This window comes from Streptomyces sp. SID12501, assembly GCF_010550245.1.
GTDB lineage: Bacteria > Actinomycetota > Actinomycetes > Streptomycetales > Streptomycetaceae > Streptomyces.
The window spans coordinates 56,101-164,084 of sequence record NZ_JAAGLU010000026.1 but is presented as its reverse complement, the minus strand read 5'-3'; the positions used below and the strand labels follow the sequence as shown (position 1 = coordinate 164,084).

General features: G+C 67.8%; 110 protein-coding genes, 4 tRNA genes and 3 pseudogenes (1 of these 117 running past the window's edge). 81 read left to right on the top strand and 36 right to left on the bottom strand.

Annotation, left to right across the window (positions count from 1 at the left end; all coding sequences use genetic code 11):
* From G3I71_RS29340 to G3I71_RS29295, 10 genes are all read right to left on the bottom strand, one after another.
* Positions 1-1,414, bottom strand: a 1,414-nt coding sequence (locus tag G3I71_RS29340) for an FtsK/SpoIIIE domain-containing protein (RefSeq protein ID WP_164319123.1), incomplete at its 3' end; no start/stop codon positions are given.
* Positions 1,415-1,500: 86 nt separating this feature from the next.
* The gene (locus G3I71_RS29335; protein WP_164319121.1) at positions 1,501-1,698 is read right to left on the bottom strand and encodes a hypothetical protein; all 198 of its coding nucleotides are present in this window, start codon (positions 1,696-1,698) and stop codon (positions 1,501-1,503) included.
* A 2-nt stretch (positions 1,699-1,700) separates the two neighbouring features.
* Positions 1,701-2,018: a hypothetical protein gene (locus G3I71_RS29330; RefSeq protein WP_164319118.1), complete on the bottom strand. Its 318-nt coding sequence runs from the start codon at positions 2,016-2,018 to the stop codon at positions 1,701-1,703.
* A gap of 3 nt (positions 2,019-2,021) precedes the next feature.
* Positions 2,022-2,414 carry an RRQRL motif-containing zinc-binding protein gene (locus G3I71_RS29325; protein WP_164319115.1) on the bottom strand — a complete coding sequence of 131 codons (393 nt, stop codon included), beginning with the start codon at positions 2,412-2,414 and terminating at the stop codon, positions 2,022-2,024.
* The gene (locus G3I71_RS29320; RefSeq protein ID WP_164319156.1) at positions 2,414-3,316 is read right to left on the bottom strand and encodes a DUF2637 domain-containing protein; all 903 of its coding nucleotides are present in this window, start codon (positions 3,314-3,316) and stop codon (positions 2,414-2,416) included. The genes G3I71_RS29325 and G3I71_RS29320 overlap by 1 nt, the downstream gene beginning before the upstream one ends.
* On the bottom strand, positions 3,313-3,576 hold the full coding sequence (locus G3I71_RS29315) for a hypothetical protein (RefSeq protein WP_164319113.1): 264 nt from the start codon (positions 3,574-3,576) through the stop codon (positions 3,313-3,315). Before G3I71_RS29315 ends, G3I71_RS29320 begins: the two co-directional genes overlap by 4 nt.
* Positions 3,576-3,893, bottom strand: coding sequence for a hypothetical protein (locus tag G3I71_RS29310; RefSeq protein ID WP_164319111.1), 318 nt, complete (start codon positions 3,891-3,893; stop codon positions 3,576-3,578). The genes G3I71_RS29315 and G3I71_RS29310 overlap by 1 nt, the downstream gene beginning before the upstream one ends.
* The gene (locus G3I71_RS29305) at positions 3,890-4,147 is read right to left on the bottom strand and encodes a hypothetical protein (RefSeq protein ID WP_164319108.1); all 258 of its coding nucleotides are present in this window, start codon (positions 4,145-4,147) and stop codon (positions 3,890-3,892) included. The genes G3I71_RS29310 and G3I71_RS29305 overlap by 4 nt, the downstream gene beginning before the upstream one ends.
* Positions 4,147-4,413: a DUF6284 family protein gene (locus tag G3I71_RS29300; RefSeq protein WP_164319107.1), complete on the bottom strand. Its 267-nt coding sequence runs from the start codon at positions 4,411-4,413 to the stop codon at positions 4,147-4,149. Before G3I71_RS29300 ends, G3I71_RS29305 begins: the two co-directional genes overlap by 1 nt.
* Before the next feature lie 91 nt (positions 4,414-4,504).
* The gene (locus G3I71_RS29295) at positions 4,505-4,705 is read right to left on the bottom strand and encodes a hypothetical protein (protein WP_164318815.1); all 201 of its coding nucleotides are present in this window, start codon (positions 4,703-4,705) and stop codon (positions 4,505-4,507) included.
* An 808-nt stretch (positions 4,706-5,513) separates the two neighbouring features.
* On the opposite strand from G3I71_RS29295, the gene G3I71_RS29290 reads away from it, so the two are divergent.
* The gene (locus G3I71_RS29290; RefSeq protein WP_164319153.1) at positions 5,514-6,521 is read left to right on the top strand and encodes an XRE family transcriptional regulator; all 1,008 of its coding nucleotides are present in this window, start codon (positions 5,514-5,516) and stop codon (positions 6,519-6,521) included.
* On the opposite strand, the gene G3I71_RS29285 is transcribed toward G3I71_RS29290, so the two are convergent.
* Complete coding sequence (locus tag G3I71_RS29285) at positions 6,505-7,293, bottom strand: GntR family transcriptional regulator (RefSeq protein WP_164319103.1); 789 nt, start codon at positions 7,291-7,293, stop codon at positions 6,505-6,507. The two genes, G3I71_RS29290 and G3I71_RS29285, sit on opposite strands and share 17 nt — an antisense overlap.
* Before the next feature lie 324 nt (positions 7,294-7,617).
* Here G3I71_RS29285 and G3I71_RS29280 point away from each other — a divergent pair, with 324 nt between their 5' ends.
* From G3I71_RS29280 to G3I71_RS51415, 3 genes are all read left to right on the top strand, one after another.
* Entirely contained in the window at positions 7,618-8,241 is a 624-nt protein-coding gene (locus G3I71_RS29280; protein ID WP_164319101.1) for a hypothetical protein, read from the top strand.
* Between the two features lie 150 nt (positions 8,242-8,391).
* Positions 8,392-8,470 (top strand) — tRNA-OTHER (locus G3I71_RS29275).
* A gap of 97 nt (positions 8,471-8,567) precedes the next feature.
* Positions 8,568-8,810 (top strand): hypothetical protein, encoded by a 243-nt coding sequence (locus tag G3I71_RS51415; RefSeq protein ID WP_164319099.1) that lies wholly within the window; start codon positions 8,568-8,570, stop codon positions 8,808-8,810.
* 62 nt (positions 8,811-8,872) lie between these two features.
* Here the strand turns inward: G3I71_RS51415 and G3I71_RS29265 are convergent, their stop codons facing one another.
* Together G3I71_RS29265 and G3I71_RS29260 are read right to left on the bottom strand one after the other, a co-directional pair.
* Positions 8,873-9,529 carry an SDR family oxidoreductase gene (locus G3I71_RS29265; protein ID WP_164319097.1) on the bottom strand — a complete coding sequence of 219 codons (657 nt, stop codon included), beginning with the start codon at positions 9,527-9,529 and terminating at the stop codon, positions 8,873-8,875.
* A gap of 90 nt (positions 9,530-9,619) precedes the next feature.
* Positions 9,620-10,873, bottom strand: a complete 1,254-nt coding sequence (locus G3I71_RS29260) for an amidohydrolase family protein (RefSeq protein ID WP_164319094.1) — start codon at positions 10,871-10,873, stop codon at positions 9,620-9,622.
* Positions 10,874-11,206: 333 nt separating this feature from the next.
* Here G3I71_RS29260 and G3I71_RS29255 point away from each other — a divergent pair.
* The 8 genes from G3I71_RS29255 (at position 11,207) to G3I71_RS29220 (ending at position 16,110) form a co-directional block, all read left to right on the top strand.
* Positions 11,207-11,279, top strand: a tRNA-Thr gene (locus G3I71_RS29255).
* Between the two features lie 46 nt (positions 11,280-11,325).
* Positions 11,326-11,398: transfer RNA gene (locus G3I71_RS29250), tRNA-Met, on the top strand.
* 88 nt (positions 11,399-11,486) lie between these two features.
* A complete protein-coding gene (gene rpmG / locus G3I71_RS51410; RefSeq protein ID WP_018834916.1) occupies positions 11,487-11,651 on the top strand; it encodes a 50S ribosomal protein L33 in 165 nt (54 codons plus the stop codon).
* Between the two features lie 142 nt (positions 11,652-11,793).
* On the top strand, positions 11,794-12,246 hold the full coding sequence (locus tag G3I71_RS29240; protein WP_164319092.1) for a MaoC family dehydratase N-terminal domain-containing protein: 453 nt from the start codon (positions 11,794-11,796) through the stop codon (positions 12,244-12,246).
* Between the two features lie 3 nt (positions 12,247-12,249).
* Positions 12,250-12,702: a MaoC family dehydratase gene (locus tag G3I71_RS29235; RefSeq protein WP_164319089.1), complete on the top strand. Its 453-nt coding sequence runs from the start codon at positions 12,250-12,252 to the stop codon at positions 12,700-12,702.
* A 151-nt stretch (positions 12,703-12,853) separates the two neighbouring features.
* Positions 12,854-13,414, top strand: coding sequence for a TetR/AcrR family transcriptional regulator (locus tag G3I71_RS29230; protein ID WP_164319087.1), 561 nt, complete (start codon positions 12,854-12,856; stop codon positions 13,412-13,414).
* Positions 13,415-13,481: 67 nt separating this feature from the next.
* On the top strand, positions 13,482-14,930 hold the full coding sequence (locus tag G3I71_RS29225; protein ID WP_164319085.1) for an MFS transporter: 1,449 nt from the start codon (positions 13,482-13,484) through the stop codon (positions 14,928-14,930).
* Between the two features lie 124 nt (positions 14,931-15,054).
* The gene (locus tag G3I71_RS29220) at positions 15,055-16,110 is read left to right on the top strand and encodes a UDP-N-acetylmuramate dehydrogenase (protein WP_164319082.1); all 1,056 of its coding nucleotides are present in this window, start codon (positions 15,055-15,057) and stop codon (positions 16,108-16,110) included.
* Positions 16,111-16,122: 12 nt separating this feature from the next.
* Here the strand turns inward: G3I71_RS29220 and G3I71_RS29215 are convergent, their stop codons facing one another.
* Both G3I71_RS29215 and G3I71_RS29210 read right to left on the bottom strand, forming a co-directional pair.
* Positions 16,123-17,154 (bottom strand): adenosine deaminase, encoded by a 1,032-nt coding sequence (locus tag G3I71_RS29215; protein WP_164319080.1) that lies wholly within the window; start codon positions 17,152-17,154, stop codon positions 16,123-16,125.
* Between the two features lie 147 nt (positions 17,155-17,301).
* On the bottom strand, positions 17,302-18,528 hold the full coding sequence (locus G3I71_RS29210; protein ID WP_164319077.1) for a pyridoxal phosphate-dependent aminotransferase: 1,227 nt from the start codon (positions 18,526-18,528) through the stop codon (positions 17,302-17,304).
* A 295-nt stretch (positions 18,529-18,823) separates the two neighbouring features.
* Here G3I71_RS29210 and G3I71_RS29205 point away from each other — a divergent pair.
* From G3I71_RS29205 to G3I71_RS29150, 12 genes and pseudogenes are all read left to right on the top strand, one after another.
* Positions 18,824-18,896, top strand: a tRNA-Trp gene (locus tag G3I71_RS29205).
* Positions 18,897-19,011: 115 nt separating this feature from the next.
* Positions 19,012-19,299, top strand: a complete 288-nt coding sequence (gene secE, locus G3I71_RS29200; protein WP_006383475.1) for a preprotein translocase subunit SecE — start codon at positions 19,012-19,014, stop codon at positions 19,297-19,299.
* A 77-nt stretch (positions 19,300-19,376) separates the two neighbouring features.
* On the top strand, positions 19,377-20,297 hold the full coding sequence (gene nusG, locus G3I71_RS29195; RefSeq protein ID WP_164319075.1) for a transcription termination/antitermination protein NusG: 921 nt from the start codon (positions 19,377-19,379) through the stop codon (positions 20,295-20,297).
* A 162-nt stretch (positions 20,298-20,459) separates the two neighbouring features.
* Positions 20,460-20,894 carry a 50S ribosomal protein L11 gene (gene rplK / locus G3I71_RS29190; protein ID WP_164319073.1) on the top strand — a complete coding sequence of 145 codons (435 nt, stop codon included), beginning with the start codon at positions 20,460-20,462 and terminating at the stop codon, positions 20,892-20,894.
* Between the two features lie 85 nt (positions 20,895-20,979).
* Positions 20,980-21,705 carry a 50S ribosomal protein L1 gene (gene rplA / locus G3I71_RS29185; RefSeq protein ID WP_164319072.1) on the top strand — a complete coding sequence of 242 codons (726 nt, stop codon included), beginning with the start codon at positions 20,980-20,982 and terminating at the stop codon, positions 21,703-21,705.
* A gap of 162 nt (positions 21,706-21,867) precedes the next feature.
* Positions 21,868-23,532, top strand: a complete 1,665-nt coding sequence (locus tag G3I71_RS29180) for a transposase (protein ID WP_203731671.1) — start codon at positions 21,868-21,870, stop codon at positions 23,530-23,532.
* A gap of 49 nt (positions 23,533-23,581) precedes the next feature.
* Complete coding sequence (locus G3I71_RS29175; RefSeq protein ID WP_164319070.1) at positions 23,582-24,490, top strand: hypothetical protein; 909 nt, start codon at positions 23,582-23,584, stop codon at positions 24,488-24,490.
* 536 nt (positions 24,491-25,026) lie between these two features.
* Positions 25,027-25,350, top strand: a pseudogene (locus G3I71_RS29170) (DUF1396 domain-containing protein); the annotation flags it as partial.
* Between the two features lie 379 nt (positions 25,351-25,729).
* Complete coding sequence (rplJ, locus tag G3I71_RS29165) at positions 25,730-26,260, top strand: 50S ribosomal protein L10 (protein WP_164319068.1); 531 nt, start codon at positions 25,730-25,732, stop codon at positions 26,258-26,260.
* A 110-nt stretch (positions 26,261-26,370) separates the two neighbouring features.
* Positions 26,371-26,754 carry a 50S ribosomal protein L7/L12 gene (gene rplL, locus G3I71_RS29160; protein WP_164319066.1) on the top strand — a complete coding sequence of 128 codons (384 nt, stop codon included), beginning with the start codon at positions 26,371-26,373 and terminating at the stop codon, positions 26,752-26,754.
* Between the two features lie 616 nt (positions 26,755-27,370).
* The gene (rpoB, locus tag G3I71_RS29155) at positions 27,371-30,853 is read left to right on the top strand and encodes a DNA-directed RNA polymerase subunit beta (protein WP_164319063.1); all 3,483 of its coding nucleotides are present in this window, start codon (positions 27,371-27,373) and stop codon (positions 30,851-30,853) included.
* 114 nt (positions 30,854-30,967) lie between these two features.
* Entirely contained in the window at positions 30,968-34,867 is a 3,900-nt protein-coding gene (locus G3I71_RS29150; protein WP_164319060.1) for a DNA-directed RNA polymerase subunit beta', read from the top strand.
* A gap of 113 nt (positions 34,868-34,980) precedes the next feature.
* On the opposite strand, the gene G3I71_RS52355 is transcribed toward G3I71_RS29150, so the two are convergent.
* From G3I71_RS52355 to G3I71_RS29120, 6 genes are all read right to left on the bottom strand, one after another.
* Positions 34,981-36,648 carry a M48 family metalloprotease gene (locus tag G3I71_RS52355; protein ID WP_275409285.1) on the bottom strand — a complete coding sequence of 556 codons (1,668 nt, stop codon included), beginning with the start codon at positions 36,646-36,648 and terminating at the stop codon, positions 34,981-34,983.
* 50 nt (positions 36,649-36,698) lie between these two features.
* Positions 36,699-37,244 carry a Pycsar system effector family protein gene (locus G3I71_RS29140; RefSeq protein ID WP_164319058.1) on the bottom strand — a complete coding sequence of 182 codons (546 nt, stop codon included), beginning with the start codon at positions 37,242-37,244 and terminating at the stop codon, positions 36,699-36,701.
* Complete coding sequence (locus G3I71_RS29135; protein WP_203731669.1) at positions 37,241-38,860, bottom strand: hypothetical protein; 1,620 nt, start codon at positions 38,858-38,860, stop codon at positions 37,241-37,243. Before G3I71_RS29135 ends, G3I71_RS29140 begins: the two co-directional genes overlap by 4 nt.
* 53 nt (positions 38,861-38,913) lie before the next feature.
* A complete protein-coding gene (locus tag G3I71_RS29130; RefSeq protein WP_164319055.1) occupies positions 38,914-41,214 on the bottom strand; it encodes a DUF2863 family protein in 2,301 nt (766 codons plus the stop codon).
* Positions 41,211-42,077, bottom strand: a complete 867-nt coding sequence (locus G3I71_RS29125; RefSeq protein ID WP_164319052.1) for a hypothetical protein — start codon at positions 42,075-42,077, stop codon at positions 41,211-41,213. The genes G3I71_RS29130 and G3I71_RS29125 overlap by 4 nt, the downstream gene beginning before the upstream one ends.
* Before the next feature lie 197 nt (positions 42,078-42,274).
* Entirely contained in the window at positions 42,275-43,006 is a 732-nt protein-coding gene (locus tag G3I71_RS29120) for a Crp/Fnr family transcriptional regulator (protein WP_164319049.1), read from the bottom strand.
* A 423-nt stretch (positions 43,007-43,429) separates the two neighbouring features.
* Here G3I71_RS29120 and rpsL point away from each other — a divergent pair, with 423 nt between their 5' ends.
* From rpsL to G3I71_RS29070, 10 genes are all read left to right on the top strand, one after another.
* Positions 43,430-43,801, top strand: a complete 372-nt coding sequence (gene rpsL, locus G3I71_RS29115; RefSeq protein WP_164319046.1) for a 30S ribosomal protein S12 — start codon at positions 43,430-43,432, stop codon at positions 43,799-43,801.
* Positions 43,802-43,804: 3 nt separating this feature from the next.
* Complete coding sequence (gene rpsG / locus G3I71_RS29110) at positions 43,805-44,275, top strand: 30S ribosomal protein S7 (protein ID WP_164319043.1); 471 nt, start codon at positions 43,805-43,807, stop codon at positions 44,273-44,275.
* Between the two features lie 39 nt (positions 44,276-44,314).
* Positions 44,315-46,441, top strand: a complete 2,127-nt coding sequence (fusA, locus tag G3I71_RS29105; RefSeq protein WP_164319041.1) for an elongation factor G — start codon at positions 44,315-44,317, stop codon at positions 46,439-46,441.
* A 141-nt stretch (positions 46,442-46,582) separates the two neighbouring features.
* On the top strand, positions 46,583-47,776 hold the full coding sequence (gene tuf / locus G3I71_RS29100; protein WP_164319038.1) for an elongation factor Tu: 1,194 nt from the start codon (positions 46,583-46,585) through the stop codon (positions 47,774-47,776).
* 214 nt (positions 47,777-47,990) lie between these two features.
* Entirely contained in the window at positions 47,991-51,122 is a 3,132-nt protein-coding gene (locus tag G3I71_RS29095) for a glycosyl hydrolase 115 family protein (RefSeq protein WP_164319035.1), read from the top strand.
* Positions 51,123-51,183: 61 nt separating this feature from the next.
* The gene (locus tag G3I71_RS29090) at positions 51,184-52,254 is read left to right on the top strand and encodes an endo-1,4-beta-xylanase (RefSeq protein WP_164319033.1); all 1,071 of its coding nucleotides are present in this window, start codon (positions 51,184-51,186) and stop codon (positions 52,252-52,254) included.
* Between the two features lie 170 nt (positions 52,255-52,424).
* A complete protein-coding gene (locus G3I71_RS29085; protein WP_164319030.1) occupies positions 52,425-52,733 on the top strand; it encodes a hypothetical protein in 309 nt (102 codons plus the stop codon).
* A 1-nt stretch (position 52,734) separates the two neighbouring features.
* Entirely contained in the window at positions 52,735-53,940 is a 1,206-nt protein-coding gene (locus G3I71_RS29080) for an enoyl-CoA hydratase/isomerase family protein (RefSeq protein ID WP_164319027.1), read from the top strand.
* A 102-nt stretch (positions 53,941-54,042) separates the two neighbouring features.
* Complete coding sequence (locus G3I71_RS29075; protein ID WP_164319024.1) at positions 54,043-54,960, top strand: hypothetical protein; 918 nt, start codon at positions 54,043-54,045, stop codon at positions 54,958-54,960.
* 40 nt (positions 54,961-55,000) lie between these two features.
* Positions 55,001-55,735 (top strand): hypothetical protein, encoded by a 735-nt coding sequence (locus G3I71_RS29070; protein WP_164319022.1) that lies wholly within the window; start codon positions 55,001-55,003, stop codon positions 55,733-55,735.
* A 2-nt stretch (positions 55,736-55,737) separates the two neighbouring features.
* Here the strand turns inward: G3I71_RS29070 and G3I71_RS29065 are convergent, their stop codons facing one another.
* Entirely contained in the window at positions 55,738-56,163 is a 426-nt protein-coding gene (locus G3I71_RS29065) for an ATP-binding protein (protein WP_164319019.1), read from the bottom strand.
* A gap of 140 nt (positions 56,164-56,303) precedes the next feature.
* Between G3I71_RS29065 and G3I71_RS29060 the strand changes: the two genes are divergently transcribed.
* From G3I71_RS29060 to G3I71_RS29050, 3 genes are read left to right on the top strand one after another with little or no spacing between them, the layout of a single operon-like run.
* The gene (locus tag G3I71_RS29060; RefSeq protein WP_164319015.1) at positions 56,304-57,167 is read left to right on the top strand and encodes a helix-turn-helix transcriptional regulator; all 864 of its coding nucleotides are present in this window, start codon (positions 56,304-56,306) and stop codon (positions 57,165-57,167) included.
* The gene (locus tag G3I71_RS29055; protein WP_164319012.1) at positions 57,164-57,358 is read left to right on the top strand and encodes a DUF397 domain-containing protein; all 195 of its coding nucleotides are present in this window, start codon (positions 57,164-57,166) and stop codon (positions 57,356-57,358) included. The genes G3I71_RS29060 and G3I71_RS29055 overlap by 4 nt, the downstream gene beginning before the upstream one ends.
* Positions 57,359-57,418: 60 nt before the next feature.
* Complete coding sequence (locus G3I71_RS29050; RefSeq protein WP_164319009.1) at positions 57,419-58,237, top strand: hypothetical protein; 819 nt, start codon at positions 57,419-57,421, stop codon at positions 58,235-58,237.
* Positions 58,238-58,332: 95 nt separating this feature from the next.
* Here G3I71_RS29050 and G3I71_RS29045 read toward each other — a convergent pair whose 3' ends face one another.
* Positions 58,333-59,241 carry a hypothetical protein gene (locus G3I71_RS29045; RefSeq protein WP_164319006.1) on the bottom strand — a complete coding sequence of 303 codons (909 nt, stop codon included), beginning with the start codon at positions 59,239-59,241 and terminating at the stop codon, positions 58,333-58,335.
* 128 nt (positions 59,242-59,369) lie between these two features.
* The gene (locus tag G3I71_RS29040) at positions 59,370-60,389 is read right to left on the bottom strand and encodes a helix-turn-helix domain-containing protein (RefSeq protein ID WP_164319003.1); all 1,020 of its coding nucleotides are present in this window, start codon (positions 60,387-60,389) and stop codon (positions 59,370-59,372) included.
* 485 nt (positions 60,390-60,874) lie between these two features.
* On the opposite strand from G3I71_RS29040, the gene G3I71_RS29035 reads away from it, so the two are divergent.
* Positions 60,875-61,696 (top strand): hypothetical protein, encoded by an 822-nt coding sequence (locus tag G3I71_RS29035; protein ID WP_164318999.1) that lies wholly within the window; start codon positions 60,875-60,877, stop codon positions 61,694-61,696.
* A 40-nt stretch (positions 61,697-61,736) separates the two neighbouring features.
* On the opposite strand, the gene G3I71_RS29030 is transcribed toward G3I71_RS29035, so the two are convergent.
* Positions 61,737-62,444: a hypothetical protein gene (locus G3I71_RS29030; protein WP_164318996.1), complete on the bottom strand. Its 708-nt coding sequence runs from the start codon at positions 62,442-62,444 to the stop codon at positions 61,737-61,739.
* A gap of 493 nt (positions 62,445-62,937) precedes the next feature.
* Between G3I71_RS29030 and rpsJ the strand changes: the two genes are divergently transcribed.
* The 31 genes from rpsJ to truA all read left to right on the top strand — a co-directional run bounded on the left by rpsJ (position 62,938) and on the right by truA (position 81,177).
* The gene (gene rpsJ / locus G3I71_RS29025) at positions 62,938-63,246 is read left to right on the top strand and encodes a 30S ribosomal protein S10 (protein WP_003948644.1); all 309 of its coding nucleotides are present in this window, start codon (positions 62,938-62,940) and stop codon (positions 63,244-63,246) included.
* Between the two features lie 17 nt (positions 63,247-63,263).
* The gene (rplC, locus tag G3I71_RS29020; RefSeq protein WP_164318993.1) at positions 63,264-63,908 is read left to right on the top strand and encodes a 50S ribosomal protein L3; all 645 of its coding nucleotides are present in this window, start codon (positions 63,264-63,266) and stop codon (positions 63,906-63,908) included.
* A gap of 7 nt (positions 63,909-63,915) precedes the next feature.
* Positions 63,916-64,572 (top strand): 50S ribosomal protein L4, encoded by a 657-nt coding sequence (gene rplD, locus G3I71_RS29015; RefSeq protein WP_164318990.1) that lies wholly within the window; start codon positions 63,916-63,918, stop codon positions 64,570-64,572.
* Positions 64,572-64,991, top strand: coding sequence for a 50S ribosomal protein L23 (rplW, locus tag G3I71_RS29010; RefSeq protein WP_164318987.1), 420 nt, complete (start codon positions 64,572-64,574; stop codon positions 64,989-64,991). Before rplD ends, rplW begins: the two co-directional genes overlap by 1 nt.
* A 38-nt stretch (positions 64,992-65,029) precedes the next feature.
* Positions 65,030-65,866 carry a 50S ribosomal protein L2 gene (gene rplB / locus G3I71_RS29005; RefSeq protein ID WP_164318983.1) on the top strand — a complete coding sequence of 279 codons (837 nt, stop codon included), beginning with the start codon at positions 65,030-65,032 and terminating at the stop codon, positions 65,864-65,866.
* Between the two features lie 12 nt (positions 65,867-65,878).
* Positions 65,879-66,160: a 30S ribosomal protein S19 gene (gene rpsS, locus G3I71_RS29000; RefSeq protein WP_006376029.1), complete on the top strand. Its 282-nt coding sequence runs from the start codon at positions 65,879-65,881 to the stop codon at positions 66,158-66,160.
* 42 nt (positions 66,161-66,202) lie between these two features.
* On the top strand, positions 66,203-66,550 hold the full coding sequence (gene rplV / locus G3I71_RS28995) for a 50S ribosomal protein L22 (RefSeq protein ID WP_164318980.1): 348 nt from the start codon (positions 66,203-66,205) through the stop codon (positions 66,548-66,550).
* A complete protein-coding gene (gene rpsC / locus G3I71_RS28990; RefSeq protein WP_164318977.1) occupies positions 66,550-67,401 on the top strand; it encodes a 30S ribosomal protein S3 in 852 nt (283 codons plus the stop codon). Before rplV ends, rpsC begins: the two co-directional genes overlap by 1 nt.
* Before the next feature lie 5 nt (positions 67,402-67,406).
* Complete coding sequence (gene rplP / locus G3I71_RS28985) at positions 67,407-67,826, top strand: 50S ribosomal protein L16 (protein ID WP_164318975.1); 420 nt, start codon at positions 67,407-67,409, stop codon at positions 67,824-67,826.
* On the top strand, positions 67,826-68,050 hold the full coding sequence (gene rpmC, locus G3I71_RS28980; protein ID WP_005481220.1) for a 50S ribosomal protein L29: 225 nt from the start codon (positions 67,826-67,828) through the stop codon (positions 68,048-68,050). Before rplP ends, rpmC begins: the two co-directional genes overlap by 1 nt.
* Positions 68,050-68,340: a 30S ribosomal protein S17 gene (gene rpsQ, locus G3I71_RS28975; protein WP_164318972.1), complete on the top strand. Its 291-nt coding sequence runs from the start codon at positions 68,050-68,052 to the stop codon at positions 68,338-68,340. The genes rpmC and rpsQ overlap by 1 nt, the downstream gene beginning before the upstream one ends.
* A 126-nt stretch (positions 68,341-68,466) precedes the next feature.
* Positions 68,467-68,835: a 50S ribosomal protein L14 gene (gene rplN, locus G3I71_RS28970; RefSeq protein ID WP_006376015.1), complete on the top strand. Its 369-nt coding sequence runs from the start codon at positions 68,467-68,469 to the stop codon at positions 68,833-68,835.
* Positions 68,836-68,837: 2 nt separating this feature from the next.
* Positions 68,838-69,161 carry a 50S ribosomal protein L24 gene (gene rplX / locus G3I71_RS28965; RefSeq protein WP_164318969.1) on the top strand — a complete coding sequence of 108 codons (324 nt, stop codon included), beginning with the start codon at positions 68,838-68,840 and terminating at the stop codon, positions 69,159-69,161.
* Positions 69,161-69,718 (top strand): 50S ribosomal protein L5, encoded by a 558-nt coding sequence (gene rplE, locus G3I71_RS28960; protein WP_164318966.1) that lies wholly within the window; start codon positions 69,161-69,163, stop codon positions 69,716-69,718. The genes rplX and rplE overlap by 1 nt, the downstream gene beginning before the upstream one ends.
* A 5-nt stretch (positions 69,719-69,723) precedes the next feature.
* Positions 69,724-69,909 (top strand): type Z 30S ribosomal protein S14, encoded by a 186-nt coding sequence (locus G3I71_RS28955; protein ID WP_003948630.1) that lies wholly within the window; start codon positions 69,724-69,726, stop codon positions 69,907-69,909.
* A gap of 216 nt (positions 69,910-70,125) precedes the next feature.
* Positions 70,126-70,524 (top strand): 30S ribosomal protein S8, encoded by a 399-nt coding sequence (gene rpsH / locus G3I71_RS28945; RefSeq protein ID WP_081218894.1) that lies wholly within the window; start codon positions 70,126-70,128, stop codon positions 70,522-70,524.
* A 21-nt stretch (positions 70,525-70,545) separates the two neighbouring features.
* Positions 70,546-71,085: a 50S ribosomal protein L6 gene (rplF, locus tag G3I71_RS28940; RefSeq protein ID WP_164318963.1), complete on the top strand. Its 540-nt coding sequence runs from the start codon at positions 70,546-70,548 to the stop codon at positions 71,083-71,085.
* 3 nt (positions 71,086-71,088) lie between these two features.
* Positions 71,089-71,475: a 50S ribosomal protein L18 gene (gene rplR / locus G3I71_RS28935; protein ID WP_164318960.1), complete on the top strand. Its 387-nt coding sequence runs from the start codon at positions 71,089-71,091 to the stop codon at positions 71,473-71,475.
* A 71-nt stretch (positions 71,476-71,546) separates the two neighbouring features.
* A complete protein-coding gene (rpsE, locus tag G3I71_RS28930) occupies positions 71,547-72,152 on the top strand; it encodes a 30S ribosomal protein S5 (RefSeq protein ID WP_006376045.1) in 606 nt (201 codons plus the stop codon).
* On the top strand, positions 72,152-72,334 hold the full coding sequence (gene rpmD, locus G3I71_RS28925; RefSeq protein WP_055553514.1) for a 50S ribosomal protein L30: 183 nt from the start codon (positions 72,152-72,154) through the stop codon (positions 72,332-72,334). Before rpsE ends, rpmD begins: the two co-directional genes overlap by 1 nt.
* Positions 72,335-72,336: 2 nt before the next feature.
* The gene (gene rplO, locus G3I71_RS28920) at positions 72,337-72,792 is read left to right on the top strand and encodes a 50S ribosomal protein L15 (RefSeq protein WP_164318957.1); all 456 of its coding nucleotides are present in this window, start codon (positions 72,337-72,339) and stop codon (positions 72,790-72,792) included.
* A 243-nt stretch (positions 72,793-73,035) separates the two neighbouring features.
* Entirely contained in the window at positions 73,036-74,355 is a 1,320-nt protein-coding gene (gene secY / locus G3I71_RS28915; RefSeq protein WP_164318954.1) for a preprotein translocase subunit SecY, read from the top strand.
* Positions 74,355-75,017: an adenylate kinase gene (locus G3I71_RS28910; RefSeq protein ID WP_164318951.1), complete on the top strand. Its 663-nt coding sequence runs from the start codon at positions 74,355-74,357 to the stop codon at positions 75,015-75,017. The genes secY and G3I71_RS28910 overlap by 1 nt, the downstream gene beginning before the upstream one ends.
* A 209-nt stretch (positions 75,018-75,226) precedes the next feature.
* Positions 75,227-76,063, top strand: a complete 837-nt coding sequence (gene map / locus G3I71_RS28905) for a type I methionyl aminopeptidase (RefSeq protein WP_164318948.1) — start codon at positions 75,227-75,229, stop codon at positions 76,061-76,063.
* 668 nt (positions 76,064-76,731) lie between these two features.
* Positions 76,732-76,953, top strand: coding sequence for a translation initiation factor IF-1 (gene infA, locus G3I71_RS28900; RefSeq protein ID WP_003948620.1), 222 nt, complete (start codon positions 76,732-76,734; stop codon positions 76,951-76,953).
* Positions 76,954-77,129: 176 nt separating this feature from the next.
* On the top strand, positions 77,130-77,243 hold the full coding sequence (gene rpmJ, locus G3I71_RS28895) for a 50S ribosomal protein L36 (RefSeq protein WP_003998809.1): 114 nt from the start codon (positions 77,130-77,132) through the stop codon (positions 77,241-77,243).
* Between the two features lie 217 nt (positions 77,244-77,460).
* A complete protein-coding gene (gene rpsM, locus G3I71_RS28890; RefSeq protein WP_164318945.1) occupies positions 77,461-77,841 on the top strand; it encodes a 30S ribosomal protein S13 in 381 nt (126 codons plus the stop codon).
* A gap of 69 nt (positions 77,842-77,910) precedes the next feature.
* Positions 77,911-78,315, top strand: a complete 405-nt coding sequence (rpsK, locus tag G3I71_RS28885) for a 30S ribosomal protein S11 (RefSeq protein WP_006376016.1) — start codon at positions 77,911-77,913, stop codon at positions 78,313-78,315.
* Positions 78,316-78,429: 114 nt separating this feature from the next.
* Complete coding sequence (locus tag G3I71_RS28880) at positions 78,430-79,452, top strand: DNA-directed RNA polymerase subunit alpha (protein WP_164318942.1); 1,023 nt, start codon at positions 78,430-78,432, stop codon at positions 79,450-79,452.
* A gap of 215 nt (positions 79,453-79,667) precedes the next feature.
* Complete coding sequence (gene rplQ / locus G3I71_RS28875; RefSeq protein ID WP_164318940.1) at positions 79,668-80,192, top strand: 50S ribosomal protein L17; 525 nt, start codon at positions 79,668-79,670, stop codon at positions 80,190-80,192.
* A 139-nt stretch (positions 80,193-80,331) separates the two neighbouring features.
* Positions 80,332-81,177 (top strand): tRNA pseudouridine(38-40) synthase TruA, encoded by an 846-nt coding sequence (gene truA, locus G3I71_RS28870; protein ID WP_164318937.1) that lies wholly within the window; start codon positions 80,332-80,334, stop codon positions 81,175-81,177.
* A gap of 94 nt (positions 81,178-81,271) precedes the next feature.
* Here the strand turns inward: truA and G3I71_RS28865 are convergent, their stop codons facing one another.
* Entirely contained in the window at positions 81,272-82,189 is a 918-nt protein-coding gene (locus G3I71_RS28865; protein ID WP_164318935.1) for a hypothetical protein, read from the bottom strand.
* Positions 82,190-82,618: 429 nt separating this feature from the next.
* Between G3I71_RS28865 and rplM the strand changes: the two genes are divergently transcribed.
* The 3 genes from rplM to glmM all read left to right on the top strand — a co-directional run bounded on the left by rplM (position 82,619) and on the right by glmM (position 85,308).
* Entirely contained in the window at positions 82,619-83,062 is a 444-nt protein-coding gene (gene rplM, locus G3I71_RS28860) for a 50S ribosomal protein L13 (RefSeq protein WP_006376008.1), read from the top strand.
* Between the two features lie 42 nt (positions 83,063-83,104).
* Complete coding sequence (gene rpsI / locus G3I71_RS28855; protein ID WP_164318932.1) at positions 83,105-83,644, top strand: 30S ribosomal protein S9; 540 nt, start codon at positions 83,105-83,107, stop codon at positions 83,642-83,644.
* A gap of 305 nt (positions 83,645-83,949) precedes the next feature.
* Positions 83,950-85,308, top strand: a complete 1,359-nt coding sequence (gene glmM, locus G3I71_RS28850) for a phosphoglucosamine mutase (protein ID WP_164318929.1) — start codon at positions 83,950-83,952, stop codon at positions 85,306-85,308.
* A gap of 136 nt (positions 85,309-85,444) precedes the next feature.
* Here glmM and G3I71_RS28845 read toward each other — a convergent pair whose 3' ends face one another.
* A complete protein-coding gene (locus G3I71_RS28845; protein WP_164318927.1) occupies positions 85,445-86,383 on the bottom strand; it encodes a DUF389 domain-containing protein in 939 nt (312 codons plus the stop codon).
* Positions 86,384-86,433: 50 nt separating this feature from the next.
* Positions 86,434-87,423, bottom strand: a complete 990-nt coding sequence (gene coaA, locus G3I71_RS28840; RefSeq protein WP_164318925.1) for a type I pantothenate kinase — start codon at positions 87,421-87,423, stop codon at positions 86,434-86,436.
* Positions 87,424-87,660: 237 nt separating this feature from the next.
* Here coaA and G3I71_RS28835 point away from each other — a divergent pair, with 237 nt between their 5' ends.
* Positions 87,661-88,443 carry a hypothetical protein gene (locus G3I71_RS28835; RefSeq protein WP_164318923.1) on the top strand — a complete coding sequence of 261 codons (783 nt, stop codon included), beginning with the start codon at positions 87,661-87,663 and terminating at the stop codon, positions 88,441-88,443.
* Between the two features lie 140 nt (positions 88,444-88,583).
* Positions 88,584-90,431, top strand: coding sequence for a glutamine--fructose-6-phosphate transaminase (isomerizing) (gene glmS, locus G3I71_RS28830; RefSeq protein WP_164318920.1), 1,848 nt, complete (start codon positions 88,584-88,586; stop codon positions 90,429-90,431).
* 68 nt (positions 90,432-90,499) lie between these two features.
* Here the strand turns inward: glmS and G3I71_RS28825 are convergent, their stop codons facing one another.
* From G3I71_RS28825 to G3I71_RS28800, 6 genes and pseudogenes are all read right to left on the bottom strand, one after another.
* The gene (locus G3I71_RS28825; RefSeq protein WP_164318918.1) at positions 90,500-91,513 is read right to left on the bottom strand and encodes a LacI family DNA-binding transcriptional regulator; all 1,014 of its coding nucleotides are present in this window, start codon (positions 91,511-91,513) and stop codon (positions 90,500-90,502) included.
* A complete protein-coding gene (gene yicI, locus G3I71_RS28820) occupies positions 91,513-93,831 on the bottom strand; it encodes an alpha-xylosidase (RefSeq protein ID WP_164318915.1) in 2,319 nt (772 codons plus the stop codon). Before yicI ends, G3I71_RS28825 begins: the two co-directional genes overlap by 1 nt.
* A 24-nt stretch (positions 93,832-93,855) precedes the next feature.
* Positions 93,856-94,680, bottom strand: coding sequence for a carbohydrate ABC transporter permease (locus tag G3I71_RS28815; protein WP_164318913.1), 825 nt, complete (start codon positions 94,678-94,680; stop codon positions 93,856-93,858).
* On the bottom strand, positions 94,677-95,669 hold the full coding sequence (locus G3I71_RS28810; RefSeq protein WP_164318910.1) for a carbohydrate ABC transporter permease: 993 nt from the start codon (positions 95,667-95,669) through the stop codon (positions 94,677-94,679). The genes G3I71_RS28815 and G3I71_RS28810 overlap by 4 nt, the downstream gene beginning before the upstream one ends.
* Positions 95,666-96,967, bottom strand: a complete 1,302-nt coding sequence (locus G3I71_RS28805; RefSeq protein ID WP_203731667.1) for an ABC transporter substrate-binding protein — start codon at positions 96,965-96,967, stop codon at positions 95,666-95,668. The genes G3I71_RS28810 and G3I71_RS28805 overlap by 4 nt, the downstream gene beginning before the upstream one ends.
* Before the next feature lie 152 nt (positions 96,968-97,119).
* A pseudogene (locus G3I71_RS28800) lies at positions 97,120-98,520 on the bottom strand (MFS transporter).
* Positions 98,521-98,603: 83 nt separating this feature from the next.
* Between G3I71_RS28800 and G3I71_RS28795 the strand changes: the two are divergent.
* The 4 genes from G3I71_RS28795 (at position 98,604) to G3I71_RS28780 (ending at position 104,484) form a co-directional block, all read left to right on the top strand.
* A complete protein-coding gene (locus G3I71_RS28795) occupies positions 98,604-99,575 on the top strand; it encodes a LysR family transcriptional regulator (protein ID WP_164318907.1) in 972 nt (323 codons plus the stop codon).
* 468 nt (positions 99,576-100,043) lie between these two features.
* Positions 100,044-100,775 (top strand): hypothetical protein, encoded by a 732-nt coding sequence (locus G3I71_RS28790; protein ID WP_164318905.1) that lies wholly within the window; start codon positions 100,044-100,046, stop codon positions 100,773-100,775.
* A 233-nt stretch (positions 100,776-101,008) separates the two neighbouring features.
* On the top strand, positions 101,009-103,207 hold the full coding sequence (locus tag G3I71_RS28785) for a glycosyltransferase (RefSeq protein ID WP_164318902.1): 2,199 nt from the start codon (positions 101,009-101,011) through the stop codon (positions 103,205-103,207).
* Positions 103,204-104,484 (top strand): acyltransferase, encoded by a 1,281-nt coding sequence (locus G3I71_RS28780; RefSeq protein ID WP_164318900.1) that lies wholly within the window; start codon positions 103,204-103,206, stop codon positions 104,482-104,484. Before G3I71_RS28785 ends, G3I71_RS28780 begins: the two co-directional genes overlap by 4 nt.
* A 254-nt stretch (positions 104,485-104,738) precedes the next feature.
* Here G3I71_RS28780 and G3I71_RS28775 read toward each other — a convergent pair.
* Positions 104,739-104,849 (bottom strand): annotated as a pseudogene (locus tag G3I71_RS28775) (phosphatidate cytidylyltransferase); the annotation flags it as partial.
* 156 nt (positions 104,850-105,005) lie between these two features.
* On the opposite strand from G3I71_RS28775, the gene G3I71_RS52350 reads away from it, so the two are divergent.
* Positions 105,006-105,137 carry a hypothetical protein gene (locus G3I71_RS52350; RefSeq protein ID WP_275409283.1) on the top strand — a complete coding sequence of 44 codons (132 nt, stop codon included), beginning with the start codon at positions 105,006-105,008 and terminating at the stop codon, positions 105,135-105,137.
* Here the strand turns inward: G3I71_RS52350 and G3I71_RS28770 are convergent.
* Positions 105,120-105,674 (bottom strand): hypothetical protein, encoded by a 555-nt coding sequence (locus G3I71_RS28770; RefSeq protein WP_164318897.1) that lies wholly within the window; start codon positions 105,672-105,674, stop codon positions 105,120-105,122. The genes G3I71_RS52350 and G3I71_RS28770 overlap by 18 nt on opposite strands.
* 256 nt (positions 105,675-105,930) lie before the next feature.
* Between G3I71_RS28770 and G3I71_RS28765 the strand changes: the two genes are divergently transcribed.
* Both G3I71_RS28765 and G3I71_RS28760 read left to right on the top strand, forming a co-directional pair.
* On the top strand, positions 105,931-107,313 hold the full coding sequence (locus G3I71_RS28765) for a NarK/NasA family nitrate transporter (protein WP_164318894.1): 1,383 nt from the start codon (positions 105,931-105,933) through the stop codon (positions 107,311-107,313).
* 122 nt (positions 107,314-107,435) lie between these two features.
* Positions 107,436-107,984: the start of a uroporphyrinogen-III synthase gene (locus tag G3I71_RS28760; RefSeq protein ID WP_164318893.1), read on the top strand. It continues 618 nt past the right edge of the window; the window shows 549 of its 1,167 coding nt (coding positions 1-549); it begins with the start codon at positions 107,436-107,438; its stop codon lies beyond the right edge, outside the window.

Below are 107,984 nucleotides of genomic sequence, written 5' to 3'. Positions count from 1 at the left end.
ACGCCATCTGTGCTTCGTCCACGATCACGATCAGGGCGGGGAACACCGTTCCGGGCGGGGCCTGGATACGACGGTTCATCTCCTCCACCGCCCGCTCAACCATCTCGGTCACCTGGATCACGTGGTCGTCCGTCGGGCCCTGGATCAGCACAGTGGCCAGGCCGTAGAACATCTTCCAGTCGCCGATGCCCTTGAGGTCCCCGATCCAGAACTGAACCGACTTGTCCAGCGCGAGCCACAGCGCGAGGGAGCGCAGGGCGACGGTCTTGCCCTGGTTCGACAACCCGGTGATCAGGAGGTGGCGCTGATACACGCTCAGTGCCGCCATGTCGCCGCGCAGGTCCTGCCCCCAGGGGGCCTTGCCCTTGGTGTAGTCGGCGGTCATCGTCTCGTCGGTGACCAGCGGAGACGGCCCGATCGGCTCGTCCAGTGCCCCGGAGTCGGCCACCCACAGGCGGACCGTGCGGGCGGCCTGGGGGATGGTGATGAACACTTCGTGCTCGTGCCGGGTGAGGTTCTCGGCGAGCTTGCGGCGCCGGTTCTGCACTTCGATGGTGGAGACCCCCGAAGGGAGCGTGACGTCGACTTCCACGCCGCATCCGGCGATCCGGATCGGACCCAGCATGGACGCGCCGGCGTCGCCCATCTCTTTGATGGCGCCTCGCAGTGCGGGTACTCCGAGGTCACGCAGGGCCTTGACGACGATGGACGGGGTGACCGGCTCGCCCTCACTGCTGCGGACGTTGGCGGGCAGCGCCCACTGCGGGGCGGCCTGCTGCTTGCTGCCGACCGCCCACAGCGCGAACAGAGCGAGCAACGGACCGACGATCAAGGCAGTACCCCACGTGACCTGCACAATCCGGATCAGCAGGCCGATGAACTCAATCATTGCTTTCAGCGGGGTGATGACGTCGCCGATGTCATGGTTGTTGATCGCCATGACCACCCCGAGGGCGACCAGCACGCCAATGCCCACCCCGGTACCGACGGCAAGTCCCTTGGCGGCCTCCACGGGCGAGTGCAAGAGGTCCATGCGGCGGTGGTGGCGGGCCTGGCGGAAGCGCTGCAAGCGCTCCTCCCACTCCTCAGCAGCTTCCAGGTTCCCCGCTGCTTCCGCTGTGCGGATCATGCGCTCGTAACGGGCACCGGTCTTGCCGTCCCAGGTGCGGCGGGCCACGATCCGGCCCCCGTTGAACGTGTAGAGACTGTGCCGCGCCACCGCACGAACTGTGGTCTTGGTCGTCTCGTGCGTGACGGCGGTTGTGACTGCGCGTCCGGAGCGCACCCACAACGGCACGGGTAGGGCCGGGGCGGGGTCGGGGACCACGGTCAGGGTGGTCACGGTGGCCGGATCGGCCGATGGGTCGAGGGGCGGGGTGGTGTTCTTGTGCAGGTGAACGAGGTTGTCACCCATGAGGGAAAGGCTCCTGACTGCCCCGGACCGGGGCGGGAAGACGAGCGGGGCGCCGGCCTGGCGGAGGCCGACGCCCAAAAGGGGGGTCAGCGGCGGTGGCTGGTCTTGTGGGTGCGTAGTGCGGCTTTGCATGCCGGGCAGTTGCGGTGCGGGCCGTTGCCGACGACTTGAGGGGGGATCACCTGGCCGCATACGGCCCGGGTGACGCCGAATACCAGCGGCCCGCAGTCCGGGCAGTGGAAGTGCGAGACCAGGACGGGCGTCCTGCCGTTGGTGCGAAACATGCTCACCACCACCCCGACGACTTCTTCGCCGCCTTCTCGCGGGCGGCTTCGGTGATCAGGCGTTGCTTCTCGCCGTGCAGGGCGGTCAGTTCGGCGGTCAGCCGCATCTCGGCGTTGGCGGTGGTGGTGTCGATCTGCTGCTCGGCGCGGGCGGTGCTCTTGCCGCGGACGACCTTGTAGGAGCCGCCGATGGTGGCGCGGGCCATGGCCCGGCGCTCGGCACCGTTGAGCGGCCATGACTCGCCGCGCTTGACCGCTGCCAGCTTGACGGTGGCCTTGTGGATCTCGCGGTCGATACGGCGGATCTCGGATTTGGACACGGCTCAGCCCTCTTTCGGGGTGGGCTCGGGGTAGGCGCACAGGACGCACATGCCGAGCGACGTCGGCATGCAGTAGCTGTAGATGACCTGGCAGTTGGGGCAGGTGCGGCGGGCCAGCATCGCGAGAGCGAGCGCGCCCCATTTCCGGGAGGTCATGGGGCGCACGGGCTTGGCGCGGTCGATGCGGTAGAGGTAGGCGACGCGGACCGTGCCGGCGCGCCGGTTGACGCGCATGACCTGCGCCGCTATCGGCTGGCCCCCCGGACGCAAGCCCCGCGCCCGTAACTGGCGGCGGGTGGCGAACTGTTCATCGTCCGGGGCGAACTTCCACGGGAAGGTGGGGATGCCGTAGCGGGCACCGGTGGGGTCGAAGCACTCTCCGTACGCGGCGGACATCAGATGACCGCCGTAGCGGCCCGCTCGGCACGCAGCGTGTCGCGCAACCTTCGGGCGTTGACCGGCGAGGTGTGTACCGCGAGGCGGATGCCTTCGGCGGTGAGTTTGGCGTCCGGCCAACCGGCCGTCACCTTCCGTGCCTCATCCAGGAGTTGATCGGGTGTGCGCCTGGATCGGGTCGGGCGGGCGACGGCGGGAACCCGACCGGTCGCCCGACGCGCACGGACCGACTCAGCCGCCACCGCACTCCGTACGATCGGGTTGACGGGGACCGGGGCGGTAGGCGGCGGCTTGAGTTCCGCGGTCGACTTCAGCACGTCGACCGCGACCGGATCGGGCACCCGTACCGCAGCCGGAAGGGCGGGCGGCGGGGTCGATTCGGGCAGGTCAGGGGTAGACCGATAACCGATGGTCTCGGTCGATTCCTCCGCATTCGTGTGCAGGGCCGGAATCGGGTCCGGGACCGTGGCCGGGTGGTGGTGCAGCACCTTGGCGACCAGATCGGATCCGAAGTAGATCGACCCGACCGGAAGCGACGTCGCCAACAGCACAAGAGCCCAGTTGGCGGGGTCCCAGTCGGCGAGCCGTCCCCAGTCGACCGTGGCGCCGTGCAGCTCGGGAACGAGACCGTGGACGTAGTTGAGGACCAGCGAGGCGAGCGTGTAGGTGCCCAGCACCCGCAACGCGAACTTCCGATCGTCGTCGGCGAGGACGAGGGTGGCGACCAGGGCCAGCGCCATCAAACCGTCGACCACGAACGGGTAGAGGGTCGCGGCGGTGTCATCCGCGCCGACCGTGTGCGCGATGTCCCGCAGCGCGTTCCACGAGACGCGGAACGCCATGGCGACGACCGCGACCAGGGCCAGCACGAGGGCGGCGCGGCCTTTGCGGTTGAGGTTCACCGAAACCACCGCCGCTTCTTCGGCGCAGGGTCCATGGTGTCGGCCTGCTCGCGCAGCGCATCGGCCCTGGTCGCGGTCTCCCGGACCGCATCCACAGCCCGCTGACGCTGACCACGGTTGGAGTAGGCGGTGCGTCCGATACGGCCCGACATCTGCCGGGCCTGCCCGGACAGCACGTCGGCCTGCTGACGCAGGTCCCCCGCCCGTCCCGCCGCGTACTGCTGCTCAGGCGTCTGCATGTCCTTGAACTGGCGGCCCATCACGCCACCGCCGCAACGGGCCTGTCGCTGTAGCCGGTCAGTTCCAGCACGGCGCCAGAGAAGTCGACGAACACCTTCAGTACGCGCGTCTGGCCGGCGCTCTGCTCGCCGTAGTCCACCGTGTCCGGGTCGACCCCCAGGGCCTCCCGCCACGCCTCGAACACGGACAGGTCGTCATGGAAGCTCAGTCGCAGCCGGTCCGGGTAGACCGTCGACACCTCCACGTACGGCGCGGGCAGGTGCCCGAAGTCCAACGCCAGCACCCGCAACGCCCGCAGCGGCGCGGTGAGGCAGTCCAGTGCCAGGGTCCCGCTCACCGGAACCACCCCCGCTTCCGGGGTGCCGGTGCGGTGGCCTGTGCTTCCTGCTGCTCCCAGCGGCGGGCCTCGTCCTCACGGCCATCCAGACGGGCGAGGTGCGCGGCCTGCTGGTGAGCCGACATGGCCACCCACTCGCGATGCGTGGCAGCAGCCACCGGCCGCGACGGCGCGGGAGCGTCGGCGGCACGGGCGGCCTGCTGACTCGCCCACTGCTGCTCCGGTGTCTGCATGTCCTTGAACCGGCGCCCCATCACGCACCCACCCTCGGCAGCAGCGGAGCGGCCGTGTTCGCCAGTTCGCGGCCGGCGGCGAGCACCCGGCGGCGGGCCCGGCGGATACGCCGTACGTCCAGCTCGGTGGGGGTGCGGTCCATGGCGATGATCTGCGCGTCCAACAGGTCGACCTGCGCAAGGATCAGCGGCATTTCCCGCTCGATGCCGTCCAGCTCAGCGGCCGTCGGCTCCATCCAGTCGGCGAACGCGGTAACAGCATCCTGAACAGTGACGATGTGCTTCATGGGTCGTGGTCTCCCTAGCAGGTGTTACGGCCCGAAGCGGCGTCCCGGGTTGCCTCCCGGGGCGCCGCGCGCCGTTGATGTGGTGGGTTGGTCAGCTCGTGCGGCCGTAGGCCTCGTTCAGCTCGCCCTCGACGTCCGCGCACTCGCCGGACGTGATGCGGTCGTAGACCTCCTGGCCGCTCTGCACGGCTTCCGGGGAGGTCAGGTCGGTGGTGGACTCCTGCGACTTCATGCCGAACACATGGACTCCTGAGGTGTCGTAGGTGGTGGACCAGGCCGGACGAACCGGCACCGGCTCCCCGCGCTCCCACCCGTACGGCCACCGCGTGAAGCGGGCCCGGACGGGTGGGAGAGGCAGCCGGCCGCAGCGCTATCCGCTGCGATGCCAGGAAGAACAGGCCGACCGGATCGTTCGTCGACGGTTGATCCCGTGCGAACTGGGGTGGTGTGCGGGCGTCGTCGGCCGGTCGATCACGACGGCACCCGTTGATGTCTCTGACTCACGCGAACTCCTCACGTGTCGAAGGCGGGTGGTGGTCTCTTTCGGGGACGCGGCTGCCGGATCAAGGAACAGCTCGCTAGGGCCCCGTTGTAGGCAGAGACCTAGACCTCTCGGTCTGCCATCCGGACTGCCAAGGGATCGCCCGCCGCGAAGCGGACGACTGTCCGGTGCCCTCCCCCCGTCCTATGCGGGGCTCCTGGTCGTGCTTGCACACGGTGAATCGGGAGCGACTCCGTCATCTGGTGCGCACCAGAAGGAAAGCATCTGGTGCGCACCAGAGTCAAGGACTCTGCCGATTCGGGCGGTGGTTGTCCGCCCTGGTGCATCTCCAGAAGACCCCGCCGGATAGGGGTGCCGGTAGCCAACAGCGCTTCACAGCGGGCCTGTTAAGGAGCTTGTTAATACCTGTTGACCTGCGGCGATATGAGGCATGCTGGGAAGGTCAGTGAGTGGACCCAACGTCGGGCGGTGGCCTGTGAGTTCAGGACTTCGGAGCGCGCGGACGGCGCGCGGCTGGTCTCAGGAACGACTGGTGCGCGAGATCGAGCAGTACGCCCGACAACACGTCACAGACGTTGCGACGACCGCGAGTTTGCGGGTGTACGTGTCCGAGTGGGAGAACGAAAAGCGCACCCTGTCGGACCGCTACGCGGCGATACTGCGGCAGCTTCTCGGGGTCACCGACAGGGAGTTGAGGGGCGTCTCGCTCGCTACCGCTCCGCCGATGGCTGACGGGTACGACGAACTGCTGAGCAGGATCGATTCAGCTAGCAGCGTCGGTGCATCCATGGTGAAGACGTTCAATGACCAGACCGAGATACTGCGCACGATGGACCGGCAGATGGGCGCGGCCGGTCTCGTCGACCAGATGACGGGGCATCTCGCCCGTCTGGAAGACGCACTGAACTTCGCGGTGCTTCCCACCACACGCCGACCCGTGGCGCTCGCGCTCGCGGGGGCGTCGACCTTGGCCGCATGGCAGGCGATCGACTCGGGAGCGGTCGAACGAGCTTGGCGGCACTACGAACTCGCGAAGCGGGCAGCGCGCGACGCTGAGGCTCCGATGTACCTCGCGCATGCGATGGCGGAACAGGCATACGTGCTGTGTGAGGCTGGACGGCCGTCCCTCGGTGTCGATCTGGTACGCGATGCGCAACGCACCGTTGGGCAAGCAGGGTCGCCCCGTCTCCGGGCATGGCTGTACGCGGCAGAGGCGGAGCTGTGCGCCCACGCGGGGATGCCCGACGATTGCCGTCGCGCCCTCGATGCGGCCCTGGCGAGCATCCCGCCCGGCTCGGAGGATCGGGACCCGGACATGCTGAGTATCTTCCTCAACGGTGCCCACCTCACTCGGTGGCACGGCAACGTGCTCGCCCTGCTTGGCGACGGCGAAGCAGTGACCAGCCTGTACGACGCCTTGGACGTGGTGGACCCCACCTTTGTCCGAGCGCAGGCCGGTCTCCATAGCGACCTCGCGCAAGCGCACCTCGCACGAGCCGAGTACGACGACGCGCACACCCACCTGCGACAGGCGCGACTGTTGGCGAGCCGCACCGGTTCGGTGCGGCAGCGCCGCCGCGTTGACCTGCTCAGTGCGCGGCTGTAAGCCCCTGCTTGCCGCGACTCGCCAGGATGTGGAGCAGGGCAACGAGGGTGCCGGAACCCATGAGTTCACCGCGTGCCATCAGCCCGGGTACGTCGGCCAGCGGCACCCACTCGATGTGCCCCGCCTCTTCGAGGTCTGTTGGTGAACCGACATGGTCGGCCCCCTGACCTACGAAGATCTCGTGAGGCGAGTCGACCATGCCGACCATGGGCTGATAGGTGACGACGTGGTCCACCGACTTGGGCCGCCAGCCGGTCTCTTCGACGACTTCGCGAAGTGCCGTGGTCGCGGGGTCCTCCCCGTCGTCCACGATGCCGCCGGGCAACTCCCAACCCCACTGCTGCGGGACGAAGCGGTACCGCCACATCATGAGCACGCGGTCTTGGTCGTCCAGAACGGCGGTGATGGCGACGCGTTGGAGCTTCACCACGTGATGTTCGAAGCGCTCCACCCCAGGCGGTTCGACGTCCCAGAGTTGGAGCTTGACCCACTCGTTGTCGTAGAGGTCACGCTCGCCGTGGATGCGCCACGGCTCCAACCCCTCAGGGGTCTTGACGCTCACGGCGCCTGGCACGCGGTACGAACTCCGACCCCGCACCTCCAGTGCACCCTCCGCGACCAGTCGGGCCAGCACTTGCCGAAGCGCCGTCCGGCCGATGCCGAGCTGTTCCACAAGCGTTCGCTCCGACGGGAGCTTGTCGCCGGGGGCGTACTCGCCGGCGGCGAGTCGTGCGCGGAGCGTCTCGTAGACCTTGGCCGTCTTCGGTCCCATTCGCAGGGCACTCTCCGTCCTGAGGTGGTGCGTACCAGCGTAGCGGGCCATGGTCACTCTGCTTCCAGGCGCGTGCCAGGTGATTCCGTTGAACCATCGCTCGTCAGCGTGGCATGTGCGCGAAGTGGTGGCGATGCCTGCGGATTATCGCGACAATGCTCGGCTATGCCAGACATGCGGAAACTCGCAGTAGCAGTGGTTCTCGCAAGCGGTGTCGTTGTGGGCCTCATCGTCGTTCTTGTGGCCCACCAAGTGGGTCAGCCGATTACCGTTGGCGTGCAGATGGCTGGGGCGGGTTTTGGCATCTTTACAACAGTAGGGTTCATGGCGATCTCCCTGCTGATTTCGGACGAGTCGCTTGGTGTTGTTCAAGGTCGGCAGCGCGTTCGTGAGGCAGAGCGTGGATTGGAAGCGGTGCTGTCTGATCACGTCACGGTGCCGCGCCGTGGCGAGCCGAGTCATGCGTCTGAGCCTGGTGAAGCGCCTGCTGACGGTCGAGGGTTGGCGTTGGCGCGACTGTGGGAGCTGACTCACAGCCGGTTGGATCTATACCACGAGATTGCGACGCAGCAGGCGCGTCAGTCATTTCGGAATGCTCAGGCAGCGATGGTGACTGGGTTCGTTCTACTGGCAGCGTTCGTGGTGGTGGCGCTGAATGCGAGCACCACGGCAGGGGCCGTTGTCGCGGGTGGACTGGGCGCGGTGTCTGCGGCTCTGGCCGGGTTCGTGAGCCGGACGTTCGTGAAGTCCCAGGAGACAGCGGCAGGTCACCTCAAGGCGTACTTTGATCAGCCGTTGGAGTTCGCGCGGTACCTGGCTGCCGAGCGTCTAGTTGCGGACGCGGACTTGAGCAGGGAGCAGCGGGCGGAGGTCATCACTACGCTGGCGCAGTCGATCGCTGCGGGCCCGGCTGTTGGTGCCCCCGTTGTGGACACGGGCGGTCAGTAGCAAGGCCAGCCGTAGCCGTTGGCGGCCGGGGAAGCCGTAGCCCAGCGAGACCGAGAGGCGCGGGAGCTGTCGAGATTTTTCAAGATCAGGACGAGACGCGGACGGGAATCGACTGCCCCGCACCGGTGGTCCATAAAATGCCTGGTCACGGGCGGTATGAATGGGTGATCTTGGGGGGACTGTAAATCTGCCGGCTCAGCCTACCCAGGTTCGAACCCTGGCGCCGCCACAGGTGAGAGAGACCCTCTTTTCTCTGCGATTACGCAGAGGAAAGAGGGTCTTTTCGTTGCGGGTGCACGCTGAGGCGATGAGGGAGAGTGACCCCCATGTCATCGCTGTCACGGCCGTCGTTCGTGTCGTCGTCCCGTCGTCGGAGCTGTCCCGAGTGCCGGCGGGAGATCGCTGTCGTCGCCGGGAGGTTCGCGCGGCACGATCCGCAGGGAGCCCGGGGGAGCGGGGAGCTCGTTTCGTGTCCGGGGTCGCGGCGGCAGGCGGAACTCGGGGCGGCCCAGCCGTCGTTGGACGGGTACGTCCAACCCGAATTCCCCGGCCAGCTGCCCCTCTTCTAGCCTTGCCGGCCCTGCCAGTCCTTGCCGATCTTCTGGCCCCGGGCCCTCTCGGCCGTTCGCCCTCAGTTTCCCGCCACCGACTTCACCGCGACCGAAACCGGCGTCGAACCGCCGATCAGCTCCAGCGTCAGGCCCGCCGTCGCCGGAGTGTCGAGCAGTTCGGTGAGTACGGCGGCCACGTCGTCGCGCGGGATCGCGCCGCGCCCCGTGTCGGCCTCCAGGCGTACGCGGCCCGTACCGGCGTCGTCCGTCAGGGCGCCGGGGCGCAGGATCGTCCAGTCGAGCGCGTCCAGGCCGCTGACGTACGCGTCCGCCTCGCCCTTCGCCCGCTGGTAGACGTCGAAGACGTCGTCGCCCCGGTGCGCCGGATCGGCGCCCATCGACGACACGACCACATGTCTGCGTACTCCCGCCCGAACCGCCGCGTCCGCGAACAGCACCGCCGCTCCCCGGTCCACCGTGTCCTTGCGGGCCGTCCCGCTGCCCGGACCCGCGCCCGCCGCGAAGACCGCAGCGTCGGCGCCCCGCAGTAGCACCGCGACCTCCTCCACCGACGCCGACTCCAGGTCGCACAGGACCGGTTCCGTGCCGGCCGCCCGCAGGTCGTCACCCTGTTCGGGGCGGCGGATGATGCCCGCGACCTCGTCACCGCGCGCGGCGAGCAGACGCTCCAGCCGCAGCGCGATCTGACCATGACCTCCAGCGATGACAATGCGCATGCCCTCGACCGTACGCCCCGCCGAACCCGTTCGCCGCCACAGCCCGTACGACGTCCGTCCGCTCCGCCGAAGCCTCACCCGTCCCTCACCTCACGACTGCCCCGTACGCCCCTGCCGCGGCAGGTCCAGCGCTGCCACCGCCGGTGTGTTGCAGTACTCCCGTACTGCGCTCGTCCGCGCTACAACGCGCCCCCTGTGCACCACGATTCGGCTGTAGGCGAGCGACAGCGCGCCCGCCAGACGGTCGCCCCGGACCGCCAGCAGCTCCGCCGGGAAGCCCGCCTCCACCCGCACCTCCGGCAGGCCGAGCACCGCCCGCGCCGACGCGCTCACGGCGTCGTACGCCTCTTCCGGGCGCAGGCCGTGACGGGACGCGAGCAGGTACGCCGCCTCCAGGGGGTCCCCGCGGCCCACCGGGTTCGACACGTCCCGCAGCGCGCCGCTGCCCGCCGCCACCCGCACCCCGGCCGCCCGCAGCAGTCGTACCGGAGCCGTGGCGCGGCGTTCAGCGCCCCCGCAGCCGCCCTGGGGGAGGCATGTCACCGTCACGCCCGCCGCTGCGAGCTGGTCCGCGGCCCGCGAGGCCACCTCGGCGGGCAGCCGGCCGAGGCCGCCGCAGGGGCCGATGGTCACGCCGGGGCGCAGGCCGCCCGCCATCGCCGCGAGGCGGGCCAGCCGGGCCGGGTCGTCACCGTCCGTGTGCAGGTCGACCGGGCAGCCGTGTTCCGAGGCGACCTCCAGGACCGCCTCCACGTAGCCGGTCGGATCGGGGTCCCGGTCCGGGCAGCCGCCCACCACCGACGCGCCCATCTTCACCGCGTCCCGCAGCATCGCCAGACCGTCCGCCCCGGCGGCGCCGGTCAGCACGCGCGGCATCGCCACCGCCGTCAGCTCGGCGAGGCCACGCAGCGCCCGCCGCGCCTGCAGTACGGCGGCCAGCGCGCCCAGCCCCGGTACGTCGCCGATGCGGACGTGCGAGCGCAACGCCGTCGCCCCGTGGCCGAGTTGGAGCAGAGCGGCCTCGGTGGCCCGACGCTGGACTTCCTGAGGGTCGTACGAGACCGGGCCGTCGGAGTCGGCGGACAGGGCCGTGTCGCCGTGCGCGTGCGGTTCGGCGGGGGCCGGCAGGAGGAGGTAGCCGCTGAGGTCCACGCGGGTGGCGTACGCGCTGAGGCTGCCGACCGTCCCGACCGCCTCGATACGGCCGCCACCCAGCCGTACGTCCACGGTCCGGCCGTCGGTGAGCCGCGCCCCGCACAGCAGGAGGGCGGCCGGGTCCCCGGAGGAGGCGGATGACGAGGAGGAGGACGAGGAGTGGGGCGGCTGCGGGTGGCTGTCGGGCATCGCGCTCCTGTGCTCGGGGGCGGCTGCGCGCAAGCGGGGACACAAGATCACGCAGAGTGAGTCGAGCCTAGGGCGGGCGTCCGCCCCTGTTGCGGAGGAGCGCAATAGTCGTACCGGTGTGGTCCGCCGGATGGGAAAGATTGCTGGCGAGGGGGTGTGGAAGTGGCTGTTTGAGCGGTTGCGGGAGGGGGCTTTGAGGCCGCTGGGGGAGGGGTTTTCCCACCGGGGACGGAGCGTGCGCGCAGCGCGGAACAGCGGCCGGAACAGGCCCGGGTGGGTGCCGCGAAACGGATTTGGGTGAACGGTGGCGAGCGTGTAATGTCTTCATCGCTCGCCCCAATAGCTCAGTCGGTAGAGCGTCTCCATGGTAAGGAGAAGGTCTACGGTTCGATTCCGTATTGGGGCTCTGGTGTGAGAGGTCCCCGCCGCAAGGCGGGGCCCGATCGCATCACAGCGGTGTAGCTCAGTCGGTAGAGCAAGCGGCTCATAATCGCTGTGTCACCGGTTCAAGTCCGGTCACCGCTACTGACAGTAGCCGATTGCGGGGTCGGTCCTTCGATCGGCTATTCTGTTATGCGTACAACGTCCCATCCGTTCGTCAAGGAGCACTCCTGTGGCTGCCACCGACGTCCGCCCGAAGATCACGCTGGCCTGCGTGGAGTGCAAGGAGCGGAACTACATCACCAAGAAGAACCGGCGTAACAACCCGGATCGAATGGAGATGAAGAAGCACTGCCCGCGTTGCAATGCGCACACCGCGCATCGCGAAACGCGATAATTCAGGCTCGTACGCGAGGCCGTCCCCTGCTGGTTGGGGGGCGGCCTCGCGTCGTTGCACCAGTTGTGAACCATGCGAGTACGTGGCCAGGTGAGTCGCGAACCAGTGCGATTCAGGATGCGATTCAGGAGGTGCCGAGCCCATGGCGCTCGACCAGTCCTTCGTGGGGCGGTCCTATCCGCCCACCGAGCCCTATGAGGTCGGCCGGGAGAAGATCCGCGAGTTCGCGGAGGCGGTGGGAGACCGTAACCCTGCGTACACGGACCCCGAGGCCGCCAAGGCCCTCGGGCACGCCGATGTGATCGCCCCGCCCACCTTTGTGTTCGCGATCACCTTCAAGGCGGCGGGAGACGTCGTGGCGGACCCGCGGCTCGGCCTGGACTACAGCCGCGTGGTGCACGGAGACCAGAAGTTCGCCTACGTCCGCCCCGTCCGTGCGGGCGACCGGCTCACCGTCACCTCGACCATCGAGGCCATCAAGTCCATGGCGGGCAACGAGATCATCGACATCCGCGGCGAGGTCCACGACGAGGCGGGCGAGCACGTCGTGACCGCCTGGACCAAGCTCGTCGCCCGCGCGGCCGAGAAGGGCTGACCCATGACGGCCAATTCCGCGCACGACTCCGCGAGGATCTCCTACGCCGACGTCGAGGTCGGCACCGAGCTGCCCGCCCAGACGTTTCCCGTGACCCGCGCCACCCTCGTCCAGTACGCGGGCGCCTCCGGGGACTTCAACCCCATCCACTGGAACGAGAAGTTCGCGGTCGAGGTCGGTCTGCCCGACGTCATCGCGCACGGCATGTTCACGATGGCCGAGGCGATCCGCGTCGTCACCGACTGGGTCGGCGACCCGGGCGCGGTCGTCGAGTACGGCGTCCGCTTCATCAAGCCGGTCGTCGTCCCGAACGACGGCGAGGGCGCCACCATCGAGGTCAGCGGCAAGGTCGGGGCCAAGCTCGACGACAACATGGTCCGCGTCGATCTCCTCGCGAGGTCCGCGGGGCAGAAGGTGCTGGGCATGTCCCGGGCTGTTGTCCGGCTGGGCGAGTAGGGCAGGTCGGGGAACTCCGGTTCTGGTTTGGGTAAGGGGCGTTCGCCATTGGCGGGCGCCCCTTACCCAAACCCCTCGCGCGGCCTCCTCGCCGGACCTTCTCCTGGGCGGGCCATTGACGTGGTTAGTGATTGAGTACTAACTTGCTCGCATGGTCAGGATGAGCGCAGAGGAGCGGCGCGAGAGCGTCATTCGCGCGGCGATCGCCGAGTTCGCGCAGAGGGGCTACTACGGCACCTCCACCGAGGCGATCGCCAAGAGGGTGGGTGTCTCGCAGCCGTACCTCTTCCGGCTCTTCCCGGGCAAGAAGGCGATGTTCGCCGCAGCCTCCCAGCGGTGTATGGATGATGTGCGCAGGGTCCTGGAGGAGGCGGCCGAGGGGCTGGAGGGCGAGGAAGCCCTGCACTCCATGGCGGGTGCTTACGCGCAGTTGATCGGCGAGCATCCCGAACTGCTGCAGATGCAGATGCAGACCTACGTGGCTGTCGCCGCCGCCGAGGCCGAGGGTGAGCATGAGTTCGGCGAGGCCGTAAGGGCCGGCTGGATGAAGCTCTGGGACGCCGTGGAGGTGCCCGTGGGGGAGGAGACGACGACCTTCCTGGCGTACGGAATGCTCATCAACACGCTTGCGGCCATGGGGTTTCCGCCCGGGCATCGGGTCTGGCAGGGGATGTGGCCCTCGGCGCAGATCAAGGGGCGGGCCGAAGTCTGAGGGGTACGGGTGCGTGGTTTTTTTGCCGTAAAAGTTAGTGATTAATAACTAATCCAGAGGGGGAACGATGTCACAGCAGGAGAACAAGACCGGCGCACCGCGCGGCGGAGTCGTCTGGGCGCTCGTCATCACCAGCGTCGCCGGGTTCATGGCGGCCCTCGACAACCTCGTCGTCACCACCGCGCTGCCCTCGATCCGCAAGGATCTCGGGGGAGGACTGGGCGACCTGGAATGGACCGTGAGCGCCTACACGCTCACCTTCGCCGTGCTGCTGATGTTCGGCGCGGCCCTCGGTGACCGCTTCGGCCGGCGCCGGATGTTCCTCGCCGGACTCACCGTCTTCACCGGTGCCTCCGCCGCCGCGGCCATGGCACCCGGCATCGACTCGCTGATCGCGGCCCGCGCGGTCCAGGGCGTCGGCGCGGCGATCATGATGCCGCTGACGCTGACCCTGCTCACGGCCGCCGTCCCGGCCGCCAAGCGCGGAATGGCGTTCGGCATCTGGGGTGCCGTGAACGGGCTTGCCGTGGCCTCCGGGCCCCTCATCGGAGGCAGCCTCACCGAGCACATCTCCTGGCACTGGATCTTCTGGCTGAACGTTCCGCTGGGCCTCGCCCTGCTGCCGCTCGCCCGGCTGCGCCTCGCCGAGTCGCACGGCACCGGCGCCCCGCTCGACATCGTCGGCACGCTGCTGGCCAGCGGCGGCCTGTTCGGCATCGTCTACGGACTCGTGCGCGGCCCGGCCGACGGCTGGACCAGCTCCTACGTCCTGACCGGACTGGTCGCCGGAGGTGCGCTCATCGTCGCCTTCGTCGTCCACGGCACCCGGGCGAAGAACCCGATGCTCCCCATGCGGCTCTTCCGCTCCCGCGCCTTCGCCGGGATAAACGCGGCCTCCCTGCTGATGTTCCTCGGGATGTTCGGGTCGATCTTCCTGCTCAGCCAGTACATGCAGGGCGTGCTCGGCTACTCGCCCACCGAGGCGGGCCTGCGGATGCTGCCCTGGACCGGGATGCCGATGCTCGTCGCCCCGATCGCCGGCATCCTCTCCGACCGGATCGGCGGCCGGCCGGTCGTCGCCACCGGCCTCTTCCTCCAGGCCGCAGGCCTCGGCTACATGGCCTTCGTGGTCACCGCGGACGCCTCCTACGCCATCCAGCTGCCCGGCCTGATCATCAGCGGCATCGGCATGGCCCTGTTCTTCGCACCGGCCGCCAACCTGGTGATGTCCAGCGTCCGCCCGAGCGAACAGGGCATCGCCTCCGGCGCCAACAACGCCCTGCGCGAGGTCGGCGGCGCCCTCGGAATCGCCGTCATGGGATCGATCTTCGCGGCCCAGGGCGGCTACGAGACCGGTCAGACCTTCGTCGACGGACTCCGGCCCGCCCTGGTGGTCGGCTCCGCTGTGGTCGCCCTCGCGGGCATCGCGGCCCTCCTGATCCCGGCCGCCCGCCGCCCCTCGCCGACGCCGGAGTCCGCCGAGCCGGCGCCGGTGCTGGAGACGGCCGCCCACTGAACGACGTAGGACAGCGGCACGCGCGCGTACGGCCCCGAGGCTCACCGGCGGGGCCGTACGCGCGCGTGCCGCTTGTCGTCGCGTTGCCGCCGGGGCTGTCAGTGGGGTCTCGTAGTCTGGGCGTGTGCAGGAAATCCACGACGCGCCCCTCGCCCCGCTGACCACCTTCCGGCTCGGCGGTCCCGCGGACCGGCTGATCACGGCGACGACCGACGCCGAGGTCATCGCCGCCGTCCGCGAGGCCGACGACTCCGGAACCCCGCTGCTCGTCATCGGCGGCGGCTCGAACCTGGTCATCGGCGACAAGGGGTTCGCGGGGACGGCCCTGCGGATCGCCACGACCGGCGTCCGCCTCGACGGCACGGGGGTGGAGCTGGCCGCCGGTGAGGTGTGGACCGACGCCGTCGCGCGCACGGTCGAGGCCGGGCTCGCCGGGATCGAGTGCCTCGCCGGGATTCCCGGTTCCGCGGGTGCGACGCCCATCCAGAACGTGGGGGCGTACGGGCAGGAGGTGTCCTCGACGATCACCGAGGTCGTCGCCTACGACCGGGTCACCCGCGAGACGGTCACCCTCACTGGCGCCGAGTGCGCCTTCTCGTACCGCCACAGCCGCTTCAAGGCGGAGCCCGAGCGCCATGTCGTCCTGCGTGTCCGCTTCGCCCTGGAGGACGCCGACGGGCTGTCGGCGCCCCTGAAGTACGCCGAGACGGCCCGCGCGCTCGGTGTCGAGCCCGGCGAGCGGGTGCCGCTGGAGGCGGCCCGCGAGACCGTGCTGAAGCTGCGCGCCGGGAAGGGCATGGTCCTGGACCCCGAGGACCACGACACCTGGTCCGCCGGGTCCTTCTTCACCAACCCGATCCTCACGGACGCCGAGTTCGCCGTGTTCCACGCGCGCGTGGCGGAGCGGCTCGGCGCCGACGCCGTACCGCCCGCCTACCCGGCCGGGGAGGGCCGTACCAAGACCTCGGCGGCCTGGCTGATCGACAAGGCCGGCTTCACCAAGGGGTACGGCACCGGCCCCGCCCGTATCTCCACCAAGCACACCCTGGCCCTCACCAACCGCGGCCGGGCCACCACGGAGGACCTGCTCGCCCTCGCCCGCGAGGTCGTCGCCGGGGTCCGGGACGCCTTCGGGGTCACCCTCGTCAACGAACCGGTGACGGTCGGCGTCAGCCTCTAGAACCCTCCGGGGTCACGAGGTCAGCCAGTCGTCGATCCCCGCCAGCAGCTTCGTCCGTACGCCCTCCGGCGCAGCCGAACCGCGTACGGACTGGCGGGCCAGTTCGGCCAGTTCCGCGTCCGTGAAGGCGTGGTACTCGCGGGCGATCTCGTACTGGGCCGCCAGCCGTGAGCCGAACAGCAGCGGGTCGTCGGCGCCCAGCGCCAGCGGCACGCCGGCCTCGAAGAGCTTGCGCAACGGCACGTCCTCGATCTTCTCGTACACCCCCAGGGCGACGTTCGACGCAGGGCACACCTCGCAGGTGATCTGGCGGTCCGCGAGGCGCTTCAGCAGGCGCGGGTCCTCCGCCGCCCGCACACCGTGGCCGATCCGGGTCGCGTGCAGGTCGTCCAGGCAGTCGCGGACCGACGCCGGGCCCGTCAGCTCGCCGCCGTGCGGGGCCGACAGCAGGCCCCCCTCGCGCGCGATGGCGAAGGCCCGGTCGAAGTCCCGGGCCATGCCCCGCCGCTCGTCGTTGGAGAGCCCGAAGCCCACGACACCCCGGTCCGCGTACCGCACGGCCAGGCGGGCCAGCGTGCGCGCGTCCAGGGGGTGCTTCATACGGTTCGCGGCCACCAGGACCCGCATCCCGATCCCGGTCTCCCGGCCCGCGGTCTCCACCGCGTCCAGGATGATCTCCAGCGCCGGGATGAGACCGCCCAGACGAGGGGCGTACGACGTCGGGTCGACCTGGATCTCCAGCCAGCCCGAGCCGTCCTTCGCGTCCTCCTCGGCGGCCTCGCGGACCAGCCGCTGGATGTCCTCGGGCTCCCGCAGACAGGACCGGGCCGCGTCGTACAGCCGCTGGAAGCGGAACCAGCCCCGCTCGTCGGTCGCCCGGAGTTTCGGGGGTTCGCCGCTGGTGAGGGCGTCGGTCAGCGCCTCGGGCAGCCGCACACCGTACTTGTCGGCCAGTTCCAGCAGGGTCGCGGACCGCATCGACCCGGTGAAGTGCAGGTGCAGATGGGCTTTCGGCAGTTCAGAGACATCACGTACGTGCTCCATTCTCGGATCCTGCCGTACGTCCGGCTCGTATCGGTAGCGCTTTCCCTGAACGTGGTCTTGCTCGCACTGATGCTCGTACCGGGAGACGGAAGAAGGCCGCCTCCCGAAGGAAGCGGCCCACTCACCTCACGAGGTTCCGGACGGGGCTCAGTCCGTCGCCTCGGCCAGCAGCTTCTGCACGCGGCTGATGCCCTCGACGAGGTCCTCGTCGCCCAGGGCGTACGACAGACGCAGGTAGCCCGGTGTGCCGAACGCCTCACCGGGTACGACGGCCACCTCGACCTCGTCCAGGATCAGCGCGGCCAGCTCGACCGAGTCCTGCGGGCGCTTGCCGCGGATCTCCTTGCCGAGGAGGGCCTTCACCGACGGGTAGACGTAGAAGGCGCCCTCGGGCTCCGGGCAGACCACGCCGTCGATCTCGTTGAGCATGCGCACGATGGTGTGACGGCGGCGGTCGAAGGCCACACGCATCTCCGCGACGGCGTCCAGGTTCCCGGAGACGGCGGCGAGGGCGGCGATCTGGGCCACGTTCGACACGTTGGACGTGGCGTGCGACTGGAGGTTGGTCGCGGCCTTGACGACGTCCTTCGGGCCGATGATCCAGCCGACCCGCCAGCCCGTCATGGCGTACGTCTTGGCGACGCCGTTGACCACGATGCACTTGTCGCGCAGCTCGGGGAGGATCGCGGGGAGCGAGGTGAACTTCGCGTCGCCGTAGACGAGGTGTTCGTAGATCTCGTCCGTCAGCACCCACAGGCCGTGCTCGACGGCCCAGCGGCCGATCGCCTCGGTGTCCTCGGCGCTGTAGACAGCGCCGGTCGGGTTGGAGGGGGAGACGAACAGGACGACCTTCGTCCGCTCCGTGCGGGCCGCCTCCAGCTGCTCCACGCTGACCCGGTAGCCGGTGGTCTCGTCCGCGACGACCTCGACCGGGACACCGCCGGCGAGACGGATCGACTCCGGGTACGTCGTCCAGTAGGGGGCCGGGACGATGACCTCGTCGCCCGGGTCGAGGATCGCGGCGAACGCCTCGTAGATGGCCTGCTTGCCGCCGTTGGTCACCAGGACCTGGGAGGCGTCCACCTCGTAGTTCGAGTCGCGGAGCGTCTTGGCGACGATCGCGGCCTTCAGCTCGGGCAGACCGCCGGCCGGTGTGTAGCGGTGGTACTTCGGGTTCGAGCAGGCCTCGATGGCGGCCTGGACGATGTAGTTCGGGGTCGGGAAGTCCGGCTCACCGGCGCCGAAGCCGATCACCGGGCGCCCGGCGGCCTTCAGGGCCTTGGCCTTGGCGTCCACGGCGAGGGTGGCGGACTCGGAGATCGCGCCGACTCGGGCGGAGACCCGGCGCGCGGTGGAAGGGGTTGCAGCGCTCATGGTGCCCATCGTTTCAGACCGGAAACCTCCCAGGCACACGGGTTTCACCTATTGGTCGGACCGGACCGCCCACGGGACGGCGGACGGACGCCAGGCCGGGTGGACGGCTGCACAAGCGTCCGGATCCGGCGCCTGGGCTGGGCGATCTTCCGCCGACAACGGCCCGGCGGGCGCTTTCTGTTCGACGACCGGCTCCGAAGCACGTACACTCTCACCTCGTTGGCCTTCAGCGGCCCGCGCTCAATCGGTGCACACCGTGCATCCGGATGAGTACGGTACGTTGGAGTAACCACAAAGGGTCGTAGCTCAATTGGTAGAGCACTGGTCTCCAAAACCAGCGGTTGGGGGTTCAAGTCCCTCCGGCCCTGCTACACGCGCCTTTCACCAGGCGGTGTGCGCATGTACCACTTGCATTGCTTTTGCATCGCCGTGCGGCTCGGACCGGGCGCGGCACGGCCACGACCCGGGAACAGGTGAGGACGAATGGCGGACGCCGTGGGCTCCATCGATATGCCTGATGCCCAGGATGAGGCCCCCGAGTCGGACAAGAAGACTCGCAAGGGCGGTAAGCGCGCCAAGAAGGGCCCGCTGAAGCGTCTCGCGGTTTTCTACCGCCAGATCGTCGCGGAGCTCCGCAAGGTCGTCTGGCCGACGCGCAACCAGCTGACGACGTACACGACCGTGGTGATCGTCTTTGTGATCGTCATGATCGGCCTGGTGACTGTGATTGACTTTGGCCTCAACAAAGCCGCCAAGTACGTCTTCGGCTGAGCCAAGAGCGAAGGGCGCCGGGTGCGGCGCCCCTTTCGCATGTTCCACCCACATGTATCCAGGAAGAAGCAGCCACCGTGTCTGACACTGACCCGAACCTGAACGACGCCATCGTGCCGGACGAGTCCGTGCATGACGAGCTCGACATCGTCGAGGGCGTTGACGAGGTCGAGGACGAGGTCGACGCTGCGGACGCCGCCGTGGGGGAGCCCGCCGAGGAAGACGCCATCCACATCGAGGCCGACGAGGCTGATGAGGATGAAGACGGCGATGTCGTCGAGGCCGTCACCGACGAGGACGAAGAGCTCGTCGAGGCCGACGCCGAAGGCGACGACGAGGCAGAGGCCGAGGCTGAGGAAGCCGAAGAAGAGGCCGAGCCCGTCGACCCTGTCGCGGCCCTCCGCGAGGAACTGCGCCTTCTCCCCGGCGAGTGGTACGTCATCCACACGTACGCCGGTTACGAGAACCGTGTGAAGACCAACCTCGAACAGCGTGCCGTCTCGCTCAACGTCGAGGACTTCATCTTCGCGGCCGAGGTGCCGCAGGAAGAGGTCGCTCAGATCAAGAACGGCGAGCGCAAGACGGTCCGTCAGAACAAGCTTCCCGGATACGTTCTCGTCCGCATGGACCTGACGAACGAGTCCTGGGGCGTCGTCCGCAACACCCCGGGTGTCACCGGCTTCGTGGGCAACGCGTACGACCCGTACCCGCTGACCCTGGACGAGATCGTCAAGATGCTCGCCCCGGAGGCCGAGGAGAAGGCCGCCCGTGAGCTTGCCGAGGCCGAGGGCAGGCCGGCTCCGAGCCGCAAGCTCGAGGTCCAGGTGCTGGACTTCGAGGTCGGCGACTCGGTCACCGTCACCGACGGCCCGTTCGCGACGCTGCAGGCGACGATCAACGAGATCAACGCCGACTCGAAGAAGGTCAAGGGCCTCGTCGAGATCTTCGGCCGCGAGACTCCGGTCGAGCTGTCGTTCGACCAGATTCAGAAGAACTAGCACTCACCATTTGACTTCCGTCCAGGTCAGGTCGGCTCTCTCGGAGCTGGCCTGACCTGCTCGGTTTCACGCCTCGCCATGGTGTCGTTTATCGTGGTGCGGTTGCCTGGCTGATGCCAGGCACAGCGAAGACCGAAGAAAAACGAAGATAGAGGACCCGGAATGCCTCCCAAGAAGAAGAAGGTCACGGGGCTCATCAAGCTCCAGATCAACGCCGGAGCGGCCAACCCCGCCCCGCCGGTCGGCCCCGCGCTCGGTCAGCACGGCGTCAACATCATGGAGTTCTGCAAGGCCTACAACGTCGCGACCGAGTCGCAGCGTGGCTGGGTGATCCCGGTGGAGATCACGGTCTACGAGGACCGCTCCTTCACCTTCATCACCAAGACGCCGCCGGCCGCGAAGATGATCCTCAAGGCCGCAGGTGTCGAGAAGGGCTCCGGCGAGCCGCACAAGACCAAGGTCGCCAAGATCACTCAGGCGCAGGTCCGTGAGATCGCCACGACCAAGCTTCCCGACCTGAACGCCAACGACCTGGACGCCGCGTCGAAGATCATCGCCGGCACCGCCCGTTCGATGGGCATCACGGTCGAGGGCTGAGCCCCACCTCGTAAGCCTTTAGTAGTGCGTGGCAGGACCTGCTCGGTCCGTACCACGACTCCTCAGAACAACATCAGGAGCAGTAGTGAGCAAGCGCAGCAAGTCTCTCCGCGCTGCGGACGCCAAGATCGACCGGGACAAGCTCTACGCCCCGCTCGAGGCCGTCCGTCTCGCCAAGGAGACCTCCACGAGCAAGTTCGACGGCACCGTCGAGGTCGCCTTCCGCCTGGGTGTCGACCCACGCAAGGCCGACCAGATGGTCCGTGGCACCGTGAACCTCCCGCACGGCACCGGTAAGACCGCCCGGGTCCTGGTCTTCGCGACCGGTGACCGTGCCGAGGCCGCGCTCGCCGCCGGCGCCGACATCGTCGGCTCCGACGAACTGATCGACGAAGTGGCGAAGGGCCGTCTGGACTTCGACGCCGTCGTCGCCACCCCGGACCTCATGGGCAAGGTCGGCCGCCTCGGCCGCGTCCTCGGCCCGCGTGGTCTGATGCCGAACCCGAAGACGGGCACGGTGACCCCCGACGTGGTCAAGGCCGTGACCGAGATCAAGGGCGGCAAGATCGAGTTCCGCGTCGACAAGCACTCGAACCTGCACTTCATCATCGGCAAGACGTCGTTCGACGACACCAAGCTGGTGGAGAACTACGGCGCCGCGCTGGAGGAGATCCTCCGTCTGAAGCCGTCCGCCGCGAAGGGCCGCTACATCAAGAAGGCCGCCCTCAGCACCACGATCGGCCCCGGCATTCCGCTCGACTCCAACCGCACCCGCAACCTCCTCGTCGAGGAGGACCCGGCCGCCGTCTGAGCCTCCCGCTCACTCCGGTAGTCGCGCGTACGCGTTTCGTACGACGGGCCCCGCAACCTTTCGAGGTGCGGGGCCCGTTGTCGTACGGAGGGATTGGAGTTGCTGGGGGAACTGATGTTCTTTCATCGAATGTGTGACCTTGACGAGTGATGCTCGTTTCCCATGGCGACGGGATCTTCGAGCGGGGGTGACGAGGTGGGTGAGCTGCGTGGTGCGGCGTCGTCGTTCGTCGTGTCCGGTCCGGGTGGTGTGGCCGTCCGGACCCGCCTCAAGCAGTTGACGCCGGACGATGGCAAGGGGCTGCGCCTGGTTGGCGGGCACCTTGGGTCGCTGGCCTCGAAGGATCTCAGGACGCGCTGCCGGGACGGCCTGGAGCACTCCGGCGACACGTGGGCGGTGCGTAAGCGTGAGCTGACGCTGCTCTCGTCGTCGCGGTGGGCGGGCAGTATCACCAAAGCTACGCACGGCCAGTGGGCGCTGGCCCGCCGCTGCCGGTCGGCGCACCTCCAGAACCTGGAAGCCGGTGTCCGCACCGTCGAGGGCCGGTTGTCGCTGCCGGTCGGGCAGAAGGGGACGAGGAAGGCGCCTGGGGGTTACCGGTCCCAGCGGGAGTGGCATGCGAAGTCGCGGCGGCTGCGGGTGCTGGAGGACCGGCTGGCTGCCGCGCGGGCCGACCGTGAGGCTTGGCTCGTGCACATCGTGCGTGGTGGTAGGCGGCTGGCCCGCACTTGGCAGCATCTGGAGGCGGCCCAGCTGACGGAGTCCGGGTGGCGTGGGCTGTGGGAGGCAGAGCGCTGGTTCTGCCAGGCGGACGGTGGGTCGGGCAAGCGCTACGGCAACGAGACAATCCGTGTCAGTCCCGACGGTGAGGTGAGCATCAAGCTCCCCGCGCCACTCGCTCATCTGGCCAACGCCCCGCACGGCCGGTACGTCCTGGCGTGCCGGGTCGCGTTTGCGCACCGGGGTGAGGAGTGGGCGGATCGCGTCGAGGCCAACCGGGCGGTCGCCTACCGCGTCCACCTGGATACGGGCCGGGACCGCTGGTATGTGACAGCCTCCTGGCAGATCCCGCCCACCCCCACCCTCCCGATCGATGCCGCGCTCGCCCACGGTGTGATCGGCGTCGACATGAACGCCGATCACCTGGCGGCCTGGCGCCTCGATGTCCACGGCGACCCGACCGGCAGTCCGCGCCGTTTCTCCTACGACCTAAGCGGTACGGCCGAGCACCGGGACGCGCAGGTCCGCCGCGCTCTCACCCGCCTCCTGCACTGGGCCCGCACGTGCGGTGTGCGCGCGATCGCGGTCGAGGACCTGGACTTCGCCGCCGAGAAGACCCGGGAGAAACACGGCCGCAGGAAACGCTTCCGGCAGCTGGTCTCCGGTATGCCCACGGGGAAGCTCCGTGCCCGGCTGTCTTCGATGGCGGATCAGACGGGTATCGCGGTCATCGCTGTCGATCCGGCCTACACCAGCCGGTGGGGTGCCCAGCCCTGGCAGAAGCCGCTCGCCGGCACGACCCGTAAGAGCACTCGCCACGATGTTGCTGCCGTGGCGATCGGAAGGCGCGCCCAGGGACACCCGATCCGGCGGCGGACGGCACCGCCCCCACCACACCGGAGTGATGCGGTGGGGCATCGGACCGTCCAGGCCGGTCGGCGTGTTCCTGGGCGTGAGGGAATCCGCCCCCGCATCCTCGGACCACGGACACGATCCGTGCCGCCCGGACGCGTGGCGAACGCGGGCAACCAGAACGCCCAACACCGTCCGGGGCGTTCTACTGAGCATGGATCCTGGCAACAGGACTCATTCCCGCTCAGTCTTTAGGGACGGTTAGCGTGAAGATCACGGGGTGTACGAGGGGGTTGGGGACCGGATGAGGGACAGCGGCGTACGGGGTGTACGGGGCCTGCGGCGGGGAGTGCGGCCGGTCGTGGCGACCGCGGCGCTGGTCGCGGTGGGCGTGGCGATGTCGGCGTGCAGTTCCTCCGGGGGACCCGACGACGAAGTCGCCGAGCCGACCGGCGCGGCCCGCCTCGACGCCCGTACGGCCGCCGCGCTGCACGCCGTGGAGAAGGCCACCGAGCTGGCCGGTTCCGCTCGGGTCAGCTCCTCCTCCGTCATGGGCGACCTGCTCTCCATGCGGACGGCCGGCGTCCTCGGCTGGGCCGGTGAGCCGGTCGGCAGGCTCAGCATCACCTACACCGGCGGAGAACTGGCCGAGTCCATGCGGGCGCTCAACAGTTCCTCCATGGAGGCCCGGCTGCTGCCCGACGCCTACTACGCCAAGGTCGGCGACAAGTTCGCCGCCCAGATGCACGGCAAGCACTGGATCAGGTACGACTACGACGACCTGGCGGACCTGCCCGGCGGCTCGGGGACGTATCTGAAGGACCAGTTGCGCAACACCGCCCCGATCCAGCCGGTCAAGCTCCTGCTGGCCTCCGGTGACGTCCGCAGGGCCGGGACGGAGACGGTGCGCGGGGAGCGTACGACGCACTACTCGGGCGCGGTGGAGGTGGCCGCCCTCGCCGACTCCGCCCTCAAGGAGCAGCTCGTCCAGGCCGGTGTCGCCACCGAGACGGTCGACATCTGGGTCAACGCTCGGAACCTGCTGGTCAAGAAGGTCGAGCAGGGTGAACTGTCGAGCGGACGGATGTCCTCGACCGCGTACTACAGCGCGTACGGCGTGAAGGTGACGGTGGCGGCACCGGAGGGCGGGGACACCGCTGACTTCAAGGACCTGCTGGGGAATTCAGAGGCCTCGTCCGCCCCACCGGGTTAGGCTCACGGTCGTTTCTGTGGGTGCCGGACGTGTAGGCCTCGCTGTGCTGCTTCTCGGTACAGGCGCTGTGGCCTGTACCAAGGGAGCCTCGGAGAAGTCGCCGAAGATGACGCCGGCGGCGGCTGTCGCCAAGGCGGCGGACGTGAAGGAGGCCGACACGGAGACTGTGGAAGGGGGCGGTAGTTGCTCGCCAAGGGGTGTGTATGAGGTTGCATTAGCTCGATCGTGTGATCGTGCCCTTGAGGGCTTGCGGTGTCCTGGACTGATCGGGCTAACCTGGTCGTGCGATCTGGGACGCCGGTTACGGCGCCAGCATGCGGGGCCCCTGCTCCACCGGTGTGATGGTTCAGGGCCTCCCCGTTGCCTCTGGCCGTATGCAATTGGCCAGGTCGTGTAGGGAACTGGCCTCCCGGGCCAGGACCACGCACAGGATGTGTGTCGCCGCCCCGGGGTCGAGTACGCCGGGGACCAGTTCGCCCAAGACCGTTCGGGGCGCGCGGCTGAACGGGTGCACTCCCGCTCAGTCCACAGGAACGGTGAAGACCACCCACTACAAGGGCACGGTCACCCTCGACCAGTTCCGCGACTCCCTCAAGTCCCAGAGCAAGGTGACCCGCGAGCAGCGGGAGAAGAGCCTTGAGCAGTACGAGAAGCTGGGCATCGACAAGTTCACGATGGACATGTGGATCGGTGCGGACGAGCGGACCAAGCAGTTCCGGATGCGCGGTGCGGCGGACAAGGGTCCGCTTGACATGACGATCACCTTCGACGACTTCAACAAGCCGGTGAACATTGCCGCGCCGGCTGCCAAGGACGTCGCGGACCTGGCGGAGATGATGAAGGGTGCGCAGGCCGGCTAGAACCTCCGGTGGGTGCGCGGTTCATTTGTCTGCGGGTCTGTGCGGGCTGGTCGCGCCCACGCGGCGGAGCCGCACATCGAATACAGCCCCGCGCCCCTTCAGGGCGCGGGATTTGCTTGTCGGTCAGCCGTTCACGTACTCTCGTCCAGAAGCCAAAGACCGCTGGTCGTTGCCTTGTCCTCGTAAGAGGACTTGGTGGCCGAAGGATCCGCTGAACTGCGGACGACCCGCGCAGGTGTGACTGTGGATGTGCTCCCGGACGAAATCCGCTCACGGAATTCGGTTGGTCGAGCTCACGCCCCGAGCGCCTGCGCCGGGGCGTTTCGTTTTCCCAGTCTCCTTCTGAGCGGTCCTCATCACCCGGAAGGAGGCCACGCTTATGGCAAGGCCCGACAAGGCTGCCGCGGTAGCCGAGCTCGCGGACCAGTTCCGTAGCTCGAACGCCGCTGTGCTGACCGAGTACCGGGGTCTCACCGTGGCGCAGCTCAAGACGCTGCGTCGTTCGCTCGGTGAAGACGCCCAGTACGCCGTGGTGAAGAACACGCTGACCAAGATCGCGGCCAACGAGGCCGGGATCTCGACGCTCGACGACCTGTTCAACGGTCCGACGGCGGTTGCCTTCATCACCGGTGACCCGGTGACGTCGGCGAAGGGTCTTCGTGACTTCGCCAAGGACAACCCGAACCTCGTCATCAAGGGCGGTGTCCTTGACGGTAAGGCGCTGTCCGCCGACGAGATCAAGAAGCTTGCGGACCTCGAGTCCCGCGAGGTTCTGCTCAGCAAGCTGGCGGGTGCTTTCAAGGGCAAGCAGTCTCAGGCTGCCTCGCTCTTCCAGGCGCTTCCCTCGAAGTTCGTCCGCACCGCGGAAGCGCTTCGCGTCAAGCTCGCCGAGCAGGGCGGTGCCGAGTAATTCGGCTCGCACTTTGACCGCCGCCTGACGCGGCGGTCGGCGCGGGCCGAACATACGCCCGCCGACACTTACCTCGGCACCTGCCGAATTGACTGGAAGGATCGCCCATCATGGCGACGAAGCTGTCCCAGGAAGAGCTGCTCGCGCAGTTCGAGACCCTCACCCTCATCGAGCTCTCCGAGTTCGTTAAGGCCTTCGAGGAGAAGTTCGACGTCACCGCCGCCGCCGCGGTCGCCGTTGCCGGTCCGGTCGGCCCCGCCGCCGTTGAGGCCGTCGAGGAGCAGGACGAGTTCGACGTCATCCTCACCGGTCCCGGCGAGAAGAAGATCCAGGTCATCAAGGTCGTGCGTGAGCTGACCTCGCTGGGTCTCAAGGAGGCCAAGGACCTCGTGGACGGCGCCCCGAAGCCCGTTCTCGAGAAGGTCACCAAGGAGGCCGCCGAGAAGGCTGCCGAGTCCCTCAAGGCCGCCGGCGCCGGCGTCGAGGTCAAGTAACTCCACCGAGGGTCCGTCGAGGACTCTCGTGACAGCTGACGTAGGGCTTCTGGTAGCCCTGTAACGCTGACGCGGTGAAGAGCGATCATCCATCTGGGTGGTCGCTCTTCGGCGTTCGAGGGGTCGGGTCGTGGCTGCCTTGCACGGTCGGTGACGGCGAGTAAGGTGATCTTCGTCGTGCCTCCGGACGCCCCTGACGCTGTGCCGCACGTGACGATGGCAGCACCGGGTTTGGGCTTCGAGGCCTTGACGAACCGCACGGAGCGCGCAATTCTCAGGACGCGTCGTCACAACGATCCGAATCCGAGGTTGGATCGGTGGCGAAGAGGGAAGTATCGATGTGGCATAGAGGCGTGGCTTGCAGCAGGGGTTGAGAACAACGAGGGTCTTCAAAAACCCGCACTGGACATCAGTGGGCCTAGTGGCTACACTGACCCTTTGCGCTGCCTGTTAGCTGCCTCCTGCCCGTCACCAGGGGCATGCCCTCGCTTGAGCACCGACGATCGGACCTTCTCCGACCTGGCCTTTTCCGGCTGGTCGTGAAGCGCCTGTCTCTGTGCCCCGGTGAGGGGCCGGTACGCGCGTAGTGAGTCCGAGCCCTCGGAAGGACCCCCTCTTGGCCGCCTCGCGCACTGCCTCCGCGAATACAAACCACGGCGCCAGCACTGCCCCGCTGCGCATCTCTTTTGCAAAAATCAAGGAGCCCCTCGAGGTTCCGAACCTCCTTGCGCTGCAAACCGAGAGCTTCGACTGGCTGCTCGGTAACGCCGCGTGGAAGGCTCGTGTCGAGGCTGCTCTGGACAGCGGACAGGACGTCCCCACCAAGTCCGGTCTGGAGGAGATCTTCGAGGAGATCTCCCCGATCGAGGACTTCTCCGGGTCGATGTCCCTGACGTTCCGCGACCACCGCTTCGAGCCTCCGAAGAACTCGATCGACGAGTGCAAGGACCGTGACTTCACGTACTCCGCGCCCCTCTTCGTCACGGCCGAGTTCACCAACAACGAGACCGGCGAGATCAAGTCCCAGACGGTCTTCATGGGCGATTTCCCGCTCATGACCAACAAGGGCACCTTCGTCATCAACGGCACCGAGCGTGTCGTCGTGTCGCAGCTGGTCCGTTCGCCGGGTGTCTACTTCGACTCCTCCATCGACAAGACGTCCGACAAGGACATCTTCGCGTCCAAGGTGATCCCCTCCCGGGGTGCCTGGCTGGAGATGGAGATCGACAAGCGCGACATGGTCGGTGTCCGCATCGACCGCAAGCGCAAGCAGTCCGTCACCGTCCTCCTCAAGGCTCTCGGCTGGACGACCGAGCAGATCCTGGAAGAGTTCGGCGAGTACGAGTCGATGCGCGCCACCCTGGAGAAGGACCACACCCAGGGCCAGGACGACGCGCTGCTCGACATCTACCGCAAGCTCCGTCCTGGCGAGCCGCCGACCCGTGAGGCCGCGCAGACGCTTCTGGAGAACCTCTACTTCAACCCGAAGCGTTATGACCTCGCCAAGGTCGGCCGTTACAAGGTCAACAAGAAGCTGGGTGGCGAGGCCCCGCTGGACGCCGGTGTGCTGACCGTCGAGGACATCATCTCGACGATCAAGTACCTGGTGAAGCTGCACGCCGGTGAGACCGAGACCGTTGGCAACAACGGCACGTCGATGGTCGTCGAGACCGACGACATCGACCACTTCGGCAACCGTCGTCTGCGCAACGTCGGCGAGCTCATCCAGAACCAGGTCCGTACGGGTCTGGCGCGTATGGAGCGAGTCGTCCGCGAGCGCATGACGACCCAGGACGTCGAGGCGATCACGCCGCAGACCCTGATCAACATCCGGCCGGTCGTCGCCTCCATCAAGGAGTTCTTCGGCACCAGCCAGCTGTCGCAGTTCATGGACCAGAACAACCCGCTGTCGGGTCTCACCCACAAGCGCCGCCTGTCGGCGCTTGGCCCGGGTGGTCTCTCCCGTGAGCGGGCCGGCTTCGAGGTCCGTGACGTGCACCCCTCGCACTACGGCCGCATGTGTCCGATCGAGACCCCCGAAGGCCCGAACATCGGCCTGATCGGCTCGCTCGCCTCCTACGGCCGGGTCAACGCGTTCGGGTTCGTCGAGACCCCGTACCGCAAGGTCGTCGAGGGTGTCGTCACCGACGACGTCGACTACCTGACCGCCGACGAGGAAGACCGCTTCGTGATCGCCCAGGCGAACGCGATCCTCTCCGACGACATGCGCTTCGAGGAGTCCCGCGTTCTCGTCCGCCGCCGTGGCGGCGAGATCGACTACATCCCCGGCGACGACGTCGACTACATGGACGTCTCCCCGCGCCAGATGGTGTCCGTCGCGACCGCGATGATCCCCTTCCTGGAGCACGACGACGCCAACCGTGCCCTCATGGGCGCGAACATGATGCGCCAGGCCGTGCCGCTGATCACCGCCGAGGCTCCCCTCGTCGGTACGGGCATGGAGTACCGCTGCGCCGTCGACGCCGGCGACGTCATCAAGGCCGAGAAGGCGGGTGTGGTCCAGGAGGTCTCCGCGGACTACGTCACCGTCGCCAACGACGACGGCACGTACACCACGTACCGCGTCGCGAAGTTCTCGCGCTCCAACCAGGGCACCTCGGTCAACCAGAAGGTTGTCGTGGACGAGGGCGACCGGGTCGTCGAGCACCAGGTGCTCGCCGACGGTCCGGCCACACAGGAAGGCGAGATGGCGCTGGGCAAGAACCTGCTCGTCGCCTTCATGCCGTGGGAGGGTCACAACTACGAGGACGCGATCATCCTGTCGCAGCGCCTCGTGCAGGACGACGTCCTCTCCTCGATCCACATCGAGGAGCACGAGGTCGACGCCCGTGACACCAAGCTCGGCCCCGAGGAGATCACCCGGGACATCCCGAACGTCTCCGAGGAGGTCCTCGCCGACCTCGACGAGCGCGGCATCATCCGTATCGGTGCCGAGGTCGTCGCCGGTGACATCCTCGTCGGCAAGGTCACGCCCAAGGGTGAGACCGAGCTGACCCCCGAGGAGCGTCTGCTCCGCGCGATCTTCGGTGAGAAGGCGCGTGAGGTCCGTGACACCTCGCTGAAGGTGCCGCACGGTGAGATCGGCAAGGTCATCGGCGTCCGCGTCTTCGACCGTGAGGAGGGCGACGAGCTGCCGCCGGGCGTGAACCAGCTGGTTCGGGTCTACGTGGCGCAGAAGCGCAAGATCACGGACGGTGACAAGCTCGCCGGCCGCCACGGCAACAAGGGTGTTATCTCGAAGATCCTGCCGATCGAGGACATGCCGTTCCTCGAGGACGGAACTCCGGTCGACATCATCCTCAACCCGCTGGGTGTGCCGTCCCGAATGAACCCGGGACAGGTGCTGGAGATCCACCTCGGCTGGCTCGCCAGTCGCGGCTGGGACGTCTCCGGGCTCGCGGACGAGTGGGCGCAGCGCCTCCAGGCCATCGGGGCCGACGTGGTCGCCCCCGGCACGAACGTCGCCACCCCCGTCTTCGACGGTGCGCGTGAGGACGAGCTGTCCGGTCTGCTCAACCACACGTTCCCGAACCGCGACGGTTCGCGCATGGTGCTCCCGACCGGCAAGGCGCCCCTGTTCGACGGCCGCTCCGGCGAGCCGTTCCCGGAGCCCGTCGCCGTCGGTTACATGTACATCCTCAAGCTCCACCACCTGGTCGACGACAAGCTCCACGCCCGTTCGACCGGTCCGTACTCGATGATCACCCAGCAGCCGCTGGGTGGTAAGGCCCAGTTCGGTGGCCAGCGATTCGGCGAGATGGAGGTGTGGGCGCTGGAGGCATACGGCGCCGCATACGCCCTCCAGGAGCTGCTGACCATCAAGTCCGACGACGTGACCGGCCGCGTGAAGGTCTACGAGGCCATCGTCAAGGGCGAGAACATCCCCGAGCCCGGCATCCCCGAGTCCTTCAAGGTGCTCATCAAGGAGATGCAGTCTCTCTGCCTCAACGTGGAGGTGCTGTCCAGTGACGGTATGTCCATCGAAATGCGTGACACCGACGAGGACGTCTTCCGCGCGGCGGAGGAACTCGGCATCGACCTGTCCCGGCGTGAGCCGAGCAGCGTCGAAGAGGTCTGACGGGAGTTCGGCGGGCTCTTGAACACCTTTGGAACAGGTGAGACAAGGCCCGCCGGCCCCAGGACCCCCGTATCAGACCCCATGACTTACAACCCTGAGAGGGATTGACGCATAGTGCTCGACGTCAACTTCTTCGACGAGCTCCGGATCGGTCTGGCCACCGCTGACGACATCCGTCAGTGGAGCCACGGCGAGGTCAAGAAGCCCGAGACGATCAACTACCGCACGCTCAAGCCCGAAAAGGACGGACTCTTCTGCGAGAAGATCTTCGGTCCGACCCGGGACTGGGAGTGCTACTGCGGCAAGTACAAGCGTGTCCGCTTCAAGGGCATCATCTGTGAGCGCTGTGGCGTCGAGGTCACTCGCGCCAAGGTGCGCCGTGAGCGGATGGGCCACATCGAGCTCGCCGCTCCCGTCACTCACATCTGGTACTTCAAGGGCGTTCCGTCGCGTCTTGGCTACCTGCTCGACCTCGCCCCGAAGGACCTCGAGAAGGTCATCTACTTCGCGGCGTACATGATCACGTTCGTCGACGACGAGCGCCGTACCCGTGACCTGCCCTCGCTGGAGGCGCATGTCTCGGTCGAGCGGCAGCAGATCGAGAACCGCCGCGACTCGGACCTCGAGGCCCGCGCCAAGAAGCTCGAGAGCGACCTGGGCGAGCTGGAGGCCGAGGGCGCCAAGGCCGACGTACGCCGCAAGGTGCGCGAAGGTGCCGAGCGGGAGATGAAGCAGCTGCGGGACCGTTCGCAGCGCGAGATCGACCGTCTCGACGAGGTGTGGACCCGGTTCAAGAACCTCAAGGTCCAGGACCTTGAGGGCGACGAGCTGCTCTACCGCGAGCTGCGCGACCGCTTCGGGACCTACTTCGACGGTTCGATGGGTGCCGCGGCGCTGCAGAAGCGCCTGGAGTCCTTCGACCTGGACGAAGAAGCCGAGCGGCTTCGCGAGATCATCCGTACCGGCAAGGGCCAGAAGAAGACCCGTGCGCTCAAGCGCCTCAAGGTCGTCTCCGCGTTCCTGCTGACCAGCAACAAGCCCAAGGGCATGGTCCTCGACTGTGTCCCGGTCATCCCGCCGGACCTTCGCCCGATGGTGCAGCTGGACGGTGGCCGCTTCGCGACCTCCGACCTGAACGACCTGTACCGCCGTGTGATCAACCGGAACAACCGTCTGAAGCGGCTTCTCGACCTCGGTGCTCCCGAGATCATCGTGAACAACGAGAAGCGCATGCTTCAGGAGGCCGTTGACGCGTTGTTCGACAACGGTCGTCGTGGCCGTCCGGTCACCGGTCCCGGTAACCGCCCGCTGAAGTCCCTCAGCGACATGCTGAAGGGCAAGCAGGGTCGATTCCGTCAGAACCTGCTCGGCAAGCGTGTGGACTACTCCGCGCGTTCCGTGATCGTCGTCGGTCCGCAGCTGAAGCTGCACCAGTGCGGTCTGCCGAAGGCGATGGCGCTCGAGCTCTTCAAGCCGTTCGTGATGAAGCGGCTCGTGGACCTCAACCACGCGCAGAACATCAAGAGCGCCAAGCGCATGGTCGAGCGCGGCCGCACCGTCGTGTACGACGTCCTCGAAGAGGTCATCGCCGAGCACCCGGTGCTGCTGAACCGTGCGCCCACGCTGCACCGCCTCGGCATCCAGGCCTTCGAGCCTCAGCTCGTCGAGGGCAAGGCCATCCAGATCCACCCGCTCGTCTGCACCGCGTTCAACGCGGACTTCGACGGTGACCAGATGGCCGTCCACCTGCCGCTCTCCGCGGAGGCGCAGGCCGAGGCCCGCATCCTGATGCTGTCCTCGAACAACATCCTCAAGCCCGCCGACGGCCGTCCGGTGACGATGCCGACCCAGGACATGGTCCTCGGTCTGTTCTTCCTCACCACCGACGGTGAACTGCGTGACGTCAAGGGTGAGGGCCGCGCGTTCGGCTCCTCCGCCGAGGCGACCATGGCGTTCGACAACGGTGAGCTGGCGCTGCAGTCGGCGATCGACATCCGCTTCCCGGTGGGCACCATCCCGCCGCGCGGCTGGACCCCGCCGGCCCGCGATGAGAACGAGCCCGAGTGGCAGCAGGGGGACACCTTCCGCCTGCGCACCACCCTGGGCCGCGCTCTCTTCAACGAGCTGCTGCCCGAGGACTACCCGTTCGTCGACTACTCGGTGGGCAAGAAGCAGCTCGGCGAGATCGTCAACGACCTCGCTGAGCGCTACCCCAAGGTCATCGTGGCGGCGACGCTCGACAACCTGAAGGCGGCGGGCTTCTACTGGGGCACGCGCTCCGGTGTCACCGTGGCCATCTCCGACATCGTCGTTCCCGAGGCGAAGAAGGCGATCGTCAAGGGCTACGAGGCGCTGGACGAGAAGGTCCAGAAGCAGTACGAGCGCGGTCTGATCACCAAGGACGAGCGCACGCAGGAGCTCATCGCGATCTGGACCAAGGCGACCAACGAGGTTGCCGAGGCGATGAACGCGAACTTCCCCAAGACGAACCCCATCTTCATGATGGTTGACTCGGGTGCCCGAGGAAACATGATGCAGATGCGCCAGATCGCCGGTATGCGTGGTCTGGTGTCGAACGCCAAGAACGAGACGATTCCTCGTCCCATCAAGGCCTCCTTCCGTGAAGGCCTGTCGGTGCTCGAGTACTTCATCTCGACTCACGGTGCCCGTAAGGGTCTCGCCGACACCGCCCTGCGTACCGCCGACTCGGGTTACCTCACCCGTCGTCTGGTGGACGTCTCGCAGGACGTCATCATCCGCGAGGAGGACTGCGGCACCGACCGCGGCCTCAAGCTGGCCATCGCCGAGCGCGACGAAGCCGGTGTGCTGCGCAAGACCGAGAACGTCGAGACGTCGGTGTACGCCCGTGCGCTGGCCGAGGACATCACCATCGACGGACGTGTGCTGGCCCCGGCCAACACCGACCTCGGTGACGTCCTCATCGACGAGCTGGTCAGGCACGGCATCGAGGAGGTCAAGACCCGCTCGGTCCTGACCTGCGAGTCCGCCGTCGGCACCTGCGCCATGTGCTACGGCCGTTCGCTGGCCACCGGCAAGCTGGTCGACATCGGTGAGGCGGTCGGCATCATCGCCGCCCAGTCCATCGGTGAGCCCGGTACCCAGCTGACGATGCGTACCTTCCACACCGGTGGTGTGGCCGGTGACGACATCACCCAGGGTCTGCCCCGTGTCGTCGAGCTCTTCGAGGCTCGTACGCCCAAGGGTGTCGCCCCGATCTCGGAGGCGGCCGGCCGCGTCCGTATCGAGGAGACCGAGAAGACCAAGAAGCTCGTCATCACCCCGGACGACGGCAGCGAGGAGACGGCGTTCCCGATCTCCAAGCGCGCCAAGGTCATGGTGCGTGAGGGTGACCACGTCGAGGTGGGCCAGAAGCTCACCTTCGGTGCCACCAACCCGCACGACGTGCTGCGGATCCTCGGTCAGCGCGCGGTCCAGATCCACCTGGTCGGCGAAGTCCAGAAGGTCTACAACTCGCAGGGTGTGTCGATCCACGACAAGCACATCGAGATCATCATCCGGCAGATGCTCCGCCGTGTGACGATCATCGAGTCCGGCGACGCCGAGCTGCTGCCCGGCGAGCTGGTCGAGCGTGGCAAGTTCGAGACCGAGAACCGTCGTGTGGTCCAGGAAGGCGGCCACCCGGCCTCCGGCCGTCCGCAGCTGATGGGTATCACCAAGGCCTCGCTGGCGACGGAATCCTGGCTGTCGGCCGCCTCCTTCCAGGAGACGACCCGAGTTCTGACGGACGCGGCGATCAACGCCAAGTCCGACAGCCTCATCGGCCTCAAGGAGAACGTCATCATCGGTAAGCTCATCCCGGCCGGTACGGGTCTGTCCCGTTACCGCAACATCCGGGTCGAGCCGACCGAGGAAGCGAAGGCCGCGATGTACTCGGCCGTCGGCTACGACGACATCGACTACTCGCCGTTCGGCACGGGCTCCGGCCAGGCCGTTCCGCTGGAGGACTACGACTACGGTCCGTACAACCAGTAAGCGGTAGTTGGCAGCTGCTGGTTGGCAGTCGCCAGTCGCCAGTTGGTAGTACGAAGGGCGGTCACCCCGGTTGCGGGGTGGCCGCCCTTCGGCGTGTCGGGAACCTTTCGGGTTCAGCGCTGCTGCTGCAGGTACGGCTGGAGGTGGTGCAGCCGGGTGTGGTGGTCCGGGTGCGAGGAGAGCAGCTTGCTCAGCGGGCTCTCCTCCGGCGCCACGCCGTTGTTGAGCGCGGCGAGCGCTGCCGTCTGCCGCTGCTCCTCCTGGTGGAGCTTGTCGAGTACGGAGGCCAGCATCGGGGCGAAGCCGAGGGCCGCCGCGTGCTCGTCGGCGCGGAGTTCGGCGCGGCGGCCGACGGCGGCGAGCGCGTACGGCACGCCGAGGATCAGCAGGGGCAGGCCGTACAGGGTGCTGATGGTCGCCATGGCGATGCCGCCGAGGACGAGTACGACGAAGCCGACGCCGAAGCAGGAGAAGGCGCGGGACACCTTGAAGACGATCACAGAGAAGGCGCGCAGGAACCGCCAGGCGAGACGGCCGGGCTGCGCGTACCAGTAGCCGAGGAGACCGGACCAGGCGTGGCCGCCGACGTGGTGGCCCAGCTCGTGTGCCATGACGGCCGCGAGTTCGCCGTTGGGCAGCTCGTTCATGGCGAAGCGGGTGACGCCGACGATGTGGCCGGCGGCGGCGACCGCGTTCAGGCCGTCGCTGTCCTCGACCCAGAGCTCGTAGTTGCGGCCCTCGACGCCCGCGCGGGCGGTGACCTCGCGCCAGACCGGTTCGAGTTTGGCTCGTTCTTGTGGAGTGGGGTAGCGCAGGTGGAGCAAACGGCGCGCGAGGGCGCTCTCGGTGGGCCGGTGGAACACGAGTGCGCCGCTCAGCAGCCAGGCGATGATCACGAGGAACGCCAGGTCGCTGAAGAAGAGGGAGAACATGCTGACGACAAGGAGGCTGCAGAGGAAGTTCGGGAGGTAGAGGAGGAGGTTGCCCACGGCGGTGGCGTCGGTACGGCGCTGGTGGGCGGAGATGTGGACGCGCCCGCGGTCGGTGGAGATGTGGTGGGGGTGGGTGGCGCCGGGCGCCGGGGGCGTGGGGGAGGTGGGGCTCGCTACGGGGGGTGTGAAGGGCGAGGTGGGTGTGGTGGGTGTGGTCGGGGAGTGCTGCGGGGGAGCGTACTGCGGGGGGATGGGCTGGGCGGTGGCCTGGGGGTGGGGCGAGGGCTGGGTGGGGGTCGCGCCGGGGTAGGAGGAGGGACTGGGCTGGTTCGGGGCCGCGCCTGGGTAGGTGGGTGGCTGGGGCTGGTTCGGGGTCATACCCGGGTAGGCCGGGGGCTGGGCGGCGTCCGGGTAGTGGGGTTGCTGGGCCGCGCCGGGGTAGGTCGGGGGTTGGGTGGAGCCCGGGTACGGGGGTGGTTGGTTCGCGCCCGGCGAGGTCGGGGGCTCGGTGGCGCCGGGGTACTGGGGTTGCTGGGCCGCATCGGGGTAGGTCGGGGGTTGGGTGGAGCCCGGGTACGGGGGCGGTTGGTTCGCGCCCGGCAAGGTCGGGGGCTCGGTGGCGCCCGGGTACCGGGGTTGCTGGGTCGGGTACGGGTACGAGGGCGGCTCGGTCGGGTCCGGGTATCGGGGTGGTTGTTGCGTGGCCTGCGGGTACGGGGGAGCGGGCTGGGCGGGGTACTGCGGTGGGGCTGAGCGCTGGGCTGCTGTCTGCTCGGGGTACGTCGGCCGGAACAGGGGCTGATCGGAGGGCTCGGGGTGTTCCGGTGGTGACGAGGGTGGCTGGGTCATGGTCTTCCTTCACGTGCGGGGACGGTGCTGAGCGGTCCGGTCCGATGGGTTCAGCCGATGAGCAGTGAGGCGGGGAGGAGGAGCATGCCGGCGCAGAAGGACATCAGGCCGGTACGGATCCACTGGTGCTTGCATGCGGCGATGCGGCTCGTCTCGGTGAGCGCCGAGGTCAGCGCTGCCGTGGGGTCGCGCTGGGTGTCGGCGAGCGCTGCCGCCAACTGGCCGAGCCGCACGGCTTGTTGGATGTCACCGAAGTAGGAGAGGGGCTGGCCCGGAGCCCACGGTTCGGAGCGGTAGCGGGGCAGCACCGCGAGGAGCAGAGCGAACAGGGACAGCGCCAGGGACGCGGCCCCGAGGGACCAGACGACGGTGCCGAAAGTGGTGAGCGTGGCCGGGTTCCAGTTCCGCCCGGCGAGCAGCCCGCTGAACACGCCGGCGGTCATCCCCAGCGCGGCGACCAGGACGGACGCCTTGCTGTCGGCGCGGGCGATCTCCGTACGGAGGTCCGTGAGGAGGCGCTCGCAGAGCTGGACGGGGTCGGCGGGGGTGCCCGGTGGGGGCGGTGTCGGGGTGGGGCTGGGGTCGAGTGTCGTCACGTAGCGCCGCCTGCCCTGTCCTCCTTGGGGCCGGTATCGGGGCCCTCGGCCGGCCCGTCCGCCGCCGCGCTCTGCTGGTCGGGGAGGGTCGGGGTGCTGCCGTAGCCCGGGGGTGGCTGCCAGGCGGGGGCCGCGGGAGTGGCGTAGGGGCCCGGCGCCCGGGGAGCGGAGTACGGCTGCTGGTACGGGCCTGGGGCGCCGTACGAGGGGATGGTTCCGTAGGGGGTGGCGGTGGGCGGCGTCGGGGGCTGGGCCGTGGGCGGCTGTGGGGCGCCCTGATACGGGCTTGCCGGGGGCGCGTCGCTCCGGGGCCGGTCGGCGGGCTCGGGGTGGCGGCCGGGTTGCGTGTGCGAGGGGTCCAGATGGCCGGGTACGGGTCCCTGCCGGTCCGGGGCGGGTCCCGGTTGCCCCGGGACGAACCCGGGCTGGGCGGGCGCCCCCTGGCCGTACGTCGCGTACGGGTCGTCCAGGGCCGGGGCGCCGTCCGGGAGCGGGGGAGGTGTCTGGGGGACGCCCGGGAGGCGCTGGGTGAGGATGTCGCTGACTGTGCGCAGGGCCAGCTGTTTGGGGCCCTCCAGCTCGAACTTCTCCGCGTTGTCGCCGTGCAGCAGGTCCTTCACCAGGTCCATCTGGGCCTGGATCATGCGGAGTTGGTCGTCCCGCATGCTCGTCATGACCATGCGGGAGTCCTCGGGGTGCTGGGCGAGGTGCAGGGCCCAGGCATGGACGCCGCCCTGTTGCAGGTGCCACTGGTAGAAGGCGACCTTCTGCGCCTCGATCTGCTGCAACTCCAGTTCCTGGTGGCCCTGTTGGATGGAGAGCTGGTGCTGCTGGCCGCTCTGCAGGGCCGCCTGCTCGTAGTCCCAGCGCTGCTGCTGGAGAGCCAGGTGCTGTTGCTGGGCGCCGTACGCCATCGAGCGCTCGATCTGGAGGGCGTCCTGGCCGCGGTTGCGGCGGTCCACCTCCACGTCGATGTCGGAGCCGCGCTGGGCCGCCCAGACCTGCTCGGTAGCCGAGTGGTCGATGGCCTGGAGGCGGCGCTGGTGGTCGATGTTCTCCTGGTCGCGGCGCAGACGCAGGGTCCAGGTCGTCTGGAGGCCGGCCGGGGCACCCAGCGGGCCCAGGACGTTGATCGCCTGGAGGAGCTCCCCTTCCGCCGCCGCGCTGTCCGCGATCGGGAAGCGCCGGCTCACCGGGCGTGCCGCGCGCTGGAGTTCGCCGATGAGCAGGCCCGGCACGTCCCGGTGGCCGCTGCCGACGAACCGGGCCGGGTCGACGACCTGCCAGGACATGTCGATCTCGGCCGAGAACTCGAACGCGTCGTTGTCACTGGGGAGCGTGAGCGTGCCGGAGCACGGGTGCACGCCCATGTCGACCTCGTACACCGCCGTGTAGTGCCGGGCCGCGATCTCGCTGCGGGTCGGGCGGCGGGGCGGGAGGTAGGCCTCGTAGCCGCCCTTGGCGGTCGAGAAGACGAGGGCGTGGTCGATGCGGACCGTCGACTTCAGGGAGAGTTCGAAGCGCGACAGCTGCCGCACGGTGAGCACCGGGTCGATCAACTGGGTGTGCCGGTCCGCGGATTGCTGCCACTCGGGCGGGCGATGGAAGGCGGGCATCGTACGTTGCTCCTCGGTGGGCGCTGGGCGGTGAGCAGGGATGTGCCGACGGGCTAGCGGACGGGGAGCGTGGTGACGAGGCGGGCCGCCACCGCGGGCGGTTGGGCGCCGTCCTCGCCCGGCATCGTCCGCAGGAGATGGCCCAGGCGCTGGTACTCCGCCGGGGTGGTGACCAGGGCCGGGAGCAGAGCCGCCAGAGCCCACTCCGTGGTCGTCGAGCGGTCGGCGACCAGGACCCACTCGCGCAGCACGTCCAGGGCGTGCCGGGTCTCGTTCGGGTCGCCCAGCGCCGCCCGCCACAGGAACGGGATGCCCTGGGCTGCGGCCGAGCGCTCGGTGGCCGACCGTGCGTACCAGCCGAGGACCAGCGGATGGCCGTACCGCTCGTCGTCCTGGGTGTGGCGACAGGCGCTGACGAAGCCGCCGACGGTCAGGTCGTGCACCGCGCGGTCGTCGGGGAGGTGCAGGCGCAGTTCGGCGAGCACGCGGTCGCCGGCCTCGGAGAGGAGCAACAGGGCGACGGCCTCACGCAGTTCGCCGGCCATCTCGCGGTCGAAGGCGTCCTGGGTGGCTGTGTTCCCGTAGGTCCCGTACAGCCCGCGGGCCGCGGTGCGCAGGGCGGCCAGGGCCTGTTCGGGGCGTTCGGCGCCGATCAGCGCGTACGCCCGGACGGCCACCCAGCGCAGTCGCCGGTCCTCGCCCTTGGACCACTCGTCGAGGATGCGCGGGATGTTCGGCGTGTCGATGAGGTGGGCGAGGGTGAGCGCGTTGACGGCCACCAGGCGGTGCCGGAAGCGGTTGGAGGTCGCCCAGGGTTCGATGACCAGGGCCATGGCCGAGGGCAGGTCCGTACGGGCCAGGACGGCCACCGTGGACGCGGCCCGGGTACGGACGAGAGGGCGGCCGTCGTCGGCCAGCCGGCGCAGCCAGTCGATCAGCGCGGGGCGCGCGGAGGGGTGGCCCGTCCAGACCTCGCGCAGGAGTACGAGGGAGGCGCGGTCGTCGGTGAACCGGGCCTTCTGCTGGGTCACCGGGCCCCACTCGGTGTGCTCGTCGTCCTCGTACCGCTCGGCGCGGGCGAGTTGGAGGCGCTTGCCGATGTGGGTGCCGAAGACGGGGACCTCGGGGACGCTCGCCGGGTTCTGGGTCTGCTGGAGGAAGCGGTAGAGCAGATCGCTGAGTTCGGCGGTGAGGGCGTACGGGCCGTCGTCGAACGCGGCCAGCGCGACCAGGAACGCCTTGTCGCGCAGATGGATCGACGCCTCGTCCTCCTCGAACCACTCCTGGACCTGGTTCTCCAGGGAGACCAGGGAGAACTGGGCGACGCCGTTCTCGGTGACCTCGCCGGCCGCGTACCGGCCGAGCAACTGGGCGAACGCGGCGACCTCGCGCAGTTGGTGGCTGCGGCCCAGGAACTCGATGACGTCCGGGAGTTCGAGCAGCTTCGCCGCCGTCCCCTCGTCGTCGGCGGCGACGTGGGTGCGGAGGTGTGCGGCCAGTACGTCGGCCGTGTCCGGCGGCTGCCAGTTGACGACCGGTACGTCCTCCAGGACGGCCGTCGGGCCGACGGTGACGACGAGGTACGCGTCCTGCGCGGTGAGGCGGTCGCGGGCGGCGAGGAGGTGGTGCTCGCGGAGGGGCCGGTCACGGCGGGTGGCGAGGTCGGCGAGGACGTAGCCGCGGGGGTGGGCCGGAGCTCCTTCGGTGGCCGATCCGTCGGCGGCCGCGTCCGGCGTGGTGAACCTGTCCGCCAGGGTGCTCGGGTTCGTGTCGCGGTCGAGCGTGTGTACGGGGGCCGCCCCGAGCCGGTGCAGGAGCATCAGGGCGGCCGTGTGTCTGCCGGTGAAGCGGGCGCCCGACAGGACGAGGACGCGGTCGCGGCGCAGCCGGGCGAGCAGGGCCTCGACGGTCGTGTCGGCGGCGACGAACGAGGCGGCGAGCCGGTCGAGCGTGCTCTGCGGGACCTCGCCGGACGCGGAGGCGGCTGCGGACGGGGCGGACAACCCGGGTATCGACCACTGGTGGATCTCCGTCTTGCTGCCCATGATCACGTCCCCGGTGACCTGGCCGCCGCTGACGCCGTGCTGGCTGCCGCCGACCATGCTGCCGCCGAAGCGGGAACGGTCGCCGACGTTCATGGTCCGGGGGCTGTGGTCGATCAGGTCACGCCGGGCCGACCAGGCGGTCTGGGGCTGCTCGCGCTCCTCCGCTCCCTCCGACCCTTCCGAGCCCTCGGCCTCCTTGGACTCCTTGGAGCCTATGGAGTCCTTCGCGGCGCCGTCTCTGCCGTCGTCGGAGGCGGACGTGTCCTCGGGTCCTGGGCGGGCGGCCTCCGACGCGTCCGGGGCGCTCATGAGCCGTCACCCCCGCTGCGACCGCCCAGGTTGACGTCCCCGGTGACCTGGCCGCCGCTGACGCCGTGCTGGTCGCCGGTCACCACGCTGCCGCCGATGGTCACGGCGCCGTTGAAGTTGAGGACGGGGCCCGGGGCGGGACGGCTCTCGGGGGAGGCGCCCTGTGCGGGCACTCTCGGCGCGGGCGGTGTCTGTGGCGCCGGGCGGTCCCCCGGACCGCCCGGCGCCTCCCCCGTCCCCGTGTCACGGTGGTCTTCGTCGGCCGGTGCTGCCGGTGCCGCCTTGTGGCCGCTGGGCAGCGGGCCGTGCAGCCAGGCCCTCATCGGGCCGTTCTTGGTGTCCACGCCGACCGGGTGGAACTCGTCGGCCGGGATGCCGTGGTGGCCGTGCCGTACGACGCCGGTGTACAGGGCGTCCGAGACGATCAGCGCGAAGTCGTGGGGGCGTTCGCGCAGGGCCGCCCTCAGCAGCTGGGCGTCCAGCAGACGGCAGGCGTTGTTCAGGTCGGTGCCGACCCAGCCGTCGTGCTCGTCCACGGCCACGTAACCGGTGGCCACGACCCCGCGCAGCCGGATCTGGGCCGAGCTGGACGCCATGCGGTTGACGTCCCGCAACTGCGCCGGTACCTCCGCGAGCAGGGCCCGCAGCAGCGCGGTGACCGGGGCGTTCGCGTCGATGAGCTCCATCACGGAGTCCCCGCGGTCGGCGCGCAGGCGACGGGTCTCGTCGATGCCGGCGCTTTCCAGCGCACGGTCGGTGATGGCGTAGAGCATGCGCCGCAGGTACGCCTGTTCCACGTCGTCCCGGTCGCTGAACCTTTCGATGTCCAGCAGCAGGATCGTGCGGCTCACGGGGTCGGTCATGGTCACCCTTCGACACGTGCGGGTTGCTTGCAGCAGCGTGGCGGGTGGGGACGGTGAGGTGTGAGGGCGGATGACGCAGTCGGAGTGTGACGGGATACACAGAAGGGGTGTTTCGAGGTGCGGGTCGGCTGGGGTTGCCGTCTGCTGGGGGCTGCCGCCCCCCAGACCCCCGCTTCGGCCCTGAAGGGGCCTCGTCCTCAAGCGCCGGACGGGCTGGAGTTGCCGGACGCCGCGATCCTTCGCAGGATGTCCGGGCGGCGTATCAGCATCGCCCGCCTGCCCGTTTCCACCGCTTCCTTCTCACGGAGCTCCCGCAGCAGGCGCTGGACCATCTCCCTGGAGGCGCCCACCGAGCCCGCCAGTTCCTGTTTGCTCAGGGGGACGGAGAGTTCGATGCCGTCGGGGGTGCGGCGGCCGTGGGTGCGGGCGAGGTCGAGGAGGAGTATCGCGAAGCGTTCCCGTACGTTCATGGACGCGAACTCCAGGCGGCGCCGGTCCGCGGCCCTGGTGCGGTCGGCAGTGAGGCCCAGCAGCGCGAACGAAACAGCCGGTGAACGGCTGAGGAAGTCTTTGAAGCGCTCGTGTTCGACGACCACCGCCCGCACCGCCTCCAGCGCGGTCACCGTGGCCGACCGGGGGCGCCCGGTGAGCGCCGCCGACTCGCCGACGATGTCGCCGGGGCCGCGCAGTGAGAGGAGCGCCTCGTAGCCGTTGGCGGCCGAGGCGGTGACCTTCGTCCAGCCCTGGACCAGGAAGAGGACATGGGAGGAGGGCTCGCTCTGGTGGATCAGGGTCACCCGGGTGGCGAAGTTCAGCTCGCGGCCCAGAGCCAGGAGGGCCGTGCGGTCTTCCTGTTCAAGGCGGGCGAGGAAGGGCACCCGGTCGTCCAGGCCCCCGTCGTCCAGTGAATACGCGGCCGTCCCGATCACGCTCAGCCCCCGAATCGTCGCAGAATCCCCGCAGCGGATGGATCAAGGTACTGAACAGGCGGTCTCACAGGGTCGTAAAGGGTGTGTTTCAGCCACCTTGGCTCGTAAATGATCGGAGGATGGCGGAAGCTGTCGTAAGCGGTCAAAGAGGGACTCGCGGACCGTCCGGAGCCCGGCGTGTCGTACCCGCCTCCATTTGTTTTGACCGAAGTCGTTGAGGTAGGTACGCTCAGACCTTGTGCCTGGGGTGTGCCCTGGCCCTCGTGCGTGCCTTCGAACCGCGCGGGGAGCCGTAAGTGACCACCGCAATCTGCGCCCTTCTCGCCTCGCGGCGGGAGTCTGCAGTATTCGACACACCCGACCGCGTGGGTCGGTGATGTTCCAGGTTAGCTTCACCATCGGCACACAGAAACCGGAGAAGTAGTGCCTACGATCCAGCAGCTGGTCCGGAATGGCCGGCAAGACAAGGTCAAGAAGAACTTGACGCCCGCGCTTGAGAACTCGCCCCAGCGGCGGGGCGTCTGCACGCGTGTGTTCACGACCACCCCGAAGAAGCCGAACTCGGCCCTGCGTAAGGTCGCGCGCGTGCGTTTGACCAGCGGGATCGAGGTCACCGCTTACATTCCGGGTGAGGGACACAACCTGCAGGAGCACTCCATCGTGCTCGTGCGCGGCGGCCGTGTGAAGGACCTGCCCGGTGTTCGCTACAAGATCATCCGCGGCTCCCTCGACACCCAGGGTGTCAAGAACCGCAAGCAGGCCCGCAGCCGCTACGGCGCCAAGAAGGAGAAGTAGAAAATGCCTCGTAAGGGCCCCGCCCCGAAGCGCCCGGTCATCATCGACCCGGTCTACAGCTCCCCTCTTGTCACGTCGCTGATCAACAAGGTTTTGATGAACGGCAAGCGCTCCACTGCCGAGCGCATCGTGTACGGCGCCATGGAGGGCCTGCGCGAGAAGACCAGCAATGACCCGGTCATCACGCTGAAGCGCGCGCTGGAGAACATCAAGCCGACCCTCGAGGTCAAGTCCCGCCGTGTCGGTGGTGCGACGTACCAGGTTCCGATCGAGGTCAAGCCCGGTCGCGCCAACACGCTCGCGCTGCGCTGGCTGGTCGGTTACTCCCGCGCCCGTCGCGAGAAGACGATGACCGAGCGTCTGCTCAACGAGCTTCTCGACGCTTCGAACGGCCTCGGTGCGGCCGTCAAGAAGCGCGAGGACACCCACAAGATGGCCGAGTCCAACAAGGCCTTCGCGCACTACCGCTGGTAGTCGCAGCCCACATCGAGACCGAGAGAAGACCGAAGCCTTATGGCTACCACTTCACTTGACCTGGCCAGGGTCCGCAACATCGGGATCATGGCTCACATCGACGCGGGTAAGACGACCACCACTGAGCGGATCCTCTTCTACACCGGCGTCAGCTACAAGATCGGTGAAGTCCACGACGGCGCTGCCACCATGGACTGGATGGAGCAGGAGCAGGAGCGTGGCATCACGATCACCTCTGCTGCCACCACCTGTCACTGGCCGCTTGAGGACAACGACTACACGATCAACATCATCGACACCCCCGGGCACGTCGACTTCACCGTTGAGGTAGAGCGCTCGCTGCGCGTCCTCGACGGTGCCGTCACCGTGTTCGACGGCGTCGCGGGTGTCGAGCCGCAGTCCGAGACGGTGTGGCGTCAGGCCGACCGTTACGGCGTGCCGCGCATCTGCTTCGTCAACAAGCTCGACCGGACCGGCGCGGAGTTCCACCGCTGCGTCGACATGATCAGGGACCGCCTCGGTGCGGTGCCGCTGATCATGCAGCTTCCGATCGGTGCCGAGATGGACTTCAAGGGCGTTGTGGACCTGGTCCGCATGAAGGCGCTCGTGTGGTCCGCCGAGGCCGCCAAGGGCGAGATGTACGACGTCGTCGACATCCCGGCCACGCACATCGAGGCTGCCGAGGAGTACCGCGGCAAGCTCGTCGAGGCCGTCGCCGAGCACGACGACGACATCATGGAGCTGTTCCTGGAGGGCCAGGAGCCCACCGAGGAGCAGTTGTACGCCGCGATCCGCGCCGTCACCATCGCGTCCGGCAAGTCCAACGGCGTCACGGTCACCCCGGTGTTCTGTGGCACCGCGTTCAAGAACAAGGGCGTCCAGCCCCTGCTCGACGCGGTCGTGCGCTACCTGCCGACCCCCCTCGACGTCGAGGCCATCGAAGGCCACGACGTCAAGGACCCCGAGGTCGTCGTCAAGCGCAAGCCGTCCGTGGACGAGCCGCTGTCCGCACTGGCGTTCAAGATCATGAGCGACCCGCACCTGGGCAAGCTCACCTTCGTCCGGGTTTACTCGGGCCGCCTGGAGACCGGCACTGCCGTGCTGAACTCCGTCAAGGGCAAGAAGGAGCGCATCGGCAAGATCTACCGCATGCACGCGAACAAGCGTGAGGAGATCGAAGCGGTGGGCGCCGGCGACATCGTCGCCGTGATGGGTCTGAAGCAGACCACGACCGGCGAGACGCTCTGCGATGACAAGAACCCGGTGATCCTGGAGTCCATGGACTTCCCGGCGCCGGTCATCCAGGTCGCCATCGAGCCCAAGTCCAAGGGTGACCAGGAGAAGCTGGGTGTAGCCATCCAGCGTCTCGCGGAGGAGGACCCCTCCTTCCACGTTCACTCGGACGAGGAGACCGGCCAGACCATCCTCGGCGGTATGGGCGAGCTGCACCTCGAGGTGCTGGTCGACCGTATGAAGCGCGAGTTCAAGGTCGAGGCCAACGTCGGCAAGCCGCAGGTCGCGTACCGCGAGACGATCCGCAAGGCCGTCGAGCGTCACGACTACACGCACAAGAAGCAGACCGGTGGTACCGGTCAGTTCGCCAAGGTGCAGATCGCGATCGAGCCGATCGTGGACGGCGACGCTTCGTACGAGTTCGTGAACAAGGTCACCGGTGGCCGTATCCCGCGGGAGTACATCCCGTCGGTGGACGCCGGTGCGCAGGAGGCCATGCAGTTCGGCATCCTGGCCGGCTACGAGATGACTGGCGTCCGCGTCATCCTTCTCGACGGCGGCTACCACGAGGTCGACTCCTCCGAACTGGCGTTCAAGATCGCCGGCTCGCAGGCCTTCAAGGAGGCCGCGCGCAAGGCCAGCCCCGTGCTCCTGGAGCCGATGATGGCCGTTGAGGTCACCACGCCCGAGGACTACATGGGTGAAGTCATTGGCGACATCAACTCCCGCCGTGGTCAGATCCAGGCCATGGAGGAGCGTGCCGGTGCCCGCGTCGTGAAGGGCCTCGTGCCCCTCTCGGAGATGTTCGGCTACGTCGGTGACCTCCGCAGCAAGACCTCGGGTCGCGCAAGCTACTCGATGCAGTTCGACTCCTACGCCGAGGTTCCCAGGAACGTCGCCGAGGAGATCATCGCGAAGGCCAAGGGCGAGTAACGCACCCCCTTTACACGCTTTAGGCTTGACCCGACCGCCGGGGAGACCCGGGAGGGAAATCCCCGGCGGACGGCATCCCAGCAAAGATCACCTGGCGCCGATGAGTAAGGCGTACCAGAACCACTCCGCAGGAGGACCCCAGTGGCGAAGGCAAAGTTCGAGCGGACTAAGCCGCACGTCAACATCGGCACCATCGGTCACATCGACCACGGTAAGACGACCCTCACGGCCGCCATTACCAAGGTGCTGCACGACAAGTTCCCGACCCTGAACGAGGCCTCGGCCTTCGATCAGATCGACAAGGCGCCCGAAGAGCGTCAGCGCGGTATCACGATCTCGATCGCGCACGTCGAGTACCAGACGGAGGGTCGTCACTACGCCCACGTCGACTGCCCGGGTCACGCGGACTACATCAAGAACATGATCACCGGTGCCGCGCAGATGGACGGCGCGATCCTGGTCGTGGCCGCCACCGACGGCCCGATGCCGCAGACCAAGGAGCACGTGCTCCTGGCCCGCCAGGTCGGCGTGCCGTACATCGTCGTCGCCCTGAACAAGGCCGACATGGTGGACGACGAGGAGATCCTGGAGCTCGTCGAGCTCGAGGTTCGTGAGCTCCTCTCCGAGTACGAGTTCCCGGGCGACGACCTGCCGGTCGTCAAGGTCTCGGCGCTCAAGGCGCTCGAGGGCGACGCCGAGTGGGGTCAGTCGGTTCTCGACCTCATGGCCGCCGTCGACGAGGCGATCCCGACCCCCGAGCGTGACGTCGACAAGCCGTTCCTCATGCCCGTCGAGGACGTCTTCACGATCACCGGTCGCGGTACGGTCGTCACCGGCCGTATCGAGCGTGGTGTCCTGAAGGTCAACGAGACCGTTGACATCATCGGCATCAAGCAGGAGAAGACCACCACCACGGTCACCGGCATCGAGATGTTCCGCAAGCTGCTCGACGAGGGCCAGGCGGGCGAGAACGTCGGTCTGCTCCTCCGTGGCATCAAGCGCGAGGACGTCGAGCGCGGCCAGGTCATCATCAAGCCGGGCTCGGTCACCCCGCACACCTCGTTCGAGGCGCAGGCGTACATCCTGTCCAAGGACGAGGGCGGCCGTCACACGCCGTTCTTCAACAACTACCGCCCCCAGTTCTACTTCCGTACCACGGACGTGACCGGTGTCGTTACCCTCCCCGAGGGCACCGAGATGGTCATGCCGGGCGACAACACTGAGATGACCGTCGAGCTCATCCAGCCCATCGCCATGGAAGAGGGCCTGAAGTTCGCCATCCGTGAGGGTGGCCGGACCGTGGGCGCCGGCCAGGTCATCAAGATCAACAAGTAGTTCTTGTTGGCTTGACAGCCTGACCCGGTAGCTCTCACGAGCTTCCTGAGGAGGCCCGTACGACTTCGGTCGTACGGGCCTCTTCGCTGTGCCCGGGTTTGCCTGGTTGCTGTAACGAAACTATTCGGCGCGTACGACCCGTTCCCCCCGCTGGTCACTCCCCCCACTATTTGTCATGCCACTGACCAAATTCGGGCGGAGGGGTGGGTACGTCATGTCTGGGTCCGTCAGCCGAAGGGCTGTGCTCGGTGCGGGGGCCGGTCTTGCCGCGGTGCCGGTGCTGTCGGGGGTCGCACGGGCGGGAGAGGGTGCGGTGCGCCGCACGGACCCCGGTGCGTACATCTCGTTCACCGGCGGCGCGTTCGCGGTCGTCGGGGCGCCGGTCGTCGTCAGCGCCGACGACCACCCCGGAGTCGTACGGGTCGCCGGTGACCTGCGGGACGACATCGAACGCGTCACGGGCGTACGTCCGGCTGCCACCGTCGCCCGCGAGGTGATCCTCGTCGGCACGATCGGCCGCAGCCCGCTGATCGACGGTCTGGTCCGCGCCGGCAAGCTGGACGTCGGGGGCATCGCCGGCCGCTGGGAGACCTCGCTCCAGACGGTCGTGGAGAACCCGATGCCGGGCGTCGACCGGGCGTTCGTCATCGTGGGCAGCGACCCGCGCGGCACGATCTTCGGGGCGTACGACGTCTCGTACGGCATCGGAGTCTCGCCCTGGTACTGGTGGGACGACGTACCGCCGGTCCACCGGGACGCGGTGTACGTGCTGCCGGGGAGGCATACGCAGGGCACCCCGGCCGTGAAGTACCGCGGGATCTTCGTCAACGACGAGAACCCGGCACTCGGTACCTGGGCCCCTCGGTTCTTCGGCCCCGGAAAAGCGCCGGGTCACCCCGGAGGCTTCAACGCGGCCTTCTTCGAGCGGGTCTTCGAGGTGCTGCTGCGCCTGAAGGCGAACTATCTCTGGCCGGCCGTGTGGGGCAGGGCGTTCGCCGAGGACGATCCGGAGAACCACGCGAGTGCGAAGGCGTACGGCATCGTCATGGGCACGTCCCACGAGGCGCCGATGATGCGGGGCATCGAGGAGTGGAACCGGCACGCGGTACCGGCCGTGCGCGACAGCGCGGGGAACGTGGTGACTCCGGGGCGGGACCCGTACGGGGGCACGGGCGAGTGGTCGTACCGTCGGAACGCGGCGGCCGTCCGGGCGTACTGGCGCGACGGCATCCAGCGGATGGTGGACGAGGAATTCGAGGGCGTCGTCACCCTCGGCATGCGCGGCAACGGCGACACGAGCCTCCCGGACGGCGACGGCATCGAGCTGATGCGGGAGATCATCGAGACGCAGCGCGGGATCATCGCGGAGGTGACCGGCAAGCCGGTGCAGGAAACCCCGCAGGTGTGGACCCTGTACAAGGAGGTCCAGCGCTACTGGGACCGGGGGTTGAGAGTCCCCGGCGACGTCACCGTCGTCCTGACCGACGACAACTGGGGCAACATCCGCAAGCACCCGGACCCGTCGGAGCCGGCGAGGGGCGGCGGCTACGGCCTGTACTACCACTTCGACTACGTGGGCGTAGGCCGCAACTACAAGTGGGTGGACACGACTTCACTGCCCAACCTCTGGGACCAGCTCCACCAGGCCCACGCGTACGGCAACCACGGCCTGTGGGTGGCGAACGTCGGAGACCTGAAGGGCAACGAACTTCCGGCGGAGTTCTTCCTCGACTACGCCTGGAATCCGGCCCGTTGGGACTCGTCCAACCTGGAGGAGTGGGAACGGCGGTACGCCCGCCAGAACTTCGGCGCCGAGCACGCGACGGCGATCGCGGCGGTACTCGCCGAGTACGGGCGGCTGCAGGCCCGCCGCAAGCCCGAGTTGCTCAACCGCCGCATCACACTCGACCCCGCGAAGGACCCGACGAAAGACGAGTCGGCGATCGTGTACGACGACCAGGAGACCCCCTTCGCCTTCGGGCACCGGGAGTTGGAGCGGGTGACGGAGGACTGGCGGAAGCTGGGGAATGAAGCGGAGCGGGTGGGCAGGAGCCTGCCGGCCCGGTCGCAGGACGCGTGGTACGAGCTCGTCGGGTACGCGGTGGAGGCTACCGCGAACCTGTACGGCCTGCGCGAGGCCGAGTTCAAGAACCTCCTGTACGCGTCCCAGGGGCGCGCGGCGACCAACGACCGCGCGGCGGAGGCGGAAGCGGGCCTGGAACGGGACTTCGCGCTCGCCGACCGCTTCAACCACCAGGTGGTGGGCGGCAAGTGGGAGGGCTTCCAGACCCAGCCGCACATCGACTACGGGGACGTGGCACGGTACGGGCCCAACGCGCCCTGGCAGCAGCCCGAGAAGAACAACGTGGCGTTGCCGGATGTGCTGTTCCCGGCGGTGCGGCGCCTGGAGCTGCCGGTGGACGGGGAGTTGGGGGTGTCGGTCGACGGGGCCGAGGACTCGGGGGAGTGGTGGCCGGCGGGATCCTCCGGTTCGGCCGCACTGCCGGTGTTCAGTCCGTACCAGACGCGGCCCGGCCAGTACGTCGAGGTCTTCAACCGAGGGCGTACGCCCTTCGAGTACCGGGTGGAGTCGTCGGCGCCGTGGCTGGTGATCGACCGGCGGAGGGGGCGGGTCGAGCAGCAGGTGCGACTGGCGGTTTCGGTGGACTGGGCGCGGGTGCCGGACGGTCGTACGGACGCGTTGCTGACGGTGTCGGGTGCGGGGGCGTCGGTGACGGTCGGGTGCGTCGCGGAGAAGCCGTCGCGCAAGCAGCAGCGAGGGCTGCGGGGGTTTGTGGAGGCGGGGGGCTATGTGGCGATCGACGCCGACAACTACATGCGAGGGGTGGGGAGTTGGCGGCGGTCGAACCGTATCGGCCGCACGGGCGCGGGGATGACGCCGTGGCCGGTGACGGCTCCGCGTCGCACGCCGGGCGGGGGTTCGGACGGGGGTTCGGACGGGGCTTCCTCCGCACGTCTGGAGTACGAGGTCAGCCTGCTGTCGGCGGGTGAGGTGACGGTGTGGGCGTATCTGTCGCCGCGCAACCCGACGCTCCCGACGGGCGGGCTGCGCTACGCGGTCTCGTTCGACGGGGCCGAGCCGCAGCAGGTCGACATCCACGCGGTCACGGGTGCGAACGACGGCCTGATGAACAAGCAGTGGGCCCGCCACACGTCCGACAACGTGAACGTGACGGCGACCAGGCACACGGTGGCTGCGGCGGGCGTCCACCGGCTGAAGTTCTGGGCGGTCGACCCGACGGTGGTGGTGCAGCGCCTGGTGATCGACACGGGCGGGCTGACACCGACGTATCTGGGACCGCTGGAGAGCCGTCGCGTTCGCTGAGCAGGCAACAGGCAACAGGCAACAGGTCATCGGCAGTTGGTCATCGACGAAGGGGCCGTACATGAACGTCTTCCGCATGCCCGTTTCCGCCGTGGCGCTGGCGGGGGTGGCTCTCCTGATCACCGGGGCAGCCGCCCAGCCGGCGTCGGCGCACCCGGAGCCCGTCCCGCTGAGGACGCTGGCGGCCGGTACCGGCGTACGCATCGGCACGGCCGTGGACATGGCGGCGCTGGCCGACGACACGACGTACCGCAGAACGACCGCACGGGAGTTCAACTCGGTGACCGCCGAGAACGTCATGAAGTGGGAGTCGGTGGAGCCGAGCCGGGGGACGTACAAGTGGGGGCCGGCGGACGACCTGGTCCGCTTCGCGCGGGCGCACGGGCAGGCGGTACGGGGGCACACGCTGGTGTGGCACAACCAGTTGCCGGGTTGGCTGACGACGGGGGTGGCGGACGGCTCGATCGGGGCGACCGAGCTGCGGGCCGTACTTCGGGACCACATCACCAAGGAGGTGAAGCGGTACAAGGGCCGGATTTATCAGTGGGACGTGGTGAACGAGGTCTTCGAGGACGACGGTTCGTTCCGGAACTCCATCTGGCTGCGTGAGCTGGGCCCGTCGTACATCGAGGACGCCTTCCGCTGGGCCCACGCGGCCGACCCGAAGGCCAAGCTGTTCCTGAACGACTACAACGTCGAGGGCGTCAACGCGAAGTCGACGGCCTACTACGACCTGGCGAAGCGGCTGCGGGCGGAACGGGTCCCGGTCCAGGGCTTCGGCATCCAGGGGCACCTGGCCATCCAGTACGGCTTCCCGGGCCAGGTCGCCGAGAACCTCGCCCGCTTCGAGAAGCTGGGCATGCAGACGGCGTTCACAGAGGTCGACGTACGCATGATCCTGCCGGTGGACGCCACGAAACTGGCGACGCAGGCGACGTACTTCCGGGGGCTGCTGGACGCCTGCCTCCAGGCGCGGCGCTGCACTTCGTTCACGGTGTGGGGCTTCACGGACAAGTACTCGTGGGTGCCCGGGGTCTTCGGTGGCCAGGGTGCGGCGACGCTGATGGACGAGGAGTTCGGGCGGAAACCGGCGTTCGCGGCGGTGGCGGAGGGGCTGGGGGAGGGGGCCTGACGGCTCGCGGTGACGGTCGGCCGGCGTGATCGGGACGTAACGTGTCACCAAATTCACGGCAATGATTCACAATCCCCCTCCCTGCGGACCCGGTTCTGTGTGGCGAAGGCGTCGATCTCCCCGATAAATTCTGTTCTTTGATCGCACTGTTGTTTCACGGGGGATCCACCATGAGTGATCTGCGTCTCGACGACACGATATTCGCGGACCTGAAAAAGACCTTTTCGTCCATAAGTGACCGGATGGAGACGACCCGGCGCAGCCTGCGCAGCGCGGACGCCTCGTGCGTCGGCGAGAGCGGACTGGTTGATGACGTGCAGGACTTCGCCGACGACTGGGGCTACGGCATCAAGCAGCTCGGCAAGCACACCCAGGGTGCCGTGAAGATGATCAACAAGATCGCCGAGACCTTCGACGGGCTCGACCTGGAGCTGGCCGAGTCGCTCAAGGCCGCCAAAGCCTCGAAGAAGGGCAAGTGACGTGGCCGGCCAGCGGATCGTCCCGCCGAGCATAGGTTGGGATCCCACCCCGGGGGATGTCGAGGACACCCGGGAACTCGCCAAGCGGCTCGGCAAGCTGGCGAGCGAACTCGGCACCGCGCTGGGGAAGTTGGAGCGGATCGAGTGCGGCGCCTGGAAGGGCAGGACTGCGCTCGCGTTCACCGAGTACATAGGCGAGGACGTCACCCCGCTCATCCGCAAGAGCCACGAGTCCTTCGACAAGGCCTCGCGGGCCCTGCACCGATGGGCGGGTGAACTCCAGGACTTCCAGGACGAGACGGACCGCCTGGACAAGTCCGCCAAGGAGAAGCTGGACGCCCAGGTGCAGGCCAAGGAAGGCACCGACGAGTACGGCAAGGCCTCCGGTGACGTGAACGGGGCCATCCAGAAGGTCCACGAACTCGAAGAGCGCTACCGGCGGGCCGCCGGTCACATCAGCAGAGAGCTGGACAAGGCCGCCGACATCGCCCCCAACGAGCCCGGCTTCTGGGACAAGCTCGGCACGGGGATCGCCGATGCCTGGGGTGCCACGGGCGACTGGCTCACGGAACACGCCGACCTGATCAAGGCGATCGGTGATGTGCTCGGCGACATCACCGCGGTGCTGGGCATGCTGGCCATCGTCACGCTTCCCTTCCCACCCCTCGCGGCCATCTTCGGCACGGCCGCGCTCATCGGCGCGGGGCTCACGCTGGCGGCTCATGGCATCGCCAAGGCGGCTGGTGCGGATGTGAGCTGGACGCAGGTGGGGCTCGATGCCGTGGGGTTGCTGCCGGGGATCGGGATGTTCGGGAAGGGGGTCAAGGTGGTCGGCGCCGCCAAGGCCGCGGCGACGGCGAGCAGGCTGGGCAAGGGCTTTCAGGTAACCAAGATCGCCGGTGAGTCGCGAGTCCTCCTGGCCTTCGGTAAGGAAGCCCAGGGACTCGCAGGAGGGCTGGGAAAGGCCGGCCTGGTGAAGATCGGGGGCATGTCGCGCAATGCCTACGAGGTCGCGCATACCGGCAGCGGCTTGATGTCACGCATGGGGGGCCTCTCCGTCGCGGGCTATCACCAGGGTCAGTTGATCGGCACCAAGGGAGCCGGTCTCCTCGGGATGAAGGTCAGTCCGTTCGGAGCCGGAGGCATTGCCCTAGACGCGGGTCTCAAGATTGCTCCCAAGATCTACGCGCACGTGGCTGGTGACTAATCCGGGAACTGATCTCGGCTGACCGGCCGTTCGATGCCGTGTGGCATGGTGACGTGCGGCATGCGAGGTCCTAAGCAGCTACGAAGGAGGATTCGTACAGATATGAGCGTCTGGGAGCCTGAACCGGATGAGATATTCATTGCTCGCGCTCCGGTCACCTTCGCCACGGGCGCGGCCACACGCGTCAGCGGGATGCGATGGTTTCGCGACCCCGAGCGCAACGACATTCAGAGCGAACTCGTCGGCTGGCCCGAAGGGCCGACGTATGCAGCACATTCCGTGGGAGGCACGGCCGCTCGGACCACCGCCAAGGGTGTGGCGACCGTGGTGGGCGTCGCCGTCCTGGCTTTCCTCTCCGCACACGGAGGGAACCTCAGCGGCTTCTCGGGCTCCGAGCGAGGCACGGACACCTCGGACGACCAGGCGGACGAGATCGACGACTTCCCTGTGATGTGGGCTGAGCCTGGCAGCATCGCTCGTGCCTTGCCCTGGCAGCTGGACCCCAGCCGCTCCTCCGAGAAGCGTTACCGCACGCACGCGGTCATCACTGACCGTCGGCTCGTGATCGTAGGCTTCCCTTATATAAAGGGACACCACTATCGCGTGGACGATGATTTTCTCTGGGCGACCCCTCGGTCCACCATCGAGAAAATCGAACTGCGTGACTTCAAATCCGGGCAGGATACGAAGATTGCCTTTACGGACGGCTCATGGTGCAGGCTGAGCAGCATGAATCGAGAAAGGCTCACTCGGTATCTGATCGAACCTCTCGACTTCATTCCGCTGGACGCCCTCACACCGGCACAGCGGAACACCGCCGAAGCCTTTGCGGTGGCCCAGGCGCCGGATGCCGAGCTGCCGCTGGTGAAGCGGAACTCGTGCGGTTGTTTCCGGGTCGAGGTCGTGGCACTGAGCGCGGTTGACGCGGTCTTCGGCCACTCCGGTCTGGACATGGTCATGGACGCGAATGGCACCGAACTCAAGCTCACTGAGTACCACCCGGAAGACTTCCTGACCTGACAACAGTGCTGCACCCGACCAGAACGGCTTACCTCGCCACATGCTCCCCGCCGCCGACTCCACGACCGCTCAGCACGTCAATTCCGCGGACGGCAACTTCCCGCCCCTCTGGTTCCTGGCTCCGGAGGGCTTTTTCACCCTGCCTGTCGCCGCCACCCCCGAAGAACGCGCCGCCCGCGCCCACTCCTTCGTACGAGAGCTGTACTCCCGAGGCGACGAGAACGTCTGGGAGCCCGCTGCCCCGTACTACGCGGCGATAGCCGAGATGATGGGGAACACCGGCGTCTCGTACGCCGCGATGGGTCTGTTCTCCACGGTGGAGGAGGACGACTCCGCCACCGAGGAGCCAACCAGGTACGAACCCTCCGACGGCATCGCCCAATGCGCCCTCACCGTGGCCATCGCCCCCACAGATCAGAAACCCGGCGACACCGACGTCGTCGCCCAGGGCATCCTCGCGATGCTCTCCAGTGACCCGTTCAACGACGCCATCTGGCTCGATCTGCCGTGCGGGCCGGCGGTCTCCTGCATCACGGTGCGCGAGTACGACCTCAATCCCGAGATGACGGCCGACGCGGAGGAGGCCAAGCTCCTCACCGGGCAGATACAGGTCCATGTCCCCTTTCCCACGGGCCCGTTCACAGCGGTCTTCACCCTCCATACGGCTTCCATGGACCACTGGGCCCAGATCTACGGCCTGATGACGGCCATCCTCCAGACGCTCTCGTTCGTCGACCCGACCGCGGAATCGGCGGAGGACCCGATAGAGGCGTGACCTCACCCCACCCCGCACTCCGCCCAGACCGTCTTCCGAGGGCGCGGCCCCAGCCCCACCCCCCACCGGTCCGCCAACGCCTCGACGATCACCAGTCCCCGCCCCGACTCGCTGTCCGGTGCCGCCTCCCGCACCCCCGGCAGCAGGTCGTCCCGGGTGTCCGTCACCTCGATGCGGAGGGTGGTGTCGATGACGTACAGCATGAGCCGGAAATCGCGCCCAGGTACGCGGCCGTGGGTCACCACGTTCGCCGCGAGTTCCGCGACGAGATGCTCCGCGGGGTCCAACGGGAGCCCCCAGTCGCGCAGTTGCTGTACCGCGAGCTGACGGGCCTGCCTGGCTCCACGCGGCGTGGGCGGCAGGAGGGCGCTGAAGTTGCGGATGTGGCCGGTGTATTGGGTCCGGTGATCGGCGGTTTCCTGATTCATGTCACTCAGCGTGGCTGAACATGTTTGCCTTGACGTGCGGTGACGCCTGTGCGTATCCGCGCTGTCCGGTTCTTGTCTCGCTCTGTCTCGGCTGTCTCGGATGACGTGCGGGTACGGGTGCGCGTTGGAGGTGGGTGGGCATGAGCAACGAAAACGACGGTATTGAAGGTGTGGACGAGTCCGGCTGGGACCTCGAACCCGGTGACGAGAGTGCGCCGTTGATCGAGGCGGTCGGGCGACTCGTCAAGTTCTGCCGTGAGCAGGCCGGGATGAGGGTGGCCGACTTCGCCCAAGTCATGGGGTACGGCGAGGACATGATCCGCAAGATCGAGCGCGGGGACCGGATTCCTCGGGTGGAGTTCCTGGACCGGGCCGACGAGATCCTGAACGCGCGTGGGCATCTGCGGGCGTTCCTGGAGGACGTGGAGAAAGCTCGGTACCCGAAGAAAGTGCGGGATCTGAAGCAGAAAGAGGACAGGGCGGTTGAGCTTCAGCTGTACAGCAACCACAACATCCACGGTCTGTTGCAGACGCCGGAGTACGCGCGGGTGTTGCTGGGGACGTGGAGGCCGACGTACTCGCCAGGAGAGCTGGAACGCATGCTGGCAGGACGCGTGGCTCGCAAGTCCATTTTCGAGCGCGAGCCCGCGCCTGAACTGAGCTTCGTGCAGGAAGAGGTCACGCTGCGCCGCCCGGTTGGAGGCACAATGGTGTTGCGTCGGCAGCTTGAGCACATGCTGGAGGTTGCCCAACTGCCTTATGTGGAACTCCAGGTGATGCCAACAGCCTGCGCGAACCATCCGGGAACGGGTGGGCGGATCCAGGTGATGAAGTTCGCGGATGGGACGGGGGCCGGGCGGATGGACGACGATTTCGGAGGGCGGCCGGTGTCCAACCTGAGGCAACTCCGGGTCCTTGAGCTGCGGTATGGCATTATCCGGGCCCAGGCTCTCTCACCGGAAGAGTCGGTGGCGTTCATTGAGCAAGTGCTGGGAGAAACATGATCCGTAGGGAATCCGGGTTGTCGTGGTACAAGAGCAGCTACAGCGACAGCAGCAACGGCAACGACTGCGTCGAGATAGCCACCGCACCCGATGGCATCCACGTCCGCGACTCCAAAGCCACCCAGGGCCCCCGTCTCACCCTCGCCCCCACCACCTGGGCCGAGTTCATCTCGTACGCGTCCGGCAGTTGATCACACCGGTGTAGCCTTTCCGCTCCCTTTGGAATCCCTTGGGACATCGGAGAGGTCTGAATGAACCGAAGACGTACAGCCGCCGTGATCGCAACAGCAGGGGCCCTCGCGCTCTCGGTGCTCAACGCCCCGGCCGCGCAGGCGAAGGACACGGGCATCGTCGTGACGGACCTCGTCATCAACGACTACAAGCCGATCGTTGTCGGCACGTCGAGGGTGGTGGAACCGCCCGTCAGCCTCTATGTAACCCTGCCTGCCGGGTACAGCACGGCTGATTCGTTCCGCTGGGACGTGTCCCCCTTCCTTTACCGGGGAAGCCTGGCCAACCATGGGTACAACTACGTGGGGCTAGGCAGTCTCACCTGCTACGAGCTCAGCTCCCAGAAGGCCCGTTGCGAGGGCCACCTCCGTATCGATCCCGATCCGACGCGCTACGACGTCGACTCCAACAGCGACGCCACAAAGTGGAAGATCGGCTTGCACCTCAGACTGCTCAAGGCCAATGGCAACCTCCAGGCTGAGGAGAGTGAGTCAAGGCCCGGAACACTCTCCCTCCGCCGAGCCGCCAAGCTCTCCGTCGCCGACGCCACCCCCGAGCCTGTCGCCAAGGGCAAGAAGCTCACCCTCAAGAGCAAGCTGACCCGGGCGAACTGGACCACCAAGAAGAACGATGGCTACGGCAACAGCAAGATCAGTCTCCAGTTCCGCGCCAAGGACGCCACCTCGTTCAAGACGCTGAAGACGGTCAAGACCAACAGTGCGGGTGCCCTGAGCACCGCAGTCACCGCCACCACCGACGGGTTCTTCCGGTGGGTGTACTACGGCAATACCGTGACCGGCACCGCGACCAGCGGCCAGGACTACATCGACGTGCGCTGACCTGACGCCCGACCAGTTGGGTTGACCGTCTGTCGGAGCCGCGCCATGTGTGTGCGGCGCCGACAGACGGCGCGCTGCGGTCGGCCGGACTTCGGCTACTGGTCCGCGAAGATCTCCGCAGCGGAGGTGGCGGTGAGGGCGCGGGTGAGCCAGGTGCGCAGGGTCTCGGTGTCGTCGCAGGCCGTGATCCGGTCACGGATCTCGTCGGTCACGTCGAGGCCGCGCTGCTCCAGGACGAGCAGTATGGCGGCGGCCTGGCCCTCGGCTTTGCCTTCGGCCTTGCCCTGCGCTCGGCCCTGTGCTCGCCCTTCGTCGCGGATCTCTTCCGCGATGTAGGACTTGTAGAAGGAGAGGTCCACGGCCACCAGTTTCCTCCAGTACTGCCTGGCCGGGCGGTCGCCCAGGCCTTGTGCGGTGAATTCGATGATCGGGTCTGCGATGTCCTCGGGCTCACCCTGCAGGGCGGTGGACAGTGCTTTCAGTATGACAAAGATGTCCGGATCGGTCGCGTGCGTGATGGCGGACAGGGTGGCCAGTGCGAGGTCGGCGCGGGCCTCGTCCGGGTCGGTGACGACGGGGGTGTTGTGCGGTCCCACCACGAGGGGCGTGAGGGTGAGCGTGGGCAGTCCGGGCGGGCCACTGGTCACCGGTTGCTGGGCCCATTTGGCGACGGCGCGGTCCTGGCACACGACCATGAGCGCGGTGGGTACCTTGTACGTGGTCCACAAGTACGACGTGTAGTACGCCCAACTCGCGGGCTTGGCCAGGTTCTTGGTGCGCTGGGACTCGATGGCGAGGAGATAGGAGCCGTGCTCGGCGCTCCTCAGCCGTAGGAGGGTGTCAACGCGACGTTCGACGGGCTCGGTCTCGGTGAGGTCGGTGGGCATGACGGTGACTTCCACCGGGGTGGGGAGGGAGAAGCCGAGCGCGTCCGAGAGGCGGCTGAAGAGGCGTGGATCGTGCTGGAAGATGCGGTGCATCGCTTCATGGGGCGCGCTGACCATAAGGGTCCCTGGGAGTGTGAGTTGGTACGAGTCATACGGGAAGAAATTGCCTATGGCATGTGCCAGGACGAATCTTGCTGCGAGCGTAGGAGTTCAACACGGCCTGGCAGCAGCCAAGTTGGTGATGTTCACCCTGAGAGGTGAAGGACTCCGAGAGCTGATTCGCTGTGGAGTTGACGGCATTCGCCGCATCTGCCGGGCTCCGGACCGCGGAAGGCCCGCTCACAGCCGTCGCAGTTCTGGAGTGGGTGCCGGACGGGTGATGGCCCGGCCGGTGCGCGGTACGGCGCCGGGGGCGGCAGTTTCTCGGTGAGGCGGTGGGCGAGGAATGCGGCTGGGCGGCGCATGCCTTCGGGTGGGAGGTCGCTGGTCAGTGCGTGTCGTACGGCGGTGGGGCTGGTGTCGCGTTCCAGCCAGGCGGCGACGCCGGGTGCGAGGTGGGCCGTGTCGCAGGCGGACAGGAGCAGGTCGGGGTCGTGGCGGCGCAGGCCGGCGAGGAGGTCGGTCGCGGCCTGGAGAAGGCCCTGCCCCTTGTATGTGGGCTGCGGTACGGCGGGGAGGGGCTTGCGTGGGGTGCGCTTCTTGGGCGGGCCGGGGGTGCTGGTGGGGTGCGCGGGGCGGGTGGGCTCGGCGGCCCTGTGCTCGGGGGCGGGCGCGTGGTGGGGAGCGGGCCCCGGACGTGACGCCGGTCGGGGCTTGGAGTCCGAGTCCGGCTCAGACTCCGGCTTGGTACGGCGATCGGCGTGGCCCTCGGTGTGGCGTCCGGGCTGGTTGCAGGAGACGGTGCGGGTGACGATGTTGCCGCCGGTGGTGCGTTCGCGGGTTCGGCGCAGGTAGCCGTGGGTTTTGAGTTCGCGCAGGGCGGCGGCGATGCGGTCGGGGCCCTCGGGGAATCTCTTGGCGAGGGTCTTGATGTCGACGGGGGAGCCCGGGGCCAGCGACTGGATGTGGGTGCCCAGCCCGATCCCGAGCAGCGACAGGTCGGGGTGCTGGGCGAGGTGGTTGCCGATCACCGTGAAGCGGGTGGTGTGGCGGACGTTGTCGTGGATCACCCCGGAGACGCCGGATTTGGGGCGCCGCTGGGGGTGATTTTTGCCCGCCGAGCGGGACTGGGCGCACGGGGGCGCACTAGGGTTCTGCGTATCCATCGGGAAGCTTCTATCTTCCTTGGTGGTCAGGCCCTCGCATTGGGATTGCAGTCCCGGCGAGGGCCGTCGCATGTCTGGAGTTGTCTGTGACGTGGTCGTGCCGCGTTGGGCTGAGCGTAAGGCAGGCAACCGGGCACAAATCCAGCGAAGTTGCTGATGTTCACTCGGGCGAGTGAGTCCGCGCGGAAGCGGCCGTGGCCGCCCCCTGTCCGGCGAACGGGAGGGAAGGTGCGGTTTGGTGGGTTCTTTTATCTCCCGTGTTTCTTTGAAATAGAGCGCCGGGCCCGCCTGCGCACACGCCACCGGGACACACGTTCCCGGGTTCCGGTGTGACCTGTGCGTTCGGGGTGTACGCCGAAACGACAGATGGCGCCAGGGCGTCCTCAGGTATGCGAGGGCTACTCCAGCAACAGGCTTACCCGCAGGCCGAGTTCATCTCGTACGCTTCCGGCAGTTGATCGAGCGACTGTTGGAAGAAGGTGTGCATGAACACAGGTATACGGGGCCGAAGACGTACCGCCGCTGTGATCGCAACAGCAGGGGCCCTCGCGCTCTCGGTGCTCAACGCGCCGGCCGCGCAAGCGCAGGACACGGGCATCGTCGTGACGGACCTTGTCATCAACAACGGCAAGCCGGTGGTGGTCGGCACGTCGAGGGTGGTGGAACCGTCCTTCACCTTCGATATGACCCTGCCTCCGGGGTACGACACGAACCACCCGCTCCGCTATGACGCGCAACCCTTCCTGTACCAGCGAAGCGTTCTGTCTCCCGAGGTACAGCTGAGCCTCAGGACCTGCTACGAGGTCAGCCTCAAGAAGGCCCATTGCGAGGGCACGCTCTCCATCGACCCCGATCCGTCGCAGGGGCAGATCGTCTCCAACCGTGACGCCACCAAGTGGAAGATCGGCGTGGCCCTCGCGCTGTTCAAGGCCAACGGCGAAGTGGTCCAGGAGTTCGAGACAAGGCCCGGAGGTGTCTCCCTGAGGCGTGCCGCGAAGCTCACCGTCGCCGACGTCACGCCCGAGCCGGTTGCCAAGGGCAAGAAGGTCACTGTCGTGGGCAAGTTGACCCGGGCGAACTGGAGCACCCACAAGAACGGTCCCTACGCCGGCAGTAGCGTGAGTCTTCAGTTCCGTGCCAAGGGTGCGAGCACCTTCAAGACGCTCAAGAAGGTCACCACCAACAGTGCGGGTGCCCTCCGTACTCAGGTCACGGCCTCCACCGACGGGTTCTTCCGGTGGGTGTACTACGGCAACACGACCACCGGCACCGCGACCAGCGGCCAGGACTACATCGACGTGCGCTGATCGTCGTACGACGTCACCGGGGTCGTTCGGGACCCTCCGGTCAGTGCGTGAGCCGTGCGCCCAGCAGTGGCAGCAACCGCTCCCGCAACAGTCGCCGGGCCGGGTCCCAGGACGCCCACAGGAGTTTGTGGCGGGTGCCGTCCGTCATGACCACCTCCAGGCCGGAGGTGGTCACCCCGCCGTGCAGACGTGCCGTGGCCATTTCCGCGAACGGGATCAGCTTGTTCGTGGGGTGAGCGGCCAGGACCGTCGCCGGGTCGTGGGCGATGAGCCGGTAAGGATCCCGTGCCGTCGGGCCGGAGCCGGAACTGTAGGAGTTCGCCACCGTCGTCATGAAGCCGCTGCGGATGCGCAGCAGGCCCTCGGGGAGCAGCCACAGCTCGCCGTGGATCCAGTCCAGCCAGCCTGTCGTACAGGTACTGGTCAGCAGGCGGGCCTGCACCAGGCGTACGCGGGACGCGCGGGCCACCGATTCCGTCAGCAGCGCGCTCCACGCGTCGAGGGACGAGACCCGGTGGCGTTCCTGGACGAACCCGGCCTTCACGAGGAGGAAGACATGCGCTCGGCCGGCTCCGTACAGCTGCACGACGAGTTGGCCCGCCCAGGCCGGGGACGTGATCCGTACCTCCAGGGCGGTTACGTCCGCTGCCCACAGGCCGTCCGAGACCTGCAAGCCCTCTGCCCGCCAGTCCCGTATGTGCGACTCCAGGCGGGTCGCCGCCTCGTTCAGGTCCATGTCATGCGTCACACCAGGATCATGGCCGATGCCGCCGACCGGGGGACACGCCCCGTGCGCGTTTGACCTTCGTCACCCTGCGGGTATTCTCTCCGGCTCGATTGGCGGAGGCGCTGCCCCGTATGGCAGACTGTCCGAGTTGCTCGGTCGAGTTGTCGATGCTGCGCGCCTCCCGCCGGGAGGACCGAAAGCGAGTCCCACAGTACTCGTCGCCCAATCTGTCGTAAGGCAGCGCTGGGGCGGACGTACGGGAATCTTTCGGGAAGTGTCAGTGCGGCACCGGCCAGGCGCCCGGTGGGTTCGCGTCAGGAGAATTTGACGCAGTCGCCCCCGGCCCGCGGTTCCGGAAGGGTCGTGCTTCCCGTGCAGGGACGTCTCATATGGGACATCTGTGTCGGTGAGAGCGCGACACACCCGACCGCGTGGGTCGGACAAGCAGGACGGCGAAGTGAGTACGGAACACCGGGTTCCAGAGCGTACGAAGAGACAGGACTACTGAGTAGCCATGGCGGGACAGAAGATCCGCATCCGGCTCAAGGCCTACGACCACGAGGTCATCGATTCCTCGGCGAAGAAGATCGTCGAGACGGTGACACGCACTGGTGCGTCGGTCGCGGGCCCGGTGCCGCTGCCCACTGAGAAGAACGTGTACTGCGTCATCAAGTCCCCGCACAAGTACAAGGACTCGCGGGAGCACTTCGAGATGCGCACGCACAAGCGCCTGATCGACATTCTCGACCCGACGCCCAAGACCGTTGACTCTTTGATGCGACTCGACCTCCCGGCCGGTGTCGACATCGAGATCAAGCTCTAGGGGACGGTGATCTGAGAATGGCTAAGCAGATCAAGGGCATCCTGGGCGAGAAGCTCGGCATGACGCAGGTGTGGGACGAGAACAACCGTGTTGTTCCCGTCACCGTCGTCAAGGCCGGTCCGAATGTCGTGACCCAGGTCCGTACGAATGACTCCGACGGCTACGAGTCGGTCCAGATCGCCTTCGGCGAGATCGACCCTCGCAAGGTGAACAAGCCCCTCAAGGGTCACTTCGCCAAGGCTGACGTCACCCCCCGCCGCCACCTCGTCGAGATCCGTACCGCTGGTGCCAGCGAGTACACCCTCGGCCAGGAGATCACCGCCGAGACCTTCGAGGCCGGCGTCAAGGTGGATGTGACCGGCAACAGCAAGGGCAAGGGCTTCGCCGGTGTCATGAAGCGTCACAACTTCCATGGTCTCGGCGCCGGCCACGGTGTCCAGCGCAAGCACCGCTCTCCCGGCTCCATCGGTGGCTGTGCCACCCCTGGCCGTGTCTTCAAGGGCATGCGCATGGCGGGCCGCATGGGTAACGAGCGGGTCACCACCCAGAACCTGACCGTCCACGCCGTTGACGCGGAGAAGGGTCTGCTGCTCATCAAGGGCGCGATTCCTGGTCCGAACGGCGGCCTCGTCCTGGTCCGCACCGCGGCCAAGGGGGCCTGAGGTACCGATGAGCACTGTTGACATCCTTTCGCCCGCTGGCGAGACAACCGGAAGCGTCGAGCTCCCCGCGGAGATCTTCGGCGTAGAGAAGATCAGCATCCCGCTGCTTCACCAGGTCGTCGTCGCACAGCTGGCCGCTGCCCGTCAGGGCACGCACAAGACCAAGACCCGCGCCGAGGTCCGTGGTGGCGGTAGGAAGCCCTACCGTCAGAAGGGCACCGGCCGCGCCCGTCAGGGTTCGACCCGTGCGCCGCAGTTCGCAGGCGGTGGCGTCGTCCACGGCCCGCAGCCGCGTGACTACTCGCAGCGGACCCCGAAGAAGATGAAGGCCGCGGCCCTGCGCCACGCCCTCACCGACCGGGCCCGCAACGCTCGAATCCACGTGATCACGAGCGTGATCGAGGGCGACAGCCCCTCCACCAAGGCCGCGAAGAGCTTCCTCGGCAAGGTCAGCGAGCGCAAGAACGTGCTCCTGGTCATCGAGCGCTCCGACGAGGCCGGGCTGCTTTCCGCCCGCAACCTGCCCCAGGTGCACATCCTGGACCCGGGCCAGCTGAACACGTACGACGTTCTCGTCTCGGACGACGTGGTCTTCACCCAGGCCGCTTTCGAGTCCTTCGTGTCCGGCCCCAAGGCCACTGACACCGAAGGGAGCGAGGTCTGATGGCGATCCGTCACCCCGCTATTGCCTCCAAGGCGGCCAAGGCCGCCAAGGCCGCGCGCGTCGCCAAGGCGAAGCGCCACGAGGCCGAGGGCAAGAACACCGTCGTCACGCCGGTCAGCAAGTCGTACACGGACCCCCGTGACGTCCTGCTGAAGCCGGTCGTGTCCGAGAAGAGCTACGCGCTCATCGACGAGAACAAGTACACGTTCATCGTCGCTCCCGGCACCAACAAGACCCAGATCAAGCAGGCCGTCCAGGCGGTCTTCTCGGTCAAGGTCACCGGGGTCAACACGATCAACCGCATCGGCAAGCGCAAGCGCACCAAGAGCGGTTTCGGTAAGCGCGCTGACACCAAGCGCGCGATCGTGACCCTCGCCGAGGGCGACCGTATCGACATCTTCGGCGGTCCGGCCGCGTAAGCGGGTCGGATCGTCCGATATCGGACGAGGACTGAGAAATGGGAATCCGCAAGTACAAGCCGACTACGCCGGGCCGCCGTGGCTCCAGCGTCGCCGACTTCGTCGAGGTCACGCGGTCCACGCCGGAGAAGTCGCTGGTTCGCCCCCTGCACAGCAAGGGCGGCCGTAACAATTCCGGTCGTGTGACCGTTCGCCACCAGGGTGGCGGACACAAGCGCGCCTACCGTGTCATCGACTTCCGTCGTCATGACAAGGACGGCGTGCCGGCGAAGGTCGCGCACATCGAGTACGACCCCAACCGCACCGCGCGCATCGCGCTGCTGCACTACGCGGACGGCGAGAAGCGCTACATCATCGCCCCCCGCAACCTGTCGCAGGGTGACCGCGTCGAGAACGGTCCTGGGGCCGACATCAAGCCGGGCAACAACCTGGCGCTCCGCAACATCCCGGTCGGTACCACGATCCACGCGATCGAGATCCGACCCGGTGGCGGCGCCAAGTTCGCCCGCTCCGCCGGTGCCTCGGTGCAGCTGCTGGCGAAGGAGGGCACGATGGCCCACCTTCGTATGCCCTCCGGCGAGATCCGTCTGGTCGACCAGCGCTGCCGCGCCACGGTCGGCGAGGTCGGCAACGCCGAGCAGAGCAACATCAACTGGGGCAAGGCCGGCCGCAAGCGCTGGCTCGGCGTCCGCCCGACCGTCCGCGGTGTGGCGATGAACCCGGTTGACCACCCGCACGGTGGTGGTGAAGGCAAGACCTCCGGTGGACGTCACCCGGTCTCGCCGTGGGGTCAGAAGGAGGGTCGTACTCGTTCGCCGAAGAAGGCTTCGAACAAGTACATCGTCCGCCGCCGCAAGTCGAACAAGAAGCGCTAGGAGCGGGTTTAGATGCCGCGCAGTCTCAAGAAGGGACCCTTCGTCGACGACCACCTCATCAAGAAGGTGGACGTACAGAACGAAGCCGGTTCCAAGAACGTCATCAAGACCTGGTCCCGTCGCTCGATGATCATCCCGGCCATGCTCGGCCACACGATCGCGGTGCACAACGGCAAGACCCACATCCCGGTGTTTGTCACCGAGTCGATGGTCGGCCACAAGCTCGGCGAGTTCTCGCCGACGCGCACCTTCCGGGGTCACGTCAAGGACGACCGGAAGTCGAAGCGCCGCTAACGCGGAGTGGAATCGACCATGACAGACACTGGAAGGACAACCATGGAAGCCAGGGCCCAGGCGCGGTATATCCGCGTTACGCCCATGAAGGCCCGCCGAGTGGTGGACCTTATCCGTGGCATGGATGCCACGGAGGCTCAGGCGGTCCTGCGTTTCGCCGCGCAGGCCGCGAGCGTGCCGGTCGGCAAGGTGCTTGACAGCGCCATCGCCAACGCCGCGCACAACTACGACCACACCGACGCCGGCAGCCTCGTCATCACCGAGGCGTACGTCGACGAGGGTCCGACCCTGAAGCGGTTCCGCCCGCGTGCCCAGGGCCGCGCCTACCGGATCCGCAAGCGGACCAGCCACATCACCGTGGTCGTCAGCAGCAAGGAAGGAACCCGGTAATGGGCCAGAAGGTTAACCCGCATGGGTTCCGGCTCGGCATCACCACGGACTTCAAGTCCCGGTGGTACGCCGACAAGCTGTACAAGGACTACGTCGGTGAAGACGTCGCCATCCGTCGGATGATGACGTCCGGCATGGAGCGCGCCGGCATCTCGAAGGTCGAGATCGAGCGCACCCGTGACCGCGTCCGCGTCGACATCCACACCGCGCGTCCGGGCATCGTCATCGGCCGCCGTGGCGCCGAGGCCGACCGTATCCGCGGCGACCTGGAGAAGCTGACCAAGAAGCAGGTCCAGCTCAACATCCTCGAGGTCAAGAACCCCGAGCTCGATGCTCAGCTGGTCGCTCAGGCCGTCGCCGAGCAGCTGTCCTCCCGCGTCTCCTTCCGTCGGGCCATGCGTAAGAGCATGCAGTCGACGATGAAGGCCGGCGCCAAGGGCATCAAGATCCAGTGTGGTGGCCGTCTCGGCGGCGCCGAGATGTCCCGCTCGGAGTTCTACCGCGAGGGCCGTGTGCCCCTGCACACGCTCCGCGCGAACGTGGACTACGGCTTCTTCGAGGCCAAGACGACCTTCGGCCGTATCGGTGTGAAGGTCTGGATCTACAAGGGCGACGTCAAGAACATCGCCGAGGTCCGCGCCGACAACGCCGCTGCCCGTGCGGGTAACCGCCCGGCTCGTGGCGGTGCCGGCGCTGGCGCCAGCGACCGTCCGGCCCGTGGTGGTGGCCGTGGTGGCGAGCGTGGCGGCCGCGGCCGCAAGCCGCAGCAGGCTCCCGCTGCCGAGGCCCCCAAGGCCGAGGCTCCGGCGGCTGCCGCTCCGGCTGCTGAAAGCACCGGAACGGAGGCCTGACCGAAATGCTGATCCCCCGTAGGGTCAAGCACCGCAAGCAGCACCACCCGAAGCGCCGTGGCATGGCCAAGGGCGGTACGGCGGTCTCGTTCGGCGAGTACGGCATTCAGGCCGTCACGCCGGCATACGTGACCAACCGCCAGATCGAGGCGGCCCGTATCGCGATGACCCGCCACATCAAGCGTGGCGGCAAGGTCTGGATCAACATCTATCCGGACCGCCCGCTCACCAAGAAGCCTGCCGAGACCCGCATGGGTTCCGGTAAGGGTTCCCCTGAGTGGTGGATCGCGAACGTGCACCCGGGTCGGGTCATGTTCGAACTGTCCTACCCCAACGAGAAGATCGCCCGTGAGGCCCTCACTCGCGCAGCCCACAAGCTGCCGATGAAGTGCCGGATCGTCAAGCGCGAGGCAGGTGAAGCGTGATGTCGGCCGGTACCAAGGCGTCCGAGCTGCGCGAACTGGGTGACGAGGAGCTTCTCAACAAGCTCCGCGAAGCCAAGGAAGAGCTGTTCAACCTCCGCTTCCAGGCGGCGACGGGTCAGCTCGAGAACCACGGTCGGCTCAAGGCCGTCCGTAAGGACATCGCGCGGATCTACACCCTGATGCGTGAGCGCGAGCTGGGCATCGAAACGGTGGAGAGCGCCTGATGAGCGAGAGCAACGTGACTGAGCAGAGCAGCACCGAAGCCCGTGGCTTCCGCAAGACCCGTGAGGGTCTCGTCGTCAGCGACAAGATGGACAAGACCGTCGTCGTCGCTGTCGAGGACCGCGTGAAGCACGCGTTGTACGGCAAGGTCATCCGCCGTACGAACAAGCTCAAGGCTCACGACGAGCAGAACGCCGCCGGCGTCGGCGACCGTGTCATCATCATGGAGACCCGGCCGCTGTCCGCCTCGAAGCGGTGGCGCATCGTCGAGATCCTCGAGAAGGCCAAGTAATTCCTCCTGCGGCCCTACGAAAATAGGGGCCCCGCAGGTCAGTTCCGCCAGGCTCGGTGAGCTCCGTAAGCCATGTAGAACACTTACGGAGCTCGCCGGGAACCGGCAGACAATCAGGAGATAGACGTGATCCAGCAGGAGTCGCGACTGCGTGTCGCCGACAACACTGGTGCGAAGGAAATCCTTTGCATCCGTGTCCTCGGTGGCTCCGGTCGCCGCTACGCGGGCATCGGCGACGTCATCGTCGCCACCGTCAAGGACGCGATCCCCGGTGGCAACGTGAAGAAGGGTGACGTCATCAAGGCCGTCATCGTTCGCACCGTCAAGGAGCGCCGCCGTCCCGACGGCTCGTACATCCGCTTCGACGAGAACGCCGCTGTTGTTCTCAAGAACGACGGCGACCCTCGTGGCACCCGTATCTTCGGCCCGGTGGGCCGGGAGCTGCGCGAGAAGAAGTTCATGAAGATCATCTCGCTCGCGCCGGAGGTGCTGTAAGCATGAAGATCAAGAAGGGCGACCTGGTTCAGGTCATCACCGGTAAGGACAGGGGCAAGCAGGGCAAGGTCATCGCGGCCTTCCCTCGTGAGGACCGCGTCCTGGTCGAGGGTGTCAACCGGGTCAAGAAGCACACCAAGGCCGGCCCGACCGCAAAGGGTTCGCAGGCCGGCGGCATCGTCACGACCGAGGCGCCCGTCCACGTCTCCAACGTCCAGCTGGTCGTTGAGAAGGACGGCAACAAGGTTGTCACGCGTGTCGGTTACCGCTTCGACGACGAGGGCAACAAGATCCGCGTTGCCAAGCGGACGGGTGAGGACATCTGATGACTACCACCACGACTCCGCGTCTCAAGACGAAGTACCGCGAGGAGATCGCGGGCAAGCTGCGTGAGGAGTTCTCCTACGAGAACGTCATGCAGATCCCCGGTCTCGTCAAGATCGTGGTCAACATGGGTGTCGGCGACGCCGCCCGTGACTCGAAGCTCATGGACGGTGCCGTCCGTGACCTGACCACCATCACCGGTCAGAAGCCGGCCGTCACCAAGGCCCGTAAGTCCATCGCGCAGTTCAAGCTGCGCGAGGGTCAGCCGATCGGTGCCCACGTCACGCTTCGTGGCGACCGCATGTGGGAGTTCCTGGACCGCACCCTGTCGCTCGCGCTGCCGCGCATCCGCGACTTCCGTGGTCTGTCTCCCAAGCAGTTCGACGGCCGTGGCAACTACACCTTCGGTCTCACCGAGCAGGTCATGTTCCACGAGATCGACCAGGACAAGATCGACCGCACCCGGGGTATGGACATCACCGTGGTGACCACGGCGACCAACGACGCTGAGGGCCGCGCGCTCCTCCGTCACCTCGGCTTCCCCTTCAAGGAGGCGTAAGCGAGATGGCGAAGAAGGCTCTGATTGCCAAGGCTGCTCGTAAGCCCAAGTTCGGTGTACGTGGCTACACGCGCTGCCAGCGCTGTGGCCGTCCGCACTCCGTGTACCGCAAGTTCGGCCTGTGCCGCGTGTGCCTTCGTGAGATGGCTCACCGTGGCGAGCTGCCGGGCGTGACCAAGAGCTCCTGGTAATCCCCTAATTCGGGATTCCGGAAGCTCTCGGTAAGCAAATGGGTTGGTCAGGTGCCCATCCCTCCATGGCTTAGGCTAGGAGGGTTGGGCGCCTGCCGCCCCAATCGACTTACTACGCCGTAGGTCCCCCGCACCGCACCCGTCCCGCCACTGAGTGAGTGGGGAGAGGGATGGCGCATCCAGGAAACCCCGGCGAGAGAGGCCGAAGGCCAATTCATGACCATGACTGATCCGATCGCGGACATGCTGACTCGTCTGCGTAACGCGAACTCGGCGTACCACGACGATGTCGCGATGCCGCACAGCAAGATCAAGTCGCACATCGCGGAGATCCTCCAGCAGGAGGGCTTCATCACCGGCTGGAAGGTCGAGGACGCCGAAGTCGGCAAGAAGCTCGTCCTCGAGCTGAAGTTCGGCCCGAACCGTGAGCGCTCCATCGCGGGCATCAAGCGGATCTCGAAGCCGGGTCTGCGTGTGTACGCGAAGTCCACCTCCCTGCCCAAGGTGCTCGGTGGCCTCGGCGTGGCGATCATCTCCACGTCGCACGGTCTCCTCACTGGACAGCAGGCCGGCAAGAAGGGCGTAGGCGGAGAAGTCCTCGCCTACGTCTGGTAGAAGGGAACGGAGGAAACAGCTATGTCGCGTATTGGCAAGCTCCCCATCACGGTTCCCGCCGGCGTGGACGTCACCATCGACGGCCGTACGGTCCAGGTGAAGGGCCCCAAGGGCGCTCTCTCCCACACCGTCGCTGCGCCGATCGACATCGCCAAGGGTGAGGACGGCGTTCTCAACGTCACCCGCCCCAACGACGAGCGTCAGAACAAGGCCCTGCACGGCCTGTCCCGCACGCTGGTGGCGAACATGATCACCGGCGTAACCGCGGGTTACGTGAAGAAGCTCGAGATCAGCGGTGTCGGTTACCGCGTGGCGGCGAAGGGCGCGAGCCTTGAGTTCGCGCTCGGCTACAGCCACTCGATCACGGTCGAGGCGCCCGAGGGCATCTCGTTCAAGGTCGAGAACCCGACGCACTTCTCGGTCGAGGGCATCGACAAGCAGAAGGTCGGCGAGGTTGCGGCCAACATCCGCAAGCTGCGCAAGCCCGACCCGTACAAGGCCAAGGGCGTCAAGTACGAGGGCGAAGTCGTCCGGCGCAAGGTCGGAAAGGCGGGTAAGTAAGCCATGGCATACGGTACGAAGATCGCTAAGGGCGACGCTTACAAGCGTGCTGCCATCAAGCGCCGTCACGTCCGGATCCGTAAGAAGGTCAACGGAACGGGCGAGCGTCCCCGCCTGGTGGTAACTCGCTCGAACCGCCACATCGTGGCCCAGGTCATCGACGACATCAAGGGTCACACCCTGGCGTCGGCGTCGACCCTGGACGCCTCGATCCGCGGTAACGAGGGCGAAGACAAGTCGGCGCAGGCCGGCAAGGTCGGCGCACTCGTCGCCGAGCGTGCCAAGGCCGCCGGTGTCGAGACCGTCGTGTTCGACCGTGGTGGCAGCCGGTACGCCGGGCGTATCGCCGCCCTGGCCGACGCCGCCCGCGAAGCCGGGCTCAAGTTCTGAGCCGCCCGCCGCGCTCGCGACTTAACCGTCGCAGCGCAGCGTAGCTAGCGGAAAAAGAGAGAGGTAATCCAATGGCTGGACCCCAGCGCCGCGGAAGCGGTGCCGGTGGCGGCGAGCGGCGGGACCGGAAGGGCCGTGACGGCGGCGCTGCTGCCGCCGAGAAGACCGCGTACGTTGAGCGCGTTGTCGCGATCAACCGCGTCGCCAAGGTTGTGAAGGGTGGTCGTCGCTTCAGCTTCACTGCGCTCGTCGTAGTGGGCGATGGCGATGGCACCGTCGGTGTCGGTTACGGCAAGGCCAAGGAGGTGCCGGCCGCGATCGCCAAGGGTGTTGAAGAGGCCAAGAAGCACTTCTTCAAGGTCCCCCGTATCCAGGGCACCATCCCGCACCCGATCACGGGCGAGAAGGCCGCGGGCGTCGTCCTGCTCAAGCCTGCTTCCCCCGGTACCGGCGTTATCGCCGGTGGCCCGGTGCGTGCTGTCCTCGAGTGCGCCGGCGTTCACGACATCCTGTCGAAGTCGCTCGGCTCGTCCAACGCGATCAACATCGTGCACGCGACCGTGGCGGCCCTCAAGGGCCTGCAGCGTCCCGAGGAGATCGCGGCTCGCCGTGGTCTGCCCCTCGAGGACGTCGCCCCCGCGGCTCTGCTCCGTGCGCGTGCGGGAGCGGGTGCGTAATGGCTCGCCTCAAGGTCACGCAGACGAAGTCGTACATCGGCAGCAAGCAGAACCACCGTGACACCCTGCGCTCCCTTGGTCTCAAGGGCATCAACACGCAGGTCGTCAAGGAGGACCGCCCCGAGTTCCGCGGAATGGTTCACACCGTCCGCCACCTCGTGACGGTTGAGGAGGTCGACTGATCATGGCGGAAAACAGCCCGCTCAAGATCCACAACCTCCGTCCTGCCCCGGGCGCCAAGACCGCCAAGACCCGTGTGGGTCGTGGTGAGGCGTCGAAGGGTAAGACGGCTGGACGTGGTACCAAGGGCACGAAGGCCCGTTACCAGGTTCCGGCGCGTTTCGAGGGTGGCCAGATGCCCCTCCACATGCGTCTCCCGAAGCTCAAGGGCTTCCGGAACCCGTTCAAGACCGAGTACCAGGTCGTGAACCTCGACAAGCTGGGCGCCCTGTACCCGGAGGGTGGCGAAGTCACCGTCGAGGGGCTCGTCGCCAACGGTGCGGTTCGCAAGAACAGCCTCGTCAAGGTCCTCGGCCAGGGCGAGATCTCCGTGGCGCTGCAGGTGACGGTCGACGCCGTCTCCGGTTCCGCCAAGGAGAAGATCACCGCCGCCGGCGGTACCGTCACCGAGTTGCTCTGAACACCACAGGCGTCTCGATGACTTGAGCGATCCCTACCGGGGATACCCCACAAATGGGGTATCCCCGGTTGGTCGTTCCTAGGAGCCATGGTCGCCGGTAAGGTGGCCAACGCTGTCAAGTTGAGTCCGCTGTGTTCATGAGGAACTCCGGACCCCTCTCGGCTGTTAGTTATCTGTCAACGTATTCGTCGAACCTCAAAACCGTCACCTCTACGCAGTAGCGCGGGGGTCGCAGGAGGCACCGTGCTCACCGCGTTCGCCCGGGCGTTCAAGACGCCCGACCTGCGCAAGAAGCTGCTCTTCACGCTCGGCATCATCGTGGTCTATCGGGTGGGTACGCACATCCCGATCCCAGGTGTCGACTATCAGAACGTCCAGACGTGTATCGACGTCGCGAAGGGCGGAGGAAGCCAGGGCCTGTTCGGTCTGGTGAACATGTTCAGCGGCGGGGCGCTGCTGCAGATCACGATCTTCGCGCTGGGCATCATGCCGTACATCACGGCGAGCATCATCCTGCAGCTGCTGACGGTGGTGATCCCGCGGCTGGAAGCCCTCAAGAAGGAGGGCCAGGCGGGCACAGCGAAGATCACGCAGTACACCCGTTACCTGACAGTGGCTCTCGCCATCCTCCAGGGCACCGGCCTGGTCGCCACCGCGCGCAGCGGCGCGCTCTTCAGTGGCTGCACGGTCGCCAGCGACATCGTCCCGGACCAGTCGATCTTCGTGACCATCACCATGGTCGTCACGATGACCGCCGGTACGGCCGTCGTCATGTGGCTCGGTGAGCTCATCACCGACCGCGGTATCGGCAACGGCATGTCCATCCTGATGTTCATCTCGATCGCCGCCACCTTCCCGTCCGCGCTGTGGGCCATCAAGACCCAGGGCACTCTGGCGGACGGCTGGATCGAGTTCGGTACGGTCATCGCCGTCGGCCTCGTCATGGTCGCGCTGGTGGTCTTCGTCGAGCAGGCGCAGCGCCGGATCCCGGTCCAGTACGCGAAGCGCATGATCGGCCGCCGGTCCTACGGCGGCACGTCGACGTACATCCCGCTCAAGGTCAACCAGGCCGGCATCATCCCTGTGATCTTTGCCTCGTCGCTGCTCTACATCCCCGCGCTGGTCGCGCAGTTCTCCGGTGGCACCTCAGCCTGGAAGACGTGGATCGAGCAGAACCTGACCAAGGGTGACCACCCGGTTTACATCGTCACGTACTTCTTGCTGATCGTTTTCTTCGCGTTCTTCTACGTCGCCATCTCCTTCAACCCCGAAGAAGTAGCCGACAACATGAAGAAGTATGGTGGCTTCATCCCGGGCATCCGGGCTGGCCGGCCCACCGCTGAGTACCTGAGCTACGTACTCAACCGGATCACCTGGCCGGGTTCGCTGTACCTGGGTCTGATCGCTCTCGTGCCGACGATGGCGTTGGTAGGTTTCGGGGCAAACCAGAACTTCCCGTTCGGCGGGACCAGCATCCTCATCATCGTGGGTGTCGGTCTTGAGACCGTGAAGCAGATTGAGAGCCAGCTCCAGCAGCGCAATTACGAAGGGTTCCTCCGCTGATGCGAATCGTCCTCGTCGGGCCGCCTGGTGCCGGGAAGGGAACGCAGGCCGCGTTCCTCGCCAAGAACCTGTCGATCCCGCACATCTCCACGGGCGACCTCTTCCGGGCCAACATCAGCAAGCAGACGGATCTCGGGAAACTCGCGAAGTCCTACATGGACGCGGGCAACCTGGTGCCGGACGAGGTCACCATCGCGATGGCCAAGGACCGCATGGAGCAGTCCGACGCGGTGAACGGCTTTCTGCTGGACGGCTTCCCGCGGAACGTCTCGCAGGCCGAGGCGCTGGACGAGATGCTGAAGGCCGAGTCCATGAAGCTGGACGCGGTCCTCGACCTGGAGGTTCCCGAGGACGAGGTGGTCAAGCGCATCGCCGGCCGCCGCATCTGCCGTAACGACTCGGCGCACGTCTTCCACGTCACGTACCAGGCGCCGAAGGCCGAGGGCGTCTGTGACGTCTGCGGCGGCGAGCTGTACCAGCGGGACGACGACTCCGAGGAGACGGTCCGCAAGCGGCTGGAGGTCTACCACACCCAGACCGAGCCGATCATCGACTACTACAAGGCCCAGGGCCTCGTGGTGACGATCTCGGCGCTGGGCAAGGTGGAGGACGTCACCGGCAAGGCGATGGCCGCGCTGAAGGGTGACGGCGAGGGCGAGTAGTCCTACTGGTGCTGGTAGCGCTCTTAGCGCTCGTGGTGCCGGTAGTCCTTTCGGTTTTGCGTCTCAGTTTTTACGTTCGGCAGCCGCGGTTTCCTGTCAGGGGACCGCGGCTGCTGCGTGGGGGCGGGGAGCCGTATCGTTGGCTCGTTGACTTGTTGTGTGTTCGTTCGCTTCCCAGACTGATCGGTTCAGGAAAGGCCGTAGTCCCCATGGTGCAGATCAAGACCCCCGAGCAGATCGCCAAGATGCGCGAGGCGGGGCTTGTCGTCGCCGCCATCCACGCGGCCACTCGTGAGGCGGCCGTGCCGGGCGCCAGTACGAAGGATCTGGACGAGGTCGCGCGGAAGGTGCTCGCGGAGCACAACGCGAAGTCGAACTTCCTTGGATACGGCGGGTTCCCGGCCACGATCTGCACCTCCGTCAACGAGGTCGTCGTCCACGGCATCCCGTCCGACGAGGTCGTGCTGAAGGACGGGGACATCATCTCCATCGACTGCGGCGCGATCATCGACGGCTGGCACGGGGACGCGGCGTACACGGCGTTCGTGGGGTCGGGGCACGCTCCCGAGCTGATCGAGCTGTCGCGGGTGACGGAGGAGTCGATGTGGGCGGGGATCGCGGCGATGAAGCTGGGGAACCGGCTGGTCGACATCTCGCGTGCGATCGAGACGTACATCCGCCGTCAGCCCAAGGCGGGGGGCGGGCGGTACGGGATCATCGAGGACTACGGCGGGCATGGCATCGGTACCGAGATGCACATGGACCCGCATCTGCTGAACTACGTCGAGCGCAAGCGGGGGAAGGGGCCGAAGCTGGTTCCCGGGTTCTGTCTCGCGATCGAGCCGATGGTGTCGTTGGGTACGCCGAGGACCGAGGTTCTGGCGGACGACTGGACGGTCATCACGACGGACGGGACCTGGTCGTCGCACTGGGAGCATTCGGTGGCGTTGACCGAGGCGGGGCCGTTGGTGCTTACGTCTCCCGACGGGGGGGCGGCGAAGTTGGCGGAGCATGGGGTGACTGCGGCGCCGGATCCGCTGGCGTAGGGGCGTTCCTCGCCCCCGCCGCCCCTACCCGTCCCATCCCCAGGGGCTCCGCCCCTTCGACCCCACCAGGGGGCGCAGCCCCCTGGACCCCCGGCGGGGACTGCGTCCCCTGCACCCCGCCCGGGCTTCGCCCTGGACCCCGGCCGGGCTTCGTCCTGCACCCCGCCCGGGCTTCGCCCTGGACCCCCTGGCGGGGACTGCGTCCCCTGGACCCCGGCCGGGCTTGGCCCTGGACCCCGGGCAGGCTTCGGCCCTGGACCCCTGGCGGGGACTGCGTCCCGCCTGAGGCCCCCGGCCCCCGGCCCTGGACCCGGGTCGCGGGCCTTGGATGCCAGTGGGGGCCGCGTTCGCTGTGGTCTGGACTGGGGCTTGGGTCTCGGTTGTGGTGGCCCGGACCGGGGCTGTGTGGATGGATCCCCGGCGGGGTCTGCGCCCCTCAGCCTGCTGCTTCGGGGCCTTGCCGGCTTGTCCGTCGCGCCCCGCTTCGGGGCCTGTGGAACCCCCGTGCTGGTTAAGGATCACGGCTGCGGGGCATCCTTCCTCGATTCGTCTTTCCGGGTGCGCTGACGTAGACTGACTCGTCGGCTCTCGTGCACCCGCATGTCCGCATGCGCCCATTAGGGGAACGCAAGGGAGTCGATCAAGGTAGTCGATTCGAAGGGCGAAGCGTGGCCAAGAAGCAAGGTGCCATCGAGATCGAGGGCACTGTCGTCGAGTCTCTTCCGAACGCAATGTTCAAGGTTGAGCTCCAGAACGGCCACCAGGTCCTGGCACACATCAGCGGCAAGATGCGTATGCACTACATCCGCATCCTCCCTGACGACCGGGTCGTGGTGGAGCTGTCTCCGTACGACCTGACTCGTGGCCGGATCGTCTACCGGTACAAGTGAGCCTGGGCGGGTCTCGTACTCGCCCCGGCGGCCGGGAGGGTCGTCGTCGGACAGGGTTTCACCTGTCAACCTCTCCGGAGCGATCCAGGGAGAGTCTTTCCAACGTACAAGTAGATCTTTATTCTCGCCCTCCGTCTGCACCTGGCGTGGGGCACTGACCCGGAGAACCTCACCCCATGAAGGTCAAGCCGAGCGTCAAGAAGATCTGCGACAAGTGCAGGGTGATCCGCCGTCATGGTCGGGTCATGGTCATCTGCGAGAACCCGCGCCACAAGCAGCGCCAGGGCTGACGCACGACCCACCTTCTGCACCCGCAGAAATTCGCGCGACGCGAGCAGTACATGTTCATACGCAGGGCCCAGGTCCGAAGTTCGGTGATTCGTAGTTCGATCATCGTTCAGTGGAGCTGATACCCCCGGTCGGAGGCCGGGGACCCAGTTCGTACCTCATACGGCGGCTGGGAAACGGTCTTGTGGAAGACCTCCGAACGACAACTGGAGCCATTGAATGGCACGCGTTTCCGGTGTTGACATCCCGCGTGAAAAGCGTGTGGAGGTCGCCCTCACCTACGTGTTCGGCATCGGCCGGACCCTTTCCCAGCTGACGCTGGCGGAGACGGGCATCGACCCGAACATTCGTGTTCGGGACCTCTCCGAGGAGCAGCTCGTCGCGATCCGCGAGTACGTGGACGCCCACTTCAAGACCGAGGGTGACCTCCGTCGCGAGATCCAGGGCGACATTCGCCGGAAGATCGAGATCGGCTGCTACCAGGGTATTCGCCACCGCCGTGGCCTGCCCGTTCACGGTCAGCGCACCAGCACGAACGCTCGTACCCGCAAGGGCCCGCGTCGCGCCATCGCCGGCAAGAAGAAGCCGGGCAAGAAGTAGTCCTCAGCGGACAACGCTTCATCAGCGGTCTTCGCTGTAGGACCGACCACCTCCCCGTAGGAGTAGTAGATGCCCCCCAAGGGTCGTCAGGGCGCTGCCAAGAAGGTGCGCCGCAAGGAAAAGAAGAACGTCGCTCATGGGCACGCCCACATCAAGAGCACGTTCAACAACACCATCGTCTCGATCACGGACCCCGCGGGCAACGTGATCTCCTGGGCCTCCGCCGGTCACGTCGGCTTCAAGGGCTCGCGCAAGTCCACCCCTTTCGCCGCGCAGATGGCTGCCGAGTCGGCCGCCCGTCGCGCGCAGGAGCACGGCATGCGCAAGGTTGATGTGTTTGTGAAGGGTCCGGGTTCGGGTCGTGAGACCGCGATCCGTTCGCTCCAGGCCACCGGTCTCGAGGTCGGCTCCATCCAGGACGTCACCCCGACTCCGCACAACGGCTGCCGTCCGCCCAAGCGCCGTCGCGTCTGAGTTGCGGTTGTCTTAGGTTTCGGGCGGTATGGCTCTTCGGAGGCGTGCCGCCCGTACCCTTGTATTACTGGTCGGGCATCAAATAGCGGGTGTCCATGACTGAAGGATTTCCACATGCTGATCGCTCAGCGTCCCTCGTTGACCGAAGAGGTCGTCGACGAGTTCCGCTCCCGGTTCGTCATCGAGCCGCTGGAGCCGGGATTCGGCTACACCCTCGGTAACTCCCTCCGCCGGACTCTTCTGTCCTCGATTCCGGGTGCGGCTGTCACCAGCATCCGTGTCGACGGCGTTCTGCACGAGTTCACCACTGTGCCGGGTGTCAAGGAGGACGTCACCGACCTCATCCTCAACATCAAGCAGCTCGTGGTCAGCAGTGAGCACGATGAGCCGGTCGTGATGTACCTGCGCAAGCAGGGGCCGGGTCTCGTCACCGCCGCCGACATCGCGCCGCCGGCCGGTGTCGAGGTGCACAACCCCGACCTCGTCCTCGCCACGCTCAACGGCAAGGGCAAGCTGGAGGTGGAGCTGACCGTCGAGCGCGGTCGCGGCTACGTCTCGGCTGTTCAGAACAAGCAGGTGGGGCAGGAGATCGGGCGTATTCCGGTCGACTCGATCTACTCGCCGGTTCTGAAGGTCACGTACAAGGTCGAGGCCACGCGTGTCGAGCAGCGCACCGACTTCGACAAGCTGGTCGTCGACGTCGAGACCAAGCAGTCCATGCGTCCCCGTGACGCGATGGCTTCCGCCGGTAAGACGCTCGTCGAGCTGTTCGGGCTTGCCCGTGAGCTCAACGTCGACGCCGAGGGCATCGACATGGGCCCGTCCCCGACCGATGCCGCGCTGGCTGCCGATCTTGCGCTGCCGATCGAGGAGCTCGAGCTCACCGTCCGGTCGTACAACTGCCTCAAGCGTGAGGGCATCCACTCCGTGGGTGAGCTCGTGGCTCGTTCCGAGGCGGACCTGCTCGACATCCGTAACTTCGGTGCGAAGTCGATCGACGAGGTCAAGGCTAAACTCGCGGGGATGGGTCTTGCTCTCAAGGACTCGCCTCCCGGGTTCGACCCGACCGCCGCGGTCGATGCCTTCGGCGCCGACGACGACGTGGATGCGGGCTTTGTGGAGACCGAGCAGTACTAGTCGCTTCGCGAGGCGGCCTGAATTTGGCTGTGGTACCGCTGCGGCTGGTCGCGACCACGCGGCGGAGCCGCAGATCCACACAGCCCCGCGCCCCTTACGGGGCGCGGACCCTCCGAGCATCTTGAGAGAGATGGCCGGATCTTCGACGGGCGTCCGCCCGCTCGGATACTGACTTCGGTACCTGATACGGCCGGGGCAGACACCTAGGAGAAAACATGCCGAAGCCTGCCAAGGGTGCCCGTCTGGGCGGCAGTGCCGCGCACGAGAAGCTGCTTCTTGCGAACCTCGCGAAGTCGCTCTTCGAGCACGGCAAGATCACGACCACCGAGGCGAAGGCGCGCCGGCTCCGTCCGTACGCTGAGCGTCTGGTCACCAAGGCGAAGAAGGGCGACCTTCACAACCGCCGTCAGGTGCTCCAGGTCATCACGGACAAGAGCATCGTGCACACGCTCTTCACCGAGATCGGCCCGCGCTACGACAACCGCCCGGGTGGTTACACCCGTATCACCAAGATCGGTAACCGTCGTGGCGACAACGCGCCCATGGCTGTCATCGAGCTGGTGGAGGCCCTGACCGTGGCCCAGCAGGCCACCGGTGAGGCCGAGGCGGCGACGAAGCGCTCCGCGAAGGACGCCGAGGCCGCTGTTGAGGCCAAGGTCGAGGAGACCCAGGTCGAGGACGCCAAGGTCGATGTGACCAAGGCTGATGAGGCCGCCGCCGAGGAGTCCAAGGACGCGTAAGCGTTCTGCGGGGTTCTGCTGGTCGGCGGCTGCGGCTGCGGCTTCGTCGTGGTTGTTTGCGCAGTTCCCCGCGCCCCTGAAAGCGGGTCCGTTCCTTTCCGGAGCGGGCCCGCTTTTGTGTTGTTGAGAGGATCTCTGGGTGAGTGATGACGTGCAGTCCGGGTTCGTGCGGGTGCGGCTGGACCTTTCCTATGACGGCACCGCGTTCTCCGGGTGGGCCAAGCAGCCCGGGGGACGGCGGACCGTGCAGGGGGAGATCGAGGACGCCCTGCGGACGGTGACCCGGTCCGGGGAGGCCACGTACGAGCTGACCGTGGCCGGGCGTACCGATTCCGGGGTGCATGCCCGGGGGCAGGTCGCCCATGTCGATGTGCCGGTGGAGGTGTGGGGCGAGCACCAGGAGAAGCTGCTCAAGCGGCTTGCCGGGCGGCTCGGCAAGGACGTGCGGGTGTGGAGTGCGGCAGAGGCGCCGGCCGGGTTCAACGCGCGGTTCGCCGCCCTGTGGCGGCGTTACGTGTACCGGGTCGGTGATCGGGCCGGTGGCGTGGATCCGCTGCTGCGCAACCATGTGCTGTGGCACGACTGGGAGTTGGACGTCGCCGCCATGGACGCTGCCGCCAAGTCCCTTGTCGGGGAGCATGACTTCGCCGCGTACGCGAAGAAGCGCGAGGGTGCGTCGACGGTCCGCGAGGTCCTCGACTTCGGGGTGCGCCGGCGGCTGGACGGCATCGTCGAGATCGAGGTCCGTGCCGACGCCTTCTGCCACAACCAGGTGCGGTCCATGGTCGGCGCGCTGCTGTTCGTGGGCGACGGGCACCGGGACGTGGAGTGGCCGCGGCGGGTGCTGGACGCGCGGGTGCGTGACAGCGCCGTGCATGTCGTACGGCCGTACGGGCTGACCCTGGAGGAGGTCGCCTATCCGGCGGACGAGCTGCTTGCCGGGCGGCAGCTGCTGGCTCGGCGGGTGCGGGGCGAAGTGCACTGAGAAGCGTGCTGAGAAGTGGCTGACGTGCAATGGCCGACGATCAGTGATCGTCGGCCATCGGGAGCCGGGAGAGGGCTGCTGGGCAGTGCTGCTGCTACTGGCTGGCCGCCGAGGCCTGGGCCTCGCCGCGGCGTCGGATCTGGCGGAAGGCGAACTCGGCCAGGTCGTCGCCCGTGGTGAAGACGGCGGTGCTCTTCGTCGTCACGTTCTTGCCGTCGGTGAAGCCGGCGATCGTGAAGTAGGCGTAGCGGCCGTAGGAGTTGGTCGTCGAGCGGCAGATCGCCGCGCGGCAGAAGGTCGGGACGCCGCCGCCGGACAGGGACTCGACGATGCTCTTCTTGTCCGCCGTGGTCTTGACCTTCGTGGCCTGCGCCTCGGTGTCGAAGACGGCCACGCCGACCGTCACCGCGATGCCGTCCTTGCTGTACGTGACGCGCAGGAAGCGCGTGCACTTGTTGTCCGTCAGGATCTTCGGAAGGGTGCTCTTCGCGGCCGACGCGCAGTTCGTCGTGTCGCCGGTCGGGCCCTTCTTGTAGAGGCGCTCGCCCATCGTCAGCTGCGTACCGGGGAAGAGGGTGTCCGGGCTCAGCTCCGCCGTGTCCTTGTCCACACTGGATATGAAGTCCTTCGGATCCAGCGGCGGCGGAGCGCTCGTCGGCGCGAACGACGGCACCGTCGAGGCGGTGTCGCTGGGGATGTCCGCGGTGGCGGGCAGACCGGAGGTCGGTTTGTTGGAGGCCTGGTTGTCGCCGTCCGCGTTGACCACGGCCATCGCGACGGCCGCGCCCACGCCGACGGTGGCCACTGCGGCCCCGACGATCAGCAGGAGTCTGCGGCGCCTGTTACGGGTCTCGGACGCGTCGGCGAGCGCCGCCCAGTCGGGGGCCTGGCCGCCGATCTGGCCGCCCCACGGCTGCTGCTGCGGGGCCCGGCCGCTCTGGTCGTCCCACGGTTGTTGCGGGGTATTCGGTTTCCAGGGATCCCAATTAGGTCCCCCCTGCCCAAAGCTCATGGGCGCATCTTAGACGCCGTGCAACCCCTGTGCCGATGCGTCTCAGGGCCTTCTCATGGGCCACAGGGGCCACAAGGTCGGGGCGCGGTCAGGGTTCGGTCGGGGTTCAGGTGGGTTTCTCACGCAGCGGCCCGTACTGTCCGTTGCGGCGGTCGTTGGGTGGGTCTACACGTGTCCCGTCCACCTGTGTTCGCCCCGCGCCCGCCGAGCTCGTTTTGACCCGTCCGGGGCAGCGCGGGTAGCCTGGGCGTTCGTTATGCGTATCGGCTTCGTCGTTCTCACGCGAGGGGCCCTTACGTAGGTTCCCTGGAGCAGTTTCCAGTGGGCGGTATACGGGTGACGTTCCCGGCATTGCCGCCCCCAGCTGCACGATCGCTTCAGTGATGCCATGTGTCAGGACCCATCCACTGAAGAAGCGAAGGCTACGAAGTGCGTACGTTCAGCCCTAAGCCCGGCGACATCACTCGCCAGTGGTACGTCATCGACGCCCAGGATGTCGTCCTGGGCCGTCTGGCCACCACTGCCGCGAACATTCTGCGGGGCAAGCACAAGCCGATTTACGCGCCCCACGTCGACGCTGGTGACTTCGTCATCATCATCAACGCCGACAAGGTGCACCTCTCCGGCAACAAGAAGACCCAGAAGATGGCGTACCGCCACTCCGGTTACCCGGGTGGTCTGCGCTCCGTCCGTTACGACGAGCTTCTGGCGAAGAACCCCGAGAAGGCCGTCGAGAAGGCCATCAAGGGCATGATCCCCAAGAACACCCTGGGCCGTCAGTGCCTCTCGAAGCTGAAGGTCTACTCGGGCGACCAGCACCCCCACGCTGCCCAGCAGCCGGTGCCGTTCGAGATCACCCAGGTCGCGCAGTAGTTCCGGCCACACCCTAAGACGTAGAGAATTCTGAGGAGAATCGTGGCCGAGACCACTGTCGAGCAGCCGCTCGACGAGACTGCCGATGTCGAGTTCGAGAACGCCGACGTCGAGAGCTACACCACCGAGTCCGAGGCACCCGTAGTCGAGGGTGAGTACACCTCGGAGGCCCTCGACGGCCGCTTCGGCGACCCGCAGCCGGCCGCCGGCCTGGGCCGTCGCAAGGAAGCCATCGCCCGCGTCCGGATCGTTCCGGGCACCGGCAAGTGGAAGATCAACGGTCGCACCCTTGAGGACTACTTCCCCAACAAGGTGCACCAGCAGGAAGTCAACGAGCCCTTCAAGGTGCTCGAGCTCGACAACCGCTACGACGTTGTCGCCCGCATCACCGGTGGCGGCGTCTCCGGTCAGGCCGGTGCCCTGCGCCTCGGTGTGGCCCGCGCGCTGAACGAGGCCGACGTGGACAACAACCGCGCCGCCCTCAAGAAGGCGGGCTTCCTCCGTCGCGACGACCGTGCGGTCGAGCGCAAGAAGGCCGGTCTCAAGAAGGCCCGCAAGGCCCCGCAGTACAGCAAGCGTTAATCGCCCCGCTGTTCTCGGACGTTTCACACGTCTCGTACGTATCGCCCCGGCGGCACTTTCCGTGCTGTCGGGGCGGTTCGTTTACAGGGGACGTGAATTGTCAGAGGCTCATGGCTACCTATCACAGGCCCGCGGTACAGGATCGGGGAACGCACCCGACAGCCTGGAAACAGGCACAGGGGATATACGTAGTCAGGTCCGGCATGGACACTCGGCATGAGCCGCACGACACAGGCCCCCTCAGCGCATGAGCCGTACGTACTTACGTACAGTGCGCACATTTCCAGCATCTTCGGAGGACACCAGTGGGACGACTCTTCGGCACGGACGGCGTGCGCGGTGTCGCCAACGTGGACCTGACGGCCGAGCTGGCTCTCGGCCTGTCCGTCGCGGCGGCCCATGTACTCGCCGAGGCGGGTTCGTTCGAGGGCCACCGGCCGGTCGCCGTGGTCGGACGGGACCCACGTGCGTCGGGGGAGTTCCTGGAGGCCGCCGTGGTCGCGGGCCTCGCCAGCGCGGGCGTCGACGTCCTGCTGGTCGGCGTGCTGCCCACCCCGGCGGTCGCGTTCCTCACCGCCGAGCTGGAAGCCGACCTCGGCGTGATGCTCTCGGCCAGCCACAACGCCATGCCGGACAACGGCGTCAAGTTCCTGGCCCGCGGCGGCCACAAACTCGACGACGAGCTGGAGGAGCGGATCGAGGCCGTGTACGAGGAGCACCGCACCGGCGCTCCCTGGGAGCGTCCGACGGGCGGCGGCGTGGGCCGGGTGCGGTCGTACGACGAGGGCTTCGAGCAGTACGTCACCCATCTCGTCGGGGTGCTGCCGAACCGACTGGACGGTCTGAAGGTCGTGCTGGACGAGGCGCACGGCGCTGCCAGCCTGGTCTCGCCCGAGGCGTTCACCCGGGCCGGCGCCGAGATCGTGACCATCGGCGCGGAGCCGGACGGCCTCAACATCAACGACGGCTGCGGCTCCACCCACCTCGGCAAGCTCCAGGCCGCCGTCCTCGAGCACGGCGCCGACCTCGGCATCGCCCACGACGGTGACGCCGACCGCTGCCTCGCCGTCGACCACACCGGCGAGGAGGTGGACGGCGACCAGATCATGGCCGTACTCGCGCTGGCGATGCGGGAGCGTGGCGTACTGCGTGCCGACACCGTTGTCGCGACGGTGATGTCCAACCTGGGCTTCAAGCTGGCGATGGAGCGGGAAGGGCTGTCTCTGATCCAGACGGCGGTCGGGGACCGCTATGTGCTGGAGGAGATGAAGGAGCACGGGTACGCGCTGGGCGGTGAGCAGTCCGGGCATGTGATCATCTCGGACCACGCGACCACCGGTGACGGGACGCTGACCGGGTTGCTGCTGGCGGCTCGGATCGCGCAGACCGGTCGTACGCTGAAGGATCTCGCGGCGGTGATGGTGCGGTTGCCGCAGGTGCTGGTGAATGTGCCGGATGTCGATCGGACGCGGGTGGGGTCGTCCGCGGAGCTGGCGACCGCGGTGGCGGAGGCCGAGCGGGAACTCGGGGCTACGGGGCGGGTGTTGTTGCGGCCTTCCGGGACCGAGCCGTTGGTTCGGGTGATGGTCGAGGCTGCGGATATTGATCAGGCTCGGTCTGTGGCCGGGCGGTTGGCGGATGTCGTGAAGTCGGCGCTCGGGTAGTTGGCGGGGCCGGGTTCGGGGTGGGGTGCTGGTTCGTGGCGGGCTGTGGGTGCGTCGTGGCTTGTCGCGCCCACGCGGCGGAGCCGCAAATGTCAGAGCCCCGCGCCCCTGTCGGGCGCGTTCGTGTCAGTGCCTCTCAGGAAGCCCGGCCGGTTTTTCTTTGGGTGTTCCACAGCCATTTCTGGGCCAGCAGCGTGAGGGTGGCGGCCAGGATGATGCCCAGGAGGTTCAGGAGGAGCTGGATGGTGGAGCCCGTGGTCTGGGTGGTGTCGCCGTAGCTCAGGGCCACTGCCGCGTTCGCGGCGGCCGGGATCGTTGTCACGGAGATGGCGACACCTACCAGGGCGCCGGACTTCGCCGATGTCAGGGAGAGGGTGCCGGCGACGCCGGCGAGGACCGCCACGACGAACGAGAACCAGTCGTAGGCGTAGACGAAGCCGGTGTTTGGGCGGTCCGCCTCCAGTTTCGCCTCGGTGAACAGGCCGACGGCGTCCATGAAGTAGCTGAAGCCGACCGTCACCAGCATCGCCGCCGCGAAGCCCACCAGCAGGGCGGTCAGTGAGCGGGCGGCCAGTCTCGGGTGGCGTTGGACCAGGGCTGTGCTCAGGCCGGCCAGGGGGCCGAACTCCGGGCCGACCGCCATCGCGCCCACGATCAGGATCGCGTTGTCGAGGACCACACCGCAGGCCGCGATCATCGTGGCGAGCGTGATGAAGGCGACGTACGTGATCGACAGCGTCGACTCCTCGTGCGTCGCGTCCGCGAGGTGCTCCCACAGGACCGCGTCCGCGCCCTCGCCCGGTGCCTCCTTCTCCGCCTTGTCGGCGCGCTTGGAGAGCGACAGGTCGATGTTCTCCACGGCGATCGAACCGGTCGTGTCGAGGTCCAACTCCCGCAGGCCGGCGATGAGTTCGTCGCCCGCCTCCCGGGCCACGTCACACATCACGACGTCCCCGGCGGGGTTGCGGGCGGCGCCGGGGAGGACGACGAGGTGGGTGGTGCCGACCGTCTTCTCGATCAGCTTGACCACGTCGTTCGTTCTGTCGGTCGGGGTGATGAGGCGTAGGTGGAGCATGGGGGCAGGGTAACCGGGCCGTGTGCGGCGGCGGTTGTGGCGTGGCCTGGTTACAGCTTGCGCAGGCTGAGGCGTTGCACCTTGTGGTCCGGGCCCTTGCGGATGATGAGGGTGGCGCGGCCCCGGGTGGGGGCCACGTTCTCCAGGAGGTTCACCTTGTTGATGGTGCGCCAGGTGGTGCGGGCGTAGTCCAGGGCCTCCTCCTCCGACACCTGCGTGTACTTGCGGAAGTACGAGGACGGGTTCTGGAACGCCGTCTCGCGCAGTCGGCGGAAACGGTTGAGGTACCAGCGCTCGATGTCCTCGGGGCGGGCGTCGACGTACACGCTGAAGTCGAAGTAGTCGGCGAGGCCGACGCGGGTGCGGCCGTCGCTGCCTGGGAGGGCGGGCTGGAGGACGTTCAGTCCCTCGACGATCAGGATGTCGGGGCGGCGGACCGTGAGCTTCTTGTCGGGGACGATGTCGTAGATGAGGTGGGAGTAGACGGGGGCCGTGACCTCGTCCTTCCCGGCCTTGATGTCCGCGACGAAGCGGGTGAGGGCCCGGCGGTCGTACGACTCGGGGAAGCCCTTGCGCGACATCAGGCCACGGGACGTCAGCTCCTCGGTGGGGAGCAGGAAGCCGTCCGTGGTCACCAGTTCCACGCGTGGGTGTTCGGGCCAACGGGAGAGCAGCGCCTGGAGGAGACGGGCGACGGTTGATTTGCCCACCGCCACCGAGCCCGCGACCCCTATGACGAAGGGGGTGCCGGTCTGGGCGCCCTGTTCGCCCAGGAAGGTGTTCAGGGCTCCTCTCAGCCCGTCCGTGGCGCCGATGTAGAGGTTGAGGAGGCGGGAGAGCGGGAGGTAGATGTCCCGCACCTCGTCGAGGTCGATGACATCGCCCAGACCGCGCAGCTTCTCGACCTCCTCGGCGGTGAGGGGGAGAGGCGTCTTGTCGCGCAGCGCACTCCACTCGGCGCGGGTGAGGTCGACGTAGGGAGTCGCCTCCGGCCGCTGCCGGTGGGCGCTCCGGGGCATCGAGGAGACCGGAGAGATCACAGTCCATTGTTACGGGAGTGTGGCCGGGGTGGGGGGTGGAGTGCGTCACGCCTGGCTGTGCGTCGGATGTGGCTGGTGTGGCTGATGTGTCGGGTGAGGCTGGCGTGTCGGGTGAGGCTGGTGTCACGGACGGGTATCGAACAGCAGTTTGTCGATCATTTGCGTGGCGACTTTGAGTAAAGTGCGCGTAAAGCATTGTCCGGAGTAAGAGAACCCGAAGAGAAAGAGCCCTTTTCCTTGAGAGCCACCGTCGTTCGCCGTACCGCCCTCACCGCCTCCGCCGCCGCCCTGGCTCTCCTCGTCACCGCCTGCGGTGGATCCGATGGCGGAGGCGACAAGGCCGCCTCCGCCTCACCGGCCGGGGACAAGGCCGCCGGTGAGGCCGCCACCAAGGCCCTCACCGCCGCCGAGTTGGCGAAGGCCGCCCTCGTGCAGGCGGACGTCAAGAGCGGGACCCTCACCGAGAAGGTGCCGGCCACGGACGACATCGCCCAGGACAAGGTGTCGTCGACGGACGCGGCGTGCGCGCCGCTCACGTTCCTCCAGTCCGGCAGCTATGTCGGCAAGCCGGCGGCCGTGGTGAAGCGGGCCTGGAAGGGCGACGCCAAGAAGCCCGCCGCCGGGGCGAGTGAGGAGGACCAGTTCCTCGCCGCCCTCGACCTGGAGCAGGCCATCATCACACTGGCCTCTTACGAGGACGGCGGCGCCGAGCAGGCGATGAAGGACCTCGACACGGCCGCCACGAAGTGCGGTGGCGGGTTCTCCTACACCGTGGCCGGCACGAAGACCGACGCCGCGAAGGTGGCCACCACCACGGCGCCCGAGGGAGCCGACGAGGCGCTCGCCCTGACGGTGACCGTGGACGCCGAGGGCGTGAAGGCGCCGATGAAGAGCGTGGTCGTCCGCAAGGGCGCCACCGTCGTCTACATCCCCGCCATCAACTTCGCCGCGGCCTCCACCGGCAAGGACTTCACCTTCCCCACGGCGCTCGTCGACGCGCAGCTGGCCAAGCTCGGCTGAGCGACTCTCTTTCGATCCACTTCGATTTCGATCCGCGTCGATTCCGTTCCCGTCGGGGGCTTCGTGCTCCCGGCGGGAATTTCCGATATCGGGCACGCGGTGCCCCGGTGTGGCGCGTGTTCGATCGTAGGCTGCGCAGCATGTGCGGAATCGTGGGTTACGTGGGGTCGCAGTCGGCTCTCGATGTCGTGATGGCCGGGCTCAAGCGGCTGGAGTACCGGGGGTACGACTCGGCCGGGATCGCTGTGCTGGCCGATGGCGGGCTGGCCGGTGCCAAGAAGGCCGGGAAGCTTGTCAACCTGGAGAAGGAACTCGTCGAACGGCCGCTGCCGGCCGGCGGTACGGGCATCGGGCACACCCGGTGGGCCACCCACGGCGGGCCGACCGACGCCAACGCCCACCCGCATCTCGACAACGCCGGGCGCGTCGCCGTCGTCCACAACGGGATCATCGAGAACTTCGCCTGTCTGCGGGCGGAGCTGGCCGAGCGGGGGCACGAACTCGCCTCCGAGACCGACACCGAGGTCGTCGCCCATCTGCTCGCCGAGGAGTTCTCCTCCTGCGCCGATCTGGCCGAGGCCATGCGGCTCGTCTGCCGACGGCTGGAGGGTGCGTTCACGCTGGTCGCGGTGCATGCCGACGAGCCGGACGTGGTGGTCGGGGCGCGGCGGAACTCGCCGCTCGTGGTCGGTGTCGGAGAGGGCGAGGCCTTTCTCGCCTCGGACGTCGCCGCGTTCATCGCCCACACGCGGTCGGCCATCGAACTGGGCCAGGACCAGGTCGTGGAGCTGCGCCGGGACGGGGTCACGGTGACGGGCTTCGACGGCGGTCCGGGGGACGCGCGGTCGTATCACGTCGACTGGGACGTGTCGGCCGCGGAGAAGGGGGGCTATGACTACTTCATGCTCAAGGAGATCGCCGAGCAGCCCAAGGCTGTCGCCGACACGCTCCTTGGCCGTATCGACGCGGCCGGGTCACTGACGCTCGACGAGGTGCGGATTCCCGCGGGTGCGCTGCGGGAGGTCGAGAAGGTCGTGGTCGTCGCGTGCGGTACGGCCTTTCATGCCGGGCTCATCGCCAAGTACGCCATCGAGCACTGGACGCGCATCCCGTGCGAGGTGGAACTGGCGAGCGAGTTCCGGTACCGGGATCCCATTCTCGACTCGAGGACCCTGGTCATCGCCATCTCCCAGTCCGGCGAGACGATGGACACCCTGATGGCGCTGCGGCACGCCCGCGAGCAGGGTGCCAAGGTGCTGGCCATCTGCAACACCAACGGCTCGACGATCCCCCGCGAGTCGGACGCGGTGCTGTACACACATGCGGGGCCAGAGGTCGCGGTCGCCTCGACCAAGGCGTTCCTCACGCAGTTGGTGGCCTGCTACCTGGTCGCCCTGTATCTGGGGCAGGTGCGCGGCACCAAGTGGGGCGACGAGATCCGGGCCGTCGTGCGGGACCTGGCGGACATCTCCGGTGAGGTCGAGCGGGTGCTGGAGACCATGGAGCCCGTGCGTGAGCTGGCGCGTTCGCTCGCCGACAAGAACACGGTGCTGTTCCTCGGGCGGCACGTCGGGTATCCGGTGGCGCTGGAGGGCGCGCTCAAGCTGAAGGAGCTGGCTTACATGCACGCCGAGGGGTTCGCCGCCGGCGAGTTGAAGCACGGGCCCATCGCGTTGATCGAGGAGGACGTGCCGGTCGTCGTGGTCGTGCCTTCACCGCGTGGACGGTCCGTTCTCCACGACAAGATCGTGTCCAACATCCAGGAGATCAGGGCCCGGGGCGCGCGGACCATCGTCATCGCGGAGGAGGGGGACGAGACGGTGGTGCCGTACGCGGATCACCTGATCCGTATTCCGGCCACGCCGACCCTGCTGCAACCGCTGGTCGCCACGGTGCCGTTGCAGGTCTTCGCCTGCGAGCTGGCGACGGCTCGGGGCAACGAGGTGGACCAGCCCCGGAACCTGGCGAAGTCGGTGACGGTGGAGTAGGCAGTGGGGTAGGCGGTGGAGTGGTTCGAATGCCTGGACCGGTCAACTCGGCTGACAGGGTTACGGGTTCACGGTGCCGCCCGTGCCACCGTGCTCGCCCGTTCCGTCAGGCGGGGTGGCAGGAGTGTCGACTCCGGGGCGTGGCCCGTGCCGTTGAGCTTCTTCATCAGGAGGTCCACGGCCCGCGTTCCGATCTCCGCCGACGGTATGGCGACCGAGGTGACCGGTACGGGCAGGTTCTCGGCGACGTCGTCCGGGCAGATCGCGGTGACGGAGAGGTCGCCGGGGACACGCAGGCCGAGCTGCTCGAAGGCGTCGATCAGGGGTTCCAGGATCGCTTCGTTGTGGACGACGACCCCTGTCAACGCCGGGTGCTCGCGCAGGAGTTGCTCCGCGACCACCCTCGCCGCGGCCGGCGTCGCCTCGCAGGGGTGGACCGAGGACGACAGCCCGCCCCGGTCCGCCGCCGCCGTGAACCCCTGGACCACACGCTGGGCGAACGCGGTCCGGCGTACGTACACCTCGGGCGGTGAGCCGACCAGGGCGATCACCCGATGCCCCAGAGCCGCGAGCCGTTCCACGCACAACTCGCCCGCCGCCTTGAAGTCCAGGTCGATACAGGTCAGGCCGGCCGGGTCGGACGGGAAGCCGATCAGGACCGACGGCAGGTCCAGTGCACGCAGCAACGGCAGCCGGGGATCGTGGAGTTGGACGTCCATCACGATCAGCGCGTCCACCAGAGCCGTGTCCGCCACCCGGCGCAGACCGGACTCGCCCTCCTCCTGAGTGAGGAGCAGGACGTCGTGGTCGTGGCGGCGCGCGGCCGTCACCACCGACACCGCGAACTGCATCGCGACCGGGACGTGGATGCCGGTCCGCAACGGGATCACCAGCGCCAGGACGTTGGAGCGGCTGCTCGCCAGGGCACGGGCGCCCGCGTGGGGGCGGTAACCGAGTTCGTGGATGGAGCGTTCGACGCGCTGCCGGGTCTCCTCGGAGATCGGGCGCTTGCCGCTCAGGGCGTACGACACCGTGCTCGGGGAGACCCCGGCGTGCCGTGCCACATCGGTGATCTTCACCATCACTCGCCTCCCGACTCGACCGGCCCCGGTGCCGCCGACTTCGGTTCCGGCGACCCCGGTTCCAGCGGTCCCAGCTCCACTGTCAGGAACCCGGTGCCCGCCTTCGCCCGTACTTCACGTCTGCCCGCCGCCAGTCCCCACGGCGCCGACGGATCGCTGCACGACGCCCGCAGGGTGTCGCCCTCGCGGACGACCGTGAACGTCAAGTCACCTATCGGGACTGTTACTTGGGCGCCGCGCTCCAGACCGTACGCGTGCAGCGTGACCCCGTCGGCGTACGCGTAGTCGGGGCGGTCGTCCACCGCGCCCACCGGGATCACCGACCCGGGGCGCACCAGCAGCGGCACACTGTCGAAGCCGTGGCGCTCCCGTATCCAGCGGGGGCCGGTCACTGTACGGCCGGTCAGGAAGTGGGTCCACTCGCCCTCGGGGACGTAGTACGACACCTCGCCCTCGTCGCTGAACACCGGTGCGACCAGCAGGTCCCGGCCGAGCATGAACTGCCGTTCCAGGTGGGCGCACCCGGGGTCGTCCGGGAACTCCAGGACCATCGCGCGCATCATCGGGACGCCCTCGGTGTGGGCGGTGCGGGCGGCCTCGTACAGATACGGCATGAGGCGGAGTTTGAGGCGGGTGAACAGTCGCAGTACGTCCACGGCCTCCTCGTCGAACAGCCATGGCACCCGGTAGGTGGAACTGCCGTGCAGGCGGCTGTGGGAGGAGAGGAGGCCGAAGGCGATCCAGCGTTTGAAGAGCGCCGGGCTCGGGGTGCCCTCGAAGCCGCCTATGTCGTGGCTCCAGTAGCCGAACCCGGAGAGCCCGAGGGACAGTCCGCCGCGCAGCGACTCCGCCATCGACTCGTAGGTCGCCTCGCAGTCGCCGCCCCAGTGGACCGGGAACTGCTGGCTCCCGGCCGTCGCCGAACGCGCGAACACGACCGCCTCTCCTTCGCCGCGGTGCTTGCGCAGCACGTCGAAGACGGTCCTGTTGTAGAGGTACGTGTAGTAGTTGTGCATCCGCTCCGGGTCCGAGCCGTCGGCGAACTCCACGTCCAGCGGGACCCGTTCACCGAAGTCGGTCTTGAAGCAGTCGACGCCCTGCGCGAGCAGCGCCTCCAGTTTCGCCGCGTACCAGTCGCGGGCGGCCGGGCTGGTGAAGTCGACCAGTGCCATGCCCGGTTGCCACAGGTCCCACTGCCACACGCTGCCGTCCGGTCGGCGGAGCAGGTGGCCAAGTGCCTTGCCCTCCGCGAAGAGTGGCGAGCGCTGGGCTATGTACGGGTTGATCCAGACGCTGATGTGCAGGCCCTTTGACTTCAGCCGCTGGAGCATCCCCTCGGGGTCGGGGAACACCCGCGGGTCCCACTGGAAGTCGCACCAGTTGAACTCGCGCATCCAGAAGCAGTCGAAGTGGAAGACGGAGAGCGGGAGTTCGCGCTCCCGCATGCCCTCGATGAACGACGTCACCGTCTCCTCGTCGTAGGAGGTGGTGAAGGACGTCGACAGCCACAGGCCGAACGACCACGGCGGCGGGAGTGCCGGGCGGCCGGTCAGGGCCGTGTACTTGCGGAGGATGTCCTTGGGGGTCGGGCCGTGGATGACGTAGTACGTCAACTGCTGTGTCTCGGCGCTGAACTGGACCCTCGACACCGCCTCCGAGCCGACCTCGAAGGAGACCCGGCCGGGGTGGTCGACGAAGACTCCGTAGCCCGCGTCCGTGAGGTAGAACGGGACGTTCTTGTAGGCCTGTTCGGTCGCCGTGCCGCCGTCGGCGTTCCACATGTCGACGACCTGGCCGTTCTTGACGAGCGGGCCGAAGCGTTCGCCGAGGCCGTACACGCTCGTCCCCACGCCCAACCCCAGCTGCTCGCGCAGATAGTGGGCGCCGGTCGCCGCGTCCCGCATGATGCCCATGCCCTTGGGGCCGCTGCTGGTGAGGACGCGGCCGTGGGCGAGGAAGTCGACGTGCCAGGGGCTGGTGCGGCTGACCCGGACGGAGAGGGTGCCCGAGGTCAGGGTCGCGTGCTCGTCGTCGTACTCGGTGTGTGTCGTCAAGTCCTCCTTTCTCAGCTCGAATTGAGGGCTCTGCGGCTGCTCGCCCTGGAAGTGCGTGAACGTGACGCCGATGACGTCGGGCATCGGGGCGTGGGCGCTGATCGTCACGACCGGTCCCTTCAGCAGGTCGCCGCGGTGGCGGATGGGCTGGGTCGGCGCGTGGATGTCCAACGTGCCGTCGGTGTCCGTGACATCGAGGACCTCGACCGGGTGGGCGGCGGTGACGCCCTCGCGCAGCAGCCAATAGCCGTCGGTGAACTTCACGTGGGGGGTCTCCTTGCTACTGGACTACTTGACGGCACCCACGGCGATGCCGCGAGTGAGCGTTCGCTGGAAGACGAGGAAGAAGACGAGGGCGGGCAACACGCCCAGTAGGGCAGCCGCGTTGGTCATCGTGGCGTCCATCAGGCGCTGGCCCTGGAGGACGCCGAGGGCCACCGACACCGTCTGGTTGTCGTTGGAGATCAGCATCACCAGGGGGAGCAGGAACTCGTTCCAGGTCCAGATGAAGAAGAAGACGAGGAGCACGCCGAGCGTGGGGCGGCTGACCGGGACGACGATCCGCCACAGCACCTGCCACTTGTTCGCGCCGTCGATCCGCGCGGCCTCGATGATCTCCCGGGGGAACTGGCCCAGCACCGAGGAGAGGAGATACGTACCGAAGGCCGCCTGGATCACCGTGAAGACGATGATCACGCTCAACCGGGTGTCGTACAGGCCGACTTCCTTGCTCAGGTAGTACACCGGGTAGACCAGCGCCTCCTGCGGCAGCATGTTGGCGAGGACGAAGAAGGCCAGGACCCAGGTGCGGCCTCTGATCCGGCCGATGCCGATCGCGTACGCGTTCAGCACCGACAGGACGACCGCCAGGATGGCCACCGACCCGCTGATCAGTGCCGAGTTGACGAGCTTCTGCCCGAAGTCGACCCGCTCCCAGAAGTCCTTGACGCCATCGAGGTAGATGCCCTCGGGGAGGCTCAGCGGGCCGTTCGCGGAGTACTCGGCGGGCGACTTCACGGCGTTGACGGCGACGATCAGGAACGGCACGACCATGAACAGGGCGGCGAGGACGAGGGCGATGAGCACCGGGTAGCGGCGCAGGGCGGTCGTCATGCCCGTCCCCCTGTCGGAGCGTCCTCGGCGTCCTCGGCCCGGGTCTGGAGCTTCAGGCCGATGAGCGAGACGGCGAGGATGATCACCGTCAGGACGGTGGAGACGGCGGCGCCGTAGCCGACCTGGGTCTTCTCGAAGAACGTGGTGAAGGAGAAGTAGGACGGCACGTTGGTCGCGCCGCCCGGGCCGCCCTTCGTCAGGACGTACACCGCGCCGAACACCTTCAGCGCGGCGATCGTGCACCAGGTGAGGACGACGTAGATCTCGGGGCGGATCTGCGGGACCGTGATGTGCCGGAAGCGGCGCCACCAGCCGGCGCCGTCCAGTTCGGCCGCCTCGTAGAGCTGCGGGTCGACGCGTTGCAGGCCCGCTATGAAGACGACCAGCGGGAAGCCGAGTTGCACCCAGACCATCACGCCCATCACGCTGTAGAGCGCGATGTCCGGGTCGCCCAGCCAGTCCTGCTGCCAGGAGCCCAGCCCGACGGCCTTCAGCACCTCGTTCAGCGAGCCGTTCTCGGGCGCGAGGATCCAGCTCCAGACGATGCCGGCGACCGCGATCGGCAGCACCTGCGGGAGGTAGAAGCAGGCGCGGAGCACGGCCGCCCACCGGCTCCCGAAGTGCTTGCCGACGTAGTCGAACAGGGCGGCGGCCAGGACGAGTCCGACCGCGGTGGGCACGGCCGCCATCGCCACCACCATGAACATGCTGTGCCGGAACGACGCCCAGAACTCCGAATCGTCCATCAGCGCCCGGTAGTTGGCGAGCCCCGACCACTCCGGAGTGCCCACGCCCCGCCAATCGGTGAAGCTCACCCCGGTGTTCATCAGGAACGGCACGACGATCACGGCGAGGAAGGCGACCGCTCCGGGGAGGAGGAAGAGGGTGTACGAGTCCTTGCGACGTCCCGAACTTCCCTTCCTCCGCGCGCCGTTGGCGACCCGGTCTCGCCCGCCCCGCCCGCCGGCCCGTTCGACGGTGACCGTCATGTCTTCGGTACGCCCTTGTCGTACGCCTCCTGCAACGAGTCGAGGGCCGCGTCCGGTTTCGCGCTGCCCGTGATCAGCTTCTGGGTCTCGGAGACGAGGACGTCGTAGAAGCCGGGGGCCGGCCAGTCGGGGTAGAAGGCGAGCCCGTCGCGGGCGGAGAGGGTGTTGAAGTCGGCGATGAGCGACTTGGCCTGCGGGTCGGTGATGGCGGCCGGGTCGGCGGCCACCGGGACCCCGCCCTTGTTGCCGAGCAGGTTCTGGATCTTCTTCGACATGGTGATGTCGATGAAGTCGTAGGCGAGTTCCTTGTTCTTGGCGCCCTTGGGGACGACCCACAGATTGCCGCCGGAGCCGAGGGAGAGACTGGTGCCGGGCCACAGGAACGTGCCCCAGTCGAACTTCGCCTCGCTCTTGAAGCGGCCGTACCACCAGCTGCCGGAGAACAGGATCGGGCTCTTGCCCTGGATGAAGGAGACCCCGGCGTCCTCCGCCTTCAGACCGCTGGAGTTCTTGCCGAAGTAGCCCTTCTTCACCCAGTCGGCGAAGGTCTCGGCGCCGTAGGTCCAGGCGGCGTCGTGGAAGTCCGTCTTGCCCTTGTACAGCTCGTACTTGTCGACCCAGGCGCGGTCCGCCTTCGACAGGGCGAGCTGGTAGAGGTACTGCTGGGCGGGGTACTCGGCGCCCGCGCTCGCCAGCGGGGTGATGCCCTCGGCGACGAACTTGTCCATGGCGGCGGTGAGTTCGCCGAAGGAGGTCGGCACGGCGATCCCGTGCTGCTTGAAGAGGTCCTTGTTGTAGAACACCATCGTGTACTCGGCGTAGTTGGGTACGCCGTACCAACTGCCGGAGCCCATCACGCCGTTGGTGTCGTACTGGCTGGTGGTGCGGACACCGGCGCCGATCTTCTTGTCCCAGCCGCGCTTTGTCACCTCGGCGGTCAGGTCGGTGAGCAGGCCCTGCGTGGACAGCAGCCCGGCTGTCGCGTTGCCCTTGTTGTACTCCATCAGGTCGGGAGCGTCGGAGGAGTTGAGGACCATCGGGGCGGTCTTCTGGATCTGTTCGAAGCCCTTCTCCTCGAACTCCACTTTGACGCCCGGATGCGTCTTCTCGAACTCCTCGATCGCCGCCTTCCAGGCAATGCCCATCGCGCTGTCGGGGCCCTCGTAGTGCCAGAGGCGTAGGGTCTTCCCGTCGGACGATCCGCTGTCCGAGCCGCCGCAGGAGGCCAGCAGCAGGGCCCCGACCAGCGTCGAGGCCGCCATTATTGTGAACCTGCCGTACCTTGTCGCCGTCAACATCCAGTGCCTCCAGGGGAGTCGGATGGATCTCGGTCACCTGTCGTGCTGGGTCGTCGAACTGATTCGACCCGTGTAGTCGAAGCGCTTCGACGGGCGAAGGTATGTGTGGCGTCTGAGCGAGTCAATGGGGTGCGCGCGAATTGGCCTGCGGGTCATGCGGAAGGCGCGGGCGGTACGGGTCGTGAAGTACGGGTGGCGGGGCCGTGGTTCGTGAGCGTGAGCAGCGACAGCAGCAGTGCGCTCGCCGCCGCCGCGACCGGAACGCCGAACCCCGCTGTGGCCGATACCTGTTCCGCGGTCCAGCCGCCGGCCGCCGAACCGCAGGCTATGCCGCCGAGGAGGCCGGTCACCGCGAGGGTCATGCCCTCGTTCAGGCGGCCCTCGGGGGTGCGGCTCTGGACCAGGGTCATGTTCGTGATCATGGTGGGCGCGGTGGCCGTCCCCGCCACGAGCAGCGCACCCGCGAGGACGAGGAGCTAGCCGGTCAGCGCGGCGGCGAGCAGCGGCAGGGCCATCAGCGCCGTCATCGCGGCCAGACACCAGGGGTGGCGCCGCTCGGCGGGCCCGGACGGCCGCAGCGCCCCGTACAGCAGACCGGCCGCGAACGACCCGGCCGCCTGGAGGGCGAGCACGGCACCGGCAGCCGCCCGGTGCCCCCGCTCGTCGGCGAAGGCGATCGTGACGACCTCCATCGACCCGAACACGGCGCCCGTGGCCAGGCATACGGCGAGCAGCGGGCGCATCCCGGCGGCGCGCAGCGGAGACGTGCCGCGCGTGTGAAGCCCTTCGACGCGGGGGCGGACCGGCGGCTCGGTCGATCGCTGGGCGGTGAAGAGGAGCACGCCGGTCATCATCAGGACCGCCCCGACCAGCGTGCCCGCTTCCGGGAACAACGCCCCGCAGAGGAAGGTCGCGAGGGCCGGGCCGAGCATGAAGCAGAGCTCGTCGACGGCCTGTTCGAAGGAGTTGGCGGTGTGCAGGGCTTCCCCGTCGGCCCTGCCTCGCCCCTTGCCGTCGGCCGTGCCCTTCTCGTCGCCGTTCAGGAGATGGGCCCAGCGGGCGCGTGACATGCCGCCCGTGTTGGGGGTCGTGGCGGTGGCGGCGTAGGCGGCGAAGAGCGTCCAGTCGGGGGCGCCGTAGTGCGTGCAGAGCAGCAGGGCGAGGGAGCCGAGGGCGGCAAGTGCCGTGGCCGGTACGGCGATTCGGGCCTGGCCGTACCGGTCGACGAGCCGTGCGGTCCAGGGGGCGACGACCGCTGTCGCGGCGAGCCCGGTCGCGGTGACGGCGCCGGCGAGGGCGTACGAGCCGCGCGACCCGGCGATCATGATGACCGCGCTCACGCTGAACATGCCCATGGGGAGCCGGGCGATCAGGTTCCCGGCGGTGAAGGCGCGGGTGCCCGGGACGGCGAAGAGGCGGCGGTACGGGCCGGGCGGGCGCCGGTCGACGGTCGTACGGGTACGGCCGCGGGAGCCGAAGTCGGCGATGACCAGGGCGTCCTGGGTGACGGTGGAAAGTGGCTGGGAGGGCGGCCGGGGTGAAGGTTGCGGCATGCGCCCACCGTCGCCCGGAGTCGATCACGGGGTCCAACACCTGGTCCCGGGTCATTGACGCACTCTCGTTGTAAGTTCGCCGGATGCCCGCCCCGAAGCACCTCGACACCCGTCTCCTCCGCGTCTTCGTCGCCGTCGCGGAGGAGCTGCACTTCACCCGGGCCGCTGCCCGCCTCTACCTGGCCCAGCAGGCGTTGAGCCGTGACATCCGGCGCCTGGAACGGGAGTTGGGCGTCGATCTCTTCGTACGCTCGACCCGGCGGGTGGCGCTGTCGGCCGACGGTGAGCGGCTGCTGCCGTACGCCCGGCGGGTGTTGGCGGCCCAGGACGAGCTGTTCGCCGCGTTCGGGGAGGTCCGGCCGCTGCTGGTGGACCTGAACTCGCCGGGGCTCTCGACCGGGCGGCGGGTGCTGCACCTGGCGCGTGAACTCGCCCCGGAGTACGAGCTGATGGCCCGGTTCGAGAGTGGGCTCGCCTTCGCGGCGGCGGAGTTGCTGGCGGGTCGGCTCGACGCGTCGTTCGGACGGTTCGCGGGCCTGGATCCGGTGCTGCGTTCGCAGTTGGGCCAGCAGCTCGTGCGCTACGAGCCGATGGCGGTAGTCCTGCCCGAGGATCACCGGCTGGCCGCGCTGCCCGAGGTGCCGTTGGTGGCGCTGGCGGGGGAGGCCGTGTACGCCGGTGCGGGGAACCCCCGGACCCCGGAGTGGACCGACCTCGCGCGTCGGCTTTTCGCGGGGCGCGGTATCGAAATCGCGCCACCCGCGCCGCTCGCCGTGGGTGACGAGGAGTTCCAACGGATCATGGCGAAGACGCGGACCCCGGTCCTCGCCGTGGTGGATTTCCCGGCGCTGCCTCGGACGGTGGTGCGACCGCTGGTCGACCCCGTTCCGTTGTCCCCCGTGTCACTGGTGTGGCGGAGGGGTCTGGAGCACCCGGGATTTAACGCTCTGCGACGGGCGGCGGCCCGGCTCGCGGAGGAGGAGGGGTGGTTGCGGAAGCCTGTCGGCTACTGGATTCCGGCCACGGACAACAACATCATTTCGGTTCACAAGTGACACATGGCGAACACGGGACCTCCATGTGCGCTACATTCGAGGCCCGGATGCAGTGTGATAAATGGGGGCGCTCGGATCGGATGGGGGTCCGATTCGAACATCGATAGTACGAGAATCCCGGAATCGTACACGCGCCCGAAAGGTTCCCGTGGGGGGTTGTGCGTGCGTGTGAAAAAGTGGCGTGAAGGCGCCCAACCGGAACGGTCCGACGCCGAAGGCGCCACCGTATCCGGAACCCAGCAGCTACCCGGAGTTACCCCAGGCAGCACCGGTCCCGTGCCTCGACAGAGGCATGCCGGAACACCGGTGCGCCCCGGGCGATCCGGAGGCAGAGGCGCACACGCCCAACTGCGCTCGGGCGAAAACGGAACGTCCGTAACACCCGGAGCGACCGGATCAGCTGGAACGTTTCCCGGCCGCCCGTGGGAGAACGCTGCGGAGTTCGGCCACACCCACGATCCGCACGAGGTGACGGTCCAGCTCGACGGAGTGGGCCGTCAGTTCGAGGAACTCCTCGTACGGCAGGCCACGGAGGGCTCGGAGGCCGGCGCCGGTGACGGCCCCGTCTTCGTCGACGAGACCGGCCGCCGCAGCCGCCGTTACCGCCGGATCGGGATCGCCGTCGGCATCTCCTGCGCGGTGTACGCCGTCGTCATCGTCGCCACCCTTCTCTCCGGCAACTCGGACGCGCCCTGGCTGCCGGTACCGGGCCAGCAGGACGAGCAGCCAGCGGGCAAGGTCGACACCTCGCCGCTGCCCGCCGAGTCGGTGCAGCCGTCGGACTCGACCGGGGTCACGCCGGCCCCGGGGACGTCGGTGAGCGCGGGGGTCACTCCGTCGCAGGGGACCGCCGCCGTCACCCCGGGCGCCTCGCCCAGTGCCACGAAGGCGGCTCCGTCCCTCGCGCCCAGGGCCTCGGCCAGCGTCGGCAAGCCCGATCCGGGGACCACCACACCCGGCACGGACCCCGAGCCGTCCGTGCCGGTGTCCAGCACGCCGGAACCGAGCCCGTCGGAGAGCGTCGCTACCTCGCCCGACCCGTCGCCGTCGCCCTCCCCGGCCGCCGACGGCGGCACCGGCACGGTCGCGGGCGGTCCGAGCGACCCGACCCCGATCGCCGAGAGCCCGGTCGAGCCGAGTGGCCCCGACGCCACCGGCGACCCGGGCACCTCGACGGTGCCGCCCGGCTCGACGGCGTAGGAGTTCCCGATGTCACCTCGCGGCGCCGGCCTCAGGTCGGCCCGCTTCCCGGCCGCCCACGGCGGCACCGGCGCGGTCGTCGAAGGTCCGAGCGACCCCGACCTCGATCGCCGAGAGCCCGGCCCGACCGAGTGGCCCCGACGCCACCGGCGACCCGCTCGCCCGCCCGGCGGAGAATCCGCTGACCCTGCCGACCCTGTTCTGATCTCCTCGTCCCCGGAGAACAACCTCTGATGGCATCCCGCACCCGCCGCCACGGCGCCCGCAACGGCGCCGAGGGCGCCGCCCGGCGCCGACGGCTGCCCATGCGCCTGCTGCTTCCCTCGCTCATCCTGCTCGCCCTGATGGCGATGCTGATGCTGCGGGGGTACGTGCACAGCGAAATCCTCGCCGACCACCGCATCCAGCCCGAGGCCTCCACCGACCGGGTGCCGGAGAAGATCCTGGACGGCGGCCCGGTCATCGACACCAGAAGCGGCCGGACCACCAGCCTGAACGTGCCCGACCACCAGCTCGTCCTCACGTTCGACGACGGCCCGGACCCCAAGTGGACCCCCAAGGTGCTCGACGTCCTCAAGAAGCACCACGCGCACGCGGTCTTCTTCGTCACCGGCACCAATGCCTCGCGCTACCCGGAACTCGTACGACGCATGGTGGCCGAGGGCCACGAGGTGGGGCTGCACACCTTCAACCACCCCGACCTCTCCTTCCAGTCGAAGGCCCGGATCGACTGGGAGCTGTCCCAGAACCAGCTGGCGCTCGCCGGTGCGGCGGGCATCCGTACGTCGCTGTTCCGGCCGCCGTACTCCTCGTTCGCCGACGCCATGGACGACAAGTCGTGGCCGGTCACGGAGTACATCGGCAAGCGCGGCTACATCACCGTCGTCAACAACACGGACAGCGAGGACTGGCGCAAGCCGGGCGTCGAGGCGATCATCCGCGAGGCCACCCCCAAGGGCGGCAAGGGCGCGATCGTCCTCATGCACGACTCCGGCGGCGACCGCCACCAGACCGTCGAGGCCCTCGACCGCTTCCTGCCCGACATGAAGAAGCGGGGGTACGCGTTCCGGAACCTCACCGAGGCCCTCGACGCGCCCAGCGCGCACACACCGGTCGCCGGCGTCGAACTGGCGAAGGGCAAGGCGTGGACGTTCCTGGTCCAGGCCTCCGACAACATCACCGACGCTCTGGTCGTCGCTCTCGCGATCATCGGCGTCCTGGTGTTCACCCGGTTCGGCCTGATGCTGCTGCTCTCCGTCCTCCACGCCCGCCGCACCCGCCGCGCCGACTTCAGCTGGGGCCCGCCGATCACCGAACCGGTGTCGGTGCTCGTCCCGGCGTACAACGAGGCCAAGTGCATCGAGGCCACCGTGCGTTCACTGATGCGGAGCGAGCATCCCATCGAGGTGATCGTCATCGACGACGGGTCGAGCGACGGCACGGCGCGCATCGTCGAGGACCTGGGCCTGCCGAACGTACGCGTCGTGCGCCAGCTCAACGCGGGCAAGCCCGCCGCCCTCAACAGGGGTGTGGCGAACGCCCGTTACAACCTGATCGTGATGATGGACGGCGACACGGTGTTCGAGCCCGGCACCGTCCGCGAACTCGTCCAGCCCTTCGGCGACCCGCGCGTCGGCGCCGTCGCCGGCAACGCCAAGGTCGGCAACAAGGACTCGCTGATCGGCGCCTGGCAGCACATCGAGTACGTGATGGGCTTCAACCTGGACCGCCGTATGTACGACGTCCTGGGCTGCATGCCGACGATCCCCGGCGCGGTAGGCGCGTTCCGGCGCAGCGCCCTGAAGCGGGTCGGCGGGATGAGCGACGACACGCTCGCCGAGGACACCGACATCACGATGGCTCTGCACCGCGACGGCTGGCGGGTCGTGTACGCGGAGAACGCGCGCGCCTGGACCGAGGCCCCGGAGTCCGTCCAGCAGCTGTGGTCCCAGCGCTACCGCTGGTCGTACGGCACCATGCAGGCGATCTGGAAGCACCGCCGCTCGGTCGTCGAACGGGGCCCGTCGGGCCGCTTCGGCCGCGTGGGCCTGCCCTTCGTGTCCCTGTTCATGGTGGTGGCGCCACTCCTCGCACCCCTGATCGACGTGTTCCTGCTCTACGGGCTGGTGTTCGGCCCGACCGAGAAGACCGTCCTCGCCTGGCTGGGCGTCCTCGCCATCCAACTGATCTGCGCGGCCTACGCGTTCCGCCTCGACCGCGAAAAGATGACCCACCTGATCTCGCTGCCGCTGCAGCAGATCCTCTACCGCCAGCTCATGTACGTGGTCCTGCTCCAGTCCTGGATCACCGCGCTCACCGGCGGCCGGCTGCGCTGGCAGAAACTCCGGCGCACCGGCGTCGTCGGGGCGGCGCCCGACGCCGTACCGGCCGCCCGGACGAGCGGCAGCGCCGACAGGAGGCCCGTGGCATGACCGAACGACATACGGCGGCGACGACGCCGTACGACGAGATCAACGAGACCACCACACCCTCGTACGGAGTTCCGCAACAGCCGGCGTCCGAGGAAACGACCGCCGCCGAGCCCCGTTCGCCCCAGGCGACGAAGCTGGGCCGCGACCGCTATCTCGACCTGCTCCGCAGCATCGCCCTGGTCCGGGTCGTGGTGTACCACCTGTTCGGCTGGGCCTGGCTGACGGTCCTCTTCCCCTCCATGGGCGTGATGTTCGCGCTGGCGGGCTCCCTGATGGCCCGCTCCCTGAAACGCCCGGCACTCGGGGTGATCCGGGGCCGCATCCGGCGCCTGCTGCCCCCGCTGTGGGCGTTCAGCGCGGTGGCGCTGGCGCTGATGTTCCTCGGCGGCTGGAACCCGGCCAAGGATCCCGACCACGGCGGCACCTGGGGCCTGGTCGAACTGCTGAACTACCTCATCCCGATCGGCGCCCCGCCCTATCCGTGGAGCATCGGCTCCAAGTCCGGCCTCTTGGAGAACACCTGGGCGGTCCAGGCCGCGGGCCCCCTCTGGTATCTGCGGGCCTACCTGTGGTTCGTGATCGCCTCGCCGCTGCTGCTGTGGGCGTTCCGCCGGTTCCCGTGGCCGACGCTGCTCGCCCCGCTGGCCCTGACGGCGGTCGTCGGTACGGGAGTTGTCACCATCCCCGGTGAGACGGGCAACGCGGTGACCGACTTCGCGGTGTACGGCGGCTGCTGGGTGCTGGGCTTCGCCCACCACGAGGGCCTGCTGAAGAAGATCCCGCGCTATCTCGCCGTGTCCTGCGCGGTCCCGCTCATGGCCTTCGGCATCTGGTGGGCCTCGGGCCACAAGGGCCCTGACGGCTGGGACCTGAACGACATTCCGCTGGCCCAGGCGATGTGGTCGTTCGGGTTCGTGGTGATCCTGCTCCAGTACTCCCCGTCGTGGCAGGAGCTGCCGGGGCGCCTGGCCAAGTGGGACAGGCTGGTCACGCTCTCCAACAACCGAGCGGTCACGATCTACCTCTGGCACAACTTCCTGATCATGGCCACGGTCCCGCTGATCGACCGTCTGTACGACCTCCCGTTCATGACCGACGGGATGGTGTCCGCGCTGGACACGACCTACAACCTGTGGATGTTCGTCCTGGTCTGGCCCCTGATCGGCCTGACGATACTGGCACTGGGCTGGATCGAGGACGTAGCGGCGAAGCGGAGCCCACGGCTGTGGCCGGACGGGCACGGGGCGAAGCGCGGGGGCGGGCGACGGCGGGGCTGAGTGTGAGAGACGGGAGTGGGACGGCCCGGCACCTTGGTGGGTGCCGGGCCGTCCCGCGCGCGGCCGGTGGCCTGGGCCATCGAGCCCCAGCCCCTGGGCCTCGGCTCCCGGCGCCCAGCCCTTGGGCCTCAGCTCCCGGCTTCTGGCCCCGGGCCTCGGCTCTCGGCTCTGGGCCTCGGCTCCAGCTCCCGGTCCTCAGGCCCCCGGGCCTCAGGGGATCGCCGCTGGGCCAACCTGCCCGGCGGGCGATCGGGTCAGCGCAGGAGCAGCAGGACGGCCAGTGCGACGAGCAGGGAGTCGATCCGGTCGAGCAGTCCGCGGGACCCGGGCAGCCAGCGGCCGGCGTCCTTTGCCTGTGCCCCTCTTCCGCCGCCTTTCGCGCCGAGGCGGCCCGCGCGGAGGGGCCGTACTTCGGAGGGCAGGGGCTCACAGAGGTCGAGCTGCTGCTGGGACCGGCCCTCAGGGTCCATCGCCTGGAGCCGACGGCGCCGGACGCCGACAGCGGCACCATCGTGGAGGGGGTGGCCCACTACATCCTGCCGCGTGCGTACCCGACTGCTCTGGAGTGCCGGTTGCTGTGGTCGACCCTGGGTTTCGGCGAGGAACTGGAGAAGATCGCCGACGAGTTGGCGGACTCAGTCCTTCTGGAGTGAGATCGACGGACGAGCGGACCCTGGGCGGCGGAGTCCGACCACGCCGCCCATGCCGACCTTCTCCCAGGGGAACAGCGCCAGCGGAATCCAGCTGAAACCGACGACGACGACCGCGACCACATTGGTGATGCCTGCGGGCAAAATCCACCCCAGCAGGGACGCGACGACGGCCAGGACGAACACGTAGACGTCGAAGAGGACCAGCCCGAGAACCTTCTTGCCGGCCGCGCCCACCTCCATCCGGGGGGAGTCCCCGGTGCCGCGCACCATGGCGATCAGAATCAACGGCAGGTACAGCCCGGGAATGGCCCCGAGAACGATCCCTCCGGCCACCAGGGCACCCCGCCCGTCCTCGTGAACCAGCGACGACAGAGGCGAGGAGTCCCCCAGCCTCAGCATCAGGAACACACACGCGAACGCCCCGCCCATCGTCGTGGCGAAGACGAGGAGGAACGCGGCCGCGAAGAGCACGTTCCCGGTGAAGGTGCGCCGGGCGGGCTGCGCCTCAGGCCTGTCGGACCTCGGCTCGGCAGACATGGACCCTCCCGTTCCCTGTGTGGGGTCCGCTAGAGGATAGCGGGACCCCGCACCCCTCAAGAGGCACCGCCGTGCCCTGGCCGTTACCTCCGTCTGCGTAACCTCTCATCCCACCTCCTCGCGGGGTGAGAGCAAAGTTCCCTTCCGGTCACCCACAGCCACAGGGCGGAAACGCGCTCTGCCTACCTTCGGGACTCATCACCGCTCAGCACCCCAAAAAAGAACCACCCGAGCCCCGGACCACCGTGGAGGCGTCATGACAGCCCCTAGTTCAGCCCCCGCCCCCGGCAAGGGAGGCCGCTGGATCGAGCACTGGGATCCCGAGGACGAGGCCTTCTGGAACGCGACCGGCGAGAAGGTCGCCCGCCGCAACCTGTTCTTCTCCGTGCTCTCCGAGCACATCGGTTTCTCCATCTGGACGCTGTGGTCCGTGATGGTGCTGTTCATGGGACCGGAGTACGGGCTCACCCCGGCCGACAAGTTCTTCATCGTGTCGATGGCCACGGCCGTCGGCGCCGTCGTCCGCGTCCCCTACACCTTCGCGGTCGCCCTCTTCGGTGGCCGGAACTGGACCGTCGTCTCCGCGGCGCTCCTGCTCATCCCGACGATCGCGGCGTTCATCGTCATGGAGCCGGGGACGTCCTTCAACACGTTCCTCGCCTGCGCCATGCTCGCCGGCATCGGCGGCGGCAACTTCGCCTCCAGCATGACCAACATCAACGCCTTCTTCCCGCTCAGGAAGAAGGGCTGGGCCCTCGGGCTCAACGCCGGCGGCGGCAACATCGGTGTCCCGGTCGTGCAGCTCATCGGGCTCGCCGTCATCGGCGCGAGCGGCGGGCCGCGGGTGCTCCTCGGGATCTACATCCCGCTCATCCTCATCGCCGCCGTCCTCGCCGCGGTCAAGATGGACAACATCGCGCACCTGAAGAACGACACCGGCGCCGCCAAGGACGCCGTCAAGGACGCGCACACCTGGATCATGTCCTTCCTCTACATCGGGACGTTCGGGTCGTTCATCGGCTACAGCTTCGCCTTCGGCCTCGTCCTGCAGACCCAGTTCGGGCGTACGCCGCTGGAGTCCGCGTACGTCACCTTCATCGGCCCGCTGCTCGGCTCGCTGATCCGGCCCGTGGGCGGCGCGCTCGCCGACCGCTTCGGCGGGGCGAAGATCACGCTGTACAACTACGTCGGCATGGCCGGCGCCACCGGTTTCATCGTCGTCGCGTCCATGCAGAAGTCGCTGCCCCTGTTCACCACGGCCTTCATCGTCCTGTTCGTCCTCTCCGGCCTCGGCAACGGCTCGACCTTCAAGATGATCCCCGGCATCTTCCAGGCCAAGGCCCTCGCCAAGGGACTGGAGGGTGAGGAGGCTGCGGCCTACGGCCGTCGCCTGTCCGGCGCCTCCATGGGGCTCATCGGCGCGGTCGGCGCGCTCGGCGGCCTCGGGATCAACCTCTCCCTCCGCCAGTCGTTCCTGAGCGTCGGCTCCGGCACCGGTGCCTTCGTCGCCTTCCTCGCCTTCTACGGGGTCTGCTTCCTGGTCACCTGGGCCGTATACCTTCGCCGCCCGTCGGGTGCACAGGCCACCGAAACCACAGCTTCCGAAGCGAAGCCGCAGCTCAGCTACGCCGAGGTGTGACCTTCGCCCGAAGGGGCTTAAGTAACACCAGCGACATGAAGTCGAACCGAGCCTGTCACGCGCTGTTGACAGGCTCGTTCGGCACGCTTGTGCAGATGTGACCCGACTGCGGGACGAGAGCCATGTACGACGAACAGCAGCGACCGGAACAGGGCCTGCCGGACCACGGCCCCCTCGCGGGGTTCACCGTGGGTGTCACGGCCGCGCGTCGGGCCGACGAACTCGGGACACTCCTCCAGCGGCGGGGCGCCGCCGTCGTACACGCGCCCGCCCTGCGGATCGTGCAGCTCGCCGACGACAGTGAGCTGCTCGCGGCCACCAAGCAGCTGATCGGCCAGGCGCCGGACATCGTCATCGCCACCACCGCCATCGGCTTCCGGGGCTGGATCGAGGCCGCCGACGGCTGGGGGCTCGGGGAGGATCTGCTCGCCTGTCTCGGCGGCGTGGAACTGCTGGCGCGCGGGCCCAAGGTCAAGGGGTCCGTCCGGGCCGTCGGGCTCAGGGAGGAGTGGTCGCCGGCCTCCGAGTCCATGGCCGAGGTGCTCGACCGGCTTCTGGAGGAGGGCGTCGAAGGGCGCCGTATCGCCATCCAGCTGCACGGCGAGCCCCTGCCCGGCTTCGTCGAGTCGCTGCGTGCGGCGGGCGCCGAGGTCGTCGGCGTGCCCGTCTAC

What these genes read in the sequence shown, in the direction of transcription:
- G3I71_RS29035 (WP_164318999.1), top strand. Translation starts at nt 60,875, where the DNA reads ATGAACACAGGTATACGGGGCCGAAGACGTACCGCCGCTGTGATCGCA.
- rplR (WP_164318960.1), top strand. Translation starts at nt 71,089, where the DNA reads ATGGCATACGGTACGAAGATCGCTAAGGGCGACGCTTACAAGCGTGCT.
- rplJ (WP_164319068.1), top strand. Translation starts at nt 25,730, where the DNA reads ATGGCAAGGCCCGACAAGGCTGCCGCGGTAGCCGAGCTCGCGGACCAG.
- G3I71_RS29210 (WP_164319077.1), bottom strand. Translation starts at nt 18,528, where the DNA reads ATGAGCGCTGCAACCCCTTCCACCGCGCGCCGGGTCTCCGCCCGAGTC.
- G3I71_RS29305 (WP_164319108.1), bottom strand. Translation starts at nt 4,147, where the DNA reads ATGGGGCGCCGGTTCAAGGACATGCAGACACCGGAGCAGCAGTGGGCG.
- G3I71_RS29315 (WP_164319113.1), bottom strand. Translation starts at nt 3,576, where the DNA reads ATGGGCCGCCAGTTCAAGGACATGCAGACGCCTGAGCAGCAGTACGCG.
- G3I71_RS28910 (WP_164318951.1), top strand. Translation starts at nt 74,355, where the DNA reads ATGCGAATCGTCCTCGTCGGGCCGCCTGGTGCCGGGAAGGGAACGCAG.
- G3I71_RS29050 (WP_164319009.1), top strand. Translation starts at nt 57,419, where the DNA reads ATGAACCGAAGACGTACAGCCGCCGTGATCGCAACAGCAGGGGCCCTC.
- G3I71_RS29040 (WP_164319003.1), bottom strand. Translation starts at nt 60,389, where the DNA reads ATGGATACGCAGAACCCTAGTGCGCCCCCGTGCGCCCAGTCCCGCTCG.
- G3I71_RS28805 (WP_203731667.1), bottom strand. Translation starts at nt 96,967, where the DNA reads ATGTTGACGGCGACAAGGTACGGCAGGTTCACAATAATGGCGGCCTCG.
- G3I71_RS28845 (WP_164318927.1), bottom strand. Translation starts at nt 86,383, where the DNA reads ATGCTCCACCTACGCCTCATCACCCCGACCGACAGAACGAACGACGTG.
- rpsJ (WP_003948644.1), top strand. Translation starts at nt 62,938, where the DNA reads ATGGCGGGACAGAAGATCCGCATCCGGCTCAAGGCCTACGACCACGAG.
- rpsQ (WP_164318972.1), top strand. Translation starts at nt 68,050, where the DNA reads ATGAGCGAGAGCAACGTGACTGAGCAGAGCAGCACCGAAGCCCGTGGC.
- rplP (WP_164318975.1), top strand. Translation starts at nt 67,407, where the DNA reads ATGCTGATCCCCCGTAGGGTCAAGCACCGCAAGCAGCACCACCCGAAG.
- G3I71_RS29230 (WP_164319087.1), top strand. Translation starts at nt 12,854, where the DNA reads ATGGTCAGGATGAGCGCAGAGGAGCGGCGCGAGAGCGTCATTCGCGCG.
- fusA (WP_164319041.1), top strand. Translation starts at nt 44,315, where the DNA reads ATGGCTACCACTTCACTTGACCTGGCCAGGGTCCGCAACATCGGGATC.
- G3I71_RS28765 (WP_164318894.1), top strand. Translation starts at nt 105,931, where the DNA reads ATGACAGCCCCTAGTTCAGCCCCCGCCCCCGGCAAGGGAGGCCGCTGG.
- G3I71_RS29180 (WP_203731671.1), top strand. Translation starts at nt 21,868, where the DNA reads ATGGCGACGGGATCTTCGAGCGGGGGTGACGAGGTGGGTGAGCTGCGT.
- rpmC (WP_005481220.1), top strand. Translation starts at nt 67,826, where the DNA reads ATGTCGGCCGGTACCAAGGCGTCCGAGCTGCGCGAACTGGGTGACGAG.
- G3I71_RS28825 (WP_164318918.1), bottom strand. Translation starts at nt 91,513, where the DNA reads ATGGTGAAGATCACCGATGTGGCACGGCACGCCGGGGTCTCCCCGAGC.
- G3I71_RS29135 (WP_203731669.1), bottom strand. Translation starts at nt 38,860, where the DNA reads ATGCCCGCCTTCCATCGCCCGCCCGAGTGGCAGCAATCCGCGGACCGG.
- G3I71_RS29235 (WP_164319089.1), top strand. Translation starts at nt 12,250, where the DNA reads ATGACGGCCAATTCCGCGCACGACTCCGCGAGGATCTCCTACGCCGAC.
- G3I71_RS29265 (WP_164319097.1), bottom strand. Translation starts at nt 9,529, where the DNA reads ATGCGCATTGTCATCGCTGGAGGTCATGGTCAGATCGCGCTGCGGCTG.
- G3I71_RS28795 (WP_164318907.1), top strand. Translation starts at nt 98,604, where the DNA reads ATGCCCGCCCCGAAGCACCTCGACACCCGTCTCCTCCGCGTCTTCGTC.
- G3I71_RS29215 (WP_164319080.1), bottom strand. Translation starts at nt 17,154, where the DNA reads ATGGAGCACGTACGTGATGTCTCTGAACTGCCGAAAGCCCATCTGCAC.
- rplK (WP_164319073.1), top strand. Translation starts at nt 20,460, where the DNA reads ATGCCTCCCAAGAAGAAGAAGGTCACGGGGCTCATCAAGCTCCAGATC.
- rpsM (WP_164318945.1), top strand. Translation starts at nt 77,461, where the DNA reads ATGGCACGCGTTTCCGGTGTTGACATCCCGCGTGAAAAGCGTGTGGAG.
- rplF (WP_164318963.1), top strand. Translation starts at nt 70,546, where the DNA reads ATGTCGCGTATTGGCAAGCTCCCCATCACGGTTCCCGCCGGCGTGGAC.
- G3I71_RS52355 (WP_275409285.1), bottom strand. Translation starts at nt 36,648, where the DNA reads ATGACCCAGCCACCCTCGTCACCACCGGAACACCCCGAGCCCTCCGAT.
- G3I71_RS28955 (WP_003948630.1), top strand. Translation starts at nt 69,724, where the DNA reads ATGGCGAAGAAGGCTCTGATTGCCAAGGCTGCTCGTAAGCCCAAGTTC.
- rpsE (WP_006376045.1), top strand. Translation starts at nt 71,547, where the DNA reads ATGGCTGGACCCCAGCGCCGCGGAAGCGGTGCCGGTGGCGGCGAGCGG.
- G3I71_RS29090 (WP_164319033.1), top strand. Translation starts at nt 51,184, where the DNA reads ATGAACGTCTTCCGCATGCCCGTTTCCGCCGTGGCGCTGGCGGGGGTG.
- rpsG (WP_164319043.1), top strand. Translation starts at nt 43,805, where the DNA reads ATGCCTCGTAAGGGCCCCGCCCCGAAGCGCCCGGTCATCATCGACCCG.
- rplD (WP_164318990.1), top strand. Translation starts at nt 63,916, where the DNA reads ATGAGCACTGTTGACATCCTTTCGCCCGCTGGCGAGACAACCGGAAGC.
- G3I71_RS29060 (WP_164319015.1), top strand. Translation starts at nt 56,304, where the DNA reads ATGAGCAACGAAAACGACGGTATTGAAGGTGTGGACGAGTCCGGCTGG.
- G3I71_RS29335 (WP_164319121.1), bottom strand. Translation starts at nt 1,698, where the DNA reads ATGTTTCGCACCAACGGCAGGACGCCCGTCCTGGTCTCGCACTTCCAC.
- G3I71_RS29055 (WP_164319012.1), top strand. Translation starts at nt 57,164, where the DNA reads ATGATCCGTAGGGAATCCGGGTTGTCGTGGTACAAGAGCAGCTACAGC.
- G3I71_RS29045 (WP_164319006.1), bottom strand. Translation starts at nt 59,241, where the DNA reads ATGGTCAGCGCGCCCCATGAAGCGATGCACCGCATCTTCCAGCACGAT.
- rplL (WP_164319066.1), top strand. Translation starts at nt 26,371, where the DNA reads ATGGCGACGAAGCTGTCCCAGGAAGAGCTGCTCGCGCAGTTCGAGACC.
- rplE (WP_164318966.1), top strand. Translation starts at nt 69,161, where the DNA reads ATGACTACCACCACGACTCCGCGTCTCAAGACGAAGTACCGCGAGGAG.
- map (WP_164318948.1), top strand. Translation starts at nt 75,227, where the DNA reads ATGGTGCAGATCAAGACCCCCGAGCAGATCGCCAAGATGCGCGAGGCG.
- G3I71_RS28780 (WP_164318900.1), top strand. Translation starts at nt 103,204, where the DNA reads ATGACCGAACGACATACGGCGGCGACGACGCCGTACGACGAGATCAAC.
- secE (WP_006383475.1), top strand. Translation starts at nt 19,012, where the DNA reads ATGGCGGACGCCGTGGGCTCCATCGATATGCCTGATGCCCAGGATGAG.
- rpsK (WP_006376016.1), top strand. Translation starts at nt 77,911, where the DNA reads ATGCCCCCCAAGGGTCGTCAGGGCGCTGCCAAGAAGGTGCGCCGCAAG.
- rpmJ (WP_003998809.1), top strand. Translation starts at nt 77,130, where the DNA reads ATGAAGGTCAAGCCGAGCGTCAAGAAGATCTGCGACAAGTGCAGGGTG.
- G3I71_RS29260 (WP_164319094.1), bottom strand. Translation starts at nt 10,873, where the DNA reads ATGCCCGACAGCCACCCGCAGCCGCCCCACTCCTCGTCCTCCTCCTCG.
- G3I71_RS29065 (WP_164319019.1), bottom strand. Translation starts at nt 56,163, where the DNA reads ATGAATCAGGAAACCGCCGATCACCGGACCCAATACACCGGCCACATC.
- G3I71_RS28815 (WP_164318913.1), bottom strand. Translation starts at nt 94,680, where the DNA reads ATGACGACCGCCCTGCGCCGCTACCCGGTGCTCATCGCCCTCGTCCTC.
- G3I71_RS28785 (WP_164318902.1), top strand. Translation starts at nt 101,009, where the DNA reads ATGGCATCCCGCACCCGCCGCCACGGCGCCCGCAACGGCGCCGAGGGC.
- G3I71_RS28865 (WP_164318935.1), bottom strand. Translation starts at nt 82,189, where the DNA reads ATGAGCTTTGGGCAGGGGGGACCTAATTGGGATCCCTGGAAACCGAAT.
- G3I71_RS51415 (WP_164319099.1), top strand. Translation starts at nt 8,568, where the DNA reads ATGTCATCGCTGTCACGGCCGTCGTTCGTGTCGTCGTCCCGTCGTCGG.
- G3I71_RS29095 (WP_164319035.1), top strand. Translation starts at nt 47,991, where the DNA reads ATGTCTGGGTCCGTCAGCCGAAGGGCTGTGCTCGGTGCGGGGGCCGGT.
- rplO (WP_164318957.1), top strand. Translation starts at nt 72,337, where the DNA reads ATGGCGGAAAACAGCCCGCTCAAGATCCACAACCTCCGTCCTGCCCCG.
- G3I71_RS29175 (WP_164319070.1), top strand. Translation starts at nt 23,582, where the DNA reads ATGAGGGACAGCGGCGTACGGGGTGTACGGGGCCTGCGGCGGGGAGTG.
- rpsC (WP_164318977.1), top strand. Translation starts at nt 66,550, where the DNA reads ATGGGCCAGAAGGTTAACCCGCATGGGTTCCGGCTCGGCATCACCACG.
- rpsH (WP_081218894.1), top strand. Translation starts at nt 70,126, where the DNA reads ATGACCATGACTGATCCGATCGCGGACATGCTGACTCGTCTGCGTAAC.
- rpmD (WP_055553514.1), top strand. Translation starts at nt 72,152, where the DNA reads ATGGCTCGCCTCAAGGTCACGCAGACGAAGTCGTACATCGGCAGCAAG.
- glmS (WP_164318920.1), top strand. Translation starts at nt 88,584, where the DNA reads ATGTGCGGAATCGTGGGTTACGTGGGGTCGCAGTCGGCTCTCGATGTC.
- G3I71_RS29240 (WP_164319092.1), top strand. Translation starts at nt 11,794, where the DNA reads ATGGCGCTCGACCAGTCCTTCGTGGGGCGGTCCTATCCGCCCACCGAG.
- G3I71_RS29280 (WP_164319101.1), top strand. Translation starts at nt 7,618, where the DNA reads ATGGCGATCTCCCTGCTGATTTCGGACGAGTCGCTTGGTGTTGTTCAA.
- rpsS (WP_006376029.1), top strand. Translation starts at nt 65,879, where the DNA reads ATGCCGCGCAGTCTCAAGAAGGGACCCTTCGTCGACGACCACCTCATC.
- G3I71_RS28880 (WP_164318942.1), top strand. Translation starts at nt 78,430, where the DNA reads ATGCTGATCGCTCAGCGTCCCTCGTTGACCGAAGAGGTCGTCGACGAG.
- G3I71_RS29285 (WP_164319103.1), bottom strand. Translation starts at nt 7,293, where the DNA reads ATGGGACCGAAGACGGCCAAGGTCTACGAGACGCTCCGCGCACGACTC.
- rplV (WP_164318980.1), top strand. Translation starts at nt 66,203, where the DNA reads ATGGAAGCCAGGGCCCAGGCGCGGTATATCCGCGTTACGCCCATGAAG.
- G3I71_RS29070 (WP_164319022.1), top strand. Translation starts at nt 55,001, where the DNA reads ATGCTCCCCGCCGCCGACTCCACGACCGCTCAGCACGTCAATTCCGCG.
- G3I71_RS29130 (WP_164319055.1), bottom strand. Translation starts at nt 41,214, where the DNA reads ATGAGCGCCCCGGACGCGTCGGAGGCCGCCCGCCCAGGACCCGAGGAC.
- rplW (WP_164318987.1), top strand. Translation starts at nt 64,572, where the DNA reads ATGGCGATCCGTCACCCCGCTATTGCCTCCAAGGCGGCCAAGGCCGCC.
- G3I71_RS29075 (WP_164319024.1), top strand. Translation starts at nt 54,043, where the DNA reads ATGAGCGTCTGGGAGCCTGAACCGGATGAGATATTCATTGCTCGCGCT.
- G3I71_RS29225 (WP_164319085.1), top strand. Translation starts at nt 13,482, where the DNA reads ATGTCACAGCAGGAGAACAAGACCGGCGCACCGCGCGGCGGAGTCGTC.
- rplQ (WP_164318940.1), top strand. Translation starts at nt 79,668, where the DNA reads ATGCCGAAGCCTGCCAAGGGTGCCCGTCTGGGCGGCAGTGCCGCGCAC.
- G3I71_RS29085 (WP_164319030.1), top strand. Translation starts at nt 52,425, where the DNA reads ATGAGTGATCTGCGTCTCGACGACACGATATTCGCGGACCTGAAAAAG.
- G3I71_RS29125 (WP_164319052.1), bottom strand. Translation starts at nt 42,077, where the DNA reads ATGACCGACCCCGTGAGCCGCACGATCCTGCTGCTGGACATCGAAAGG.
- G3I71_RS28770 (WP_164318897.1), bottom strand. Translation starts at nt 105,674, where the DNA reads ATGTCTGCCGAGCCGAGGTCCGACAGGCCTGAGGCGCAGCCCGCCCGG.
- rplB (WP_164318983.1), top strand. Translation starts at nt 65,030, where the DNA reads ATGGGAATCCGCAAGTACAAGCCGACTACGCCGGGCCGCCGTGGCTCC.
- G3I71_RS28810 (WP_164318910.1), bottom strand. Translation starts at nt 95,669, where the DNA reads ATGACGGTCACCGTCGAACGGGCCGGCGGGCGGGGCGGGCGAGACCGG.
- G3I71_RS29325 (WP_164319115.1), bottom strand. Translation starts at nt 2,414, where the DNA reads ATGTCCGCCGCGTACGGAGAGTGCTTCGACCCCACCGGTGCCCGCTAC.
- G3I71_RS29300 (WP_164319107.1), bottom strand. Translation starts at nt 4,413, where the DNA reads ATGAAGCACATCGTCACTGTTCAGGATGCTGTTACCGCGTTCGCCGAC.
- rplX (WP_164318969.1), top strand. Translation starts at nt 68,838, where the DNA reads ATGAAGATCAAGAAGGGCGACCTGGTTCAGGTCATCACCGGTAAGGAC.
- rplC (WP_164318993.1), top strand. Translation starts at nt 63,264, where the DNA reads ATGGCTAAGCAGATCAAGGGCATCCTGGGCGAGAAGCTCGGCATGACG.